This is a genomic window from Sulfitobacter sediminivivens (assembly GCF_042611115.2).
In the GTDB taxonomy this organism is placed as follows: domain Bacteria; phylum Pseudomonadota; class Alphaproteobacteria; order Rhodobacterales; family Rhodobacteraceae; genus Sulfitobacter; species Sulfitobacter sediminivivens.
Window position 1 is genome coordinate 1 of the sequence record NZ_JBHGAR020000014.1, and the last position, 112,855, is coordinate 112,855.

The window sequence follows — 112,855 nt, forward strand, 5'->3', positions numbered from 1 at the left end:
CCTGATAAGAAAGGCGCTTGCGCCCAGTTTAGAGGGCTACTTTCTGCGTCAGCAACACGTTGTTTTTCCACAGAATCAGCTCCGACCGGGCCTTAGCCGCACTACGTACCAAGGTCCTCTCCGCGGATGGGGTGGATGGCGTCTGCAGCCAACGGTCGCGCTTTGCGGCATACTGTAGAAGTCACCTTCTGTCAGGAAAGGAACCCCACCATGGAAGTTGCAACAGTTGGACTGGATCTTGGTAAGGACGTTTTCCAAGCTCACGGTATCACCTCGGACGGTACGATCGTCTTCAATCGAACAATTCGGTGTCAACGCCGGAGTAAAACCGCGCTAGTCGCCGGAGCAATAGTGGGCCACTTGGTAGGATCTGGCCAGAGTAAAACTGCGCCACTTTTGAGATGTGGGTTTGTCCATAGACCCGCATTGCGGAGTGCCCCCGCAGAGCAACGAAGCTGTGCGGGACTGTGGTCAAACCGAACCGGGCCTTCAATGACTGCGAAGAGAAGTGTGACCCGGATGAGAGACACCGATTCCTACAGCATGGAAATGAAACGATGAAATGAACTTGACCCAAACGCCCGATTAGAGAAGTGGCCATTAGAGGAAATGAGGGAGTTCATTCGTCGTAGGACGTTGGAACCTGTTCAATTCTTCAGGAAATGAGATTCAAAACGGAGAGTGAAACAACCAAGAATAGGATTGTCATTATACCACCGCTCTTGATGAAATCAGTTACCTTATAGCCTGCAGGCCCCATGATGAGGGCGTTGACCTGATGTGTCGGAATAAGGAACGAGTTCGAGGTTGATATGGCAACAGTCAGTGCAAATATCGCAGGATCTCCACCTGCTGCCACTGCGATTGACACGGCGAGCGGCACTAAGAGAACAGTGGCACCAACGTTTGACATGATCAGAGTGAAAACCGTGGCAATAATCGCAAGCCCTGCTTGCAAGGACCAAATTGGCCATCCATCTAGAAGAAGAAGGACCTGCTGGGCGATCCAGGCCGCCGTTCCGGACGATTGTACCGCTTGCCCAAGGGGAATGAGACTTGCCAGCAGGAAGACCGTGCTCCAACTGACAGCCTCATAGGCGTCGTCTATATCGAGAACGCCGGTCAGGATCATCCCGACAGCGCCCGTTAGCAGGCAAAGTGATAGGCGCAGATCGGTGAACAGAATTAGAAACAGAGAAATTGCAAAGAACAGCAGCGCCCAACTCACCTTTGTTGGCCGCAGTTCTTCTTGTGGGAAATCGGTTGTGACCACTACAAAATCGCGATCACGGCTCAATCGTGTTAGGGCTTCCCACGTGCTGAGAATGACCAATGTATCGCCAGCGCGAAAGGGTACTTCGCCGATTTGTGTCGGTTCATGATCTTCCGTGGCAACAAGGCTCAGGGTTTCTTCGCCTCGATGTATGGCTAACATGCTGGCCCCGTAGGTTTTGCGAAACACGACGTCATGTGCACACTTTCCAATCAAGGAGGACCCCGGCGGGATGACCACCTCGGCGACTCCGGATCGGGTCGGGGCGTAATCCTCGGCAAACACATCCAATTTTTCATGCAGGATGAAACCCGCATCCTGCGCCATGTGCTGCACTTCCTTTTTTCGGCCCAACACAGCCAACCGACATGGCGCTGTGATCTCCGTTTGAATGACCGGCGCAAACCATGTTTTCCCATGGTAAGCGCTGCCGATGATGTAGACGTGGTATCGCTGGATGACGTCGTCAAACGTCTCTCCGACGACTGCGTTACCTTTAGGAATGGTAATTTCGAAAATGTCGGTCTTCAGGCCGTATAGCTCTTTGAGGTATTCCTTCATAGAGCGCCCGCTAGTGGCATCTCCACCCTTCTTTGTCGCTGGCAGAACCCAACGCCCAAAAATCACAAAGTAGAGGATCCCCGTGGCAACCAGAGCGATGCCTACTGGTGCCACTGAAAAGAGCCCAAAGGTATCCATCTGCTGGGAACCAGGAAGAGACTGGTTGGCCGTCATGATCAAATCATTAAGCAAGATCAGCGGTGACGAACCCACCATAGTTATCGTGCCGCCAAGAATGGCGCAAAACCCCATCGGCATCAGCAATCTGCTGAGTGGGATTTCAGTGCGAACAGATATCCGGCTGACAACGGGCAAAAACAATGCGGCGGCACCGACGTTTTGCATAAAAGACGAAATGACGCCCACTGCGCCTGAGATGATTGGCACCACCCGCCCCTCTGAGTTTCCGCCATATTTCAGGATCAGCGCGGCAACTTTGCTCATCAAACCGGTCTTATCCAGCCCTGCGCCAATGATCATCACTGCAATTATTGAAACCACAGCATTGGAGGCGAGACCATTGAAAAGCTGGCTGACGTCAGCAAGTGACCCCAGACCCGGAAGCTGGCTTAGGAGGCCAAGCAGCACCATGATAAGAATAGCCGCGAAATCAATTCGAACCACTTCTGAAACGAACAATAGGATAGTGAAACCCAATAGGCCGAGGACAACCGCCATCTCAAATGTCAAACTGATTGGGTCCACTTCTGACGCCTCCTCTGACAAGGTTAAACAGATAGTGGCGATCTGCCAAATGATTGTCCGTCATCAAATGGTTTGAGACAGCCTTCGGACAAACCGGACTTGCTGCAAGTGCAAGCGGCTCGCCAGTTATTAGCCGCCCAAGTGGGAGCGACGGCTTCTAATTTTGGACTGTGCGACGCGATGAGATCAGCGTTGGTCATACGGATGTCCGAGAGCTGTTCTGCGCTCAGGAGAGTGCGGCAGGACGCCGCATTGATAACAGGCACGTCGCTCCCAAATGCTTCCTAATGTTAATGTTTAGAGCCGGGGAAGTAAGATGTTCAAAGGATTAGGAATTTCAACTGCTATTATCTGTATTGGAATGCTGGGTTTACCGGTCCTCATGGTAGCCTTTAATTAGCGTAATTGGCTGTGAAGAAGGGAGCGACCCTTATTGGGACCGGATCATAGGTGTATCCATGAGCCTTGCGTCAGTTGGGTTGATACAGCAGCACGGTGACCACGCTTCTTTGGTGCCAAGCGTTGCTGTTTTCTGTGGTTATTCCGGCGGATCTGATCTTGGAATTCGCCCATACGGGCTGCTAGAAGTCAGCTGGCGATTTGTGTCGCATGACGGCTGCATCTCTTGGAGCGGTCGTTGGTGACCGCCGGTTTGTTGATAGCTTGCCTCTTTCAGCCGTTGTCGCCCCAGACTACTGTATCTGGGGCGTTTCGCGTGCAGTTTGACTTACCCTGTTGCGGGTTTATAGCTGGCGGCGGCTTTCCCGGCTGCAGCCATCGCCCCCATTGCCTCCCTGCTGGTCATAAGCTTGGTCGTGGCTCCACCTGAAAAAGCGCCAGAGGCACCGACAGCCAACGCCCCAGCGGCCATGGCCTCATCGGTAGGCGCTTCAATCAGTGCGACGACGTCATCTGCACCAAAACAGAAGAATAGGTGATGCAATTTGCCTCCAACTGCTTCGATCAATGGGCGCGCGGCCGCCTCTCGGTCCTGTGGTTTGTTCACCATCGCTTTGATGGCATCTGCCGTATAACGAGCCTGAAACATGTAGAATGGCATGGTTCCCTCCCTTTCTTAAGAGGACCACTCAATACCACAATTTGCCCGTTTTATCGACAACAGAAGATCGAATGCTGGCCGCTTCGGGCTCACAGGAGACTTTGCCGCACATTGCACCAAGGACGGAAGCGCGGGACGAACCCGCCTTTTGCTGGTGCAGCGAGTGCTGACGCAGCATTTTTTCGCATGTGCAGTGGCACGCATTTGCAGCGCAGCGGATTTCACCAGAGCAGCCATTGAGAAGGTCAAAATTGGGCATTCCCAAACCACCCTTTCGCTGGGCGCGGTGCCAACAATCGGGTCGCGGACAAAGCCGCCGGTCGTTCTGTCGATCCACGTTCAATTCGTCAAAACTGCGACTGCACTGAATAAAATTGACTAATTCACAGGTGCATTGCAGTCTCGCTCGATGGACACATCCTCGCTGGCCGCTATTCTGATGCCCATTGCATTGATCCAGTTTGTTGGCTGGGCCACGCCGGGGCCAAACCATCTGACCATTATTACAGCTTCAGTCACGGCCGGGCGGGGTGCCGGACTTCGGGCGGCGATGGGGATCGCCACGGGTGCGCTGGTATGGTCATTGATCGCCGTTTCTGGGATCGCGGTGGTTTTCCAGCTTGTGCCGCCACTTTACTTTGGCTTGCGAGCCATAGGTGCAATGTATCTGATCTATCTTGGCATAAATGCGTTTCGCGCTGCTCGACGCGGCGGTGTATTTAAGCTTGAAGCAGACACCACTTCACCCGCAACACATGAACCATTCCGGACTGCCTTTTTGGTAATGATGACAAATCCGAAGGCAGTATTGTTTTTTGGTTCAATATTGACCGCCTTTATCCCTCCGGACGGGCCACAGTGGCTGATGGTTGTCATCGCATTTCAGATTGGGCTTGTCGGTGCGGTTCTCAATGCATTTGCGGCGCTGTTCTTTTCGTCGCCGCCCGTCATGCGTGGTTTTCAGGCGGCCAGCTATCCGATGTCGCTTCTGGTCGGTGTACTCTTCATCGGCCTTGGAATGGTGGTCGCGTGGGATGTCGTTGGCGACTTTTTGTAAGCACCCCAATGAAAAGCTATGGATTCCAGAACCTTGGTTTCATCTGACCAACTCTGCGCCTAAAATATTGTCAGCTTCGGGCTCTGCCCGTCATTCTCTGCTGGTTGCATAAATGGCAGGTCTGGGATTTCCTGCCGTTCGCTGCGGGCTGAATGAACTGACACACTGCGGACCTTGCTGCCGTTCCCTTGGTGCATTTCAATGTCGGCTTTCAGTTTCCTTGCTTCATTAGGGCAAAAGGCAGACAGTTTAGCGATTAGACGCCATAACTTTGATAAGATGTGCGCAGTCGCACGTCAGGAAAGACTGATATCATGGACTATGCTGAAAAAATATCCACTCATTATGGGCACGGAAACCTGTTGACGGCCATTGAGGCGGGGCTTGAAGCGCAAGGCATCAAAGCAGAAAATGCAAGTGTTGAGGATCTTGGGCCGGTCGATGAATTTCATATCGGCGGGCGAAGCGCGAGTGCACATTTTCTGAACCAGCTTGGAATTATGCCCTCTCACTCGATCCTTGACGTCGGGTGTGGCTTGGGAGGATCGGCGCGTTTTGCGGCAAAAACCTATGGTGCAAGGGTAGTAGGTGTCGATTTGACCCCTGAATACGTCGAAACAGGGAAGGCGCTTTGCGATTGGGTTGGACTGTCCGATCGCGTCGAGCTTCATCAAGGAAGTGCACTCTCTCTGCCGTTTGAGGCGGAGTGTTTCGACGGTGCGTTCATGATGCATGTGGGCATGAATATCCAAGACAAGCGAACCCTAATTGCTGAGGTGTCACGTGTTCTCAAACCCGGAGCGAAATTTGGCATCTACGATATCATGAAAACCAATGACGAAGAGCTGATCTACCCCGTACCATGGGCAACTACGTCCGAGACGAGTTGGCTAACGGGCCCGAAAGACTACCGAGCGGCGTTTGAGGCTGGCGGATTTGCGGTCGTAGAAGAAAACAATCGCCGCGAGTTTGCGATGGATTTTTTCAAGAAGATGAAGGCGACCGGCGACGCCGCAGGAGGCCCGCCGCCTTTGGGCTTGCACGTTCTCATGCAGCAATCGAGTGCAGAAAAAATCCCGAATATGGTCGCGAACTTGGCTGAAAATCGAATTTCGCCCATCGAAATGATCGCGGTGAAAGGCGCTTAGACCGCACGGTCTATGCGTGGTTACTTGCTTATGATTAATGTGATCGCTCTGAAGACGAGCGTAATTGCCGACATTCGCCGTGCCGCAACAACCAGACCACTTGGGCTCTTCCGAAACTTCCGCCGCGATATGAACCAAGGGCCATTCTGGGATGAAGCGGCATTCGCTGCGCGCTGCATGAACTAGCTAGATTCGGACGCAGCAGTCATTGTCCGATTGCTAGAATACTTCTGGCGCTTGGACCAAGGGCCCCCAAGCTTTGGGGTCAGGTAAACCAACACTCGACCAAGCTTCTTGCAAGACTCTGGAGTCAGCCGAACGTGTACGAGGCAAGTCATCTAAAATTTCGAACCAAGGCATTTTGCTTTCGATTCCCGAGTGGACTGACGGCGCAAATTTCTCTGGCTGATCGAGGCTCGACGTGTGCAGAACCAAGTATGCGGTTTCACGTGGCCGTACCAGTTTGTAAGTTAGGCTCGCTCCACATTTCGGACAGAAGCCACGTTTCGCTATTGGCGTAGAATCGAAATAGTGCGGTTCTTCGCCCAGAAATCGAACAGCGGAGGCGGGAAAGGCTGTCCATGCATTCACCACTGAACCGGAGAATTTTCGACAACAGCTACAATGACAATATCCGGTGCTGATCGCCGGAGCATTGACTTCATACCGAATGGACCCACAAAGACAGCCGCCTTTTGTTAACTTTTCCGCCAATTCATCCTCATCGAAATCCAGAAAGCCTCCTGTTTCGCCGGGTTTTGATTGGGTCATGTAGACATGGATTGGGGTATCAGTAGTTTTCAATTGTTTATGACCACAGTCTATAAGAGGAAGATCAAACTTGCCCCTAATCTGGTCCATCACTTCGCTTGATATGGCGATACCGCCCGGTTCTGCCATCGCTTCAAGTCGAGCCGCTATATTGACCCCATCTCCCAGTAGATCCACTCCTCGCACCACTACATCGCCGACAGAGATGCCAATACGAAGTACAAGCAAGTCGTCGGTGTCTGATTGGCGCGCTTCAAGCGCAGATGCTTTTTGAATACCGACCGCACAGTTAACCGCTTCAATGATACTCGAGAATTCGGCGAGAAATCCGTCGCCGGTGGACTTGAACACACGGCCTCGGTTTGCTTCAACCTGCATACCAATGACTTCACGCTCCAGACGTTCCAATCTCGCCAGTGTTCCGCTTTCGTCGCGTGAGACAAGCCCCGCAAAACCCACGACATCTATTGCCAAAATCGCTGCCAGCTTACGTTCCATGTTCACTCCTTTGAAACAGCCGGACGGAATTGGACACCTAGGCTATCATTTCCATAAAACATATCCAAAGGGAAATGGGGCCGAAAAATCATCTTTCTGACAACGCGACCTGTGACCGATCTGGGCTCGAACCGGACATCTGACTGTTTTTCTCTGGAAAATTGTCCTCAGTCGCCACGAAGGTCGGTTGAGCGGACGAAGCAGACTTTCACTTACTGCTGAGTTACCATTTGTTGCATTTTTGGGTTACAGAGCGGTAATGAGTTCGATGCGCGAATTACGGGCGCGTCCCTCCGGCGAAGCAGACGACGCTATTGGCTCGTTATGTACGCTTTCAACCGTCCAAGTGATCGCCGGCCCAAGCTCAAGTGAAGTAAGAGCAACTTCAAGCCATTCTGCCCGCCTGTCAGTTAGATCGATTGCAGCCTTATCCAGAGAGCCGTCCCCGTGGACCCGTACAAGAACTTGCTGTTCTTGCCCGTCTTTTAAACTGTCCAAGCCAGCCACCAGAAGATCCATGCCCTCAACGCTGAAACGGCTGGAGCCATTCTCAAAAACTGCCAAGGAGGAGACTCTGACGGTCATGTAGTTACTGGCTGAGGAAACAGAAATCTGTCCTCGCTCAATTTCGGGTTCAAGAGCACGGGCGACTGATTTAAATCTTGAAGGAGACGCACCTGGCCCTTGCCCAGGTGTCCGCGCTTTCAGATAGCGCCTGATTGTGCCCACCAATTCGGGGTTCTTTACCAGACCGGTATCAAGCAGAAACTCCAGATTCGAGGCGGCTTGGTCTGGTTCTGCAATCTCGATCATTGCGATGATCCGGGCATTTTCCGCAGCATGTCGGCCCGATTCTCTGTTTTCCGCCGAATTGAAGACAGCGATGCCCGCGTTGACCATGCCCGCAAGCGCTGCCGCAAGTACTGCGACAATCAACGGGGAATTCCATGCACCATTCTTCTCAGTCATAAGTTTCCGTCCCACCCTTTCCCATCTTGATAGCATCGTAGCAGGAAAATCGGCAACGGCAGGTCGCAATGCGGCGTCTCGGCAACGCAAACAGTCCACACAGGCCACGATCTGTTTGCGCTAGAAAATAAGGTGAACCGGCAGCGTCTTAAAAGGGCTATCAACGGTCATCGGATGCGGCGCAGCATGATCAGTAAAATGGTTCTACTGGTCAGCACGAGCGGCCCGCAGCTGCCGTCCATCACTCTATCCGATACGGAAGCGCGGCTTCTCCAGACCGGTCATTGATGCACTGTGTAACATTTTTCCGGATTAACCGTCGGTCTGCGGACAAACCCGTCATTCCCAGTGCGCAGGTTACGTTTCCTTTTTTCCAGGCGCACTTATCATCTTTTTGAATCGTGGATGGTCGCGCAGCGAGGTGAAATCGGGATCGTTTCGCGTCCAATCTCGTTGAACGTGACCGAGGCCCGGATAGATCTCTTCGAGCCAGCTTAACGCGCGCTCGGTCTCTCCAAGAAGGGCAAGAGTACAAGCAGTATTGTAGCCGTTGGTGGTGCGACCGTCCGGGTCCATCGCATCGGCGCGATCCAACCTCGCGCGGGCCTCTTCAAACCTGCCAAGACCTGCGAGAACGCACGCCGACAGTTCAAGCGGATCGCGGTAGCCGGGGTTGAGCTGCACCGCCTCGTCCGCACGCTTGATCCCCATTTCGAGGTAACGTTCGCGTTCTTCAAGGCGGCCGAGATCTTCGAGGTCCGCAATAAGCAGCAGAGGAGAGCGGTAGTCGTCGGGTCTGATTTCGAGCGCCCTTATGAAGTGGTACGCGCTGCGTGCAGGGTCCAGTTGGCCCCGACAGTAGCGTGCGAAATTGTGATGCGCATCATAGCAGAGCGGGTCGAGCGACAGCGCCTTTCGATAAGCCACAACCGCGGCATCGTTCTGCCCAGCTATATGCAGGGCCAGCCCAAGGCCAGCATGCGCCTCTGCGAGGTTCGGATCCAGGTCGATGGCGCGTCGGGCCATGGCAACTATGTCCTCGGGCGCGTATTTCGTGCCAAACCAGTCGTTCAACCGAGCTTCGCATTCGGCCAGGCCCACGTAGGCGCGAGCGTAATCCGGGTCGTGTTGCAGCGCCTCCAGAAACAGCATACGCGCCTCTCCGAGGTATTTCCGGGTCCGCATGTGAAAAAATTTACGGCCCTTTAGATAGAGAGTGTAGGCGTCGGCGTTTCCGGTGGGCGCAGTGCTGGTGGTTTCGGTTTCGAGAAGCCGGACCTGCAGCTGGTCGACGATCGTTTTGGTGATCTCGTCCTGCAGGGTAAAGATGTCCGAAATGTCGCGGTCATAGCGGTCGGCCCAGAGGTGGCCACCCGTGACACCATCGATCAGCTGGGCGGTGATGCGGACACGGTTTCCGGCCTTGCGAACACTGCCTTCGAGTATGTTTCGAACGCCGAGGTCGCGGGCAATCTCCTGCATGTTCGAGGGTCGGTCCTTGTAGACGAAGGTCGAGTTTCGGCTGACGACGAAGAGGCCCGAGAGCTTGGAGAGGTCGGTGATTAGGTCTTCAGTGATTCCATCGGCAAAATATTCTTGCTCAGGGTCGCCGCTCATGTTCGCGAAAGGAAGAACGGCTATGGTCGGGCGGCTTGCGGTATCTGCCATAGCGGGTTGCTTTTCGGCGGCTTTAGAGTGCACGTGGAAGATCGGTACTGTGCCTTCAATATTTTTCAGCAGTTGTTCACCGGCGGCCTCAAAGGCGATGTCGAGCCGGTTGCCGACTTGGTCGCGTACGACGCCGGAGACCGCAACGCAGCCGGGGCGTGCCAGCGCCTCAATTCGGGCAGCAATGTTAACACCGTCACCAAATACATCACCCTCCTCGAATAGCACGTCGCCAATATTCACGCCCATGCGAAAGCGGATCTGCCGATCCTCAGGTACGTCGACGTTGCGTTCGGCCATTGCCTGCTGAATTTTGAGCGCGGATTCCAACGCGCTGACAATGCTGGAAAACTCGGCGAGTATGCCATCGCCCATTAGCTTGACGATGCGTCCGCCTGCGGCGCTGATAGCGCCGTCGATCACCCCAATGCGAATTTCGCTCAGCGCGTTCAATGTGGCAACTTCGTTAGCGCCCATAAGGCGGCTATAGCCTACTACGTCAGCAGCGAGGATGGCAGCGAGTCGTCGTTCCATAGATACTCATCAATTCTGATTAATTGGAACATATCACTGTTGGAGGTGTTGAACAGCATTCGATGCTTCGTTCCCTGCTGCGAACAAATCTGGGTTCAATGCAGATCAGATAGATATCTGCCAAATTTTCCGATTCGGGCTCGCAGCCGTCACGCGGCAGTGCAGAGAATGTCCCATTTTCGAGGCCATTTGAACGTCGGCTTTAAACGTAGCGGCATGATTGGTTCGCTTCTGCCGCGAAAGTCCGGAATCCGCCGTTGTGGGTTATTGCGGTGCGGCACGCATCGAGGACCCCTGCCCTAGTACCTAAGAACAGCCCAACATTTCGCACCGGAAATATGCACCACCCAATTCAGCTTGGTTTCATGGCTCTACCGAGTTGTTGCAAATATCATGAATTTGCACCAAGCCCGCCCTGCTCGTTCTCAATCCGGTATTGCCCTGAGAATGTATTCGAGACTTTCCTGCCCCAGCCGAATATGGCATTCGATATCTTCGCACTCCTGCGGATCGTCCTCAGTTTCCAGAAGGGTTGTGAGATCTCTGATCCCATCACGCAGAACCTCCTTCGTTCGAATTAAATCATCGTATTCGACTTTCTCTTCCTTGGTCATCGGACCAGCAAAATGAACGCTGCCAGTCCGGAAGTCGACTTTGACGTGATCCGGATGCGGCAGAGGATCCGGAAGATCTGTGATGCCAAACTTAACGCGCCTTTCGAGTTCGCGCTCCCACTGCACTTTGTAATCGATCGCACCATCTAGAAGCTTGTTGTGCAGCGCGCGGTTGGCGGTCTCGACCGAGGCGAGAAGCTCGGCAAACAGACGCTGTGCCCGATGCTGGCCTCGTGCCGCGTTTACGGAAATTGACCGCATGACGGCCTGCGCGATCGGCAATGTCACATTGCGATGCCCGTCACGAACTGTGATACCCCTATAGGCTTCATCTAAGATGATGTCCTTCATCCGTTCTTCGGCTAATCCTCGCCTCTTGTTCTTCGACCCCCGTGGCCGCCCCTTGGGATTGCCCGATTGCCCTGGCTTAAAGCGGGTCTTTGACGGTGGTTTGCCAAAACCGACCTCGTATTCCGACGGAAGCGTCAGGGCCGGATTGTCCGCCTTCGACCGGCTCATTCCGCCGCCTTCAGCAATGCAGAGGGTGCCGACCAACCGCAGATAAGCTGCTCGGCATCGTCCTTGGCATAGGCTTCCCACCGCGCAAGGATGCGGTCGCAGTAGATCGTGTCGAGCTCACAGAGGAATCCACGGCGACCGGTCTTCTCCGCCGCGATCAAGGTCGATCCCGATCCGCCGAACAGATCCAACACGACATCCCCCCGCCCGGAGACATCGCGGATTGCATCCGCGATCATCTGCACTGGCTTGACCGTCGGGTGCAGCGCCAGTTCTTCCATCCTACCTTTGCGCATGGTGTTCACGCCGCGGTATTGCCAGACGTTGGTACGGTAGCGCCCATGCTGGCCCAGCTCGAACGTATTGATGTGCGGCGCGGTGCCCTTTTTGAAGACAAAGATCAGCTCATGGCGTGAGCGGTAAAAGGTCCCCATGCCGCCATTGTCTTTGGCCCAGACGATGAGGTTCTTCAACTCTGCATACACCCCCTGCCCTGCCTCAAGCATCTCGGCCATGTGCCGCCAGTCCATGCAGAGATAATGGATCGATCCATCAACGCTGTGTTCCGCAAGGTTCCTGAACGCGGCCTTCAGAAACTTGGCGAACTCTGCCGAACTCATCTCTCCTGACGCCATTGCGAACTCGCGATGCTGAGTCTTGCCAGAATTGCCCACATGGCCATCGATGGGCACGTTATAGGGTGGATCGCTAAAGACCATACGTGCCTTCGTCCCATCCATAAGGTCTGCCACAACAACTGGATCCAACGCATCGCCGCAGATCAGCCGATGCGCGCCCAGTTGCCAGACATCACCGGGCCGCACCCGGGGCGGAACATTGACAGGCTGAACATCATCATCCGGGTCGCCTGGCTCTTCCGGTTCGACAGCTTCCATCAGGCTGTCGATTTCCGGAATCGAGAACCCTGTTACGCCGATCTCGAAATCGAGATCGTCACTCATCAGCGCGCCAAGCTCTGCCGCCAGCAGATCCTCGTCCCAGCCCGCATTCAAAGCCAGCTTGTTGTCGGCCAGCACGTAGGCGCGTTTCTCGGTCTCTGACATGTGGTCAAGACGCAGGCACGGTACTTCTGTCATGCCCAGAAGCTTTGCTGCCTCAAGACGGCCATGGCCTGCAAGGATGGTCCGCCGCTCGTCGATAAGCACCGGATTGGTAAACCCGAATTTCTCAATGCTGTCGGCAATCTGTCGGATCTGTTTCTTGGAGTGCGTCCGGGCGTTGTTCGCCCAAGGGCTGAGATCGCGGATTGCGATCTTTTGGATCTGATTAGTCATGGGAATACATTCCTGTGCTTCGCCAAAGCCAAGCAAATGCTCTGACCTAGGCGGTTTGAACTGATAGTGATTTGGGTCGCCACACGCATTCGGGGCAACTCTCTTCGCGGTATCCTCGGGGTGACGCAGCTATTTTCGCAGCGACTTGCCCTTACAATGTATCGCACGCGGGTTGCTCTGTTGTGCAGAGTCCCACAGCTACTAAATACAGCGGCAACTGACCCAATGCAATACTATATGCTGTATTTAAGGATGCGGGAGCTCATTTTGCTATCTCTGTTCTCTGCATTTGGTTCCCTGATAAACGCCACGCATTCCCTGATCGGGAAGCGCCGTTTCCCTGTTCATAAGATAACAGGGAAATGGTTCGTAACACACTGTAATTACGCTGGAAATCACGACATAAATCGCCAAATTCGGCCAATATCCGGCCAAAATGACCAAATTTCCCTGTAAATTCCCTGTAAAACAGGGAATTCTAGCTGAGACCGGTTCGACACAGACTGTGACCACCACCATCCCGCACTTTGGGGTTGAAAAATCCGCTAACACCTTGAAAGGAAAGGTAGTTTTAGCGGTTCGATAACCTTCATTTCGCTTGTAACGCAGAGGCTCGGCAAAGGCCAGTTTCAGCACTGTCCGGTTAAGCGCAATACTTCCTTTTTCGTATATATTACAAGGACTTGCCAGAAACTCCATGGCGTGTTCGATAAACTCCTCGAACCTGCCCTGTGGCGGCACAGTTTGCTCTGCCTGCTCGGCCAGCATGATCTTCTGGCGCTCCAGCTTTTCGATCCGGGTTTCATAGGCTTGAATCACCGAACCATTGGCCGCGCTCACGATCCGGTCCAGCAGAGCTTCAATCTGGCTTTCAATATCCTTGAACTGTTCATCCAGTGTGCTCTTGGCGCTATGCGCCGCAGCAAGGCGCATGTCCCAAACGTCGCTGAACATGGCTCTGGCGAGCGCGATAAGCTGTCTGGCGGGTTGCACCGCGCGCAGGATATCCTCTGCACCCTCTTCAATTTCGGCGCGGGGAATGGACTTGCGTTTGGAATCGCAGCTCGGCGTATCGCAGAGATAATAGGCATAGACCTTCTTGCGGCCCTTGGACCAGCAAGAGGTCATGGCTTCACCGCAATAATCGCACAGCACAAGGCCGCGCAGCGGGAAGTCTTTGTTAATATCCTTGCGCGCAGGCGTATATTCATTGCCGTTCAGGACCGCCCTGATGCGCTCATGTGTGGCAAAGGTAATCAAAGGCTCATGATGGCCTTTGCGCAGAGATACGCCCCAATCCGGCGCTTCAACATAACCCGCATAGACGGGGCGCTGAAGCATGTCTTTCACTTTGGATGGATGCACATAGCCGCTGGCCCCGCTTTTCGGGAAATCCGGTTTGGATTCCAGAAAGCGTTTCACCTCAACCTGCGAGCTAAAGCGCCCGCTGGCATAGCCCTCCAGCGCCTCGGCAATGATTGAAGCCATAGGCTCATCCCGCACCAGCAGTTTGCCGTACACTTTATCCTTGGCATAGCGATAGCCAACCGGCGGATGAAAGACATAGTAGCCTTTCTCGACGCGGGCCTTCATCTTCTGCACCACCTGACGGCTGTTTTGTTCGCGCTCAAGCTGGCCCTGGGCGGCGATCACGGTTTCGATAAACCGGCCTTCCGGGGAGTCCTCAAACTTGAAGTTCAGGCATTCAACCCGTGCCCCGCGCTCGGCAAATGCCCGGCGCAGCTTGATGTGGAATTCGGTATCGCGCGCAAAGCGCTTCAGATCATCGAAGATGACCACATAATTCTGAGCTTTCTCGGATTCCAGATAGGCCAGCATCGCCCGCATCGCTGGACGCTTCATAAAATCGCCGCCGCCGGTGATGTCATCGGGGAACACCATCTCGACCGCGTAGCCGCGTTCTTCGGCGTATTGACGGCAGCGGTGTTCCTGGCTTTCCAGACCATGGCCGTCAGTTTTTTGTTTCCTGTCCGAGACACGGCAGTAAATCAGCGCAGCATGCGCCTTATCCGGTTTAATGGGTCTTTTTTCAATGTGGCCTACCGTTCTGGGCACTGGAGCAGAAATTCTACTCCGGCTCATCGTTAAATGCGGTTTTCAAATCAGGTTTCTTTCAGTTTATCTCATCGGACTCCGATTTTTCGCCCTGATCAAGTTGATATTCAACTTGTCCAGTTTGACCGCGGCTGCGGGTTGATCCCGGTCAAGGCCCCCGGACGCGGAGGTCACCGTTGGCTGGATCTATGCATGTGATTCCGTGCTCTTGTCGATAGATCCACAATGCGGTTGCGACTTGAGATCGCGGATTCAGACCACTGCGGTGTCTAGCCTTTGGAATCTTCAAGTGTATAAACGACCATGCGGCGAGGGACTTGGAGCTGGTCAAAGCCGATCGCGATCAACTGACCGTACTCCTTCAGTATCTTTTCGCCGATCAACATCTGAGTCTCGCTTTCATTCAAGCGAATCCCAGCGGCATCATTCTCCGCCAGTCTTTTGAGTATTGTCTCCCTCGACGTCCAAACTCCCATTTTTTGAGATGTCGAGTGGATCCATCGATTGAGATTGAACGTCAAATCCAGCGCGTCCAATACGGGCGTCTCCTTAGGATAAACAAAGGCGATGGCCTCGGAAGCATGCTCCGTTTCGCTTGGCCGGTTGGCGTAGAAGCGAATGGAATTCACGTCGGAATCTCCCACAAATGGAAGCAAATCTTCTTCCGTCAAACGAGCAATTGCATTGATCCGAATATCATGGATCGTCTCATCAGGTTTGCCCCACAATTTGCTTTGCCTTTCCATCGAGAAAAATCCCAACGCTTGCAAAAGACCTATATATGTCCCGGTGCCATCAAGGTCGGCATCGTCTTCGTCAGCATAGAGACTGAAAGCTCCTGCGGACGGCAAATAGAATCTGTCAAAAATAACACGAACATTTCCTGCAAGCCGTTCTTTCGAGATTGCTTTCTGTTCCGTTGAGAGATGCTCCCAAAGGTGGAACAGCAATTGCTGGCCAAGGTATTGGTTGATCGACCAGGCGTGTTGTTCTGCAATGCCATCAGGTGCTCCGGCAATCAGATATTCCAATGTTGTATCAATGATTTTATCGACATACTGCAACGGATATTCTTCGTAACGATTTAGGCCATCCTCATCCAGAAGCTCTTTCACATGTTTGCGCGTGACATTGACATCACCGCCTCTGACGAGTTCGCCGCTGTTTCGGAGCTTAACACCCCAATAACCGGTCTCAGGATCTTGAGTTTCCCAGATCCATTTTACGAGTTCCTCTTTCCATTCCGATGAGAACGTGAACAGTCCAAGTCTCTCCAGATCCTTGTACGAATCCAGACTTGCAAAGATATATGGTGTTTGCGGCAGATTGGACACGAGCGTTCCGACGGTGGACAGATCATCGAGGTACAGACGCAGTTCCTCTGGTGAGTCCAATTCTTCTAGGAAGCTCAACGGGTATTTGAGCCGCAGCGGTTGACCAACGCTCTCGGCCAGACTTTCCAGATGCTGGATGACGTTCAAGGTTGGCCCAAAATATGTAGGAAGCGGATAGGACGGATCCATAAAAGCCCCGGTGCTCGGATCTTGCAAACTAAGATAAAATTCCAGTTCTTCCTTGTTGTTCGCGAAGTCCGGAATTTTCACGAGACCATCTGCTGTTTTAAGCTGATCAAGATAGCTGTAGAAACGACGGTACGCCTTGATGTAGCGACCGCGATCGAAATCGTAAGCAGCGCCGAGCATCTTGAACTCGAATTCCGCGGTATAGTAGCCTTCAAGATTCCTTTGATTGTTCAGCTCAAATGCTTCGCTCATCCTTTCCTTGAATCCATCTATTTGACTGTATGCGGCTATGCCAAATAGCGAGATTGCCGCGACGCAAACAGCAACCAAAATTGCCCAGACTTTCTTGCGGGTCACCGTCCATTCTCCCGGTATTTCATCAATGCCGTTTCGGCGCTCATCGCAGAGTTAAGGAACATACGCCGCGGCGGCGACCAGCCGACGGACGTCTCGCAATCCCACTTTTCCTTTGTAGAACGTTCCATCTTGATTGGCCTTCTCAATTGCCTGGCAGAGCGCTTCAGGGTCTGCTTTGGCAACAGCTGATGGGCTGGAAATCCCAGCGGCCACAAGCACACGTGCGAAGGAAGGGCTGACCCATTGAATTCGGCACAGGTCCGATATCGCGACGAATTCCTTCAAGTCCTCGCTGTCAACTCCAACGTCTTTCGCCAAGCTCGCTGCCCCGCCAGACGTTGCATCAAACAGGTCCCGTGTGTTGGCAATCCGGGCTGCCTTCAGGCGAGCAACAACAGCTTGATCCAACCAATCGATTTCCTTCAGCGATCTTGATTTTGGGAAATATCCGTCGATCGTTCGCCTAAGCAGTTGGAGGTAGTTCAGATCGATCGCAGACTTCTTTGATAGCGATGCAAGGGATTCATTTTTAACAAGTGCTTGTCGCAAATCCGCTAGGGAGGCAATCCCGGCGGATTTCAGGGCATCCATCTTATCCGCTATACCTACCAGTAAAGGTTGCTGACTTGGTATCAAATCCGTGGCTTCCAGACGTGCCTGTAACGCGCCCAGATCGGTTGACTTCTCGTCGAGGTAGTAGCTTCTCATTGAGCTTCCTTCTGGGGCAGGCTCCGTGATGTGCAAATGACACGGGCAGCTGATTTCGTACTCTGGCCATCATAGCTCTGACCAGAGCTGCCACCATTGATGGAGATCAACTCGAATGGACGGAAAACTACTAGATTCAGGTTCACGCACTGCAAATGACATATGGGTTTGGTCGCGTGCGATCAGGCAGTGCGGATATTAATGAATCCAGTTGTCTGGGCATCCGGGAGTGCGTTGTTCATGCGTAAATCTTCTTTGGGTCGGAACCTCCGATACATCGCGCGAACAGTCTTGTGTGTGGTGACGTTGTTCTGGTTCGGCTTCGCCATTTTCTCAGGCGCAGATGGCGGCGTCGAAAACCTCTTTTCGAACCTTCCCAACACACTACCGTGGCTGGGTCTTCTGGTAGTCAATTTCATCGCATTTCGCTGGGATCTGCTGGGCGGCGTGTTTGTCTTGGTCGTCGGCATCGTGTCAGTGTTCTTCTTCAATGCCTGGTCATCACCAGTTGTTCTGTTCGGTGTATCGCTGCCAGTCATCATCGCGGGTGCCGCACTGATAGCATGCAATCGCCTTGATCCACCTGATCACAATGCTTGAGATATGGACAGTGCGAGAAGCGCAACCGTACCGACACGAAATTCAGATTTGGTGAGAGCAGAGCAAATGATACTGAGATCCAGTGACAAGAAAGCTCCCCAAATTCGTCCATTCAGTTTCGCAGATTTGCCGGTGTGTTATGAGATTGTCGCGCTAAGTTCTGGAATCCGGGAAAAAATGTCGCCGCTACCCGTGGCTGACTTTCTGACAAAGCTCTATGTCGAGAGCAGCATGACCGATACTAGCAAGGCTTTTGCGATTGAGGTGGAGGGCGAGGTCGCCGGATTTCTGTGTGGGCGATTGCCTGGAGAGCCACTCTTCCAGCCGAGGTATTCTGGAGTCTTTGGTAAATTTGCTGTGGCTTGGGATCTGTCATTCCTCAAAGGCGTCAGGTTGGCCTCCAAATGGATCTGGCGTAGAAATGCCATTGTGCATGAATGGAGAAGTCCTGACTTCGGCACAAGATGTTAGGTGGTTCTATTTGCAATCTCACCAGGCACCCAAGGGCTTGGAGGAGGCCGGCTGTTGTTGGAAGCGTTCATCGAGCATTGCGTTGCAAATGGCCAGAGCGATCTCTATTTGGAAACGGACGCCTCATCGAACTTCCGGTTCTATCATCATCTCGGTTTCCAACATATTTGTAGCACTGGCCCAACGCCGCTAAAAGCTCTGCGGCCGACATAAATCAGATGCTTTCACCGCTCAAAGTGGCCGTCTGCTATATCACCCGTCAATAGCGTTCAACTTCGCTACAAATGTTTCGACAGTGTCCGAGTCCCGGCCTTCGATGACCTGATCGTGAGACAACTCCAGCGAGGCCGCCAATGGGACAGGGAGAAAACCTTCCACCATCTTCACTGCCTTTTCAGCAGGAGAGTGTCCGCCAAGGGTAAAGAACACTGCAACCCGGCTCGGTAACTTTGGCTTTCGCGCCAAGAAGGATCGCAGAGGCAAGGCAGGATAGCTCGTCCAGATGGGCGCGCCGATGATGACCAGGTCGTATTCATCGAACGACAGGTCCGGAAAGTCGATCGGCGGCAATCGGCCTTTGACACTGTCATAACCAGCCCGCAGATAGGCAAACCAACCGCCTTGGTAACGCGGACATTTAATTTCTTTGATATCAGCGGAGAGTTCCGTTCCAAGTGCGTTCGCGACTTTCGCCGTGGTGCCAGAACGTGAATAATATAAAATCAGGGACTTCATTTTACGGGGTTACTCCATCCTACGCTTGCAACAAGCATGACAATGCGCCCCCTGGATCGCGCAGGAAGGAGCGGTGCTGCTGCGCTGGTTTCGCGATCAATTCGTTGAAAGGCTCGTCGCCCAATGCCGCTGAATCATTGAGCGACGCGGTCGGGTGAGCCACCTTTATGGAAGGCACCCAAACCGCTTGTGCTTCCATTGGCGTCTTTCCAGAGACCACCAACGCAACGTCCTCGCCCGAAGGTCCGGTGACCAGCAGACCAGTCTGGTCACCGACAGGCGGTGGGCTGATGTTCCAGTCGAATAATTCTGAATAGAACTCCTGTGGGAATGCAGGCGCATTTGTCAGATAAACCTCCATTCCAAACTGCCGCCGCGGCACGGGATAATCGTGACGTGATATGGAGACACCGATGAGTGCGCCGAGAGGATCGCGCAGGAGCGCATTGCGTCCCACGCCGGGGACTTCGAAAGGTTGCCGTACAATGGTCCCACCGAGCTTTTCGGCTAGAGCCACCGTTGCGTCCACGTCTAGAACTTCCACATAGGCAATCCACCCATTCGTCATTTCGGGTGGTGTTTCCGCAAATCCCGCGCCCGCTTCATCTTCGGAAAGCGCAAGTACGAAGTCTTTCTCACCCCCGCCCCAAGCAAAATCAGTCGCGTGCTCAGTTTGGTAAGTCCAGCCAGCCACACGTTGATAAAACGACATTGATCGTTGTCTGTCGCCGGTGAGAAGATCGTGCCAGATGACCCGACCTATCTTTTCAACGGTCATTGTTGACCCCTTTCCATACCTCTTCCATTTGTCGCGGGAAGCATTTCATACTCCGGCGACCTGACCCTTGATATGGGTCAACTTCTTGCACGCATTTGTGCTTGTTGAATGAGATTATTGAGACGCCCGAGGTTGAATGCTTGGCCGCCCCAAATTTTGCCTTATCCCCTTTTTGCCTTTTGCTTTGTGACCCGGCGGACCATTTTGCCGAACGCTTTGTCTTTTGATCTGCGCTCAGCCAGGCTCGACGAGTTGAAAGCCTCTTCAGCCATCAACTTGCGCCACCTGCCTAACCGGGCCTCGTCGATCTCACCGTTCTCAATCGCCTTTAAAACGGCACATCCGGGTTCCGTCATATGCTGGCAATCGCTGAACCGGCATCTGGTTGAGAGGCTATGAAGGTCCGCGAAAACATCATCAATGCCAGATGCCGCATCGGTCAGTTGCAACTCGCGCATCCCCGGTGTGTCCAACACGATGCAGCCACCTGGCACAAAGTGTAATTGCCGGCTTGTCGTCGTGTGACGACCCTTGGCATCATCTTCACGGATGGCTTGCGTTTCAATCCTCTGCGTACCCGATAGCGCGTTGACTAAGGTCGATTTGCCCACGCCAGAGGACCCAAGAAACGCTACCGTTTTGCCTGGCTTGCACCAGTCCGCCAACTTCATCTTTGGTTCATCACCACGTGCATCAAGAGTGACGATGGGGACAATTTCCGAGATTGCTTGGGCCTTGTCGACATAGCTATTTGTATCGGAAGCCAAATCAGACTTCGTTATGACGATGACCGGTGTAATTTCTGCTTCAAACGCCAAGGCGATATACCGCTCCAAGCGAGCGATTTTGAAATCCTGATTGCAGGACGTCACAATAAACGCAGTGTCGATATTGGCCGCGATCAACTGAACCTGGCGATCCGTACCCGGCGCGCGGCGTTTCACAAGGCTCTTACGATCCAAAACACGGTTTGATTTTGGATGATTACGATCAAGCAACAGCCAATCGCCAACTGTCGCATCCTGCTGCGGAGGAATTGTCTCATCGATGCCATCTCCGATGATATGCAGCCCATTGCGATGCACTTCGACAACGCGGACAGGTGGCGTCTCGGTCAGTTCATCCACGCTGATTTGTTGCGCGAAAAATGGCTGCCAGCCGAGTGTTTCCAGTGTTGATGATTGTCGAGTGGGTGTTCCGCCTTTCATATTGGGCGGAAGGAATATGGAATAGTCCCTTGTCATTGGGGATCAACTTTCATGTCTTAGCCACGAGCAACGCTCAGGCTTCAAGTGTCAGTGTTTTCTGAGGTTGCAATTCAACAGGCCGGCCAAATGGATTTGGCAGCGCGTCTCAATTGTTGATTTTGCATCGGGAGGACTGTTGCCTCCCCACTTTATCGGGACATGAAATCTCCATGGTATTTACCCTTAGGATAGTTTCAGTTTGCTGGTTTTTCAAGCTTTGCCAGCCGCGATAGGTTTAACTCTGGAAATCGATCACAACCGATGGCGCACTGCGTCGTGCCTTACCGTGATATACGGCCTCGATGTTGTTTCCGTCAGGGTCGAGCACGAAAGCCGCGTAGTAGCCGGAGTGATATGGACGCTCGCCGGACGCCCCGTTATCGCGCCCGCCATGGTTCAGCGCCGCCCGGTAGAAAGCATCCACCGTCGCACGGTCCTTTGCCTGAAAAGCCAGATGGTGTCCGCCCGGTCAGCACACCCAGTGCCGCAGGGCTGTCGACTGAGGACACGACAAGTTCGTCAGCCCAGAAAAAATCTTCCGTCGTGCCGATAACGGGGATTCCCAAAACGGCCAGAACGGCTGTGTAAAAATCCTGACTGGCCTTGAGGTCGTTCACCACGAGCTGGACATGGTCAATAAGTCGACCACGATGCAGTTGGTTGGTTTCCATGGTCATTCTCCACATGAATATGTGTCAATTGATCGTTCGCGCCGAAGGTACGATCTCCTGCTTGTGGGGACTATGTGCGACTTGTTGCTCACCAGCATTGCGTTAGATCAATCGGCCGTGACGCGGCATCTCGGAAGCTGAGATGGCTGTATCTTATTGCATCTATACGGTGCGGCTTCGGTTCTTAGTAGCCGCTAAACTGCTCAAACTGGATGTTGTCTTTGTCGACACCTGTCGTAGCGAGCATTTCAATCATCGCTGATGCACCGCAAAAAAGTCCGAGCGCATAGGCATGCAATGCGCATTGCATTGGAATCTGGCGTTAGAAATTTAGATTTCTTGTGAACCGTCGATTATGTCTTCAAAGCTTCGATGTTCTCGGCGGCGGTGATGTGCATAATGTGACTTGCGGGGAAAGTCTGGACGATTAGCTTGAAAGAATCGAAAAATGCCTGCCGCTCGCTCGCTGTGGCGCAATGTAGATCAGCATAATCAAGCAGATACTGGCGGCGCTTCGCTAGGTCAGGGTTCATGCTTCCTCCTTCAAAATGGGATCGTGTTTGTTGTTCTCGATCACTTCGACAAGAGCATAACTGCCCTCATAGTCCGCCTGCGCTCGCGATTGGCAGAGCGAGCGCACCCCAACCGCAAAACAGTAGCCGCTATCTGCCGCCTGATCTTCACACGCAAGCGCCCGTTCCAGGGCCGCTTGCGTGTCGCCGTCTGCTTGCCGTAGAAGCTCGTCCGCCCTCATGCGAACGCTGATCGGCACATACACAACCAGATAATCCGTCATATATTCACAACCCCTAAGAAAGGGGCTTCGCTTGTGTAGGAGCCCCGCCAAAGAAACCGCTTCAACCGTTCACAAGTAGGACAACGCACACCATCGACGGAAGGCCGCGGATCCGCACATTGAGGACATGCCGCCCCACTATCGAACAAGGCCATAAGACCAGCGTCGCTCATCCTTCCTCTTCCAAAACCTGCAAGGCAATCAGGATATGATTGGTCGGCAGGTATGCCCGCCCGTCGCAGGCAATGCACTTACGGCGCGGGTGTCTGGCTTGAGGGGGGCAATCAGGTCTGGGCGCATAGCCGTCCTCATCGCAACATGGGCAGGGGACAAACGCTTGGAGCACCTCTGCCGTCATGTTTTTTCCATTGCTTCCCGAAATTCGCCGTGCGCTTTCTCCACCAACCAGACAACCATCTGTTCGGGAGTAAGGCCAAGCGGGCCGGGGAAGTTCGGCGGGTGGCTCTCTGCCATAAAGGCGTTGATCTTCTCCGCGCCTTTTTCAAGAAAGATCATTTCATCGGCGCTTAGATGGATGGTCAGAGGGTGAGGGCGGTCAATCATGCTTTTCTCCTTTAAAATCTGGTCATGCTTTGGTCTTCTCATCTTTCAAAAACTGAGCAAGCGCCATTTCCACCAACATGACGGCCATCAGTGCAGGGGTCATGTTTGACAACTCGCTCTCTAGACCACTTCGCGCGGCCAGCTTTCTCATTCGGTGTGCAGACATTTCGAGAAAAGCTAACTCGTCGTCGCTCACATGGATGGTCAGTGCGTTTGGTCTCTCGGTCATGTTTTCATGTTAGCATTGACTATCAGGGGCCCCTACCCTGTTGTTGCGGGTGGGAGCCTTTTTTCTCCCTGCTTTCCGTCGACGCTTCGCTGATCCCGAAAAGAGCCGTGAAAGGTTGTCGGTCAAGGTGGTGTAGCCCCTGCGAAGTAGATTGCCTTGATGGGCGTTCTGTCATGGATCAGAGATCAATCAGCGAATGGCGTTCGGGAACAGGTCTGGAAAAACCCCTGCTTTTTGTTGTGCGAAGCGCATCTTTGGGTGCGGCCGCCAGAAAGGCGACTAATCGCGCCGGGGTATCCGAAGCCGGAGGTGAAGGATTCTTTTTCGTTGAGCTATCGGATTTCGAAATATGTTGAGGCCGGAGGGAGTTATATAGGGGACTGTTGCATTACTCGGCAGAGGCGTGTTTGTGGCTGGGGCAGAACATCTGCCATGCGGGTCCTCGAACATCTGACGGATGAACGCGATCTCGCCTTTGACGCCTGGTAGCTTGTGATGGATGTGACCTCGTTCGATGGTCCGGATTGTCTCAATGCCGCTGAGTGTCGCCTTGGCCGATCGCATGGATCGAAAGCTCTGCCGGTATCCGAGCAGCCGTTTCATGGCCGCGTGATCGCTCTCGATCAGATTGTTTCGCCACTTTTGATCAATATGCCGGATGCTGTCAAAGTGAGGATCATAACGTTGATTGATCTGACGTATGACGCGTCGATAGCTGTGCGCCTTGTCCGTCACTATCGTAACAGGCCGGTGCAGCCGAACACGCTCGATGGCCTTGTTCAGAAAGGGGCCCTTGCAGCCTTTGCATCGCGGCCCGCGGTGAGGCGGAAGTCGGCCATCTGGCCGTTGGCATTGATGGCGCGCCAGAGATAGCGCCACTTGCCACCGACGCGGACGTAGGTTTCGTCCACATGCCAGTTGACACTCGCCCGAAGCAAGTGTTTCTCAGTGCGCTTGGTCAATTCGGGACCGAACTTCTGAACCCATCGATAGATGGTCGACCGGTCAACGGTGACATCGCGCTCTGCCAGAAGATCGACCACATCCTGATAGGATAGTGGGAAACGCAGGTACCGCCGCACAGCGCACAGGATGATCTCACGCGGAAAGCGGTGATGTTTGAACGGTGAAGAGCGCGGCATTTACAACCTCAAAGAGCCAAACCTGTCCGCACATGCCGAATAATACAACAGTCCCGATCTCAATGCACAGCGCAGCGATTGTTAGCCTCTTGGCCCAACCGGCCGATCCCATATCATGGTGAGGGGCCAATTCCGTGGTGGCCGGATGTGGTTTCACCCACCCCACATCTGCCCCCCGCTCACCGTCTAATCATCCATTTGCCACGGGGCCAGAATGCATGAAACGCAAAGGCGAACATCACGTCATGAACCATATCGCGGCCTTGTTTGTCGCGTACACGGATGGTGCCCACGTCACGCCCGTTTGAAATCACACTTGTGTCCAAGGCTGACGCTTGGCCTGCCTCCCAACTGATGTTGACCCCGGCCTCTCTCACCCCACCCTCATCACGCACGCGCGTCAGTGGCCAAGCCCTGTTGCCGACCCTCACCACACGTGCCACTGGCGAAATGTCATGCGGTGGCATCTCACCGTTATACAAAAACGGCTTAGCTGAGGTATCATAGCCTTGATAAGGATTGCGCCCATAGTTACGCGAAGTCGCAGGTTGCTTCATCACCAGTCCATCAGAACCGTTGCGTTCGCGGAACTGCGACCAGCTTTCCATCCAGCTGGGCAACATCTTCAGTTCGGTGCCAGTTAGTTTGCCTACAATCGCCTCGCCGACCGCCTGTTGCCACCAACTTTCGGTTTCACGGTCGAACATCACCATATCTGAATTGCGCAGCTTACCTGAAACGCCAAAGGTCAGGACGCCATGTTCGGTGCGCCGGTCAAAGGTTACACCGGAGTTGCACAGGGGGCAGAACGTGACCGCTATGGGAACCTTGCCAATAGTATCGTTAACAATTTCATGCCAGATCAGATAGCGGATCGGATATGCCCGCTCACTGCCACCGAGAAGCGCCACGGTGATCACCGGCTCGTTCGGTTGCAGGCTGTTTGCGCCGGACGCGCGTAGAAACTTGGGAGTGTCAATCGCCGGGATGCCATCCCGCGGGGGTCCGCCCGACTGAATTTCAGTCCAGCTCTTGATGCTGGTCTTGTTGAAGTCAGTATTAGGCCATTCATGTTTCCAAAAATTCGGATCTGCATGAGCAGGTGCGATCATCAGCAAAAGGGCAACAAACATCTGAAACACGCGGTGCATCTTTGCTCTCCCATGACATTTGACAGACTTGCCCCCATGATGCATATCAGCGCATGTCCTGCCTAGGCTAACGCACGGCATTGTGAGTGGCTGGCATTGACCTTGGACGCTCCGTAACGATTTCGCTGAAAAAGACATTTCCGTTCATAACCCTTACGAGTGGAAACACCCTGCCCCAGACATCGGCAGCGGTTCGAACAATTTTCAATGGCACATTAGGAATTACAGAGTTCTGCGAAACACACTTAGCGGCGTGGACTTCGACGGCAGATCTAAAACTCTACGAACAGACCCGGTTAGGAAACGACGGGCATGCTGTGACTATGCTGTGGGCAGATATACCTGATGAGGAAGATAACGAAGTCGGGAGCCCGGACGAGCTTGGAATGCCCGTTTTCAGGTAGCATTTCCACCCTAATCGCGGCTCCCTGTTCGTCTAAATTTCTTCCCTGCTCGCAAGGTTCGTTCACTATTCTATGCGGTGTAGTTCCCTGTTCATAAAATAACAGGGAAATGGTGCGGAATGCACTGTAATCGCTGTGGAAATGACGACGTAATTCGCCAAATTTGGCCGCTATCTGGCCAAAACTACCGAATTTCCCTGTAAATTCCCTGTAAAACAAGGAATTCAAACTGAGACCAGTTCGACACAGACTGTGACCACCACCATTTCACAACCTCGCGCTGAAACCCCACTAATACCTCGAATAAAAAGGTAGTTATGATGACGCGACACCCATTTTCCCGGTTGTAACTCAAGGGCTCGGCAATGGCAAAATTGAACATTTTTCACTGCGAGAATATTCCACAGTTTTTCTATTTATTCCAACATCTTGGCAAGAAAACCATGATTCGTTAGTTCGGGTCGTCGACCTTACCTTTTGGCGGGACTGCTTGTGCAGCTGGCATGCGGATGGCCGTTCAGGCGAACGGCTGGCGTAAAGATCAGATTTGCGGTGACCTTGCCGGGCTGGTCTGCAATAACTGCGACAGACCACAGGCAGACGGGCCCCCTTATTTCCGGTCTACAAGATTGGGGCTCAAAGACATCGCCATGGCACACGGAATCAGGAAGTTGGCACAGGCCACTGGCAAAAGGACACGACCATGAAGATCAAACCCTTTGGCGTCGAAATCTGGATGAATGAGTTCGAGAACGACTGCACATACAACCTTGCAGAGACCTGCGTTGCATCTTTGACAATTGAAGAGCTGCTGGAAATGTCTGGCAAGAACGACAGCGTGATGTCCGATCTGTTGCCGATGAAAATGACTTATGGCGCGATTCAGGGCTCAGATCGGCTGCGCGATGCGATAAGCACGATGTATGCCAAACAGACCCGCGATAACATTGTGGTCACACATGGGGCCATCGGGGCCAATGCCCTGGTGCATGAAACGCTTGTGGAACCGGGCGATCATGTGATTTCGGTGCGTCCCACCTATCAGCAGCATTATTCAATACCCGAAAGCTATGGGGCCGAAGTAGATATCCTGCACCTGCGCCCCGAGAACGGGTTTCTGCCCGATCTGACGGAATTTGCCGCAATGGTACGGCCTGAGACCAAGTTGATCGTGCTGAACAACCCAAACAATCCAACCGGTGCATTGATGGAGGCGGGATATCTTGATCAATTCGTCGACATCGCCCGACAGTCCGAGGCCTATGTCCTGTGCGATGAGGTTTACCGGGGCACCAACCAGACCGGCGACGGCTTTGCCCCGGCAATGGCCGATGTCTATGAGAGAGGTATCAGCGTGGCGGGCATGTCCAAGACCTTTTCGCTTGCCGGATTGCGGCTGGGCTGGATCGCGGGCCCACACGAGGTGCTTGAGGCGGTGTCGATCCACCGCGATTACAACACCATCAGCGTCGGCATGCTGGACGACTACTTTGCTGCGATGGCACTGGAGACCAAAGAAAAGATCCTTGAGCGGAGCCAGCGGATCACCCGTGGAAACCTCGCCTTTCTGGACGCCTGGGTCGCGCAGGAACCGTCGATCTCCTATGTAAAGCCGAAGGCCGGCACTACAGCGCTGCTGAAATACGACTTCGACATGCCCTCGCGGGAGTTCTGCATTCAACTGCTCAAACAGACCGGCGTGATGTTTACGCCCGGATCGGTCATGCACATGGAAGGATGGCTGCGAGTCGGCTATGCCAACGATCCTGATATCCTGCGCGCCGGATTGGCCAAAGTCAGCGCGTTTCTTGCGACGTTGCCTGCCAAGACGGGCGATGCCGCGTGATCCGGACAGACCCGTACTGCAACACTGGGAATAGGATAGACGGTGACACCTGATTGGCAAGAGATCCTGCGCACGCAATGGGGGATCACAGCTGGATTGGCCCCGCTACCGGGCGAATTTGATTTGAATTTCGACGCGCAAACTGCCATGGGCGACGGCTATGTCCTTAAAGTCATGCGCCCGGAGTGTGATCCCGGTCTGGTCGACATGCAGGTCGCCGCCCTCACCCACATGGCGGCGCGCGCGCCCGGCCTTCCGTTTCCAGAGGTAATCAAGACGCTGTCAGGCCAACAGATAGTGACGCACAGCGGCCCCTCCGGGGACCGCCTATTGTGGCTGTTACAGCGCTTGCCTGGGCGCACGTTCGCACAAGCGCTGCCCCAAACCGATGATCTGATCCATGATTTAGGCCGCGTTATCGGGGCCAGTGATCTGGCCTTGATGGACTTTATGCATCCGGCCCTGACGCGCGACTTCAAATGGGACCTGATGCAGGCGACGTGGATCAAGCGCGAGATTGAGGGCGTCGTCACCGGGCCGCGCCGGGCGCTGCTGGACCGGGTGGTCGCAGATTTCGACGCCATTCTGCCTGCTTTGCACCGTCTGCCGGTGCAAGCGATCCACAACGATGTGAATGACTATAATATCCTCGTCGACGGTGCGCTGTCAGAACGGCATCACATCTCGGGATTGATCGATCTGGGGGACATGTGTGCCGCACCGCGCATCTGCAATCTGGCGATTGCGGCGGCATATCTTGTGCTGGACGCCCCGGATCCAGAGAGGCGTCTGGCCGCGTTGATTGCGGGCTACCACGCTGCCAACCCGCTCACAGCACCAGAGATTGATCTGCTGTGGCCGCTGATCCAGATGCGTCTGGCGGTGAGCGTGGTGAATTCAACGCTGATGGCGCGGGGCAATCCCGATGATCCTTATGTGGTGATTTCACAAGCCCCCGCATGGCGGTTCCTCGAACAGACGGCGATTGATCCGGGGCTGCTGCGCGCACGGTTGCGCGCGGCCTGTGCCTTGCCGGTGACCGATGCCGCCCCGCGCATTCAAGCCTTTCTGGACCGCGAGCGGGGAAACTTCGCCGCCGTGATGGGCAGTGATCTGAGTGATGCGCCGATGGGATCCTTGTCTGTCGAACATGCCGTCTGGCCCCAAAACCCCTTTTATCTGGGACAGGAAGAGGCCGCACGGATCGGCGAGGAATATGTTCAGGACGGTCAAATCTGGCTTGGGTATTATTTTGAGCCGCGCCTGATCTATGCCGAGCCTGCCTTTCGCAACGGGCCGTGGCTTGCCTCAGACCGGCGCACCGTACATCTGGCAGTAGATGTCTTTGCCCCCGCAGGCACGCCGATCTTTGCCCCGATGGATGCGATTGTTCATGTGGCCCTGAACCGGACCGGGCACCTTGATTACGGCGGTGTGGTGATCCTCGCGCATGACACGCCCGAAGGCGATCGTTTTTACACCCTTTATGGCCATCTGGACCCTGCCGTTTGTGACACACTCAAACCGGGGCAAACCTTGCCGAAAGGCACCGCATTTTGCGCGCTGGGGGACCCAAGCCAGAACGGTGGCTGGGCACCGCATCTGCATTTCCAGATGGCGCTAACCCTTGACGGATTGGGCGATGACTGGCCCGGTGTAGGGGATCCGGATGAGAATGATCTGTGGCGCGCGATCTGTCCGAACCCAGCCGCGATGCTGAACCTGCCAGACGCAAAAACCGCCTATGAACCCACAGACATGGCCAAGGTGCTGACAAGCCGCAAAGCGCATTTTGGCACCAACCTCAGACTCAGCTACAGCGACCCGATCATGCTGGTGCGCGGCTGGCAGCACCACCTGTTTGACGAATGGGGGCGGCCCTATCTGGATGCCTACAACAACGTGCCGCATGTGGGCCATGCACATCCCCGTATCCAGGCCGTCGCGGCGGATCAACTCAGACGGATGAATTCCAACACGCGTTACCTGCATCCGGCACAGACAGCGTTCGCAGACAAGCTGTTGTCCAAACTGCCCGCCCCGCTGGAGGTGTGCTATTTCGTCAATTCCGGATCGGAGGCGAATGAACTGGCCTTGCGGTTGGCGCGCGCGCACACCGGTGCCAAAGGCATGATCACGCCCGACCATGGCTATCATGGCAACACAACGGGGGCGATTGATCTGTCGGCCTATAAATTTAACGCCAAGGGCGGTGTTGGTCCGTCAGATTGGGTTGAACTGGTCGAGGTTGCGGACGACTATCGCGGGCGTTTCCGCCGCGACGATGCTGATCGCGCGCAAAAGTTTGCGGATCTTGTTGATGGCGCGATCGGGCGGTTGGCTGCCAGAGAAATTGGGGTCGCCGGCTTTATCGCTGAGACGTTTCCATCCGTCGGCGGTCAAATCATCCCGCCAATAGGTTATCTGCAAGCGGTTTATGCCAAAATCCGCGCCGCCGGGGGCCTGTGCATTGCCGACGAAGTGCAGACCGGTCTAGGACGGTTGGGCGCATATTATTTCGGGTTTGAGCAGCAAGAGGTGGTTCCCGACATCGTGGTCTTGGGCAAACCGCTGGGCAATGGGCATCCGATGGGCGCGCTTGTCACCACAAAGGCCATCGCCGACAGTTTTGCCAAAGGGCCTGAGTTTTTCTCAACATTTGGCGGCTCCACCCTGTCATGTCGCATCGGCAAAGAGGTCCTGGACATCGTCGACGACGAAAACCTGCAAGCCAACGCCAAGCAACAGGGCGACCGATTGCTGGCCGGGCTGCGCAGTCTGCAAGACAAACACGATTGCATCGGTGATGTGCGCGGCATTGGCCTGTTCATCGGCGTTGACCTGGTCACTGACCGGACCACCAAGACCGAGGCATCAGCCTTGGCCACCCATGTCAAAGACCGCATGCGCGCCAAACGCATTTTGCTGGGCACCGAAGGGCCAAAGGACAATATCCTGAAAATCCGCCCTCCCCTGACCATTCAACCAGACGATGTGGACATGATCATTTCGACCCTTGATAACATCCTGAACGAGCGGTTTTGACATGTCCCTCTTGGTCTGGTTTCCATTTTCTATGTTCCATAACCCGAAAGTGCCCTTTTGATGCTCGACCTCGATAAAAAGCAGATCATGGCGTTGTTCGATTTTGACGCGGCCACAAAGCGCATCAAAAACGCCTATGTCGCGTCTGCCCAAGGCGAGGTGCAGACAGGCGATGTCGTGCATCTGGCCTTTCCCGAGGCGCACGGGGATTGCCATGTTAAATCAGGTCATATCGCGGGCACCGACAGCTATGTGATCAAGATCGCGTCCGGGTTTTATGACAATCCGTCCAAAGGGTTGCCGTCATCGAACGGCATGATGCTGGCTTTTTCCGCGACAACGGGCGAACCCGTCGCGATATTGCGGGACGAAGGCTGGCTGACGGATATGCGCACGAGTATCGGGGGCGCATTGGCGACCCGCGCCTTGGCACGCGCAGATGCGACAGAGGTGTTGATCATCGGCGCAGGCATTCAGGCAAGGCTTCAGGCGGTATGCCTTGCAAAACTGATGCCAGAACGGGCTTTGAATTTTCACATCTGGGGGCGCAACGCCGCAGCCGCCGAGGCACTCACCGCTGATCTGACAGCAGCGGGTCACAGCGGTCAGGTGGCCCTCGACCTGAACGCAGCAGTTCGCACCGCCGACATCATCATCACCACGACAACGGCCACCGCCCCGCTGTTTGCAGATGGTTTGGTGCGCAAAGGGACCCATGTCACCGCAATTGGGGCCGACTGTCCGGGAAAACAGGAACTGCCGACAGATCTGGTTGCCTCTGCGTCCTTGCGGGTCTGTGATCTGGCCCGCCAATCCTTGAACCACGGTGAATTCCAGACCGCCAGCCGCGTGAATGCGGCGTTAGAGGTCATTGAGTTGGGGCATATCCTGTCAGGTTCTCAGGCCGGGCGCATATCGCAGGATGACATCACCATCGTTGACCTTACCGGGATCGCAGCCCAAGACATTGCCATCACCCAAGCCATCATTGACGCCGCAGCGTCCGCCCATTCAGAATAAAGGACATGCAATGACAGCATCCCCCGCCGTACTTAAACAGGCCGCCCTGTCGGTCGCCGCCCACCGCCGGATCAAACGCTGGCTGCCGCCGACGCCGTGCATCGCGTCGCGGATGTCATTTGACGACGACACGGGTCTTTTCTTCAAAGCCGAGAATTTTCAGCAGACCGGATCGTTCAAGTTTCGTGGCGCATTGTCGAAACTCACGTCCCTATCGACCGAAGTCCCGGCGATTACGGCGTCCTCCGGCAACCACGGGCTCGCACTTGCCACAGCAGCGCAAATGACGGGTCATGATCTGACTGTTGTTTTGCCCGAAACCGTGGCACGGGAAAAACTGTCGCGGATCAAAGCGCTTGGGGTTGAGACAATCCTGCATTCAAACGATTCCGGGCTGGCCGAACAGCACGCACAGGTGTTGGCCAAAGAGCAAGGCAAAATCTATGTCTCCCCTTACAACGATCCTCAGGTGATTGCGGGTCAGGGCACTATTGCGCTGGAATTGCTGGAACAGCTGCCGCGCCTTGATGTTGTCTATGTGTCGATCGGTGGTGGCGGGCTGATTTCGGGAATTGGCAGTGTGCTCAAGGCGTTTTCACCGGGTACCCGCGTTGTCGGCGTCAGTGCAATCAATTCGGCGGCGCTGGCGGCCAGCATCCGCGCGGGCCACATGGTCGATGTCACACATTCGGACACTCTGGCTGACGGTTGCGCTGGCGGCGTGGACCAAGGGTCCATCACGCTGCCTTTGGGGACCGAGGTCATCGACACGCTGATCGATTGCTCAGAGGATCAGATCGCGGATGGTCTGCGCCATCTGGCCTGGACCGAGAAAATGCTCGTCGAAGGGTCGGCCGGACTGGCGCAGGCCGCGTGGCAGCTCGACGCGCCAAACCGCCAAGGCAAAGTAAGTGCGGTAATCCTGTGTGGCGCAAACTTTGACCAAGACCGGATCGCACCTGTCATTGGCTCAGTGCAATGATCCCGCTGGACAGGCCCGGCCTGACGTCTGGATATGCGCATTTTCACAATTCGACCAACAAAAGCGCATGGCAGTCGGTGCGCCTGCCGATGCATTGCCTGAACGGGACGACGGGACCGACGACATTGATCCTCGGCGGGATGCACGGGGATGAATACGAAGGACCCGTCGCAATGGACGCCCTCGTGCGCGCCGTCGATCCGGGCGCGCTGGTGGGACGTCTGATCCTTTTGCCCGCCCTTAACCTGCCTGCCGTGATGGCCGGAACCCGGCTGACCCCGGATGACGGGCTGAACCTGAACCGGGTGTTTCCAGGCGATCCGCTGGGCAGCCTCACTCAACGCATTGCGAATTGGTTAAGCGGGACGCTGATGCCGATGGCTGATCACATCGTTGACCTGCATTCTGGCGGGCGCACATTGAATTTTGCACCCAGCATATTGGTGCCCGAAACGTCGTCGAAGGTGTCACTGGCAATGGCCGCAGGCATGGCTTTCGGCGCACCCTTCACGGTGCTGATAAACGAAGACCACGCCCCCATGAGCATTGATGCGGTTGCTGAAAAGCTGGATAAAGTCATCATCGCGTCCGAACTTGGGGGCGCGGGCATTGTGACACGTCACACGGCAACGCTTGCGACAGATGGTCTGGCGCGGATGGTTGCGGCACTTGGGCATCTGCCCACAAAAGAGGTGCCGCCGACATCGCGTTGCGTGCGCCTTCCCGCCTCCGCTGAATTTCTGATTTGCGACGATGACATGATTTTTGTGCCCGCTGTCGACCTGGGCGACCCGGTGAAAAAAGGCGATGTTCTGGGGCACGGGCGCTTCATTGACCGCGTTGACATGGCACCTCTGACCTATGTTGCGCCCAGCGACGGCTGGGTGCTTTGCTTTGCCGGACAGGGGCTGTCCCGCAGGGGAGATGTCATCGCAATTGTCGCCAAGGAGGTTACGTAGGACTTGTCTGAAAGACCGTCAAATCAAAGGCAGCGTCTATTGACCCGCCAATCGGCACCCTTCCACGTTACCCAAAACTGCGCAGCACCTCACCTGAGTTTTCCTGTGTGCGCACCCCGTTGTGCATCGACAACTTGCCGTTCACGAGGACATGCGCGATGCCCGATGCATAGCGCCGCAAATGCTTAGCTGTACAGTTGCTGGCAATGGTTGCAGGATCAAACACACAAATGTCGGCCTTGTGTCCCACCCGCAAACTGCCTCTGTCTTTCAGGCCAAGTCGGCGCGCTGGCACCGATGTGATCCTTTGCACGGCGTCCGCCAGCCCAAGTACTTTTCTGTCACGCACATAATACTGCAGGAACCGCGCCGCCCATCCGTATCCGCTCAACGATCCCACCTGATCTTTGAGGATACCCTCATTGGCCACGGCGACCGTGTCAGAGATGACGGCACATTCGGGCTGTCGCAGACAGAGGTCCACATCTTCATCCTTGAAAGATTTTGAGGACCAGATCAGACCCGTCAGATTATCGCTTTCCTCAAGCAGCAGATCCAACACGGCATCATAGGGGTCCACCCCGCGCATCCGGCCAATCTCCTCAAAATCTGCCCCGACCAGATCATTGTTGACGGTCGCATTCAGCAGCACAATATCCTTCCATTTGCGTGCCTTGACGATCAGCCACATGGGTGTCGGATTGTCTTTGATCCGCTGTCTCGCGTCAGGGTCTTTCAGCCGCTTCACCACGTCCTCATGCCCCCCCGCCTGCGCCCATTTGGGCAAGATCGCGGCCATCAGGGTGTGGTTCCAGTCATGGGGGATCACGTCAAAGGCGATGTCCACATCATGCCTGCGTGCCGCCTCAATCATTTCAAGCGTGTGTTCCATCGCATAGTGCGGCGCACCAAATTTGGGTTGTATATGCGAGATTTGCAATCGCGCGCCCGACTGGCGGGCGGTCGCAATCGCTTCGGCAAAACCCAGATCGTATTGGGTGTCGCGGTTGCGGACATGGGTCGCATAAAGCCTGCCGCGTTTTGCCGCGACTTCGCACATGGGGACCAGATGTTCAGGCGCGGCAAGCATGCCCGGCCAATATTCCAGACCCGTGGAAAAGCCGCCGGCCCCCTCATCCATGGCAATGTCGATCATCCGTGCCATCATTTTGATCTCATCAGGCTCACCGGCGCGCATTTCCTCGCCCAGCACCGCACGGTGGATCGTGCCGTGACCTACAAAGGCCATGACGTTGACGCCCAGATCGGTCTGTTCGAGGGCATCAAGGTAATCGCCAAAGCTGCGCCAGTCCGCGTGCTTTGCCTTGTCTGTATACCACGGCGAGACGGATGCGATGGCCTTGTGGGTGCAGACGGGCGCGCAGCTGATCCCACATTGACCCACAACTTCGGTGGTCACGCCTTGATGGACCTGACTTTCCGCGCGGCCATCCGCGATGAGGGTAAAGTCGGAATGGGTGTGCATATCGATAAAACCGGGGGCCACCACAAGCCCGCTGGCGTCAATGATCTGGGCGGCGGCGCTCTGGCCAAGCTCGCCGATCTGAACAATCTTACCGTCACGGATACCCACATCCGCATCAAAGCCGTCCATCCCCGATCCGTCGATGACAAGGCCGCCTTTCAGTATTGTATCAAACATCGCCACCTCCTATTTCGACGCGCCGTACATCCAGTTCGGCAGGAAAGTCGTAATATCCGGGAAAATGATCAGGATCAGCAGCCCGATGATATAGGCCCCAATAAAGGGCAGAACGGCCACTGATATACGCTCGATCGAGATGCCGGAAATGCGCGCGGCCACCGTCAGATTTGCGCCCAGAGGGGGTGTCAGGAAGCCGATCTCGCAGGTGATCACCGTAAAGATACCAAACATGACAGGATCAACACCCAACGATGTCGCCAAGGGCAGGAACACAGCCGTGAAAAGCACGATCTGCGCCAGCGATTCCATGAATGTGCCGATGAAGATGTAGAAGACCCCGATCAGCAACAGCACCAGCACCCGGTTGTCTGTGATTGAGGTGATGCCGGTCTGCACGGCGGTGGGAATATCGTAGAATGCGGTCAACTGACCAAAGGCGAGCGTCGGTGAAATCAGGATCAGGATACCGGTCAGCAAAGCCGTAAAGCGCAACGCCTCCATCAGCTTTCTGACGGTGAGTTCGCGGTAGATGAACACCCCCACAAACAACGCGTAAAACACGGCCACCCCTGCGGCCTCTGTCGGCGTAAACGCCCCACCGTAGATGCCACCCAGAATCAGCACAGGTGCCCCCATCGACCATTTCCCGTCCCAGGCCGCCTTGCCAAACGGCCCCCAGGAAAACGGATCACCGTCGCCGCCATAATTGCGGCGGCGCGCAATGATGTAGGTGGTGATCATCAGCAGCAAGGTCACAATTAGCCCCGGCACGATCCCCGCCAGAAACAGCCGCGGGATCGAAGTTTCAGAAACAAGTCCGTAGATGATCATCAAGTTTGAAGGGGGGATGAGACTGCCCAGAGCCCCGGCGCTAGCGGTAATCGAGGCGGCAAACGGCACGTCATAGCCGTCCTTCTTCATCGCCGGTACCGTGACGGACCCGATCGCGGCAGTGGTGGCAGGACCAGAACCAGAGAGCGCTGCAAAAAGCATGCAGGCAAAAACCGTCACCAACCCCATCGAGCCGCGGTAGGCCCCCACCAGACTGGTGGCAATCCCGATCATGCGCGTGGCCATGCCCCCTACTTCCATCAATCGCCCCGCCAGCACAAACAGCGGAATGGTGAGCAATGGAAATGGTGTCAGGCTGGAATACCCGGTCTGGGCCAGCAGCGTATAGGGGATGTCGATCAGGTAAAGCGCCAGCACCGTGGTCAATCCAACAGAGGCAAAAAGAGGCACACCGATGATCGTCAGTATGATAAACGCCAGCGCGATCATCAAAAGCGGGCTCATATCATGTGCTCCTGATCCTGCGTCGTATCGCCCCATTCTTCATCAAGCATGCCCGGCAGCCCGTCCCGGCCATCTTTGTACCAGTCCACATAAAGCAGGATCAGACGGATCAGCATCAATGCATAACCGATCACAAGGATGGACTGCGGATAAAACTGATTGATCCCCAGACTGGGGCTGGTTGAGGAAAATTTCCAGGCGACAGCCAGATAATCGACGCCGACTTTGATCATGAACACACAGAAAAACGCCCACAGGAAATCAGACACGAAGATGACCCATCGACCAAGACCCATTGGCAGCGATTTCACGCCCACAAGGATGCGGATGTGAAACCGTTCCTTCACACAAAATGCGGCCCCCATATAGACCGCCCAGACCATGGCCATAGACGCCACTTCTTCGGACCAATGCAGGGCGATGCCAAACACATACCGGGCAACGACCTGCGCAAAGACACAGATTGCGATGATCGCGATACAGGTGCAGGAAATCACCTCTTCGAAGTGTCGGCCGAGCAGTTTCAGGGAGCGCATGCTGTCACCTTGCCTGTGGGGAAATTTGCGGCGATGGGCAGGGCACCTCAACGATGCCCTGCCAAAAGGTCCCGCTTACTTGGCTGCCTCTTGTATTTTGGCAACCAGATCAACGAATTCAGCGCCACGCTTTTCGGCAAATTCGATCTGCAGCCCCTGAGAGACCCGGATAAAGTCAGCCTTGTCAGGGGTGGTCATCGCCATGCCGCCCTCGGTGCTGAGCCATGTGCGGATTTCGTCCGTTTCATTCTGAACCTGCACACGCAGCTCTTTGCCCGCAGCATCCGCCGCCTCAAGCACCATCGCGCGGTGTTCGTCACTAAGCCGCTTCATAAACGCGTCAGAAGCAAACAGCGGGGCCATGGAAACAAAATGTTCGAGAATGACCAGATGGGGCTCAAACTCATAAAACTTCATATCGCGGATGAAGGACGTGCCGTTGTCGCCGCCATCCACTGTGCCGGTCTGCAAGGCTGTTGGCGTCTCGGACCACGCCAGTGGCACGGGCTGCGCGCCAAAGGCCTCGAAGGTCGCGATCATCACCTCGTTCTTGGGCACGCGAATTTTCAGACCGTCCATGTCCGCCATGGAATTGACCGGACGCACAGAGTTGTAAAAGTCACGGTAAAGTGCCGGACCAAAACTCAGCAGATGCACGCTTGTTTCGGCCTGAAGTTTGTCCTTCATCAACTGGCCAACGGGTCCATCAACCACGCGTTGGAGATGTTCGGTATCGGTAAAGATATACGGCAGAACCGTCACATCCATCAGCGGCCAGTGCGGCGATACATTGTTGGCGGTGATGAAAAACCCGTCCACAGTGCCGAGCTGCATCGCCTTAAATGCCTCGTCCTCTGACGAAATCTGGTTACAGCACCGCAGCTTGACCTCAATGGCCCCGCCTGACGCCGCTTCAAGCTTTTCTTTGAAAATGTTGCCAAAGCGGCCATAGATTGACGCCTCAGGCGCGCCAAACCCAAGGTTCATCGTGACGTCTGCCGCCAACGCGGGCAGCGCAGAGACAGTCAACCCGACAGATAGCGCCGCAGAAGAGACCAATTTGAATAGGTGTCGCTTGTTCATTGTAATTTCCCTTTGTTGCGAGTGGGCACCGTTTCGGTCGGTGCTATTGCAGAGCAAAGCTTTAGTCGGCGTGTCACAATTCGCAGCTACATCACGTCCGGCCCTTGGCAGCTCCCCCTAGAATCTGACGCTAGAGCAAGGCTTCACATACACAAAATGCTTTTTCTGGTCCGCAAAGAGCTATTTAATGTGTCAATTGGGCAGAAGCTGCAAATGGGCGTACCCGCCCTCCTCTGCCAGCCTCTTGCTGGTTGCGATGACCGCCTGAACAACAACTGATTTCTCCAACTGCGGCGCATAGGCCACGCCGAAGGTCGGACTTTGCGCGTTGTCGGCAATTGGGATGGCCAGATATCCCTGTCGCGGGTCGCGGTCACCCGGGCCGCAGATGTTCAGGATCGCATGACCAAACTGGGCCGCGACCAATCCGCGAATGACCGCACCGGACTTGGTACTGTGCACCACGTTGGGCTCTTTGCCGTGGCTTTGGAAAAGGCTGTAAAAGTACCCTCTGGTTCGCGGCATATCGAGGGCAATCATCTTTACACCTTCAAGATCATCAATGGTGATCGCGGTCTTGCCCGCCAGCGGTGAATTTTCCGGAACCAGGGCCCATGGCGGTGCCTCAAAAAGTGAAACAAAGCGATGCTCAGGCAATACTTCCTGCTTGTAAGTCAGGGCAACATCGACGGCCCCTGTCTGCAACAAGGTTGATATCTGGGCCATGTCTCCTTCCAGCACATCAATGCGAATTTCCGGATATTCGTCAGCGATGCGCCGCAGCAAGGGGGGCAGAACATAAGGGGCGGTTGGCTCAAAACAGGCAAGCCGCAACGTACCCGTCGGATTCCCATTCAGCGACATCAGATCCGATTGAAAAATGCGGGCCTGTTCCAGAAACGCGGCAATACGTGCGCCGACTTCCTTGCCGTTCTGCGTCACCAAAATCCCTTTGGCGGGAATGCGGCGAAACAATTCCACACCTATCGTCTGTTCGATCTGATCCACCGCCGCCGTGATCGACGATTGCGAGATGTTCATTTCCTTTGCGGCGCGGGCAATCGAGGCATTGCGCAGCGCTGCATCGAAATAGAGCAGTTGCTTGAGCGTAAAGTTCATCCGCTTCCCCCATTTTTTGATGCTTTAAGGGACAGTAAATCTATTATTCCAAAGAATGAAGCTGCGCTAAGACTGTTGAGATCAGTGGAGAATGACATGGCAGACATAACGGTTTACAGTGCGGAAAAGATTGTCACCATGGACCCAAGCCTGCCCGAAGCGACACATGTCGCCGTGCGCGAAGGAAAGATACTCGCCGTGGGCGGTGCAAACTGCGCGGATCAATGGGGGGTTGTCCGCCACGATGACCAACTGGCTGGTACCATATTGATGCCGGGCTTTGTCGAAGGTCATGCGCATATGATGGCGGGCAAGATGTGGGACTTTGCCTATGCTGGATACCACGACCGTATTGACCCTAAGGGTGTTCTTCACCACGGCATGACGACCATCGACGCAGTGATGGCGCGCCTTGGTGAATATGTCCGCAGGTTGCCGCCCAGCCAACCTTTGATCGCTTGGGGGTTTGACCCGATTTTCCTGCCCGGCGAGCGCCTGAACCGATCGCATCTGGATAGCGTGGCAACAGATCGCCCCGTCGTGGTGCTGTTTTCAAACTTTCATCTTATGTGCGTGAATTCCGCAGCCCTTACACTGGCAGAATACCGACGTGATACCGACGCAGAAGGTGTGGTGAAAGACCCCGACGCAGAGCCAACAGGCGAACTGCAGGAAATGGCGGCGATGTTTCCGGTGATGCGCCGGGTCGGGCTTGATTTTCGCACCCTGTCGCAGGGGGAGGATGCCATCCGTTCCTATGCCGCAGTGTGCCGCCGTGCCGGCGTGACAACCGTGACAGATCTTTATTCAGGCATGGAGGATGAAGACCTTGAAACCATGCTGCGTGTCACCAATGACCCCGGTCTGGGGCTGCGAATTGTACCGGCTCTGGGGGCAACCGGCGGCTTGCCCGATGATATCGCAAAACGCGCCCTCAGCCTCAAATCCAGATCAACCGACAAGCTGCGTCTGGGGGCGGTAAAAATCATGACAGACGGATCGATTCAAGGGTGGACAGCGCGGGTGAAATGGCCGGGTTACGTTGGTGGCCAACCCAACGGCATATGGAACACGGCCCCGGCTGAGATCTTCAGACTCTGCGAGGTGATGCAGCGCGAAGGCGTGCAGATGCACATCCATGTAAATGGTGACGAAGCCGCCGAAGTGGCCCTCGACGCACTTGAAGCAGCAGGCCGAAAACACCCCTGGCCCGGCGCGCGCCATGTCTTGCAACACTGCCAGATGATGGGCCAAGACATGTTCAGACGGGCCGCAGAACTGGGTGCATGTACAAACATCTTCTCAAATCACCTGTGGTATTTCGGCGATCAGCACAGCGCGCTCACGCTGGGCAAGGCGCGCGCCCATCGGATGAACGCGGCCCGCACGGCGTTGGATGAAGGCGCACGAGTTGCCATCCACTCGGATGCGCCTGTCACGCCGATGTCGCCCCTTTTCACCGCATGGTGTGCGGTCAATCGCCAGACCATGACTGGCGAAATCCTTGGAATCAAAGAAAAAATCACCGTGGCAGAGGCGTTGCATCTGATCACGATGGGGGCCGCCTATACCCTCAAGCTCGATTCCGAAATCGGCAGTATCACACCGGGAAAATGTGCTGACTTTGCTATTCTGGGCGAGGACCCAACGCAAGCGGAACCCGATACGCTCAAAGACGTGGAAGTCCTTGGTACAGTTTCGGGCGGTCACGTTCTGCTGCTATGACCCCGCTGCCACTCACAGTGATCAGCGGGTATCTTGGCGCGGGAAAAACGACGTTGATCAATCGTTTGCTGACCGAAGATCATCGCCTGAAATTTCTCATTATGGTCAATGATTTCGGTGCCGTGAACATTGATAAGGCACTGATCAGCGTGCAGGACAAGGATGTGATCGCGCTGACCAATGGGTGTGTGTGTTGCACGATGGGTGCCGATCTTTTCATGGCGCTTGGGGATGCGCTGGACCGCAGGCCGCGGCCCGATCATGTGATCATCGAGGCCAGTGGCATAGCCGACCCGCTGGCCATCGCCAATACCGCCATTGCAGAACCTGAATTGCGCTATGCCGGGATCATCACTTTGGTCGATGCGGACAACATCACCGAATTGCTGAACGACCCGCTGATTGCGCCGCAAGTGCAGGGTCAAATCCGTGCGGGTGATGTGGTGCTGCTGACCAAATCGGAACACAAACATCCTGCCGTGACGCATCTGTTTGCCGGTCTTGGATTGCCGGAACCAGCCACATTGGGAGATTGGCCAATATCAGGTCTGCTGTCAGGTCTGGTACCAAAGACGCGACTGCGCCCCAGCGAAACACATGGCGCATATACCACTTGGCATCATGAAACCGACGTGGTTCTTGACCATGATGCGCTTGTTCATTCCCTCAAAAACCGACCCCGCCACCTCTTTCGTCTTAAAGGTTTTGCGCAGACCAGCCTCGGCAATTTCGAAGTCCACGTCGTGGGCAAGAATATGGAGATCAGACGCCTGGACACCCCGCACAAAACCATTCTCGTTGGTCTCGGGCTGGCGGCGCTGATCAGCCTGCCGGAAATTCAAGAATGGTGGGACCGGTAAAGGGGTCAGAACAGGAATTGATCAGCCACTGCTCTGCCCTCAATTGTCCGGCATCTGGCCGTGCTCAACGACAGTGACGCGGCCGGGTGCAAGCACCTGCAATTGAATTTTGGCAGTTGTGGCACTGTCGTTCTACATGGGTCAGGCCTGCGGATGGCATCGCGTTTTACGACGCACTGTCGCGGACGATCCTGCCATCCTCAAGCGTCACAATCCTGTCGGCCATTTCCAGAATGCGATTGTCATGTGTAACCATCACTGTGGTGGTACCGCGTGTCTCGCCCAGTCTTTTCAGCATCGTCACCACCGTCAGGCCACTTCCGCTATCCAATGCTGCGGTGGGTTCGTCCGCAAAGATCACATCCGGGTTCCCGACCAAGGCACGCGCAACTGCGACACGTTGTTTCTGTCCGCCTGACAGGTTCGCTGGCAAATAATCCATTCGATCCGCCAATCCGACAAGCCGCAGCGCATGACGGGCCGCATCTTGTTGCGCCTGACGGTTGGGCAGGCCGTGCACTTGCAGACCCATCAGCACATTCTGCAGCGCGGTCAGGCTGCCGTGCAGATTGTGGGCCTGGAAAATAAAGCCAAGCCTGCGCCGCAGGCTTTCGTTCAGGGCCCGCCCGGCCCCGTTCAGTTCATGGCCCAGAAGGTTGACGGAGCCATCCTGCACATCACGCAGACACCCCATCAGGGTCAGCACAGTTGTCTTGCCGGACCCGGATGGCCCCATCAGAACTGTCAGGCTCCCGCGTTTCACAATGAGGTTGATGTCAAAGAGGGCCTGCTTGCGGGCTTCGCCCGTGCCAAACCAGTGGTTCAGGCCGGTGACAACAATTGGGGTATCTTCCGTCATCACCCCCCCTTCAGAACAGATCAGCAGGATCAGCAGAGGCCAGCCGCCGGGTGGCGATCGCGCCTGATATCGTACAGGCGACCAATGTGCCGATGAACACCATGACCGCCATCTGCGCCGTCATGGCCAGTGGCAGGTTTGTCACCGCCTTCATACCCGCCAGCAATCCGCTGGCAACGATGAACCCCGGTATGAAGCCCAGAACTGCAAGGATCAGCGCCTCTTCCAGCACAATGCCAAGAAAGAACTGCTGGGGGTATCCCATGGCCTTGAACGTGGCATATTCACTCAGGTGATCGGCCACATCCGTCGACAGCACCTGATAGACAATCACGATGCCAACCAATATCCCGATGAGAACACCAAAGCCAAAGATGATCCCGGTTGGGCGCTCCGTCTGCTGATACCTTTGATCTTCGACAGCAGCCTGCGCAAAACTGCGAATGCGCAAGGATTTGTCCGAGATCAGGGCACGCAATCGGCTCGCAACGATATCAGGGTCAGCGCCGGGCGCGATCTGCAAAAAGATATGGTTGGGTGCGGCGGAACTTCGCGCTGGAAACAGACTGAGCAATGTCTGGTCCGAAACCACCATATAACCGTCAACACCAAACCCACCGCCGCCTTGAAACGTGTCGTAAAGCGTCAATGTGGTATTCTTTGCCTCGAACGTGACCGGCGATTGCGGGCGGATTGCGGCGGCTTCTTCGCGGGGTAAGCCCCGGCTGAGCCGATCAAGGATTCCGGCGTTCTGCAACTGCAATGACGCTATCTTGCGTGCGATTGAAGGTGACAGGAATTGCGGCAGTGACGGGTCAATTCCATAGGTGGTCAGCGCCAGAGAAATATCCGGGCGCGCCCATTCGACCACACCGATGAAAAGACCGGTGCCCGCAGTCACATCGGCGTCACCCAACGCCTGAAACAGCCATTGCCGCGCGACGTTGCCGCCTTCTGTCATTGAGTTTGCATCTGAGGCCGAGATCATGATGTCGGCCTGAAAGAAACCATAGGGTTTCAGCGTTGCAGTGGCCATCGAGTTCATGATGCCCAGTTGCACAAAGACCAGCACATTGGCAAAGGCGACCCCCGCCAGAGCAGCGGCAAAGCGGGGCCGACTGTGCGTCAGTTGTAACCAGCCAATCGGGAGACGCCCAAACAGCCATTGCAGCAATCGGCTCATTTCGTGGCCCGGGGTGTGGCGGGTGTGGACGTATCGATGCGTGCGATCACTTCGAGGTTGGTAAAACGGGCCGCGATGGCGGACGATTTGGCGTCCAGTTCGACCATGGCTGTGATCACACGGGCATCGGTGTTGGCCGCGGTATCATCCGACACCAATCCCTGACGGCCAACGGTCAGACCAATAGAGTGTACCCGACCCTGCAGGGTCTGCCCGATGGCTGCCGCCACCAGCTCAACTGGTTGGCCAATCGCGACTGACACGATGCGATCCTGATAGACTTCAACTTCGGCCATCATCTGATCCGTATCGCCCATCAGCATGATGCCATCTGCGGGGGGGCGTTCCCCTGCGCGTACGTTGACATCCAGCACCACCCCGGCGACCGGTGCCAAAACAGCCGCTCGGCTCAGGTCGCGGCGGGCACGGCCCAAGTCAGCCTCTGCTGCATCAAGGTTGCGGGCCGCAACGATCACATCTGGCTGGATATCCACGTCTGTGGCTGTAAACCGCGACAGGGTCGCCTTTGCCTTTACCACGGCGAAAGCCGCCTGCCGATCTGCCGCCGCAACCGCGTCAAGCCCTGCCTTTGTGGTGACGCCCCGTTGGAACAGCTCTTTGGCGCGCGCGTATTCTGCCGCAGCCTCGACAGCGACAGATTGAGCCTGCTCCAGACTCGCCTGTGCCTCATCGCGGGAATTCTGTACCGTCGCCCGCGTCTGCGCCAGCGCGGCTTGGCGAACCGCGACATTGGCCTCGGCCAGCAATACGGCACTTTGCAACTGGCCTTCATTGTCCAGCCGCGCCACAATGCTGCCCTTTTCAACCCGGTCACCTGTCGCGACAAGGATCTCGGCAATCCGTGCATCACCGGCACCGTAAGGCGGTGCAACGATAGACACGTCCCCGCGCGGCATCAGACGTGCCAGACCAACGACATCGGTCACCTGCATGGTTTCCACCATTTCCGGCGGCAATTCGATGTCGGGCGGCAGGGCAATTGGCGTTGCGGAGCCGCCGCCGGGCTGCAATCCTGTAAGGGCATAGAATTTCTGCAGGGCGGGAGGTTGAAAATACATCCCGATCACCGCACCACTGAACATGAAGAACGGAATCAGAAGCACCAGCAGATACCGTTTCTGAAGCCGGAACCAACGGTTCTTTGCGGTCGCAGATGAAGCAGCATCGCGTCCAACCAATTCCAACGGAAGATCAGGGTCTTTCGATATCGTCATGGGGTCCTCGGGTCAGGGGTGCATGCACGTCTCCGTCCTACACCTATTCCCTTCGAACCTGACGTTAAAGGAGTGCATCGCACAAACCCAAATCCTGCACATCTGTCGCTGGACTTTTTCCGCGCTCATTATCCTCTGAAATCTGGATCAGCTTGGGAATGCTGATCGATAGAGGAACGCTATGACAGGACCATGTCTGGCTTGCCGCGCAAATGGGTTCAAACAATGCGGTTAACAGACGAGGCCGGTTCTTTCGGGTGATCTTATTTCCACCCTATCAAATTCACCACCTTGCACCGTCGCTGGTTCCTAGGGGATCAGGACATTTCCACGCTCAAATCTGGCGGCATCCATGCTCAGATCGTCATAGACAATCTGAATATCAATTGTACGGACAGACCCAGATTTCAGCGTCAGATAGGGCAAACCGTCCTCTTCGAGAATGGCACCGGGGGTGGTGTATTTCATATGGCATTCCGGCAACGGCCAATTCTGCATCGGCTCATCGTTCACAGAAATCGCCATCGCGTGCAGGCCGCAACGCCAGCTCCAAAGGTGCGTCACATAAAGCAGGTCCTGACCGTTGAATTCGCGCACCGCAACCCAATTGCCTTTGGTGGCATTCAGGATCGGTTTGACTTCGGCTGCGGTAGTGAATTTCCCGGTCGGTGTTTGCGGTTCCGCGACCAGTCCGGCGGGGACCACTGCCATGTTCATACCGGGGGCTGCCGCGTTTGGCGGGGCTGGTATTGCCTGAGGCACAGGGGCCTGGGCGGTAGCCGTGGCAGGAACCCCTTCCAACAAGACACCCTCGCCGATAACGGTGCCGGACCCCAGATCAACTTTGGCCGACGGCGTGGCGGGTGCAGGTGCCAGAGTTGCCAGTGTATCACCAATCGGGGCTGTTGGAGCCGCCTCGGCGGGTGCTGTTTCGGTTGCAGTTGTTGATGGAGTGAGAGGCTGAACAATCGCGGGGGGCGTTGCTTGGGTCTGCGCGGTCGCGGCATCGCCGGTCCCTGCCCCATCCGCAGAATTGATACCGGCGGCCATCATTGCGAGAAAGAAATCAATCATTTTACTTGCCCTTGTCTGCCGGCGTAAATTGCTGCCTTTTGCGCTACCGCATCTGGCCCTATAGTGATCGCAAAAGACCAAAGGGCACCAATCGAGTATGGCACGCAAACCTCGCGCTTCGCAAACATTCAACATCGTTGTTGTCGGTCAGCACGGGCGGCTCTCGTATGAGGCGTTGTTGTTTGCAGCATCGCTGCGCCACACAAACCCCGATTTCAAAGGCCGGCTGTTGATCGCGGAACCGCAGGCAGGGCCGCTTTGGAACAATGATCCCAGCATCAGGGACCCGGAAGTACGGGCCGCCTATGACTTCCTCGGTGCTGAGGTTATTCCCTTTGAAAACAAGTATTTCGGCAGCGCATACCCCTATGGCAACAAGATCGAAATGCTTCAGGCCCTGCCAAAGGGCGAACCTTTTGTCTTCTTTGATACAGACACCCTCATCACTGGTGATCTGGCTGAGTTACCTTTTGATTTCAATCGTCCGACCGCGTCGCTTCGGCGTGAAAACACCTGGCCGATACCGCAGCTCTATGGACCGGGCTACTCTGGGCTTTGGAAATCGCTATACGATAAATTTGGGCTGGACTTTGAAAGCAGCCTCGACCTGAGCCAGCCAGATGAATACTGGCGGCGCTATCTCTATTTCAATGCGGGGTTCTTCTTTTACCGCTGTCCGCATGAATTTGGTGAAAAGTTCCTCGAGTACGCGCTGGCTATCCAAGACACGCCACCGGTCGAGTTGTGTTGTCAGAGCTTTGATCCCTGGCTTGATCAGGTGGCTTTGCCGCTTGTGATCCATGCGCTTGGTGGCGGCCGCGATACCTTGCCAGACGGTCTGATTGATGGATCAATATCGTGCCACTACCGCTTTTTGCCGCTGCTTTACGCGCGTGAAAGTGATCTGGCCGTACAGGTGTTGGAGACAGTTGCAGCGCCCAACAAGTTGAAAAAAGTGCTTAAAGGCCATGAAGCTATCAAGCGCATGGTGTTTCAGGGGCGTGGTGCTAAAGTGCGCGCGCTCTTTGATCAAGACAACCTGCCCCGAAAGGAGCAGGCCATTCGCAACCGCATCAAATCCGAAGGATTCTGGATGCGCTAAGCGGCGTCCCGTTTAAGCGGCGGCACTTTCAAGTTCCGGCTTTTCCAGCAGCGTATAGGTTGTGATCAGGGCATCCTGAACCTGCGCGCGGGCGATCTTGCCCTTTTCGTTACGCTTGCTGCGTGCGCCTACTGCCTTTTTGATCAGACGACCCATCTGCTGATTGAGCGACACTCGGGCACGCACCGCAACACGGTTTTTTGAGATCGCCTTTTCGCCGATAGCAAGTGCATATTGGGCTGCAAATTCAGGGTCTTCTGCAGCTTCTTTTATCACATTCAAAATGAAATGCTCGTCAAACTTTCCCGCGGCATCCATTTCGCCGGCAATCGTGACGGCATGGCCAATCACATAGCGCTTTGCAGTCAGACGAAGCGCCAGCGGGTCATTTTTTGGCGCGGTGGAGATCACATGGTCCTCGACCAGTTTTTGCATGTAATGCGTCACATTCATGCCCGCCGCTTTGGCCTGGGCGTCGATAAACCGACGAACTGGCAATTCCAGCGTAAAGGTCACGTTGGTGGCTTTGGCCACATTTTCGATCCGTTTTGCACGGCGCTGCGCCTGTTCGCTGGTTGTAACTTTCTTGCCTACCTGAGTTTTTTCTTGTTTGCCCATTTTCGGGTCTCCTGCTGATAACATACATTGCATGTATGCTAATTCAGATCGTCGGTCAACATACATTATATGTATGCTATGACTTTTGTTTGGCCAAGACGCACCACCCACAAACTCTGTTGAGAGTGTAACGGTTTGCGCCTAAACCTCTTCGGGACAATCCTTGAGGAGGACACCAGATGACCAACGAAACCGACTATGGCTTTGACACGCTGCAAATTCACGCGGGCGCGCGGCCCGATCCGGCAACTGGCGCACGGCAAACACCAATTTACCAAACCACGGCTTATGTGTTTCGCGACGCCGATCACGCGGCTGCATTGTTTAATCTGCAAGAAGTTGGTTTCATCTATTCGCGTCTGACCAACCCCACCGTGGCCGTTTTGCAAGAACGCATCGCCACGCTCGAAGGGGGTGTCGGCGCGGTGTGTTGTTCTTCCGGCCATGCCGCCCAGATTATGGCGCTTTTCCCGTTGATGGGTCCGGGCAAGAACATCATCGCCTCAACCCGTCTTTATGGGGGCACGGTCACGCAGTTCAGCCATACGATCAAACGGTTCGGCTGGAGCTGCACGTTTGTCGACTTTGATGATCTTGATGCAGTGAAAGCGGCAATTAATGATGACACCCGCGCGATTTTTGGCGAAGCGATTGCCAACCCCGGCGGGTATATTATGGACGTGCGCGCCATCGCCGATATTGCGGACGAGGCTGGTATTCCCTTGATCGTTGACAACACAACAGCCACGCCATTCTTGTGCCGTCCCATTGATCTGGGGGCCACGCTGGTGGTGCATTCGACAACAAAATATCTGACTGGTAATGGGACCGTCACAGGTGGTTGTGTTGTGGATTCAGGCAAATTTGACTGGTCCGCGAATGACAAGTTCCCATCGCTCAGCCAACCCGAGCCTGCCTACCATGGCCTGAAGTTCCACGAGACCTTTGGCAATCTGGCCTATACCTTTCACGGCATCGCCATCGGCCTGCGTGATCTGGGCATGACCATGAACCCGCAAGCCGCGCATTATACGTTGATGGGCACAGAAACCCTGTCTTTGCGGATGGAACGCCATGTTGAGAATGCTGAAAAAATCGCTGCGTGGCTCGAAAAGGATGAGCGCGTCGATTTCGTGACCTATGCGGGGCTCAAATCATCCCCCTATTTTGAACGTGTCGCCAAAGTATGCCCGCGCGGTGCTGGCGGTCTGTTCACGTTTGCGGTCAAAGGCGGCTATGACGCCTGCGTGAAACTGGTCAATGCGCTTGAGATTTTCAGCCATGTGGCCAACTTGGGCGATACGCGGTCACTGATCATTCACTCGGCCTCAACCACGCACCGGCAATTGTCAGCCGAACAACAAGAGGCGGCAGGCGCAGGTCCGGGCGTTGTGCGGGTTTCCATCGGGACCGAAGATGCAGATGACCTGATTGCCGATCTTGATCAGGCGCTGAGCAAAGCCACAAGCTGATCCTGACGCCCTCCACCGCAGCGCGCGGTGGGGGGGGGCTGCATCTGCAATCAGTTACCGGGTGTGATGGCAAAAACCATCGTCACCTGCGCCTGAATATCAATCTCACCACTTGCAATCGCATCATTCATCCCGGATCGCATGGCCGCCATTTCCATGGCCATCGGCGGCGCGCCACGACTGTTTTCTGTCATCCGAAGGACGGTGCCGAGGGTCACCGATGCAGCCTCCGCCAATTGCCCCGCGCGCTCAACCGCATCAGCAACCGCGACTTTCCGGGCCACCGCCATTGCGGGTGCGGGGTTTTGCAGCCCAAAGCTTAAACCGTTGAAATCGTTCGCCCCAATGTCGATCACAGCATCCAGCATCTCGCCCAGCGCTTTCAGGTCGCGCACTGTCACTGTCACCGAATTACCTGCCTCATACCCGGTGACCCTTGGCGCTTCGTCAGTGTTCGAGGGGCGGTTATCGTAGACGGGGTTCAGATAAAAGCGGCTGGTCTGACGGTCTTTCTCGGCCACACCCAATGCGTCCAGTTCATCCAAAATCGCGCTCACGGATTCAGTGACTTTGCCCATGGCCTCTTTGGCGGTAATTGCATTTTCGCGCACGCCCAGTGTAATCGTGGCCATGTCGGGCACGACCGATATCGTACTCTCACCCGTTACTATGATTCCCTGTTCCGGCACCTGCGCCATCGCCAGGCCGGTGCATAAAATCCAAAGGCTGGCGGCCCATCTAAGTGTTTTCATGGCTGATCTCCTGATCTTTGCAGTTCCAGTGTGCCAAGCTTGCCCTGCGCATGGCCGCTCTACAAGGTGTGATGGGGCGGTTTACCTTTCCTTAAGCAAAGACCCGCGCTATTCTAAATTCCATCAGGGCCCATATTTTATAGCGTCCGCTACCGTGTTAAAGATCTAAGCGATGAAGCCAAATTTTGCACTTTCCCTGTCGTTTGAAGGCATCCGGCTTTTGCACCGCGCGGCGGGCGGATGGCGCGTGGTGGGTGCAGTGGCCCTGGACGCAGCAAACATGGCGGACGAACTGGCCGTGCTTCGACGCACCGCGTCGTCGTTGGAACCGGGTGGCGTACGTGCCAAACTTTTGGTGCCAAATGAGCAGATCAAATATCTGACAATTTCAACCCCGGACATGAACGACGCCGCGCGCCGTCAGGCAGCAAAAGACGCATTGGACGGTGCCACACCTTACGCTGTCGATGATCTGGCGTTTGATATCAGCCTTGATGGGGACCAGACCCACATCGCCGCAGTGGCGCGTGAAACACTGGATGAGGCCGAAGCATTTGCGGTTGAGCATCGGTTTCACCCGGTCAGTTTCGCCGCGATCCCCACCGATCAGCTTTATCTCGGAGAGCCGTTTTTTGGACCGACCGCTATAGCCGATGAGTTGCTTGAAGATGGCGAGACCGTAGAGCCGGATGGCATCGCGGTAGTGGTTATTGGCGATGTGAAAACAGCAAATGCGGCGGCACCTGAGAAGGGTGAACCGTCTGTACCGTCAGAGGCGATCGAGGCTGCGTCCGTGCCTGACCCTGAGGATGCTGAAAAGTCAGATCAATCAGATGTAAATGACACTTCCGCGCCGGAAGAGGACGAGCCAAAGAAGGTGAAACCAACCGAAAGGCCTGACCCTGGCCTCAAGAGCGAGGAAAAAGAAGCCGAGCCAGCGATTGCCAAACCAGCACGCCCATACGCCCCCGCCCTAGGATCTGCCACGCGCGGTGCGGCGGTGCCTTCATTTGTCCCACCAGGCGTGCAGGCTGCCCCCTCACCGACAGCGCCAAAACCTGCAAATGCGCCTGTGGCTGGATTTGCCAGCCGTCGCAGCGCGGAGATGCCGGGCATGTCAACTTTGTTACCGGGTGCGCGCCGTGAGCCGTCACTGGGCGAGCCCGTCAGCGGCAATGCGGCAGACGCTGACCGATCACCGGGCATGTCCATATCTGACCCATCCCTGCCCGTTATGGATGAGGCTATCAAACCCGACAGCTCATCGCTTGCACCGCAAATTCCCGATGCGGCCGCACCAGCCAAAGCAGGCTTTTTGAGCCGGCGAAAATCCAAAACACCGCAGCCTGTCAATGTCGCCCCTCAAAGTCAGCCTGAGCCGGGCGCGACCGTAGCCAAACCTCGGACCGAAGCCGAGCGGATGACCGTTTTCGGCGCGCGACGTGCGGATGTGGGGGGCAAACCGCGTTTCCTCGGTCTAATTTTGACCGCAGCGCTTTTGGTGATCCTTGCCGGAGTGGCGGCCTGGGCCTCGGTCTTTCGGGACGACGGCTTCAGCCTGTCGCGGCTCTTTGGCGACCGCAGCCCGCGCGCCACGGCATCCATTCCCGCCCCGCAGGAAGACACGGATGATGGGGTTGAGATCGCGTCACTTGAGCCGGGCCTGACGGGCGAAGACGCGGCCGTGCTGGACGCCCTGCGCGACCCGATTGTGCCGGTCCCAGTTCCGGAAATGACCGAAGCCGAGGTCGAGGCAAAATATGCCGCCACAGGCATATGGCCGCGCGCGCCAGAGGTCCCGCCGGAACCCGCTTCGCTGATCGACATCGAAGACCTTTATATGACCAGCATCGACCCGGTGAGCACATCAACGGATGCCGTGGCGCTGCCCGCTGCGGAAGGATATTTGACGGACGTCGTATTTGCGTCGGTTCCCTCCCCCGCAGCTGCAGGCACCCAGTTCGCCTATGATGCAAATGGGCTGTTGATCCCGACTGCCCAAGGGGCGCTGAGCCCAGACGGATTTACCGTGTTTGCGGGTCGCCCGCCTGTTGTCCCAACGGCATTTCCTGATCGGACTGTGGCCGCACCGGAAGCACAAACCATAACCGATCCTTTGGCCGAATTGCGCCCGCGTCCGCGCCCCGGCAATCTGGCCGAGACGACAGAGCGCGCACAGCTGGATGGGCTGACAAAGTCCGAATTGGCCGGATACCGCCCTCAACTGCGTCCCACATCCGTTCAGGAACAGGCCGCAGCCGCCGCGGCACCCCAAGTCGTTGACACGCAAACATTCGATACCTCCGAAGCGGTAGCAGCGGCCCTGGCTGGTGCACCAGTGCCTGCCCCAGCGATTGAAAATGCAACGAAATTTGCAGTTCAGGCATCGCTGCGCCCTGACACACGGCCACAGAATTTCGCACGCATCGTCAAACGGGCACAACGGGCGGCACCCCAACAACAACCGACGCAGGTAGCCAGTGCCACAGCCGTGGCACCAAAGGTCGTGACGCCCTCCATCCCGTCCAAGGCATCTGTCGCGCGGCAAGCCACGGTCAAGAATGCGATCAATCTGCGCAAGGTCAATTTGATAGGTGTCTACGGCAAACCATCAAGCCGCCGCGCCTTGGTACGGCTCAGCAATGGACGCTACAAAAAAGTGATTGTGGGCGACCGGATCGACGGGGGCCGCGTGTCCGCAATCGGGGACAGCGAGTTGCGCTATACCAAGAATGGACGGAACGTTGTGCTGAAAATGCCCAATGGCTGATAGGAGCAACGTCGCGTAAAACCGGAGGCACGCCCCCGGCACTACGTGGTTCGCCGCTTGATCAAGCCTTACTATCGGCCAGTTCGCCGCTGTCAATCTGTTCCTGTTCGATGCTTTCAAACAGCGCTTTGAAGTTGCCCTCACCAAACCCATCATCGCCTTTCCTTTCGATGAATTCGAAAAAGATCGGGCCAATGACGGTTTTTGAGAAGATTTGCAGCAGAATGCGGGTTTCGCCGCCATCGACTACCCCTTCACCATCAATCAGGATGCCGTGTTTTTTCATGCGGTCCAAGGGTTCAGAATGGCCTTTGACCCGGTCATGGCTCAGTTTGTAATAGGTTTCAGGGGGACCGGGCATGAATTTGACGCCCATTTCAGCAATCGCATCTGTTGCGTCATAAATATTGCGCGCGCCAACCGCGATATGCTGAATGCCTTCGCCCTTGTATTTCCTGAGGTAGGCGACGATCTGACCCTTTTCATCGCGATCCTCGTTGATCGGGATACGGATGCGACCACAGGGTGATGTCAATGCGCGGCTGGTCAGCCCGGTGAATTTCCCCTGAATGTCAAAGAAACGGATCTCGCGAAAGTTGAACAGATCGCCGTAGAACTTGAACCACACGTCCATATTGCCCTTGAACACGTTGTGCGTCAGGTGATCGAGATAGTAAAAACCGACCCCTTCGGGTTTGGACTGGGCGATCCAGTCGTATTCCCAGTTGTAGGGCGACGTGTTGTAATACTGATCCACGAAGTACAGGAGCGACCCGCCAATCCCCATGATTGCCGGCACATCCAGCACCTTGCCGTCGCCTGTGTATTCTTCCGCACCATTGGCCAGCGCGTGTGCCAGCGCTTTTTGCGCATCTACAACCCGCCACCCCATCGAAGGCGCACATGGCCCATGCTGTTCAACAAAGCGCGCGCCAAAGCTGCCCGGTTCGGCGTTCAGGACATAGGTGATGTCGCCCTGCTGCCAAAGCTCGATCTGTTTGGTCTTGTGGTTGGCCACATGGGTGTAGCCCATGCGTGCAAAGAGATCACGCAGGTCCTGTGGGGTGTCGCTTGCAAACTCCACGAACTCAAACCCATCGGTGCCAGCAGGGTTTTCTGGCGTGATCTTGGATTTCGGGGCGTCGTGCGGGAAAGGACCCATGAAAAGTCTCCATGTGATGAAAGTTTAATCAGTTCGCGCTAGAAATATCGTTGGAACCGTGCATATATCGCGCAAAGGTTGGCAGGATACTGGCATTCTCTGCTCAAATGCCGCATAATGGTGAAAAATCATGCGGGAAACACGCATCATGTTAGATGAAATCGACGCACGCCTCTTGTCATCCCTGCAAAAGGACGCCCACCTGACATCTCATGAGTTGGGCGAACGCTTGCACTTGTCGGCCTCGCAGGCCGGGCGGCGGCGTCAGCGGCTTGAAGAAAGCGGGATCATACAAGGGTATATAGCCCGGCTCGACCCGGTCAAACTGGGCCTGAATGTTCAGGGGTTTGTGCAGGTGCATCTGGGCACGCATGGCCCGGACCATTCGGCCAGTTTTGCGCGGCTTCTTGCCACAAGACAAGAGATCGTGAGCGCGTGGACGATGACCGGGGATGCGGACTATCTGTTGCGGGTCTACTGTGATGATCTTCCCAGCCTGAACCGGCTGATTCACGCGGTGTTGCTGCCGCACCCTGCCGTTTCAAAGGTGCATAGCCAGATTGTGATGGATCAACTCAAACGCGATGGGCCGCTGCCGACCTGACCGCGCTGATATCCGCAACACCCGTGACGGATTGCTCGCGTAACGATTAATTTGCTCCTTTGAAAGGACCGACATGGAAGGTTTCCTGTTTCAAGCCTCAATCTATCTCGCTGCTGCTGTGATCGCGGTGCCAATTGCCGCACGTTTGGGGCTGGGATCGGTGCTGGGGTATCTCGCAGCGGGCATCCTGATCGGTCCGGTGTTCCATCTGGTGGGGTCTGAAACCAAGGATTTGCAGCATTTCGCCGAGTTTGGCGTGGTGATGATGCTGTTCCTGATCGGGCTTGAGCTGGAACCCCGCGCGCTATGGGACATGCGACACAGGCTGCTGGGGCTGGGCGGATTGCAGGTTGTCCTTTCAACTGCGGCACTGATGGCCATTGCTATGGCATATGGACAGCCGTGGGGCGTGTCACTGGCCATTGGCCTGACGCTTTCGCTGTCTTCAACTGCGATTGTGCTGCAGACCCTTTCTGAAAAAGGGCTGATGCAAACCAGCGGCGGGCGATCGGTGTTTTCGGTACTGCTTACGCAGGATATCGCGGTCATTCCGATACTCGCGTTCCTTCCCTTGCTCGCCGTCACCCGTCCCACCGGCATGTTGCCCGACGGTTCCATCTCGCTTGATCCGGATCAGGTAGAAGCCGCCCATAAAGCAGAAGAAACGGGCCATGGATCAGAAGCAGCACATGCAGCGCTAAATCTGGTTGAAGGGTTGCCGGCATGGGGTGTCACCCTTGTCACGATTGGCGCAATTGCCTCCATCATCATCGTGGGCGTATTTTTCACGCGGCCCGTGTTTCGGTTTATTCATTCCGCCCACTTGCGCGAGATGTACACCGCCCTTGCGCTGCTGATTGTTGTCAGCATTTCATTTCTGATGATGATGGTCGGCCTCTCGCCGGCACTTGGGGCATTCCTTGCTGGCGTGGTTTTGGCCAGTTCTGAATTTCGCCATGAGCTTGAAACTGACCTTGAACCGTTCAAGGGCCTGCTTTTGGGGCTGTTTTTTATCACCGTGGGCGCAGGCATCAACTTTGAACTGTTGTTTGGAGATCCGCTTGTCATCTTGGGCATGGCGCTTTTGGTGATTATCGTCAAAGGGGTGATCCTGTTCGGCATCGGTCGTGTGTTCAAGTTGCGCGGACGGGATCAGTGGCTGTTCGCGCTGGGTCTGGCGCAGGCGGGTGAATTTGGTTTCGTGCTGGTCAGCTTTTCGGTCGCAACCGGGGTCATGCCGAACGGGGTCGCAGAGACCCTTTTGCTGGTGATTGCGCTGTCGATGTTGATCACGCCGCTGTTGTTCATCCTCTACGATGTGATCAGCAAGCGAATGGAAGAAGGCGGGACCATTACGCCGGATGAGATCGACGAAGAGGGCCCGGTAATCATCGCAGGTATTGGCCGATTTGGTCAGATCGTCAACCGTTTGGTTCAGGCGAGCGGGTTTCAGACCGTTGTGCTTGATCACAACCCTGACACCATTGCCGTGATGCGGCGTTTTGGGTTCAAGGCATTTCTCGGTGATCCCACGCGCCCCGACATCCTGCGCAAGGCGGGGATCAAGGACGCCAAGGTGTTGGTCGTCACTCTGGACGATCAAAAGGCCGCGCTGCAATTGATTGCTTATGCCCGCAAACTGCGTCCCGACATCCACATCGTTGCCCGTGCACATGACCGCACGGACGTTTATCGCCAGTATCAGGCCGGGGCCAATGACATCGTGCGCGAGATGTTTGACAGTTCATTGCGTGCAGGGCGGTATGTGCTGGAAAAGATGGGATTGTCTGAATATGAGGCCGCCGAAGCGCAGCGGATGTTCTATGCCCATGACCGCGCATCGGTCCGTGAATTGGCGGACCTCTGGCGGCCTGATGTGGCCCCCGGCGACAACAAAGCCTATGTGGAACGGGCCAAAGAACTGCAAAAGGACCTTGAAACGGCATTCCTCAATAGGATCGAAGAAGAGGAACGAAAGCAGGCCTGAAGGCGGGTGGGCGCACAGCTCACCACCACTGACAGTTTACGCGTCGCTGACACCTGCCTGAGCAAAGGTTGCCATGCCCGCGTGACATGCCAGCGCCGATTTGAGAATGCCAATGGCCAGCGCCGCCCCCGATCCCTCGCCCAGTCGCAGTCCCAGTTGCAGTAAAGGTTCCTTGCCCAGCGCTCTGAGCAATTCCACATGAGCGCTTTCGGCGCTTTGGTGTCCGGCGACGGTATGATCCAGCGCACCATCTTGGGTCTTGGCCAGACACAGGGCCGCCGCTGAGCAGATGAACCCGTCAAGGATGACAGGCATGCGCAGGTCTCGCGCACGTGCAATTGCGCCCGCCATGCCCGCCAGTTCACGACCGCCCAAGCGGCCCAGAATTTCCAATCCATCGCCTTGGCCTGCATGCCGCGCAACGCCTTCAGCGACAACTTGAGTTTTCACGCTGAGCCCTGCGTCATCGACGCCGGTGCCACGCCCGGTCCAATCCGCCGCATCCCCCCCCAGCAAAGCGCAGGCCAATGCCGCCGCAGAAGTCGTGTTGGCAATGCCCATTTCGCCAACCACCAACAGATCGGCCGACCGGTCAACCGCATTCCAGCCCGCCTGCAAGGCAAGGACCAGATCAGCCTCTGACATCGCCGGACCAATGGTGAAGTCATCTGTTGGTCTGTCCAGATCAAGGGCGACCACATCCAAGGTCGCGCCATTGGCCCGGGCAATCTGATTGATCGCCGCGCCACCATGCTGAAAATTCAACACCATCTGCGCGGTAACCTCTGCCGGAAACGCTGACACGCCGCGTGCCGCAACACCGTGGTTGCCAGCAAATACAATCACCTGAGGGGCACCGATTTCCGCCCGCTCTCCACCGCGCCAGCCGCGATACCACAACGCAAGATCCTCCAACCGGCCCAATGCGCCGGGTGGTTTGGTCAATTGAGCATTGTGATCTGCGGCGGCGGTCTGAGCGGTGGTATCAATCCCTTCTTGTGCGGCCAAAATCGCACGGAACTCAGAAAGATTGCTAAAGGCTTGCTTCATTGGATGCTCATACTTGCGGATTGCAGTTGGGTCTTGTCTAGCCTTAGCTTGGCACATGAGGAAGGTCTGAAAGGGCAATTTGATGAACGTAACCGACATGCGCAAAATACGCGCCACGATGCACCTGCGCGACTTGACCACAGCTTTCATGCTGTTGACCCGCCTGCCCTTGCCTGCGGCACCGCATGCCCCCGGTACAGGCCGCGCTGCAGCGCACGCCGCATGGGCCTATCCGCTGGTTGGTCTGAGCGTTGGACTGATCGCCGTTGCGATCGCCTGGATGATGCAGTCGCTGGGTGTCGTCAGCCCGATCACCGCGCTTTTTGTGGTTCTGTCGTCGATTGTCGTCACCGGTGCCATGCACGAGGACGGGCTGGCCGATTGTGCCGATGGGTTTTGGGGCGGCTGGGACATGGCCAAACGTCTGGGCATCATGAAAGACAGCCAAATAGGCACGTACGGCGTCATCGCTTTGGTGATGTCATTGTTGCTGCGCTGGTATGTGATCACGCAGATGATCGAAAAAGACGTGCTGATGGGTGCGGTTCTTACCGCCGCGGTCATGTCGCGGGGCGCAATGGTCTGGGTGATGTACCGCCTGCCCCATGCGCGCAAAGATGGGTTGGCCCAGCAAACCGGCAGACCAACGGGACAGACGACCATGATCGCAGTAGGGTTTGCAGCAGTGGCCGCAGTTCTTGCACCGGAAGTCTCAACGTTCTGGTTGATCGTAGTTGCGGTCCTGTCAACGCTCGGTGTTGCAACGCTCGCGCGTCGCAAGATCGGCGGACAGACCGGTGATGTGCTGGGGGCGACGCAGCAAATCGTTGAGTTGGGGATCCTCATTGCCTTTGACACAATGGTCTATGACTGGACCCCCGATTAAAACGCAAAACACCGCACCAAAGGGCGCGGTGTTCTGTTCAATTTTTATCAGCGCTTAGGCCGCGACACGGCTTTCCAGCACATCGCCAACCTGCTTGGCCGCAGCAAGCTCATCACCACCGCCAACTGCCGCCACTTCGCGGGTTAGACGCTCAAGTGCTGCTTCATAAAGCTGACGCTCAGAATAGCTTTGCTCGCGCTGATCGTCGGTCCGGTGCAGGTCGCGCACGACCTCGGCAATGGCAATCAGGTCGCCAGAATTGATCTTTTGCTCATATTCCTGCGCACGGCGTGACCACATTGCGCGCTTGACCTTGGCCTTGCCCTTTAGCGTCTTCATCGCGTGGTTGATCACATCTGGCGAACTGAGCGCGCGCATCCCGATCTCTGTCGCCTTGTGGGTGGGCACCCGCAGAGTCATCTTGTCTTTTTCAAATGAGACCACGAACAGCTCAAGCGTGATGCCTGCGACTTCCTGCTCTTCAACAGAAACGATCTGGCCCACACCATGTGCAGGATAGACAACGAATTCGTTGGGACGGAAATCAAGCTTTTTCGATTTAGACATATTAGGTCGCTCCTTTGGGGCACTGGGTCGGCCCGCCGTAAATTGGGTGCTGTTACAGGCACAAAAACCACCAACGGGCCCGGGCCAAAGCGGCCCATGTCCGGGGTGTGTGGTTATCTGGATTTATGGTTCAACCAATGCAGTCAGGTTGATGCGTTTTACGTCAGTTGGTTGATCCGATTGTTTCAGCTTCCAAGCAATATACCACAGAATCACCCGTTCCGAAAGCTGCCCCAGGGTCAGAGACCGCAAAAATCTAAAAATTCATAGGTTTAGCGGCTGTTCTTCGACCATACGTCCATGTATGGACGCGAATCATTGGCAATTATCCGCCTTCGCCCGGTGCCTCCGAGAAAAGCTCCATCTTGCCAGGCTTGCCATCCATCTCTTCGGCATTTGGCAATTGATCTTTTTTGGTGATGATCACCGGCCAAAGTTCAGAATACTTGCGGTTAAATTCGACCCATTTTTCCATGTCCGGCTCGGTATCTGGGCGGATCGCATCGGCGGGACATTCGGGTTCGCACACCCCACAGTCGATGCATTCGTCGGGATGAATGACGAGCATGTTTTCGCCTTCGTAAAAGCAATCCACCGGACATACCTCGACGCAGTCGGTGTATTTGCAGGCGATACAGGCGTCATTCACGATATAGGTCATGCGGTCATCTTTGTCTGGTCAATGTGCGGTCTAGCTAATTCAGGGGGCAGGATCATTCAAGGTGGCGCGCCTTAGAAAGATCAAGTCGCCGTCGGTCGCGCTTGGTTGGACGTCCCTTTCCCTCAAATGCGGGATTTTCGGACGGCTTGTCCTCCGGTTGGGGTTTTGGCGGGGATAAATCGGTGTAAAGCGCTTGCGCCTCAGGTGCGGGGCCGCGCCGCTGGCCCACCGCGTCGATCTGGATCACGCGAATATGATCACCGATGGCAAAGGTAAGGACATCCCCCACCGCAACGGTGCTGGCCCGTTTCGTGGTCCTTTCGCTGTTAATCCGAATGTCGCCCGCCTGAACCCGCGCGGCGGCCAGCGACCGCGTCTTGAAAAACCGCGCGTGCCACAACCATTTGTCGACGCGCAGTTTTGTCGTGTTTTCCGCCAATTACTTGTTGTCCTTCAGCCCCATCAGCGCTGCGGCAAAGGGGTTATCGGGGTCAATCGGCTTTTCGTGGCGCTTTGGTTTGGCGCTAAAGGTCTTGGCGTTATCGCCTTTATCGCCGCGTGCGGCACCCTTGCGGCCTTTTCCTTGAGGCTTGCCTTTGCCCTGCGGACGATCCCCGCCACGGCGCTGATTTTGGTTGGCACGCGGCGCGCGGCCCCATGTGAAGGTGTAGAATACCTCCATCTCTGCGCCCGCAATCTCGGCGTCAGGCGCTGTTCCTTGCGGGTTCTCGTTTTCAGCCACATCGGGAATGTTATCGTCCACTTCCGGTGTCCGGGCCGGTTCCTCAATGATGGGTGCGTTGCCTTCGTCGATGATGGCGGCCACCTCTGCTGGTGTATCGGCAGGCTCAGGGGGCTTGGGAGCATCAGTGATTGCGCCCTCGGCAGCCTCAGCCGCAACATCCATCACCGGCGTGTCCGCGGGCACATCTTTGGCGGCTTGCGGCATCACTTCGGTCACCGTCTTGACCTTGGCGCGTTCGCCTTTTTCGGCCTTATAGCCCAAACCGGTCATCAGTTCGGAAAACTGTTCCAATGTCATGCCGGTGATCGACAACATATCCGGCTTTGCCTCAAACCCGCCGCGCGAATCCTCGGCGCGCAGCATGTCTGCAAGACGTTCCAGCATGTCGATGCGGATCGCACGTGACCCGGCGTTTCGGTAGCCGGACATCGTATCGGCACCTTCGGGTGCGCCCGCATCCACGGGAATGGTCACCAAACCGGGCGGCGGCGATTCAGGAAACTCAGACAGGCCTTTGGTCAGCGACCACAGCACCAGCCGCAGACGTGTCGGGGCCGGTTTGAGCAGCAGCGGCATAAAGATCGTAAACTGACCAAAACGCACGCCATTCTTGCGCAATGCGCCACGTGCATCCTGATCAAGCGCTTTCACCTCATCCGCGACCTTAGCCCGCGGCAGCAATCCAAAATTCTCAACCAACTGAAAGGCGAAACCACGCGCCAGACCGTTCAGGGTTTCATCGTTTCTCAGGGCCAGCAGTGGTTCAAACTGGGCGACCACCTTGCGGTCAATGAAGTGCTGCAGGCGACGCTGCACCTTTTGGGCAACCTCTGGTCCCGCGACATCGTCGACAAATACCTCAACGGACGGCTTTAACGGGTCAGACCCTGCAACGAGTTTGCCAACGGCTGAGGCACCCCACATCAATCCACCCTGTTCGGTGAAATCAATCTCGGTATCCGGGGCGTTATAGAACCGGTCGGCGCGCAAGTGGAACTGCGGAGCCAACGCTTGCAGTGCGGCAGACTTGATCGTCTTTTCCTCAGCGCCGCCTGCACCTTTGTCGGCGCGGAAACGGAAACCGTCCAGCTTGCCTACAAATTCGCCTTCAACAGTTACTTCACCGGTCTCATTAACTTCGGCCACCATGGCTTCCTTCTGTCCTAGCCGGCGCAAAAGCACGGACGTGCGCCGATCTACAAATCTTTGGGTCAGACGTTCGTGCAATGCGTCTGACAAGCGGTCTTCTACGACACGACTGGCCTCGCGCCAATGGCTTTCGTCGCGAGTCCAGCCTTTGCGCTGTGCGACATAGGTCCATGTGCGGATAAACGCCAATCGTTTAGACAACGCATCAATGTCGCCATCGGTTCGATCAATTCTTTTTATTTGTCGTGCCAGCCAGTTTTCGGATATCTCGCCGCGCTGGTGCAGATCAGTGAAAATCGTCTCAAGCAGACCTGCATGTTCTGCGTGGCTGATCCCGCGAAAATCAGGAATACGGCACACATCCCAAAGCAGTCTGACAGATGGGCCGTCGGTGGCGCGGGCAAAGACCAAATCAATTTGGGCCAGTGTTTTCAGCGCCCGCAGGTCGTCTGCCTCGCGCGCGCGGATCAGGCGTTCGTTTTCGGACGGTGCCTCAAGCGTGGCAATCAGCCGTTCCACAGACCCGAATTGCAATGCGTGATTGCGCCAGTTGATTTTGTTTTGCGGGGTGAAATTGTGATCTGTGATCGCCTTTGCCACCTGATCGTCCAGGGGCCGCGCATCGCCGGTGACACCAAACGTGCCGGATTTGAAACCGCGCCCTGCCCGCCCTGCAATCTGGGCCAGTTCATTTGGAGCCAGGGGCCGCATCCGGCGGCCGTCAAACTTGCTGAGCGCCGAAAATGCCACGTGGTCCACATCAAGGTTCAGCCCCATCCCGATCGCATCTGTGGCCACCAGATAATCCACGTCGCCGTTTTGATACATCTCGACCTGCGCATTGCGGGTGCGCGGGGACAGCGCGCCCATCACAACCGCGGCCCCCCCCTTTTGGCGGCGGATAAGTTCGGCAATCGCATAGACGTTCTCGACCGAAAACCCCACGATGGCCGAGCGCGGTTTCATCCGGCTGGTCTTTTTCTGCCCAGTGTAGGTAAGCTCTGACATCCGTTCGCGGCGCATAAACTGTGCCTTAGGCACCAGCGAAGCAATGGTGCCACGCATCGTATCTGACCCCAAAAACAAGGTTTCATGCAACCCGCGTGCGCGCAGCAATCTGTCGGTGAACACATGACCCCGTTCGGGATCTGCGCAAAGCTGGATCTCGTCGATGGCCACAAGATCAGCGCCCATACCCTCTGGCATCGCCTCAACGGTGCACACCCAATATTGCGTGCGCGGCGGCACGATGCGTTCTTCGCCGGTGACCAATGCCACCACCGAAGGGCCACGCAAGGCAACAATCCTGTCATAGACTTCGCGCGCCAACAGGCGCAGCGGCAGGCCAATCACACCTGTGCGGTGGGCCAGCATGCGTTCAATCGCATAGGTGGTTTTGCCAGTGTTGGTCGGGCCTAAAACGGCCACGACCCGCGCATCATTCACCACTTACACTATCCTTGGATTTTATTACAGTTCGCGACCAATGCCGTCGCGTTTCAAACCACCCAGCGCCGATTTGGCGTTTTCATGGTTTGGATGAATGGCAAGGACCCTGCGATACAGATCAGCGGCGCGGCGCAGATCGCCAAATTCCTGCACCATGATCGCAAACCCAAAGATCGCGTTATAATTGTCAGGGTTCAGCGCCAATGTGGTTTCCAGATCGTCCAAGGCCGGACCATAAAGATTGGCCCGGAAATAGGCCTGCGCGCGCATGTGATAACCTTCGGCGAAATCCGGCGCGTGATCCGTGAGCGCGGTAAAATGATCTATCGCAAGCGCGACATCGCCCTTTTCCAGGGCGTCACGTCCGCGCTTGAGCAATAGATCCATCGCCGGTGACCCCGAGCGCGACCAGATCTTCTCGACCTCGTGCTCGACGCGGGGTGCATCAATCGCAGAAGCACTGCGCAGACGCTCAAGCAATTCCGGCGGTGCCGATTCAGCCCGTACGTTGGCCGGGGCCATGCCCAAAACAAGGCCAGACAGCAACAGAGATGATCCAATTGCCGTAAGGTGACGTTTGAGGTTGACGGTTTTGATGCGCATAACAACAGTGAATGTAACAGGCTGCCGCCGCATTTCCAGACGTGTAGCAGCCATTTTGCCAAAAAGGGCGTAAGATGAGCGATATTGTGAACGAAGCAGTTGTTGTGTTGAACGAAAAACTGGCTGGCGCGGACATTGGCGGCACCGCCAAATTTGACATCGAGGGCGAAGGAACCGTGATGATGGACGCGTCCGGTGCGCGCGCAGCAGACGAAGATGCGGACGTGACCCTGAGCGCGGATGCCGACACGTTCCAGTCTATCCTTGAAGGTCACACCAATCCAACATCCGCTTTCATGACAGGCAAGCTTAAGGTTGACGGTGACATGGGAATGGCAATGAAACTGGCTGCTGCCCTTTCCTGATGGCTTTGACGCCCGCCCCCTTCTTTACAGATGTACATCCCGGCCCTGCGGGCGGGATGGCCCACTGGGTTGACACATCTGACAACAAAAGGATCAGGGTGGGCCATTGGCCTCTTAAGGGCGCAAAGGGAACAGTGCTGCTGTTTCCCGGGCGCACGGAATATATTGAAAAATATGGGCTGGCGGCGACAGATCTGGCAGCGCGGGGGCTGGGCACCATCGCCATCGACTGGCGGGGTCAGGGTCTGGCCGACAGGCTGCTTGATGATCCTCGGATCGGACACGTAGACGCGTTTTCTGACTATCAAAAAGACGTGGCGGCGATGCTGCGTGCAGCGCGCGAGCTTGGCCTGCCCCGGCCGTTTTTCCTGCTGGCGCATTCCATGGGCGGCTGCATCGGGTTGCGGGCCGTGATGGAAGGGTTGCCGGTTCAGGCGGCGGCATTTACCGGACCGATGTGGGGCATCCGTATCGCGCCGCATCTGCGGCTGATGGCGGCTGTGTTGTCTCATACCCTGCCGCGGCTTGGTCGTGGGCATTTGATGCCGCCCGGCTCCAAGCCTGAACCCTATGTGCTGGCCGAACCGTTCGAAGACAATATGCTGACAACGGATGCAGAAATGTACGACATGATGCGCGATCAGCTTGCTGCGCACCCAGAATTGTCACTGGGCGGCCCCAGCTTTGTCTGGCTACGCGAGGCGCTGGCCGAAACCACCCATCTGGCCCAGCGTGCGGCACCCAACCTGCCTTGTGTGACATGGCTGGGCAGCAACGAACGCATCGTGGACGTGCCCCGCATACATGCCCGCATGGACAGCTGGAAAGGCGGGCGGCTGGAAATCGTCGAGGGCGGCGAACACGAAGTGCTGATGGAGACCGAGACCCTGCGCACGCCGGTCTTTGACGGCTTGGAAAAGCTCTTTTTCGGGACGGTTTCGGCCTAGTTGCCGGCCAGAGCCCCAGAGCACAGTTGCCCCCCTTAAAAAACGCTGTGCAATCCGCTTCGCCACCCTACATTAGCGTTCATGTCGCGCCCACCCGTTCTCACTTTTACTGACAAAGGCATCTATTGCCCGGCTGGTGATTTTTACATTGACCCTTGGCGGCCCGTTAATCGCGCGCTGATCACCCATGGGCATGCCGACCACGCCCGCCCCGGCATGGGATCGTATTTGGCCACACATCTGGCCCTGCCCGTGATCCGGTACCGTCTGGGCGACATCAACGCAGATGGCATCCGGTACGGCGAGAAACGCACCATTGGCAGCGCGCAGGTTTCGTTTCATCCCGCAGGTCATGTGCCGGGGTCGGCGCAGATCAGGGTTGAGGTCGCTGGTGAGGTTTGGGTCGCATCCGGTGATTACAAGGTTGTAGATGATGGGCTCTCTGACCCCTTTGAACCCGTCAAATGCCACCATTTTATTACCGAAAGCACCTTTGGCCTGCCGGTGTTTCGCTGGCCCGATCAGGCAGAGGTCGCAGCAGAGCTGAACGCATGGTGGCGCGGCTGCGCGGCAACGGGCAAAACTGCGTTTCTGGGGGCCTACTCACTGGGAAAGGCGCAAAGGTTGATGGCGCTGCTTGACCAGGATATCGGGCCGATCCTGACCCATACCGCGGTTGAGAACACAAATGCTGTGCTGCGCGGTCAGGACATTCCCTTGGCCGATACGGTGCATGTGACGCCGGACCTCAACCCCAAGGATTATCCCGGTGCCTTGGTGCTGTCGCCGCCCTCAGCGCAAGGAAGCGCATGGGCCCGGCGTTTTGGGGCGCAAGAGACCGCTTTTGCCTCAGGCTGGATGGCGCTGCGCGGGATAAGACGCAGGCGTGCGGGCGACCGAGGCTTTGTGATATCTGATCACGCCGATTGGGCAGGGTTGCTTTGGGCGATCAGCGAAACTGAGGCTGAAAATATATATGTTACACATGGTTACACTGATATCTTCATGCGATACTTGAACGAAAATGGCTGGAACGCCGAGGTTGTTCCGACCCAATTCAACAGCGACATGACAGAGACGGAGGATGGCGGATGAAGCACTTTGCCACCCTCTTTGCCGCCATCGACCAAAGCACTAAAACCACCGTCAAGGTGGCTGCTTTGGCGGAGTATTTCGCCAAAGCCGATGACATGGACCGGCTGTGGACGATTGCGCTGTTTTCCGGACGCAGACCCAAACGCGCCGTCACCACAACCCGCCTGCGTGAATGGGCCGCCGAGGCGTCGGGCATTCCGCTTTGGCTCTTTGAAGAAAGCTATGCCATCGTCGGGGATCTGGCCGAAACCATCGCGCTTGTTTTGCCGTCAAGCCCTTCTACCGAAGATCAAACATTAACACATTGGATCAATGCACTGCGCGATCTTGCTAACGTGGATGAACCCGCGCGAAAGGCCTTTGTACTGGAGGCATGGCAAAGCTTGGGCGGGGCCGAACGGTTCTTGTTTAACAAGCTGATTACCGGCGGGTTTCGCGTTGGCGTCAGTCAAAAGCTGATGACCCGTGCGCTCGCCCGTGCGACAGGCAAGCCTGAGGCCGAATTGGCACACCGGCTGATGGGCAACTGGCATCCGGATGACGTGACATGGCATGAATTGATCGAGGCTGACGACGCCAGCGCCGATGCATCGCGCCCCTATCCATTTTATCTGGCCTACGGGCTGGAAGACGGGCCAGAGGCGTTGGGTCTTCCGGCCGATTGGCGTGCCGAATGGAAATGGGATGGCATTCGCGGCCAGTTGATCCTGCGTGATAGTGAATATTTCGTCTGGTCACGGGGTGAGGAATTGATGACCGACCGCTTCCCCGAACTTGCCCGTGCTATCGACCATCTGCCCCCCGGCACGGTGTTGGACGGCGAATTGCTGGTTTGGCACCCAGAAGCGGATAAACCGTCTTCTTTCAATGCATTGCAATCCCGAATTGGTCGAAAAAATGTTCCCAAGAAGTTGCTTGTGGACGCCCCTGTGGTGCTGCACGCCTACGACCTGCTGGAATGGGAAGGCCGCGATATTCGCGACCTGCCATTTGCCGAACGCCGCGCTTTGCTTGAGGTCGCCTGCGCCGATTTGCCCCGTGACACGCCCATCAGACTGTCCCCTCAGCACAGTTTTGCGCAGTGGTCCGAGCTTGCCGATCTGCGCGACACTGCCCGCGATGCACATGCCGAGGGTCTGATGCTAAAACGGGCCGAAAGCCCCTATCTAGCGGGTCGCAAAAAGGGTGATTGGTGGAAATGGAAGTTGGATCCGCTCACCATCGACGCGGTGATGATCTATGCGCAGTCAGGCTCTGGCCGGCGGGCGAACCTTTTTACGGATTTCACCTTTGCGGTCTGGAGTGGCAACGACCTGGTGCCCTTTACCAAGGCCTATTCCGGGCTGACCGATGCTGAATTTCGACAAATCACTGCCTGGGTTCGCAAGAACACGCTTGAACGGTTTGGCCCGGTACGCAAAGTAACGCCGCATCATGTGTTTGAAATTGCCTTCGAAGGCATTCAGGCCAGCCCGCGCCACAAATCCGGCATTGCATTAAGATTCCCGCGTATGTTGCGCTGGCGGCAGGATAAACCGCTGCAAGAGGCAAATACGTTGGATGATCTGAACGAAATGCTGCGCATCTATGGATGAGTGCCGCTTGTCCCCGCCTGCACCCGCGCTTAGGTTGGGCAAAACACTGCTATGAGGTCATCGATGTTTCAACTTCCCTTCCCCGTTCGTGATGCAAATGCCAATGGTGGCGACAAATCCCTCGGCAACCTGCCGGAATGGGACCTGAGCGATCTCTACTCTGGCGAAGACGCAACCGAATTGAAGCGTGATCTTGATTGGCTGGAACAGGCCTGTGCCAGCTTTGCCAGCGACTTTGAGGGCAATTTGGCGGGTCTGGATGCCGCTGGGCTGCTCGATTGTGTGCTGCGCAACGAAAAGATCAATCAAATCGCCGGGCGCATCATGTCATTTGCCGGGCTGCGGTATTATCAGCTGACCACCGATGCGTGTCGGGCCAAGTTCATGTCTGATATGCAGGAGAAGATCACCAATTTCACCACGCCTCTGGTGTTTTTCACGTTGGAATTGAACCGCCTTGAGGATGATCATCTGGACGGCCTGTTCGATCAATGCGCAGAACTTGCCCGCTATAAACCCGTTTTTGACCGCATCCGTGCGATGAAACCCTATCAATTGTCAGATGAGTTGGAAAAATTCCTGCATGATCTGGGTGTCGTCGGCGATGCCTGGGAGCGTATGTTCGATGAAACCATCGCGGGCCTCGAATTTGAGGTGAACGGCGATCAATTGGGCATCGAGGGCACACTGAACCTCTTGACCGATCCGAAACGGGATAACCGCGAGGCTGCGGCGCGCGAATTGGCCGAGGTTTTTGGCAGCAATATCAAGACCTTTGCCCGCGTTCATAACACGCAAGCCAAGGAAAAAGAGATCCTGGATCGCTGGCGCGGCATGGAAACGGCCCAAACTGGCCGCCACCTGAGCAATCAGGTCGAGCCGGAAGTCGTCGAAGCGCTGCGCAATGCGGTGGTCAACGCCTACCCCAAGCTGAGCCATCGGTATTACGAGCTAAAGCGCAAGTGGCTGGGCCTTGATGTGATGCAGGTCTGGGACCGCAATGCGCCTCTGCCGATGGAAGACCCAACGATTGTTGACTGGGACCGCGCAGAGAAGACTGTGATGGATGCCTACACCGCGTTTGACCCGCGCATGGGGGAACTGGCCGAGCCGTTTTTCCGTAAAGGCTGGATTGATGCGGCCGTGAAACCGGGCAAGGCGCCGGGGGCCTTTGCGCATCCCACAGTCACCAATGTACACCCGTATGTTATGCTGAACTATCTGGGAAAACCCCGTGATGTCATGACCTTGGCCCACGAACTTGGCCACGGCGTGCATCAGGTGCTGGCCGCTGGGCAAGGTGAAATGTTGTCGTCGACCCCGCTGACATTGGCTGAGACGGCATCTGTATTCGGTGAAATGCTCACCTTCCGCAAGATGCTGGATGGTGCCAAATCACTGGCCGAGCGCAAGGTGATGCTGGCGGGCAAGGTTGAGGACATGATCAACACCGTCGTGCGTCAGATCGCGTTTTATGATTTCGAATGCAAACTGCACGACGCGCGCCGTGGGGGCGAGTTGACCCCCGATGACATCAACGCGCTATGGATGTCGGTGCAGGCGGAATCGCTGGGACCCGCCTTTGAATTCATGGACGGCTACGAGACCTTCTGGGCTTACATCCCGCATTTCGTGCATTCGCCGTTCTACGTCTATGCCTATGCGTTTGGCGATGGCCTCGTGAACGCGCTCTATGCGGTTTACGCAGAAGGCGAGCCGGGTTTCGAGGACAAATATTTCGAGATGCTCAAGGCGGGTGGTTCAAAGCACCACAAGGAATTGCTGGCACCGTTTGGGCTGGATGCCAGCGATCCGGCGTTCTGGGACAAGGGATTAAGCATGATTTCAGGTTTCATTGATGAATTGGAAGCGATGGAGGAATAAGCGGGCAGTGCCTGCTATGCGGGTAATTTATCGCAACTTTTGCAAGCTTTTGTTCCGGTCGGTTCCTGAGCACTTCATCAGTTGATTGCAAATAGCCATTTTTTTAGGAGGTCACTGGCCTCGCACAGAAAAATCAGCTGTTTCTGGGTTCAAAATAGAGCAGGTAGTTTCATCACCATCCCATTGCTCTTCAACGTTTATTAAGATCACTGGTTTGGTCGCTTTCCTGTCGCAAATATTGATGAACAGGGTTGCCCCCGCAACTACGTTTCCAACTTCTAGGTGAGAATAGTCTGCCAGATACAATGATCCATCCGGGCTGTTAATTTTCCCTATATGATTAAGCTTTGTTGAGCGTCCACTTCCGAAGTTATGTCGAGATAATACGTCAAAAACCAACGCTTTTGGAAAACCGTAGTATTTGTATCGCTTGCGGTACTCTTGCAGAATTGCATGCTCTAAATCACTTGGTCGTTTCATAGTTTGTTCCCAAACTTCACTGCCATGTAAGATGAGAGGCTAGTCTGCATTGGAACCAGACATCGCCCGCTCACTTCAACTGACTGTCCTTGCTACCCCGCCGATTAACCCCGCTTCTCACCTGAAACTTCCCATCGCGTTCACGCACGCAATCGATACACAGCTTCACCCCCGGCAATGCCTCGCGCCTGGCCTCAGGGATTGGCTCTTCGCATTCTGCGCAATGGGTCAGGCTGTCGCCCACCGGTGCCCGGCGCGCCTTCATCCGCGCCAGCTCATCGCTGATTGATGCCTCTATCTGCTCGGATACGGCACCATCTTTTGCCCAGCCACCTGCCATAATGCCCCTCCAACGGAAAAACCCTGCCCAATGTTGGGCAGGGTTCGGTTTTCGTCAAGTCACAATGGGATCAGGCGTTTGCCATCAGCCCTTTTTCTTTTGCCAGTTCCCGCATCCTGTTCTGCAGTTTTTCAAATGCGCGCACCTCGATCTGGCGGATCCTCTCGCGGCTGACGTTATATTGGCCGCTCAGGTCTTCCAAAGTGATCGTCTCATCCGACAAACGACGCTGAGTGAGAACGTCTTTTTCGCGCTCATTCAGCACATCCAGTGCTTCGGCCAGCATCTCGCGGCGCGTTTCCAATTCATCACGCGCCTCGTAATCGCCTGCCTGATCGGCATCTTCGTCCTCAAGCCAATCCTGCCACTGCATCGTGCCTTCGCCTTCAGAGCCGACAGTGGCATTCAGCGACGCGTCCCCACCCGACATCCGCCGGTTCATGGAAATCACTTCATCCTCAGTCACGCCCAGTTGGGTCGCGATGGTGGTCACGTTTTCAGGTCGCAGGTCGCCTTCTTCCAGCGCACCGATCTTGTTTTTGGCTTTGCGCAGATTGAAAAAGAGTTTTTTCTGCCCCGACGTGGTACCCATTTTCACCAACGACCACGACCGCAGGATGAACTCCTGAATGGATGCTCTGATCCACCACATCGCATAGGTCGAAAGACGAAATCCCTTTTCAGGGTCAAACCGCTTCACCGCTTGCATCAGTCCGACGTTGGCTTCTGAAATCACTTCGGCCTGCGGCAAACCATAACCACGATAGCCCATGGCGATCTTGGCCGCCAAACGCAGGTGCGATGTGACCAAACGATGCGCCGCCTGGGTGTCTTCCTTTTCAACCCATGCTTTCGCCAGCATGTATTCTTCTTCCGGCTCCAAAAGCGGGAATTTGCGGATTTCCTGCATATAGCGGTTCAGACCGCCTTCCGGCGTTGGTGCCGGCAAATTTGCATAATTTCCCATTTTGTCCCTTTCCCCAATGTTAGGGGCCCATGTTTATGGGCTTAACATCAATATGGTCGGCGCTCACATCGGTTTCAAGTGCTAAACCGTTTAGTTCAGATTAATAATGACACAACCTGTGTTAATGAAAAGTAACTCTACCGTGCAGTCACGCGCATGTGCTTTTCATGACAGGCTGAAATCCATGCCTGTCAGGCCGCAAATCGCAGCAAATCCAACAATTTGGCCATATCCTGCGGCAGGGGGGCTTCAAACCGCACATTTTCGCCTGTGACCGGATGCTCAAACCCCAGAACCGCGGCATGTAACGCCTGCCTTGAAAAGGTTCTGACGGCTTCTGCAGCGATGTAGGGCAGCGCTGCTTTGGGCAGTTTGCGTTTGCCACCATAGGTCGGATCACCGACCAATCCATGCCCGGCATGTGCCATATGCACCCTGATCTGGTGGGTACGCCCGGTTTCCAGCCAACATTCCATCAGCGCCAGTACGGGCGGCGTGCCAAACCGTTCCACCGTGCGGGCACGGGTCACCGCATGTCGCCCTCCATTGAACAGAACAGCCTGGCGTTGCCGGTCAGTCTTGTGCCGGGCCAGTTGTGTTGTCAGTTTCAGAATGTTGCCCGGTTCAAAAGACGCGCCCTTGATCCCCCGCAACCGTGGATCATTTGCGTCAGGAACCCCATAGACAACGGCCTGATAATACCGTTCCACGGTATGCTTCTCGAATTGCCCGGCCAACCCATGATGGGCCGCATCTGATTTAGCAACGACAAGCAACCCACTGGTTTCCTTGTCAATCCGGTGCACAATGCCAGGGCGTTTCATACCCCCGACACCAGACAGGTCATCTCCGCAATGCGCCAAAAGCGCGTTTACCAAAGTCCCTGACGGCGTGCCCGGTGCCGGATGAACGACCATGCCCGCAGATTTGTTGATCACCACCAGATCAGCGTCCTCAAACACCACCTCAAGCGGGATATCTTCGGGCAGAATATGACTGTCTTGCGCCTCTTCGATATCAATATCGACCTGATCGCCCACAGCCACCCGCGCGCGGGGATCACGCATGACTTGCCCTGCCACCATCACTGCACCGTTTTCGATCAGCCGCCCCAACCGCGTGCGCGACAGGTTCGCATCCTCTGGCACATCACGCGCCAGCGCCTTATCAAGGCGGGGCGGGGGTGTGTCCGCGATGATGAATGTGATACGGCGGTGCGACATGGTTGACCCAACAGATGTGAAAGAGCCCGCAAACCTGCGGTTTTTGCGGCGGATGGTGACGGTACTGACCGCCGTGATGATTTGCGGCGTTCTAGTGGTTACTGCCCTGCTTGTCACGCGCCTCTCAGGTAAGGGGCCTGATTTACCTCAAACGGTCAACCTGCCGGACGGCACAACAGCCTCCGCATTCACCCAAGGCGACACCTGGTACGCCATCGTCACCACCGACAATCAAATCCTGATCTATGACCGCCTCAGTGGCAAACTTCGCCAGACCCTGACAATTGACTGACCCCAGCTTCTTTTCGCCCGAAATACTCATCCACAACAGATGCGGCAAACCCTGAATACAATTTGGAATAAGGGAGGGTGGTACCGCCTCCCCGGCTTGAACGGGGGACCCCTGGTTCCACAAACCAGTGCTCTAACCAACTGAGCTAAGGCGGCATTGGTCAGGGATTTAGCGCCCGTGCACACAGATTGCAAGACCCTAAGACCCGCTTTGGTTTGCCTGTTGAGCCACCCCGATGCGGTTCATCACAGCGTGATTGTCCATGTTTGTTCGACATTTTGCTGGCCAAAGGACACAACCGGCTTTTCCCCCACCAGCGTCCAGCCCGTTTTGGCATAGAGCGCGCCCGCAGCACGGTGGGATTCGTGGGTCCAAAGTTGCATGTTGCTGTATCCACAGTCGCGTGCAAACCCCATGCAGGTCGCCAGCATGCGCTTGCCAAGGCCCTGCCCGCGCGCCTCGGGCGTCAACAGGAACAGACGTAGCTTGGCGGTCCGTTCATCCAATCTGACACAGAAAATACTGCCCAACCGCTGGCCCGACTGCCAAGCGATCCACCCGGCCTCGCAGGACGCATCGTGATCCGCCAGAAACGCATCGACGATCTGGGTGACAAGAACCCCGAATGTCGCATCGAATCCTTCGGCAGCGGCATAATGCACCTTGTGCTGCTCAATCAGCCAGTCCCGGTCTTCGGCGTCGAATCTGCGTATCTCAATCGGATCCATAGGTGCATCATGACGCCAAGCACGCTTGCCTTTCAAGTCTTGCCGCGCTAGCGATATCCCCCATCACTCTGGAGACCCGCCATGGGCATCAACACCGAACGCGACATCGAAGCAAACCTGCAAATCGGCCCCACCGATGCGGGCATGGTCCGCCTTTTCATCGAAGGGAATGGCGTGGAAATTCCAATGGATTTCACGCCTGAAGAGGCCCTTGAGATCGCAGAAGAAATCATGGCAGCGGCGCACCGCGTTGGTGGCCCTAAGGGCAAGCGCTAAGCTGCCCTACCCCCAGTCAGGTAGAACGCCTGGATCGCGCAGCAGATGCAATCGCCGGGCCGCGTGAAATGCAAATTTCTGCACCATGACTTTGCGGCGTGCCGGGGCAAGCTTGGTCTCTGGCCCCATACGGATAATCTCAGCGCCATAAGCATCGCCGATGATCAATCCGGTCTCTTCGGGCAGCATATCGGTCGGAAAACTCTCATCCACCGCCCAAAAGAACCGGTCCGCCCATTCCAGATAGCCCTGCCATTTGCTGTCTGAGGCAAAGTCAGCGCGCGAGGACTTGCATTCCACCACCCAAATCTCGCCTTTTGGGCCCAGCGCCATCACATCGACCCGCAGCCCGCGTGTTGGCACCAATTCTTCGACACTCACAAACCCATAGCTCGACAAATGCCGCGCAACCCCACGCGCCAAAAGCTGTCCGGGTAGCATGTTCGCTTGAAGGGTCTGACCGTCGGTGTGTGACATGACTAAATTTACGAACATTTCATGAACATTGGCAAGTCTTTTGCCAAGGCGTTGGTATTTGCCGCGGCCCCTCCTATCTTGGTGCTTGGGCCATGAGGGGTGATAATACATGAGCGATCGTAAACCGATGACGCAATCCGAAGCACGCGGCGTGCGGTATGCGCGTGAACTTGAGGGGCATCTGGGCTGGCTTGACACCTTTTCGGGCACCGCCCTTGGAGTGCTGGCCGTAGCCTCTGGGATCTATACTTATCTGGGTGTGTCCTCCTTGCTGGACGACAACGGTGCGATGTCTGCGTTTGCCGCCATTGCCTATTCCGTTGCCGTGTCCGTCGGCATTTTTGTCTTTTGGTCCTATATGTTGCGCCTCTTTCCTGCGGTCAGGTCCACGCGGTCGCGGATGGGGTTGCTTGGCGCAATGGGGCTTGGGTCCCTCGCGATTGTCGCCATGTCATCCTGGCTCAATGCTGCCGCTCTGGCCGGTTCCGCAGCGGTAGAACAGCACCTTGCCAACACAGTCCAAGAATACCAGGGATCGCTCGAACGCGCCCATGAGATTGCGCTGTCGGCCCAGGGCCTTGAACGGGACGTTGCCCGCGTGCGGCAAAGTTTCGAGGATCTGAGCGAACAGGAAGCAACCGGTAATCTGTCTGGCCTCGCCGGACGCGGCGCGGTTTTCCGCGTATTGCGCCAAAAGTCGTCTGAACTCAGCGGGTTGGAGGCGCAGATTGCCACGCAGACCCCCTTGGTCAATGCCGCCTTTGTCGAGGGCAATCAAATTCTTAGCCGAATGCGTGCTCTGACGGTTGAACCGGGCCCGGTTGAAGCGCGCTCTGTCGAATTTTCCGAACAGGCGGTGCATCTGGCAGGGCTGATCACCCAACTGCGACAGCTTTCCGTTGCGTCGCTGGTTGAGCGGGCGGCGCAGGATCTGTCCGCTTCTGTGGTGTTGCCAGAACTCGATGGCAACAGCGCAGAAAACCGCACCGCCCAAGGGGCGACAATCACTTCGGTGCTGGAGGTGCTCGCACAACGCGCCACCACGCTTGAGCGCGCCGCGCAATCCGTGCTGGCCATGCCGCCACCCACTGAAACCACCTACACGCCCATCTCAAGCGCTGATGCAGTTATCCTTTATGCGCGCAATTTCGTGCCGTCCTGGGCCGGTGCGATTGCGATTGATCTCTTGCCTGCTGTTTTGGTGTTTATCCTCGCAATCACCCAAACTGCGATCCGTTCAGGCCGCGAAGGGGCTGCGGTGGAGGACACAATGACACTCGCCGAACTGCGCGCCGCCCTTGCTGCGGTGCGGGACGTCGAAGAGGCAATGCACGGTGGGGCGCAAAACGCGCCCTCCCCGCCCGATATCCAGCAAGACAAGAAGCCGGACACCGCCGCCCACGTCACACCGATCAAATCCACATGAGTGATGCTGCCGACCCCAACCGCCGCAACCCGGTCGGGCGCGTCCTGATGGGCGTCCTGCTCTTTCAGCTCGGGCTGGCCGTGATGCTGTTCTGGGGCGATTTGAGCCACGGGTTAAGCATGCCGGGGTTTGGTCCGAAGGCTCCCTCCCTGACCGAACCGATCCGACCGGGCGATCAGACCCGGCGCTACAGACAAGACCGCGCACCGGCACCGGGCCGCCCTATGCCGACAACACCCCTGCCCGATCGTCTGGTGCTGACCGTGGTCGAGGCAGGCGCTGCGGCCTTGCTCGAAGGGGCCATCACTGCTGGAGATGCACCCCGCATCGCCAAACAGATTGACGCGCTGGACCCCGCCCCTGCACGGGTGATCCTGAATTCGCCCGGTGGGTCCGTGCGCGATGCGCTAGAACTGGGGCGGCATTTGCGGGCTGCGGGTCTGAACACAACCCTGCGCGATGGCGATGTGTGCTATTCCGCCTGTCCCTATCTTTTGGCGGCTGGGGTGAAGCGCACCATTCCCGATGGGGCATCCGTCGGTGTGCATCAACATTATTTTGGTGAAAGCACCATCCTGCCCGCCTTTGTCGCGGTCGAGGACATCCAGCGCGGTCAGGGCGAGGTCATGACCTATCTTGACGAGATGGGCATCGACCCGCTGGTCATGCGTCACGCGCTGGTGACCCCGCCAGATGAAATTTACGTGCTGCTGCCCGAAGAACTGCGCGCCTATAACTTCGTCTCCCCCGCTGAGTGATGTAACGGCCACGCAAGGCCGATCCGAAAAAACCACTTGACATGATACCTTTTGGTATCTAATTATTGAGATACCAAAAGGTATCATGATAAGGAGCCCTACCCCTCATGTCCGCACCCGATCAACTCACGTTTCGCGCCCTTGCCGATCCGACGCGGCGTGACATTCTTAAAATGCTTGCCACGCAAGACATGACCATCGCCGATGTGTCGGGCCATTTCGACATGACCCGCGCGGCGGTCAAAAAGCACCTTACCGTGCTGAGTGACGGTGGTTTGATCACCGTCAGACCGCGTGGCCGCGAACGGATCAACAGCATCAACACCCAAGGGTTTGCGCCTGTCCTGAACTGGTTCGAATACTTCGACAGCTTCTGGGATGATCGCCTGAGCGCCCTCAAATCAGCCATTGAAAAGGAAAAGAAATGACCGATACGACAATTCACAAATCAATCTACCTGCAAGCCAGCCGCGAGGTGGTTTGGGATTATCTTACGCAGCCTGACAAGCTGGCAACTTGGTTTCATGCCCCCAAGACGTCCCTGGCCGAGGGCAAGGCGCTTGAGATGTTTGGCACCGAAAGCGGTGACAAGCTGATCTGGGGGGACGTGAAGGTGGCGCGCGCGCCGGAATATCTGGAATATTCCTTTACGGTCAAACCGATGGGTGATGCGGTCAGTACGGTCAAATGGACGCTGGAAACCGTGGCGGGCGGCACCAGATTGTCGCTTGAGCATGTTGGCCTGCCGCAAGGTGCCGATGCCTTTGGCCTGACGCTTGCGCTTGATAAGGGCTGGGACGATCACATTTCACGGATGCGTGCGCACATCCACGAAAACACAAACTAGCCCTTGCCGTACACCCGTCACGCGCCTATCTGAGAGGGTGTGACGGGTTCTGCCCTGTTTGTATTACGTTACATTCCAGTGGCCTTAAGCAAATCCGAGGGAGCTGGCTCTGTCTGAGCCTTGGTTCATTTATCTGGCGCCCACCTGTACATACAGGTCCTCGGGAATAAAAAACAGGACGGCAGGTGCGGTCCCGTCACACCTAACCCCTTCAGATTTCAGCGCTTATTGGCATAGGCGAAAGCTGGCACGCGAACACCTTTGCCGCCGCGCGGGCCTTTGTCTTCAGGCTTTGTCATCAGCAGAACCGCGACGGCGGTCTGCGCCCCGGCAAAGACGATCCCATTGAGCACCCAGAAAACGGTCAGCGCCATCAGCCCGATGTCAGACGTGCTGATCAGATGCCACAGGTTCGCAACATTGAAGTACATCAACAGCGCGGTGAAGATGCCCGATATGGCAAATCCGATCAGGCAATGGCGGATGTAAAAGCGGAAAATCTTTGGCAATGGAAAGCCCTCCCGTTCGGTGATTATAGCGCCGCGAGGGGTAAATATCAATTCAGATCAAAATGCGTCGGGCCGCGCCTCGTGGGCCATGTGGTCCAACACTGCATTCACGAAACTTGGCTCTTTGCCGTCCGGAAAAAACGCGCGCGCAACATCCACGTATTCGCTGATCACGACCTTCGGTGGCGTTCCGGTATCGCGAAATTCAGCACCTGCCGCGCGAAAGAGCGCCCGCAATGTCGGGTCAATCCGCGCAATGGGCCATTTGGCGACCAGCGCGCGGTCTGTCATCTGGTCAATCAAGGCCTGATAGTTAACCGCATCGTCAAGCACGCGGGCAAACAGATTGATGTCACCATCAAGCATCTCCGCACCCTCATAGACCGCACCAAAGCGGTGTTCCAGGAATTCGTTGCGCACCCGCTCAACGGTCTGCGATGAATGTTCCATCTGAAACAAGGCCTGCACCGCGTAAAGCCGTGCGGCTGATTTCATCTTGCGTTTCTGGTTGCCGGAAATCCCGGCTGAAGAAGTTGTCATGCGATGCCTGATCCATCCGAGCCGTCCGCCATCAGGGTGTCTTGCCCCAAGGACTTGAACCCGACGCCTTTGCTTGTGTTCGCCCACTTACGAGCGAGGGCAATCAGATGCAAGGCCGCCGCGGCGGCACCGCCCCCTTTGTTTTGTCCTTTGGGGTCTGCTCGCACCTCGGCTTGGCCGCGGTTTTCGACCGTGAGGATACCATTGCCAATGCACAGCCCCTGCAGCCCCATCAATTGCAAGGCGCGGCTGCTGTCATTGCACACCGTTTCGTAATGCGTGGTCTCGCCGCGGATCACACAGCCCAGCGCCACATAGCCGTCAAAATTGCTACGCCGGTCCGAAATGCCAATCGCGGTCGGGATTTCCAGTGCGCCGGGCATTTCGACCACATCCCAGGTCACGCCCGCAGCGTCGAGTTCGGCCTTGGCCCCGGTCAACAGCCCCTCTGCGATATCGGAATAGTAGGGCGACACCACGATCAGCACCTTTACGGGCTTGTCGAAACTGGGGCGTGGCAAAACGGTATGTTTGTCGTGCGCGGCCATCTGATTACTCCGTCATGATTGGGCGGGTGCCCACAATTTCCAGGTGATAGGCATCAAGGCCAAGATAGCGTGTTTCGGGATTGTCGGTCAGCAAAATCAGTTGATGCAGCCCCATGGATGACAAAATCTGTGCGCCCAACCCTGTGCGTTTGACCGTGCGGGGGCCGTCTTCTTCATCCTCGTCTAACCGCAGCCGCGGGAATGGGTCGCGAAAAAGAACCACGGCACCGCGCCCTTCGTCTGCGATGATCTGCATCGCGCGGGGAAGCTCATCAGCCGGGCTTGGCCCCAGACCAAGGATGTCTTCAAGCGCGTTGATCGCGTGGGTGCGCACCAAAACCGGGTCGGTGGTCGACAGATCGCCCTTGGTCAGCACAACGTGATCGGTCCCGGTGATCTGGTCGCTGAAAATCCGCATCTGCCAATCGCCACCATAGGCGGATGTGACCTGCCTGCTTTGGCGTTCGACCAGCAGATTATCGTGTTTGTGGCGATAGCTGATCAGATCACTGATCGTCCCGATCTTGAGGTCATGCGCCTTTGCAAACGCCACCAGATCAGGCAAGCGCGCCATGGTGCCGTCGTCCTTCATGATCTCACAGATCACGCCGGAAGGGTGCAGGCCCGCCAGACGGCTGATGTCGACTGCGGCTTCGGTATGGCCGGCCCGCACCAGCACGCCACCATCGCGCGCGCGCAGGGGGAACACGTGGCCGGGGGTGGCAATGTCCGCTGACCCTGCCTGTTCACTGATCGCCACGGCAACGGTCAACGCACGATCCGCCGCCGAAATCCCGGTGCTGACGCCTTCGCGGGCCTCGATGCTGACAGTAAAGGCCGTCTCATGGCGCGAGGAATTGTTGACCGCCATCATGGGTAATCCCAGATGATCGACCCGCTCGGATGTCATCGGCAGACAGATCAAACCGCGCCCGTGGGTTGCCATGAAGTTGATCGCTGTGGCATCGGCAAACTGCGCCGGGATCACCAGATCGCCCTCATTTTCACGGTCCTCATGGTCGACCAGAATGAACATCCGGCCCGCAGCTGCGTCCTTGATGATCTCTTCAATCGGGGAAATGGCAGCCGAAAGTCCCTCTTCGACCGGTCCCGGCTTTTCAAAACTCATGGCATTTCCCCATACTTATTCTCGCTGGCACATAGCTTAGCGACAACCGCTTGGCCAGAGGTGAGGCAGAACTTCCCGCCTGTTTTGCCCCCCTCAGGGCATCTCAGCCAGCCGCGCCACATAGCGCGCCAACGTATCAATCTCCAGATTGATCTGATCGCCCACTGCGACATCACCCCAAGTGGTAACATCCTTGGTGTGGGGAATGAAGTTGATGCCAAAATCACAGCCCTCCACTTCGTTCACGGTGAGCGATGTGCCATTGAGCGCCACCGAGCCTTTCGGCGCTATAAACCGCGCCAATGCCCGTGGTGCACGCAGCGTCACGCGGGTGCTGTCGCCTTCATCTGCCATGCCGACCACCTCGGCGACGCCATCAACATGACCTGACACAATGTGACCACCCAATTCATCACCCACTTTCAGCGCACGCTCAAGGTTCAGGCGCTTGCCCACATGCCAGCCATCGTGGCCGATGTTGGTTTTCTCAAGCGTTTCGGCACTAATCTGCACATCGTACCAATCATCTCCAATCGCCACGACCGTCAAACAGACGCCATCACTTGCAATGGACGCCCCGATGTCGATTGTCGCGGTGTCATAGCGGGTCTGAATGCGCGCACGCAGATCACCCGCTTGCTCAAGCCCCACAACGGTGCCAACGTCCGTGATTATCCCCGTGAACATGGATTGCTCCTTTGGTAGTGTTAATTGTGACGTAACGCTGCAAGGTTACACTGACAAGGGGTGCGGGCGCAGGGCTGCGGCACATATTGCGCCGATTTATGGCGTTATTGACCAAAAGGCATCGCCAAAAGGACCAACATGACGATAACGGCCCCAGACCAGCGGGTTTTTCTGTTTCTGCAAGGGCCACATGGGCCCTTCTTTAACCGCTTGGGCAAAATGCTCAGGTTGGCGGGCGCGACCGTGTGGCGGGTGGGTTTCAATGCAGGGGACCGGGCCTTCTGGTCGCGCAAAGACAGCTATATCGCTTTTCGCGCGAAACCTGCCGACTGGCCCGCGACATTTGTGGATCTGCTGACAACCAAAGGCGTGACCGATGTGGTGCTTTACGGCGACACGCGGCCCATCCATGCCATAGCTGTCGCCGAAGCAAAAGCGCGCGGCATTACTGTGCACGTGTTCGAAGAGGGGTACATGCGCCCCTATTGGGTGACCTACGAACGGGACGGGTCCAACGGCAATTCCCGCCTGATGAATATGACAATTGCACAAATGCAGACCGCCCTCGCGCATTCTGATACCGAAGCCCCACTGCCGCCCGGACATTGGGGCGACATGCGCCAGCATATTTTTTACGGGGCGCTGTATCATTGGTTCGTGATGTTTCGAAATCGCGATTACCGTGATTTTCAGCCGCATCGCAGTCTGACTGTGACCAAAGAATTTCAGCTTTATGTGAAGCGGCTGTTGCTGATGCCTGCCGTTGCAGCGGACCGGCTGATTGCAACGCGGCGCATCCGGTTGGGTGGCTTTTCCTATCATCTGGCCCTCTTGCAACTGGAACATGACAGCTCTTTTCAGATGCATTCGCCGTTCAAGACCATGTCGGACTTTCTGGAATTGGTAATCGACGGTTTTGCAAAGGGTGCGCCCCAACATCATCATCTGGTGGTCAAAGCGCACCCGCTGGAAGACGGCCGTGTGCCGTTGCGCCGGGACCTGAAGCGTCTGGCGCGTCAATTCGGCGTGGCAGACCGCGTGCATTATGTGCGGGGCGGCAAACTTGCGCAGCTTCTCAATGATGCGCGCAGCGCGGTCACCGTGAATTCAACCGCAGGTCAGCAGGTACTATGGCGCGGAATTCCGCTCATGGTGTTTGGCCGCGCGGTCTATGCACAGCCGGAATTTGTATCAAACCAGCCGTTGTCTGAGTTTTTTGCAGGGCCCAGCCGCCCTGATAGCCGCGCCTATAAGGACTATCGGCGCTATCTGCTTGAAACTTCACAAATTGCGGGTGGGTTTTATTCAGCGAGGGGTCGTCGGCAACTCTTGCGGCAAGTGGTTGATATGATGCTTGCGCCCGAAGACCCTTATCAGGCGCTTGAGACGAGGACCGCGGCCCCAAGGCAACAGTTGCGAGCTGTCACCTGACCTAAGCCCCTCTTTTAGGTCGCTTTTACGAATTTTCTAAGGTAGCTTGCCAGCAATTATGTCGAACAAATCGGCAAATTCTGAGGCAGAGTTGAATAGGTCGAGGAGACCGAGCAGTGAAATCCGTATCTTTCCGGTGGGCACGTCCCATCGCAGTTCTTGCGGCGTTGGCCGTTGTTTCGTCTTGTGGATTGCCACAGGTCGGTCCCAATAAGCGCCAGATCTTCGCGGGTTCTGTTCAGAAGCAAGGCGATGCCTTTGTGATTGAGGTGAACGACCGCGTCACACGCGCCACTGCCGTGACACCTGCGCTTGGTTTTACAAATGAATTCAAGAATGCGTCACTGTTGGGCTCTGATACCATCCGTCCGGGCGATGTATTGGGCATCACAGTTTACGAGAATGTCGACGACCCTTTGCTGGGCGTCGGAGAAGCCCCCGCCACCGTGCTCGAAGAAGTGCAGGTTGATGGTGCGGGATTTATTTTTATCCCCTATGCGGGCCGCATCAAGGCCGCAGGCAATTCGCCCGACGCCATCCGCCGCATCATCACCAATAAACTGGGCGAACAGACCCCCGACCCGCAGGTCGAAGTCCGCCGCGCGTCGGGTGACGGATCAACGGTGTCGCTGATCGGATCGATCGGCTCGCAGGGTGTCTATGCGATTGAACGGCCCACGCGGACGCTTTCAACGATGATGGCGCGGGCTGGCGGCGTGACGATCGAGCCTGAAATAGCCCAGATCACCGTGATCCGTGGCAAGATGCGTGGCAAAATCTGGTTTCAGGATCTTTATGATCATCCGGAACTCGACATTGCCCTGCGCGGTGGCGACCGGATTCTGGTCGAAGAAGATACACGGTCTTTCACCGCCCTTGGGGCCACGGGCGGTCAGGCACAAGTGCCGTTTGAATCGCAAAACCTTTCGGCACTCGAAGGCATCGCGCAAGTGGGCGGCCTGAACTCGGCCACGGCGGACCCAACCGGGGTTTTTGTGTTCCGCAATGAACCTCAGGAAGTGGCAGCACAGGTGCTGGGCCGAAATGATCTGCAAGGCACGCAACGGATGGTGTATGTGCTCGACCTGACCAAGCCCAACGGCATGTTCATGGCTCGCGATTTTGTGATCCGTGATGGCGACACGCTTTATGTGACCGAAGCGCCGTTCACACAATGGAGCAAGGTCATCTCGGCCATCACCGGCACTGCCGGATCCGCGGCTGGCCTCACGTCTGTCGCAGGCGATTGATGAACAGATGGCTTTAGGGCCAGAAATATATGATATTCCCAACGCCGGGCCTGAAAAGGTCCGGCGACTTTTTGTCTATAACGGCGGCTTTGTGACGCAATCCCGGGTGCGTCGTATATTGCAGCTGTCAGGATATTCGCTTCACCTTGGCCTGCCACGCGCTAAGGACGCCATTGCCGTTTGGGGCCACTCGCCGACCGCGCACCGTGGCCTGAGCGTAGCCGCAAAACGGGGTGTGCCAGTGGTGCGCGTTGAAGATGCGCTGCTGCGGTCCGTGCATCCCGGCCGCGCCGGTGGGCCGCCGTTGGGGTTGGTCATTGACCACCGGGGCATGCATTTTGATCCTGCACAACCGTCTGATCTTGAAGTGTTGCTGGCGACCCATCCGTTGGACGATACCGCTCTTCTGAACCGGGCGCGGGGCTCCATTGCACGCATGCAAGAGGCACATTTAAGCAAATACTCCGGCTTTGACGCAGATGCCCCTGCCCCACCCCCCGGCTATGTGCTGGTGATCGACCAAACCCTTGGTGATGCTTCCGTCACCGCCTCTGGTGCAGATCGCGCGCGGTTTCTGGAAATGCTGGTGTTCGCACAGGAGGAACACCCCGGTAGGCCTGTCATCATCAAGTCTCATTCGGAAACCATCCAAGGGTTCCGTGCCGGTTATTTTCGCCCAGAGGACGAGAATGACCGCATCACCTTGCTGCGCGACGCGGTCAGTCCCTGGGCGCTTTTTGAGGGGGCGGTGGGTGTTTACACAGTGTCCTCGCAAATGGGGTTTGAGGCGATTTACGCAGGTCACAAACCGCGTGTTTTCGGACAACCCTTTTTTGCGGGCTGGGGTCTGACCACAGACGAATTTCCGGTGCAGCGCCGCCAGCGGACCCTGAGCCGCGCACAGCTGTTTGCCGGTGCGATGCTCATCTATCCGAATTGGTATGATCCCTACCGCGATTGCCTGTGTGATCTGGAAACAGCCATCGACGGCTTCGCCGCACAAACCCGCGCGTGGCGCGAGGATCATCGCGGGTGGGTCGCGTCGGGCATGCGCTTGTGGAAACGCAAACCACTGCAGCGGTTTTTCGGCGCGACAAGACCCGTTATCTTTCAGGATGATCCAGCCAAGGCACGGGCCACGGGTCGTCCCTGGATGGTTTGGGCAGGCAAGGCGCAGGTCGGGTCTGATGACGCCATGCGGATCGAAGATGGGTTTTTGCGCTCAAAGGGCTTGGGTGCGGAACTGGTGCCGCCGCTCTCGCTCGTTTGTGACGATTTGGGGGTCTATTACGATCCGTCTCGTCCCAGTCGGTTGGAAAAATGGATCGAGATGCGGGCAACCTTGCGACCCGATCAGCAGGCCCGCGCCCGCGCATTGATCAAGGCGCTGACGCAGGGGGGGCTGAGCAAATACAACCTGAAAGGGGTCGCGCCCGATTTGACGGGCCTAGCCACAAGCAAACGCATCCTGGTGCCCGGACAGGTCGCCGATGATGCCTCAATCGTGACCGGCACAGATGCTGTCTGCAGCAATGATGCGCTTCTTAGAATGGCGCGGGATGCAAACCCTGACGCGGTGATCCTGTATAAACCCCACCCCGACGTCGAAGCAGGGCTGCGGCCCGGCGGAACGGATGCCACCGCTTTGGCGGACCGGGTGTTCGAGCGCACGGACCCGGTGGCGTTGCTGGATATGGTCGATGAAGTCTGGACCATGACGTCGCTTCTGGGCTTTGAGGCGCTGTTGCGCGGGGTGCAGGTCGTGACGTTCGGCGCGCCGTTTTATGCGGGATGGGGTCTGACCGATGATCGCGGCGACGTGCCACCACGCCGGCGCGCTGATGTCTCGCTTGAGGGGTTGGTGCATGCTACATTGATTGATTATCCGCGCTACTTTGATCCTAAGACGGGTCTTGCCTGCCCGGTTGAAGTCGTGGTGGACAGATTGGCAAACGGGGACGTCCCGCATCCCGGTGCCATGAATCACATGTTATCCAAATTGCAGGGCCTGTTGGCGAGCCAAAGTCACCTTTGGCGCGGGCGCTGAGGTCGCGTTTATTTTCTATTTCAGAGGCTTAGTGGCGGTTCCAGATGTGCAGGACATCCGGACCGAGGGCCTGTGTTGACTGCAGACGAAAGCGGGGTGCGTCGGCAAGATGTGACAGACCCAATGCGCCGATACCGGGCACCCCTTCCGCCCCGATCACAACACCAGCGGTAAAGCCCACGAGGGTGTCAACGAGGTCATCCTCCAGCAAAGACGCCGCAAGCGCCCCGCCCCCTTCGCAAAAGACCCGTGTCAGCCCGTAGGTGCCCAACTGGTGCAGGATGCTCGCGGGGTCCAATTGCCCGCCGCGCACAGTGCACGCCAGCAAGGTTGCCCCAAGTTCGCGCCAGGTGCGGACCAAAGTCGGATCGGCATCTTTTCCGCAGCACAGGATCAGGGGAGTGTCGGCCGCGCTCCGGGCAAGCTTGCCCATCAGCGGCAGATCAAGACGGCGCGAGACCACGACGCGGACCGGCTGGTGTGCGACACCCAGATCGCGGACATTCAGGCTGGGATCATCCTTGCGCGCTGTGCCGCCGCCCACCATCACCGCGTCATGGCGACTGCGCATCGCGTGGACAACACGGCGTGCCGGCGCATCGGTGATCCACTGGCTTTCGCCGGTGCCGGTGGCGATGCGCCCGTCAAAGGATTGTGCTAGTTTCAGCGTCAGCATCGGGCGGCCCTGCGTCACTCGGATCAGAAAACCGGCATGGTCGGCGCGCGCCTGTGCTTCACCCACCCCGGTCACGACATCAATGCCAGCGGCGCGCAGCGTATCAAGGCCGCGGCCATCGACCCGCGCGTCACTGTCGGTGGTGGCCACGACCACCCGTGCGACACCTGCATCAATCAGGGCCTGCGCACAGGGGGGTGTCTGACCATGATGCGCGCAGGGTTCCAAGGTCACATAGGCGGTGGCACCAGAGGCCGCCGCGCCTGCTTGCGCCAGTGCTTCGGTTTCGGCGTGGGGACGCCCTGTTAGTTGGGTCCAGCCGCGCCCGACAATGCGGCCTGCGTTCACGATGACACAGCCCACCGCCGGATTGGGCCAGACATGCCCTTGCCCACGTCGGCCCAACGACAGGGCCAACGCCATAAAGCGCGCGTCCATTGCCGCCGCTTGCGTCACTCTTCCGAAGCGGCGTCGGGGCGCAATTCCTGCACAAACTTGTCGAAATCATCTGCCGCCTGAAAGTTCTTGTACACGCTGGCAAAGCGCACATAGGCCACGGTATCAATCCGGGCCAGTGCTTCCATCACAATCTCGCCAATCTGCTTTGACCCAATATCAGTTTCACCCATGCTTTCGAGACGCCGCACAATGCCACTGATCATCTGATCAATGCGTTCGGGATCAATCGGGCGTTTTTGCATCGATATGCGGATTGAGCGTTCAAGCTTGTCGCGGTCAAAATCTTCGCGTTTGCCGGAACTTTTAATCACCACCAGATCGCGCAGTTGCACACGTTCATAGGTTGTAAACCGTCCGCCACAAGCAGGGCAAAAACGTCTGCGACGGATAGAGACGTGATCTTCCGCTGGTCGGCTGTCTTTGACCTGAGTGTCGATATTTCCGCAAAACGGGCAGCGCATGACCGTCCCCCTTTTTATTAATCTGCCTCACTTGTGGGGCGTTCCGCCCACTTGCCCAGACTTATAGGGCACTGGCAAGGTTTTGGGTAGTGGCGAAATTAGGCGCTACATCTTGGGTCTGCGCCTGTGACATGTTCTCAACGCAACAGGCACAATTACGCCGGAAACCGCCGTGCGCCCCTAAGGTTACGCACAGGCGGAACTTCGATCGCTTTTCATTAGTTAAGGAATAACGCTCCTATGCGGCGTTAACCAACAAAGGAGAACACCATGAGTGTCGCACGTGTCACTGAAATTTCCGCAACCTCTGAGAAAAGCTTTGATGACGCCGTCGAAAACGGTATCGAACGCGCTGGCAAAACCCTGCGCAACGTCGTGAGCGCTTGGGTCAAAGAGCAATCGGTCAAGGTCGAAAACGGCAAAATTTCACATTATCAGGTGAACCTGATGGTCACGTTCTTGCTGGACGACTGATCAATCTGCCGCGAAATGCGCCGCCACCGTCCGCGTGTGCGGCGCATCGCGATGTTCAAAAAGATAAATCCCCTGCCAGGTGCCAAGACGCATAGCACCCATTTGAACCGGAATGCTCAACGTGACCGGCATCATCGTGGCTTTGATATGGGCAGGCATGTCGTCCGGCCCTTCCATCGTGTGCCGCAGATACCCCATTGAAGGATTGCTGCTCGGCGGAACAAGCTTGGCAAAGTAAGCGTATAGATCGTGTTGCACATCTGGGTCCGCGTTTTCCTGAATAAGCAACGAAGCCGATGTATGGCGCACCATCAACGTCAGCAGACCATTGCCACGGCCCGCAAGCCATTGCGCCACCTGGCCTGTGAACTCTGTCAGACCCTGACCATGGGTCTTGAGGGTGAATGTGGTTTGCATCTGCCGACTGTGCAGGTCCTTTCACGCCGATGCAATGCGGCGAAAGACCTTGCGCAGGCACATGATGGGAAGTTTCGGGATGGATCAGGGATACGTTCAGCGGGCCGGAAAGAATTCTTCCCAGTAATCCGTACAAAACGAATAGGCATGACCAACGGGCAGGTTATAGCCCACCTTGCTCAAACTTACCGAATAGCCTCTGCTCGGCTCGACACCAAGCCGGGCGGGATCCAGGGTGAACACCACACCCTTGCGACCAGCAGCGCTTATTGACGGCCCGCGTCCGGTCTTAATATAGAGCCGATCGCCCCCCCCTGCGCCCAGCCGTGATCTGGCAAAGTCAGCAGCGGCACACCAGATGCCCCGCGGCCCTTCACCCCGATCCTCAATGACCTCAAAATCCTTGGCGTTCAGCGGAACGACAATGAGCCGGCTTTCGGCGCGGAATGCCTGGGCTGAGGCGGTCATTGGGAAGATGGCACAAAGGGCGGCGAGAATAAGGGGGCGCATAACTGTATCTCACTTTTGTTGTTGCCTTTAAGATAGGGGTCTCTGCTAAAAGGTCAAAATCAAAGCTTCGGCATCAATTTACCGTGGTAGCGAATGAGCCTCGCACCTCCGGGCAGGTGCGCCCCGATGTCAAAACAGAACGCGCCTGTTTCGTCCTGCCATTCCCGAGAATTGCTGTGCGGGACAAGAAATGTGGGGATGGGCACGCCCAATATCCAAAGACGAGCGACATCGACTTCAAGATTGTTGGTTTCAATACGAAGCGAAAGCGCGCAGGTCACCCGGCCCAGCCGTTCGATGATCTGTTGGTGTGCCGGATCATAGCGCAGCGTTGATCCGGTCATGTGACCGTTGAAATCGCGGCTCCAGCTTTCGCCGTGCGTGGTCTGTGAAATGGTGATTGCAAAGGGGACGTCCCGCCCTTGCGGAGGGAAACCGCCCAGCCTGATGCCGATCTTTGCAGCAACACTGTGTCCATGTTCGATGGTGGCGCGACCGGTGAAATAACGCGGCATCCCGCCTGCGTGAAAATGTTGCAGGGCTGGCGGTAGCTGGCTGAATGCGGTGCCCAGGGCCTGGGCAAAAACAGACATCAAAATCCACCCGTTGCAAATCTGGCGCGCATGGCGGCGTCAGGAACCATGCAGGTGTCATAGCGCCCAAAGACGCGATAGCGGTTGCGCGCGATCACACGGTAGACCGGCATCTTGATCCCTTCCGGCAGCCACCGCAAAGCGACCAGCATGCGCCACGGCCAGCTGAGCCTGGTCATCGCAGCCGCGAATGCGTCGAGGTGCCCAAAAACCTCACCATCCACAATGACGAGGTTGGTCTCAAAATCGTCCAATGGCAGATCAAGGGCGGCATAAAGCCTCTGCCCAAGAGGAGATTGTGCAGTCGCGAACTGGAAAACATGCGCATGGTCGTGGTGCAGCATAAAGCGAAAGAAAGCAGAGCACAGGACACATTCGCCGTCAAAAACGATGAGGTTATCGGCGACATTGTCAGCGATAGCGTCTTTGCGGAAATCTTGAACACGGCCAATCATTTCAGGCGCAACCGCAATTTCTAGAAATTTTCGACGCGTTTTCTTTTACCGAAATCGCGCCGAAACATTGCTTTACTGATCCAGGAATGAGCGCAGCTTGCGTGAGCGGCTTGGATGTTTCAGCTTACGCAGCGCTTTGGCCTCAATCTGACGGATACGTTCGCGCGTCACGCTGAACTGCTGGCCCACTTCTTCCAAAGTGTGGTCCGTGTTCATGCCGATGCCAAACCGCATCCGCAACACGCGTTCTTCGCGTGGGGTCAGCGATGCCAGCACCCGGGTTGTGGTTTCCTTGAGGTTTTCCTGAATGGCGCTGTCGAGCGGCAGCACGGCATTCTTGTCCTCGATGAAATCGCCCAGTTGGCTGTCTTCTTCGTCGCCGATCGGCGTTTCCAGTGAAATCGGTTCCTTGGCGATTTTCATCACCTTGCGAACCTTTTCCAATGGCATCTGCAGCTTTTCTGCCAGTTCCTCTGGTGTCGGTTCGCGGCCGATCTCGTGCAGCATCTGACGGCCTGTGCGGACTAGTTTGTTGATCGTTTCGATCATATGCACCGGAATACGGATGGTGCGCGCCTGATCCGCGATCGACCGGGTGATCGCCTGACGGATCCACCATGTCGCATAGGTCGAGAATTTATAGCCTCGGCGGTATTCGAATTTATCAACAGCTTTCATCAGGCCGATGTTACCTTCCTGAATCAAATCAAGGAATTGCAGGCCGCGGTTGGTGTACTTTTTGGCAATCGAAATAACCAGACGCAGGTTTGCCTCGACCATTTCTTTCTTGGCCTGACGGGCCTCTTTTTCACCCTTCTGAACCTGCTGCACAATGCGGCGGAATTCAGAGATATCAAGACCCACATACTGACCGACCTGCGCCATATCCGCGCGCAATTCTTCGACCTTGTCAGAAGAGCGTTCGATGAACATCTGCCAGCCACGCCCGGCCTTTTCGGCCATCCGCTCCATCCAGTTGGGGTCAAGTTCATAGCCACGGTATTCGTCGACAAATTCTTTGCGGTTGATGCGGGCCTGATCGGCCAGTTTCACCATCGCGCTGTCGATCTGCATGATGCGGCGGTTGATGCCGTAAAGCTGGTCAATCAACGCTTCAATACGGTTGTTGTGCAGGTGCAGTTCGTTCACCAGCAACACGATCTCGGCACGGAGTTTCTGATAGGTCGCTTCGTTCTTGGTCGAAAACGATCCGTCTTCGTTCAGGGTCGCCGATATCCGGCTGTCCTGCATCTCGCTGAGCTTGACGTAATCGTCGGCAATGATGTCGAGCGCTTCGAGAACCTGCGGCTTGAGTGCCGCTTCCATCGCGGCCAGCGACATGTTGGCCTGTTCGTCCTCGTCATCGTCGTCATCATCGTTTGTGATTGGGTTGCCATCGGCATCCACTTCGGTCTTTTCTTCGCCGGTCTTCGCTTCGGTGACGGCCGCACCGGGGACAACGACGGGTGCCGTATCTTCCTCGCCCATTGTGTTGCCGAATGTCGCCTCAAGGTCGATCACATCACGCAGAAGGATGTCTTCTGACAGCAATTCGTCGCGCCAGATGGTGATCGCCTGAAAGGTCAGCGGGCTTTCGCAAAGGCCGGCGATCATCGTGTTGCGGCCAGCCTCGATGCGCTTTGCAATCGCAATCTCGCCTTCACGGCTCAACAGTTCGACACTGCCCATTTCGCGCAGATACATGCGCACCGGGTCATCGGTGCGGTCCAGTTTCTCTGCCGTGCCAGACGACAGCGTGATATCACGCGCTGAATCTGTGGTCGCAACCTCGGTGCTACCCTTGGCGTCTTCTTCTTCGGCGTCTTCGTCTTCGATGATGTTGATGCCCATTTCTGACAGCATCGACATCACATCTTCGATTTGCTCGGAGCTGACCTGCTCGGGCGGCAACACGGTATTAAGCTGATCGTAGGTGATATAGCCCCTTTCGCGGGCCTCACCGATCATCTTTTTGACCGCAGCCTGGCTCATATCAAGCGAATGGCCGCTGTCGTTCTCGTCTCGCTTGCCGTCGTCGTTCGTGTCTTTGGCGGCCATGTCGTGCTCCTTCAGCGCGTCAGCGCGAATCACTTCGCGGTGATTCGGTTTTGCGAATCATGCGGGGTTTTGGGTGATTCTTAAACCCGATACCCTGTTTTTTCCTAAAGTTCCTGCGAAAAGGTCACGCTGACCTTACCCGCGCCCTTTGGGCTTTTCATATTTAATGCCGTCCAGCAATGCGTCCAGTGCGCTGCGCTCATCTCTTTTCATCCGCGCACCGTTCTCACCCAGCTCGTATTCTGCCTTGTCCTCTTGCCCGGTCCGCACCGCGCGATCTGCAGCGCGCGCCGCCTCGCTTAGCCGCCATGTCACCCCTTCGTCGGCAACTCCGGTCAAATCCTCAACCGCTTCGGCAATCTCTGCATTCAATCCCCTCGCCGCCTCCAATTTCGCCAGTTCTTCGGCCACGGTCATTGTTGCCATTTCAACATTCCCGGGATTGCGGATGCAGGGTGTGATGGCAACGTGGCGTTGCGAGATGAGGTTTTCAAGGGCATCAGGGCCAAGAACGCTGGAAATCTGATCGCGCAACACTTTTTCACCGGCATGCCCGTGACGCAGCAACAGGTCGCGCAATGTCGCATGGGTGCGGTCGGAAAAGGTCATGTTTTCCAGCCCGCTTTCAAAATCCTCGATGATCTGTGGGCAATTGACCAAAGCCGCCAAAATCACCGTCTCGCGCAGATGTTCTGATGTTTGCGCATCCGTGGCCGCCGCCAATGCAGAAGCTTTGGTGCTGGCCATCGGCGGCTGCGGTGCCGGTTGCCATTTGCCCGCGTTTTGACCACGTGCTGCGGGTCCTTTGGCCGCTTTTGGCCGGAACAACTGCCAGCGTAAGTCTTTGATTTCCTGCCCATAGTGGCTGCGGATCGACGGATCCTTGATCAACTTGATCTTTTCGCGCAGCGCTTTGTCGAGCGCCGCTTTACGTTCCGGGCTGTCAAAAACGCGACCCTCGGTTTCGCGCTGCCACAGCAGGCGGACCATCGGGATCGCCTCATCCAGCAGCTTTTGCAACGCGGTACTGCCTTGTGCCTTGAGCAGGTCGTCAGGGTCCTGCCCTTCCGGCATCACGGCAAATCGCAAGCTCTGCCCGGCTTCCAACAACGGCAGCGCCAGATCAATCAACCGCATCGCCGCACGTTGTCCGGCCGTGTCCCCGTCCAGCGTTATGATCGGCTCAGGGGCGATGCGCCACAGCATCTGTAGCTGGCTTTCCGTGATCGCAGTGCCCAGAGGGGCCACGGATGCCTCGAACCCAGCGCCGTGCAGGGCAATGACATCCATATACCCTTCGGCCACAATCAGCGGCATCCCCTTGCCCGCCGCCACCCGCGCCTCTTTCACGTTATAAAGACTGCGGCCCTTGTCGAACAATTCTGTCTCGGGCGAATTGAGGTATTTGGCATTGTCGTTTGGGTCCATCGCACGGCCACCAAAGCCAATTGCACGGCCCCGCGCGTCACGGATGGGGTACATGATCCGATCCCGAAACGTGTCATAAGGCTTGCCACCCTTGGTCGATGGTTTGGCCAGACCCGCACCAAGGATCAACGCGTCATCCACCCCTTTGGCCTTCAGCGCATCCCAAAGCCCCTGCCACGCACCCGGCGCGAACCCGATCTCCCAATGCGCCAACGCTGCTGCGTCTAATCCGCGCCGGTCCAGATAGGCGCGCGCATCTGCTGCCTGGCCGGTTTGCAACTGCAGGCGAAACCACTGCACAGCCTGTTCCATCACCTGCGCAAGTTCCGTGCGCTTGTCGGCTTTTTCCTGCGCGCGGGGGTCCTGTTTTGGCACCGGCATACCGGCCTCGCGGGCCAGAATCTCAACCGCTTCCATAAAGCCTACATTCTCGGTTTCGCGGACAAAGGAAATGGCATCACCCTTGGCATGGCAGCCAAAGCAATAATAAAATCCTTTGCGATCATCGACATGAAAGCTGGCAGATTTTTCCTGATGGAACGGGCATGGTGCCCACATGTCACCTTTGCCCTGATTGGACTTGCGCGCATCCCACACAACTTTGCGTCCCACCACCTGTGACAGGCTGGAACGGGTGCGCAATTCGTCCAAAAATCCGGGTGGCAGGCTCATAGGTTCTTATATTGGACCCGCACCACCGAAGTCCAGCAGCGGCTAGTTCGTGACCGTCTTTTTCATCGCCTGAATTTGATCCCAGTTCTCAAGACATTGTGCCTTGGTGGCGGCACCAAGGTCGACGTCCTTAAGATCTTTCCGCTTGATGCTGTAGACATGGTCTGCAATCGCCGGGACGGCCGCCAAGACGCTCTCAGACAGGTCAGGATTTGAAGCCTTGATTACATCCGTAAGCTTGTCCTTGGACACGCCGTTCAATCGCGCTTTCTGAACTGTCGACAGCAAGTTCGCTTGAAACTGGCAATCCGCCTCTTTCTCGGACACCGCACGTGCTGGGCCCGAAGTCATCACCAGGGCGGCTGTCAATGCCACAGCAATTGGTTTCATTATCATCAGTACACTCCACTCAGATCTACATAAGACAGGGATTCGGGCCCCTTGGTGCAGATTAACCGCGCGATGCGACCGCTGCCATAGCCTGTTTGAGATCGTGAACCAATGTGGCCGCCATCGAACGGAACACCAATATCTGAAGCCTGTCCACACCAACACGTGTGATCGAAGCTGACATGTGCAAAACCTGCGTGCGCACGCTGTGACCGCGTTTGAATACCTTGTCGCGCAGATCAACAGGCACCAGCCGTGCCATAACATCGACTGCGGCGGCACCGCTGAGTTCAACACAGGCCCACCCGTCAGACAGATCAACAACCGCGCCATGTTTACCCAGAGATTTGTGCGGTGCAGGACCCATAAGCAAAACCTCGCCCCTGCCAAACCAGATACATCGGCCCCCTTCCTTACCAGTGGCGCGGTTGGGTTTGGGAAGCGCCATACCATGGGCTTTTTCCAACGCGTCTGACAGGGCCTTGCCGTCGCCGAAGGGTGACAGCGAGGTCATCCGACCTGCATCGAATTCTTCGAGTGTTGCGGCCCCAAGCGTCAGCGGCAACAGGCCCGCGCAGGCTGTGATAGCTTTCAATTCACCCACGGACACGCCCTCCTGTCTGATCCACAAAGACCGGGGAACACACCTCAACCTCGGCCTCCAGCCCGCGCAGGTGATCGACCATGCGCATCACCTCGCCGTGCCGTTCCGGGCCGCGCTGGATGAACCCCAGTCCGATGTAGGTGCCCACGTCCGGTGAAAACGCAACCGAGGTGATATAGCCCTGATCATTGACCCGTACCGCCTCGGCGTCTTTTTCAAACAGATGCGCGCCGCCGCTCAGTTGTTTGACCGCTCCCACAGGTTTGAACCCCACCAGTTGTTCGCGGTCCTCATCCAACAGACCGGGCCGCTCTGACATTGTCTTGCCGATGCAGTCTTTCTTGGCCGATACCATGCGTCCCATGCCCACATCAAATGCTGTAGTGCGCCCGTGGATTTCAGCATGGGTGATATGCCCCTTTTCGATTCGCAACACGTTCAGCGCTTCCATCCCGTAGGCCCCTCCGCCCATCTCTTCGGCGCGTTTGACCAGCACATCAAACAGGCTCGCACCATACCGCGCAGGCACGGCAACTTCATAGGCGTGCTCCCCCGAGAATGAGATCCGGAAAAGCCGCCCCTCAACGCTCATCACCGACGCCGCACCACAGGCCATGAATGGCCAGCTGTCATTGTCGATTTGCTTGTCCAGCACACCGTTCAACAATTCCCGTGATTTTGGCCCGGCGACTGCAAACTGCGCCCACTGCTCTGTTACCGACGTGAAACAGACCTGCCATTCGGGGTGCAGACACTGCGTCACAAATTCGAGATGCCGCATCACCAGGCCTGCAGCCGCTGTTGTGGTGGTCATCACAAAATGCTGGTCTCCCAATCGTGCACATGTGCCATCGTCCAGCACATGCCCGTCTTCGCGCAGCATCAGACCATAACGCACACGGCCCACGCTGAGCGAACTGAACATGTTGGTATAAACGAAATCGAGCAAGGCCGCCGCATCCGGGCCCTGAATGTCAATCTTGCCCAAGGTTGACACATCACAGACGCCAACAGCATTGCGCACAAAGCCCACTTCGCGGTCACACGATTGCCGCCAGGTCGTTTCCCCCGCGCGCGGGAAATAGCTGGGTCTGTACCACAGCCCCGCCGCGATCATCGGTGCGCCCATTTTGACGCTGGCATTGTGGCTGGTGGTGAACCGCTCCGGCGCAAATCCTTTGCCCTGTGCCCCCGCCCCCATCGCAGCGATGGCAACCGGCGTATAGGGCGGACGGAATGTCGTGGTCCCGGTCTCAGGTATGCCGCGTCCGGTTGCATCGGCCAGCACCGCCAAGGCACCCACATTCGAATTCTTGCCCTGATCCGTCGCCATGCCCTGCGTGGTGTAGCGTTTCATATGCTCAACGGATTTGAAGTTCTCGACCGCTGCCTGTTTCACATCCTTGACCGACACATCGTTCTGAAAATCGAGCCATGCACGGCCCTTGCCCGCAACAGCCCAAAGTGGGCTCATGTTATAGGGCGCATCCTCGGCCTTTGGCATCTCGACATCTGCGGCCTTCTTGCCCAACGCAGACAGCGCCGCCCGCGCCGCATCGACACCCGCAGTCAGACACCCCTGCGTCGAAAACACCCCGTTACAGGCCCCCGCCGCCGTCATGTTCGGGACCGAGCCATCGGTCGGCACAAAGGCCTGAATATCGGGCCGCCATGTGGGACGCGCATTCATGTGACACGTCAAATGCACCGTGGGGTTCCAGCCGCCCGACATGGCCAGACAATCGGTCTGGATCGCCTGTTCGCCGCTGCTGGTGCGGATGGTGATGCTCTCCAGCTCCTTGCGTCCACCAGCATTACAGACCTGTGCGCCTTTGTAGATTGGAAAATCCGCACTTTCGATGTTCACATCATGCCGGCTGTCGACAAGGGCCGCGACATGGACGCCCGCGGCATGCATGTCTCGGGCGGTCTGATGCGCATTATCATTGTTGCCAAAAATCGTGACATGTTTGCCGGGGGTCACACCCCAACGGTTCAGATAGGACCGCACAGCACCGGCCGTCATGATCCCTGGCCGGTCATTGTTCTGAAATGCCACCGGCCGCTCCAGCGCACCTGCAGTTAGAACCGACTGTTTTGCCGCAATCCGCCAGAATGTTTCAAGCGGTGCATCACCGCGCCTGCCGGTGTGCTGATTGACCCGCTCCAGCGCGCCAAACATGCCGCCGTCATAAGCCCCTGTGACGGTGGTGCGTGTCATCAGCCGGACATTGTCCATGTCTGCCAGTTCGGCCACGATCTTTGCCGCCCATACGGAACCGGGCTTGCCATCAACCTCACCGGTTTCAGCGTTCAAACGACCGCCCATCAACGCATCTTCGTCCGCCAGAATGACGTCCGCGCCCGCGCGTGCCGCCGTAAGCGCCGCCATCAACCCCGCAGGCCCCGCCCCAATCACCAGCAGATCGCAAAAGGCATAGGCGCGTTCATAAGTATCGGGGTTATGCGCGCCGCTCAGCCCGCCAAGGCCCGCCGCCTTGCGGATGATCGGTTCATAGACGGCCTCCCAGAACTTTTTCGGCCACATGAAAGTCTTGTAGTAAAATCCAGCACCCAGAAACGGTGCCGCCAGATCATTGATGCCCATCACGTCAAAGCCAAGCGACGGCCATGCATTCTGGCTCTGTGTCACCAACCCGTCATAAACCTCCTGAACTGTCGCGCGCACGTTGGGTTCTCGCCCCGCGCCAGTGCCCGTGGTGATCAACGCGTTTGGCTCTTCGCTGCCCGCCGTCAATGCCCCGCGCGGGCGGTGGTATTTGAACGAGCGGCCCATCAGGCGCACTTCATTCGCCAAGAGCGCAGAGGCAACCGTATCGCCCTGAAACCCGCCAAAGGTATGGCCATCAAACGAGAATGAAACCGGTTTGCTGCGGTCGATCAGACCTTTATCTGCAACCCTCATTTTGCCACCTTTTTCATCTGGGCGCTTTTTATGTCCGCAGCCAGTTCAACTTTGGAAATCTCATGCGTCGTGGTGTTGCGCGTCACAACCAGCCAGGCCCCGCAGCCCCCATCGTGATGCCATAAATCACGCCGTGCGCCGGTGGGGTTCTCACGCAGATGCACATAGTTTTCCCAAGCATCGTCACCCGCATCAGGCGCGGGGCGATCCAGCGCCACTGCATCCCCCTGATAGTAATATTCGCGCCGATCCCGGTTTCCGCATATCGGACATTCAATACGCATCAGACACCCCCAAGAGGCCTTGCTGCCCCCGTTTCATTGTTCCTAAAATACACAAATTCCAACATCGCCGCCCTCAATGCAGATTGTGTTGAGAGCCGGTGCTCTCTTCATCCATCAATCCGACCCCCGTTCGAAACCGGTCCAACCGATATTTTGCCGCCGGTCCATGATGATTTCCGGTGGCCATCAGATGCGCAAAGCTGAACCCTGATCCGGGCACGGCCTTGAAACCGCCGTAGCACCAACCACAGTCGATGAACAAACCATCCGTATCGGTCTTGTCGATGATCGGTGAGCCGTCGGGCGTCATGTCCATGATCCCGCCCCATGACCGCAGCACCTTGGCCTTGCCGATCATCGGCATCAGCGTCATGCCCGCCTCCATCACATGCTCCATCATCGGCATGTTGCCGCGCTGCGCATATGACGCATAAAAATCCAGATCACCTCCAAACACCAAACCGCCTTTGTCAGACTGGCTCATGTAAAAGTGCCCCATGCCAAAGCTGACCACATGGTCGATGACGGGTTTAAGTCCTTCGGTCACAAAGGCCTGTAGGATATGGCTCTCGATCGGCAACCGCATCCCCGCCATCGCCGCCACCTGACCAGAGCGGCCTGCCACCACAATCCCGACTTTGCTGGCCTTGATCGCCCCGCGCGTGGTTTGAACACCGCGCACCTGACCGTTCTCAATATCAATGCCCGTGACCTCGCATTGCTGGATCAGATCGACGCCGCGCTGATCGGCACCCCGCGCATAACCCCAGGCCACCGCATCATGGCGCGCTGTGCCGCCGCGTCGGTGTAGCAATCCCCCAAACACCGGAAAACGAATGTTGTCGAAATCCAGATAGGGCAACAACCGTCGAACGCCCTCGCGATCCAGCAATTCCGCATCGTCGCCCTGATTGATCATTGTATTGCCGCGCCGTGCAAAAGCGTCGCGCTGGCCGTCGGAATGGCAAAGGTTAATGAGTCCGCGCTGCGAATGCATCACGTTGTAATTCAGGTCCTGTTCCAGACCTTCCCACAATTTCAGCGAATGCGAATAGAATTCAGAGTTGCCCGGCATGCCATAGTTGGCCCGCACAATCGTCGTATTCCGCCCAATGTTACCGCCACCGAGATAGCCTTTTTCAAGAACCGCAATGTTGGTCATCCCATGGTTCTTGGCCAGATAATAGGCAGTGCTCAGACCGTGACCGCCGCCGCCGATGATGATGGCGTCGTATTCCGCTTTCGGTTCCGGATCACGCCAGTGAGGTGCCCAGCCTTTGTTACCGGTCAACCCTTCGCGCAGAACGCGTAAACCCGAAAACCGCATGATCATCCCCTTCTTGCAGACCGGGCCACCCTGCCAAGTCAGCTTAGAAGTATCAATCTCTCAGACTTCCTTTATTGCATTTAGCGTCACAGTCCGTTCCGGCAGCGACCAAACGTCAAGTCATTCACCGACTGGCCCTTTACCACCTGCACCGTGGCCTGCCCAAACGCGTCATTCATAACGCGACCACGCAGCGCATCCTTCGAGTACAGCCTCGCAAAGGCCTGCGCGTCTAGATGGCAAAGGATCATGATAACGCCGATTTTTCATGCCTCGCAAATCCGCGCTCCAATTCGATCAACGCCTGTTTGCGCCAAAGCCCGCCGCCGTACCCCGTCAGCGCACCATCCGACCCTAAGACCCGGTGACACGGGATCACAGTTGCGATCGGATTGGCCCCGTTCGCCCCCGCCACAGCGCGGCTGGCATCCGGTCTTCCGATGGCACGGGCCACATCCGAATAGCTGCGGGTTTCGCCCGCCGGGATTTTGCGCAACGCGCGCCAGACTTCTTGAGTGAACGCGGTGCCGTGAGGGGCCAGCCGGGTTTCGAACTGATCATTGCGCAAATCAAAAAACGCGTCCAATTCCGCTTCGATCCGGTCGGTCGGGGCAAATCGGCCAAATCCAAGGCTGCCCTTGGCAAAAGCGTAAAGTCGTTTCAATTCGCGGGGCAGCGCCTTGCGTTCGGTAAATTCGAGCAAGTGCAGCGCATGCGCATCGCTTATCGCGATCATCACGCCGAGCCTGGTATCAAGCCAGTCCGCCCGCAGCATCGCGTCCTTGGCAAAGCGTGCCGGTGGCAGGCCCAGCCAACGCGAAAAGGCACTGCGAAAGGCTGCCGGACTTTCGTATCCCGCCTCAAACTGTGCGTCGATCACGCGGGCACCTTTGGGCAGCTTTTCCGCCCCGGTCCGCAGCCGCGACAGACGCGCCATTTCCAGAAAGGTCATGCCAAATTGCCGTTTGAACGCACGGCGCATGGTCGATGGGTCCAGCCCCAGCGCCATGATATCGCGCTTGCCCCAGCGCCGGGCCGGGTCATCCGACAGCGCGCTTAGCAGACGGGCAATGTCTGGATCGTTTTCGACGGCCGGGGACATGGGGTGGCACCGTTTACAAGGCCGATACCCCGCCTCAATACACGCCCCGATCCGGTCGAAGAACTGACAGTTTTCGCGTTTGGGTTTGCGCGCAGGACAGGTGAGCCGGCAAAACACGCCGGTTGACGTCACACCAACATAAACGCGTCCATCATAGGCCGGGTTGCGCGCCAAGAGTGCGGCAAAGAGGGTATCGTCATCGGGCAAATCAAACATCATGCGGCGATCTTACGCCCTGCGCACAGGTCTGTCCGCCCAAGAACAGGCGTCTATTCAGTTTTCCCTAAATCCATTGATGCCCATCCCAATGAATGCTGCCGTGCACACAGCCCGGAAGCAGCAGTTGTTTGAGAATTCGCAATCCACCTACTTTGGTTACAGTGCTGAATGCCCCCAGCCTCTTCATGCAAAAGACTTCTACGTCGCTATAAAATACCTCTTCGGCAGCAACAGGGCGGCCGTAACCGCCCTGCATGAACTTGTGTTCACTATCAAAGGCCCTTGGCGCGATAACTCGCTGCGACTTTCTCGATCGACACCAGATACGCGGCTGTGCGCAGATCATCGACGTCATCGCGACTATGCCAGACATTTGCCATCGACTGATAGGCTGTGCTCATTGTGTCATCGAGGCCGGAGCGCACCAGTTCCAATTCACCTGCACCACGCAGATATTTTTCCTTGAAATCCGGGCTCAGTGTCCAGCCAAGTTGTTTGTCCGAGCTCAGACGCTCCAATTCATCAACAACCAGCTGGTGCCGCGATTCTTCCTGACGGCGCTGCATGCGGCCAAAGCGGATGTGGCTCAGGTTTTTCACCCATTCGAAATAGGACACCGTCACACCGCCGGCATTGGCATACATGTCTGGAATGATCACACAGCCCTTTTTGCGCAACACTTCATCCGCGCCAGCGGTCACCGGGCCATTGGCGGCCTCAATGATCAGTGGCGCTTTGACGCGTTCCGCGTTGCTCATGTTGATCACACCTTCCAGGGCTGCCGGGATCAGAATGTCACATTCCGCTTCCAGCAGCTTTGCCCCATCAGATTCAAAATGACTGTCAGGATACCCTTTGATCGAGCCATGTTTGGCGATCCACTGATAGATGGCCTCGACTTCAAGACCAGCTTCGTTGTGCAGCGCCCCATCCCGTTCGATGATTGCTGTGACGATGCAGCCATCCTCTTCGCTGAGGAACTTGGCGGCATGATACCCCACATTGCCAAGGCCCTGCACCACGACACGTTTGCCTTTCAGCTCGCCGGTAAGCCCCGCCTTTTCCAACCCTTGCGAATCACGAAAAAACGCATGCAGCGCATATTGCACCCCGCGTCCGGTGGCTTCTGTGCGGCCCTGAATACCACCCGCATTGATCGGTTTGCCGGTCACACATGCCACACCGTTAAGTTCGGTGGTGTTCATGCGTTTGTACTGGTCCGCAATCCAGGCCATTTCCCGTTCACCCGTTCCCATGTCCGGCGCAGGTACGTTTTGTGCGGGATTGATCAGGTCGCGTTTGATCAGCTCATAGGCGAAACGACGGGTGATCAGTTCAAGCTCATGTTCGTCGTATTCACGCGGATCGATGCACAACCCGCCCTTTGAGCCACCGAACGGAGCCTCAACCAGCGCACATTTGTAGGTCATCAAGGCGGCAAGCGCTTCGACCTCGTCCTGGTTCACGCCAAGCGAATAGCGGATCCCCCCCTTGACGGGCTCCATATGTTCAGAATGCACTGACCGATACCCGGTGAACGTCTGGATTTTGCCGCGCAGCCGCACACCAAAGCGCACGGTATAGGTCGCGTTACAAACCCTGATCTTTTCCTCCAGCCCCGGTGGCAAGTCCATCAGTGCCACGGCGCGGTTGAACATGATGTCTACACTTTCACGGAAACTCGGTTCGGTGGTGGGGCTCATCGGATTCTCCTGTTGGGTCTCAGGGCGCGCCGCATGTGTTGCGACTCACCCATTTGACAAATCATCACGCGCCACCCTAAAGCCGAAGTTAAAAAGGTGCGACTTTTTTCACCTCTTCGCTCGCTTTTCGCGCGCTTTAACAAAATTGGTCTTAATTGGGTATGATCGTGTCCGAACTGGAAACAACAGTCTGCTTAACAAAAGATTAATGCTAAAAAAGCCCTTAAAATCAGTGATTTTGCCCATTCTACGCCCTAATTCGGACACGATTATCCGTCACAAGATCATGAAGGATTAGTCCTACGAACAGGTTGTGCCCTATTTCGGGTTACAGACATGAAAGGTTATTAGCGATGAAACGTAATGTCTGCGAGACCCCCATCGTTGCTGCGTTAAAATCAAGCACTGCCGCTCTGACCTACCGCCGTTTTGTAAAAAACGATGACGGGGTCATGACGATCTTTGCGTGCTTCATGATTGTGATTATGATTTTGGTTGGCGGCATCGGCGTCGATCTTATGCGCCACGAAATGGAGCGCACACGACTGCAAGCTGTCGCAGACCGCGCGGTACTTGCCGCCGCTGACCTTGATCAACCCCTCGATCCAGAGGCAGTTGTACGGGACTACTTCGTCAAATCCGGCATGGGCGAGTATGTCTCGAATGTCTATGTCAACGAAGGTCTGAACTTTCGCACAGTAAAAGTGGACGCGACAACGACCATGAACACACAGTTCATGAGGTCGATGGGTGTCAAAACACTGACAATCCCGGCGACCTCAACCGCCGAAGAAAAAGTAAACAAGGTCGAGATTTCGATGGTTCTGGATATTTCCGGCTCCATGAACGACGGCACCAAAATGCAGAACCTCCGGGATGCGGCAGGCGTGTTCATCGACACCGTGCTCAAGCCTGAGAATGCGGATCTCATCTCAGTTTCATTGGTGCCCTACTCACAACACGTGAATGTTGGGCCCATGATCATGGACCAATTGAACGTGTACAAAACACATAACTATTCACACTGCCTGGAAATCCCCGATTCAGAATATAATTCGGTCGCGCTGGATACGTCACGTACCTACGATCAAATGCAGCATTTCCAGTGGAACACCTATTCCAACCAAAGCGGGACCCAACGAAACACCCGTTATGACACTGTTTGCCCACGTTACTCATACGAGCGCATTGTCCCAATCAGCCAAAACGCGGCTTACCTTAAGGGCCAAATCAATCAGTACAAGCCTCGGGCCGGTACACAGATCTTTTTGGGTATGAAATGGGCCACTGCGATGCTGGACCCGTCTTTCCGGCCCCTGACGACCAACTTAGTTGCCAACAACAATGTGGACGCGGTGTTCGCCGACCGGCCAGCGGCGCATTCCGACGCCGAGACGTTAAAAACCATCGTTTTGATGACCGATGGTCAGAACAGCAGCAGCAATCGCATCGCGAGCTATTACTACGACTCTGACAGTGAGCGCGTGCACTGGAACAATTATAACCTGAATTACTATCTGAGTAACTACGTGAGCTATTATTACCGATCCCGCTTTTATTGGCAGAAGTACACCGCGTCACAAGGCGACACCTTGCTGAAGTCAATCTGTGATGCCGCCAAAGATGCGAGGATCGTGATCTGGTCCATTGGCTTTGAAGTCACTGACCATGGGGCATCCGTCATGAACGATTGCGCCTCCTCACCCAGCCACTTCTTCCGGGTGGAAGGTGTTGAGATCAGTGAAGCATTTGCAGCCGTTGCACGCCAGATCAATCAGCTGAGGTTGACACAATGATTTCATCCCTCAAGAACAGGCTTTGCCGTTTTCGCAGGGATGAAAACGGCGCAGCGATCATGTTGGAATTCGTGATTTTTGTGCCGCTAATCTTTAGCTGCTTTTTGATGTCCGTGGAAATGGGCCTTTACGCAATGCGGCATATGTTTCTGGACCGTGGCCTGGATATGACCGTGCGTTATGTGCGGTTGAACACGAACACGGACATGACCCATGGCCAGCTCAAAGACATGATCTGTGATTATTCCGGCTTCCTTGAGGATTGCGACAGCACCTTGCGCCTGGAAATGGCACCGCTCGACCCCCGGCAGTTTGCCGCGTTTAACCGGAGTGCGGATTGTGTTGATGTTTCCCAACCTGTGCAGGATCCGCGCGGATTTGACCTGGGCCGTGAACACCAACTGATGATCTTGCGCGCCTGCGTCAAATTCAAACCGGTCTTTCCAACGTCCGGTCTTGGCTATGCCTTTACCAAAGATGGGTCAGGCCGCGCGCGGATGGTTTCAACTTCCGCCTTTGTACAGGAGCCAAACTGATGTTGATGATCCAAATCAAGTCAACTCTCAGATCAGTTCTGCGCTGTGATTTCCTGCGTCGGGAGGATGGGGTAATCGCCATCGAAGCCTTGGTCGTCTTGCCGCTGCTGTTCTGGACGTATCTATCTATGTTTTCGATCTTTGATGCCTTCCGGATGAACAGCATCAACCAAAAGGCGGCTTTCACAATCGGCGACGCGATCTCGCGGGAGACTGTGCCGATTGACAACCAATACCTTGAAGGTGTGCGGGATCTGTTTGAATATTTGGCCCGCGCCAAGGACAAATCATCAATCCGGGTTTCGTCGCTTTGGTATGACGCTGTTGCCGACGAGTACAAAGCTGACTGGTCGCAGAAACTTGGGTCGATCGAACCTCTGACAAACACTGATGTCAAGAACTGGCACCAACTACTGCCCGTTATGCCTGATAAAGAACGCCTTATCCTGGTCGAAACCTGGAGCGACTATGACCCGCCCTTCAAAACCGGGCTGGAAGAACGCCAAATTCGCAATTTTGTCTTCACGCGACCGCGATACGCACCAAGGGTGTGCTGGGAAACCTGTAACTGATCACAATGCAACGAGAAAACGATTAACGCGATCCGCAGCTAGTCTTGCGGGTCGCGTTCTGCCATCATAGCGGCCAACATTTCAGACATTAATTTGGTTTGGTGACCGGGCGTCATGCCCCCGATACCGATCCGCCGCCCGATGCGCCACCACAACCCCGGCCGCCATACGCGCCGGTTTGCGGTTTTGGTCTTTATCAAAAACCCATTCGACGGCTTAAAGGCAAAGAATCCGCGGTCCATGCTTTCAATATCCGCGACCCGCGCGATCAACGTACCGTCAGCATCGCGCAGTTCGGTTTCTGTTAACTCAACCGCGCTGGCTGTGCCCCGCCGCATGGCATCTGCAGACCAAAGTGCAGCGACAGCGACTGCGATCAAAAACACCTGCCAGATGAACTCTGGCGAACGTGCAATCGCAATATAAATCAGCAAAAAGCCCAACAGACTAAGCGAAGCCAGACCCAGAAAGCGCCTGCCAGCCGACGCCTGGACGACAGCGAGAACCTTTTGATTTTTCTGAGACGTCATGGCGCACCCTTCAGCTAAGCTGCGCGTGCCTACCCCGCCGCGCGGCATAGGGCAACCGCGCGTGCATCTCAAAGCAAGATTGCCGGTTCTTCTGAGACCTGAAAACCGCGCTCACCCCTGACGCGACCAACCGAACCGATAACCCTGCTTAACGATCGCTTTTGTTGGTCCTGTCGCGACGCCGTGGTCCGCGCGCGAGGACTTTTTCCAGGCCGTCCGCGTATGTTGCTCGTTCTTCTGGCGTCATCTCGGTGACTTCTTCCAGCCAAATCAATTGCGCTGCCGAATGGACACCCAAAACAGCGTCCCGTTGGGCACCAAGCACCTGTTCGGCTGCTGCTGGATCAAAAGGGGTTGCCCGCAAGACCGAAACCATCTGTTGATAAAGCGCCCGGCGCGCATCTCTTGAAAGAGGTGCCGCACCGTCTCGGTTATCATGCAAAGCTTGAAACAGCGCCCTGCGTTTTTCACGCGGCAGCGCCTGAACGTAGGGTGCCGCATAGCCGCGCAGACCAGTTCCTTCGCCGTTACGCGGACCGGGTCCACCCGCGCCGCGATACGCAGCACCTGCAAAAGCGCCCACAAACAACAGGTTCAGGCCCAATGATACCGCGAGAGCCAAACGCATGATCCACTTGCGGCGCTGTGGTTTGTCATCAACCATCAGCAATTCCTTCCTCAATGTCCCAACCGAACCCTGTCAGATCCGTCGCGATTTCCAGTTCTATGTCGTCTTGCTGGCCGAGGACTTGCCCTGCCAGATCAGGCATCCCATCAGGCGGTGCAAAGCCCAGCCAAAACCCAACGCATGTCGCCGTGACCAGCCCGCTTAAGGCAGGCAGTCCGCCAATGGCACGCACCCACCCCCGCCATCCGACGGTTTCACCGTCTGGCTGCAAAACACGCGCATCTTCAAAAACACGGGCCATCAACTCCGGGGGCAATGCGGGCGGAGCGGCACGTGCCTGTTCAAACAGGCTTTCCAATGTCTGGTCATCCATATCGTTATCCGTTCTTTTCATCTGCGTACCCCAATGCTTCTCGTTGTCCAGCCAATGCGACAGCAAGGGCGCGTTTGCCGCGTGCTGTCAGGCTTTCCACTGCCTCAACCCCGACCTCAAGAATGTCGGCGATTTCAGGATTGGCCAAGCCGTCGATATGGCGCAGCACGATCGCCTGACGTTGCCGGTCTGGCAGTGTGTTCAAAGCCAATTGTAGCGCATCCATACGTGCGGCATTCTGCAATCTATCCTCAACAGATGCGGCTGGATCGGCAGGTTCCGCCACGTCTTCGAGCGGCAGTGTCACCCGCTTGCGCAATCTGTCTGTGCACAGGTTTGCCACCACACGGTATAGCCACGTTGTCACTTTTGCCTCACCCCTGCGCCATTCAGGCGCGATGCGCCACAGCCGCAACAGCGCTTCCTGGGTGACATCCTCGGCCTCGGCACTGTCACCCAACACCCGCATCGCATGTCCATAGATGCGCGGCGTCAGGTGCAGGGCCAGCAGGCGCGCTGCCGCAGGATCACCCTGCGCATACCCCTGCAAAACCGCTGCATCTTTGTCGCCGTCCACATCAGTGCCTGTGCCGTGTTGAATGTCATCCATTGCAATGCTGGCTAGAGAAACCGGACGCGCAACACAAGCGCGCCCGGCAACAGGATCATTCAGATGCAGGCTTGCCATGCTGGCGTTTGCCGTGCTGACGGGCCATTGCAAATTCCTCGGCGCTCAACGTGCCATTTCCATCTGCATCAAGCCTTTCGAAGATCTTGGCGGGGTCACGGCCCGCGGCCATTTCAGCCATAGACAGCTTGCCATCCTTGTCGGTGTCCAGACGGCCCATCATACGCTGACCGCGCATGCCTTGTCGCCGTTCAGAAGCGGCTTCAAGTTCTGCTGCATCCAATGCGCCGTTGCCGTCCTTGTCAAACCGCTTAAGCATCCGCTCGGCACGATTGCCACCGCGCGCGGCACGGGCAGCTTGCATTTCATCAGCGCTTAAAAACCCATCGCTGTCTGTGTCGTTCATTGCAAAGCGCGCCGCGGCATGTGCACTCATTTCCTCTCGCGTAATCTGTCCATTTGCATCGCTGTCGATCTTTGAAAACGCCTGGAAACGGTCACCCGATTTTGCAAGGGCCGCCCCTGCGCCCACGGCGATCAAGGCTGTCAAAGCCGCTAATTGCAAATTTGCCCGATATGTCATTTTGGTACTCCTGGTTATCTATCCTTTGCGCCCATTTGGCCGCTTCGTACTGGTTCAAACGCAGGCGCCGGAAATTTCCGTCGAAAAATCTGCAGGGAAATTCATCGCTGCTTTGCGACATGGCGACGCAAGTTTGCCGCAAGCCCTTCCTTTTTGATCGCGTCCGCTTCATTTAGAAGACAACCAAGGAAGCACGCATGGCCCAGAATCAACTCCGATCCGATATTGTCACCGACACAACCGGCGTGCGAGAGCGTTTGCCCGCCATGCGGCGTGGATGGCGTGGCAAATGCCCCAGCTGCGGGTCAGGTCCGTTGCTGAAAAGCTATCTGAAGGTCAACCATGACTGTCCCGTTTGCCGCGAGGAATTTTATCACCATCGCGCGGATGATGGCCCAGCGTATCTGACCATCCTGATCGTCGGGCACCTAATGGCACCCCTGTTGCACGTCGTCTTTGTCACATGGCGGCCTGAACCGCTGACCTTGTTTACGCTTTTTGCGGTTGGATGTGTCGGCCTCTCGCTTTACCTTCTGCCCAGACTGAAGGGGGCCTTGATCGGCTTTCAATGGGCCAAGGAAATGGGCGGCTTTGGCCGAAGACCCTGATCCTGTCCGGCGGTCAGCACATGCCGGGAGACAACAACGATGACCATCGACAAGAGCCAGATCCGCAATGCCGCCACGGTGATTGTACTGCGTGACCGCCACACATCCCCGCGCATTTTAATGGGTCAGCGCGGAGCCAAAGCGGTGTTTATGCCGAACAAATTTGTGTTTCCGGGCGGTGCGGTTGATACGGATGACGCAGACATCCCACTTATCGCCCCCCTACCCGACACCTGTGCCACGCGTCTGGCCGAGGACGCAGGGCGAAACCTTGCGCATGCACTCGCTGTGGCCGCCATCCGCGAGCTTTGGGAAGAAACCGGGTTGATTTTGGGCCAGCAAGGTCAGTGGGCTGAACCGGTGCCGCAGGACTGGTCGACCTTCGCCGCGACGGGTCACCTGCCCGATGCTGCTGCATTGCAGTTTGTGTTCCGCGCCATCACGCCTCCGGGCCGCCCCCGCCGGTTTGACGCGCGGTTCTTTTTGGTCGATGCAGACGCAATTGCCAGCGATCTTGACGATTTCGACGCCGCCTGTGATGAGCTATCGCATCTGCAATGGGTGTCACTGGCACAGGCGCGCGCATTCGATATGCCCTTCATCACCGAAGTTGTCCTGGCCGAAGTTGAGGCGCGCGCGCACGACCCGAACCCGCCGACATCTGTACCATTTTTTAAGAACACCGACGAAGAAAGCCTGTTTCTCAGGCTGCGCGGTGAACATAACGCACTGCTCAATACGGCAAAGGATGCGCGCGATTAACGGTGTCCAACTCTGCCGTGACCTCGTCGCTTAGGGTGATATCAGCGGCACCCAATGCCACGTTCAACTGATCCATCGACGTGGCCCCAAAAATCACTGACCCCATGAAGGGCCGCGCAACACACCACGACAATGCCATGTGTACAGGGTCCAAACCGTGGTTTTTTGCGACCTGCAAATAGGCGGAAACAGCTTCAAACGCGCGATCGGTCCTGCGGCCGCCCAAATCACCGTTCAGCGACATGCGTGACCCGTCAGGCACTGCCCCATCTTGATATTTCCCAGTCAATAGCCCGGCGGCCAAAGGCGAAAACGACAGCATATCAATGTCTTCGTTCACGCAGGTTTCCGCCACGTCCGTATCTGCCATCCTGCACATCAGCGAATATTCGTTCTGCACCGAAATGGGGCGCGGCCCACCCACACGCGCGGCAACCGTCGCCCATTGCGTCAAGCCCCAGGCGCTTTCGTTGCTCAGCCCGAAGGCGCGGATGGTGCCCCGTTCAACCTCGCGCTGCAAAGCGCCCATCGCGTCTTCCATCTGTGCGATGGTGTCAGCACGAACCTGACCCGACGGATCATACGTCCAGTTCTTGCGGAACATATAGCTCCCCCGGTTTGGCCAGTGAAACTGATAGAGGTCGATGTAATCTGACTGCAGCCGCTTTAGCGATCCCTCAATTGTCTGGGCGATTGTGGCTGATGAAATCGGTGCGCCGTCACGCACATGACCCAGACCTTCACCGGAATGTTTGGTGGCCAAAACCAGGTCAGCGCGCCGCCCGGATTTGGCAACCCACTGGCCGATAATCTCCTCAGTACGCCCTGTGGTTTCAGCGCTGACCGGGTTGACCGGATACATTTCGGCCGTATCGACAAAGTTGATGCCTGCGTCCAACGCTCGATCAATCTGGGCATGGCCCTCGGCGGCGGTATTCTGCGTGCCCCACGTCATTGAGCCAAGGCAATACGCCGAGACCTTGATCCCGCTCTGTCCCAGATCGTTCATTTTCATCATGCGTTCCCCTGCAATTCAGCCCAATCTAGTCCCAGACCGCCGCGCTGCAAGGCGATACCCGCACCCTCGACCCAATACTTTGGATCAATCCACACGGTGCGGCAAAAACGACTGACCGCAGTCGCGAATGGCATTGGGATTCGCGAGCAAAGCGGTCAAGCTTGCAGTATGCGTTTGCTTATTTCCTTTGCCGCCCTGTTCCTGTCTGTCATTCTGCTGCAATTGTCGTCGGGCGGTGTAGGACCTTTGGATGTTTTGTCCGGGTTGCAACTGGGCTTTTCGCGTCAAGAGATTGGTTTTCTCGGCTCGGCACATTTCTTTGGTTTCTTCATCGGATGCTGGTGGGCACCGCGTCTGATGGGCAGCGTTGGTCACAGCCGCGCCTTTGCCGCCTTCACCGCTGCGGGGGCCATTGGGCTGATGGCCCATATGATGGTGGTGAACCCCTATGCCTGGGCGTTGATGCGGGTCGCATCGGGGCTTTGCGTGGCGGGGTGCTACACTGTGGTCGAGGCGTGGTTGCAAGCCAAAGTAACCAACGAAACACGTGGCCGCACCATGGGCGTTTACCGGGTTGTCGACATGGGTGGATCGCTGGCGGCGCAGATGGTCGTGGGCGTCCTTGGGCCTGCATCTTATGTCTCGTACAACCTGCTGGCCATTGGGTGTTGTGCGGCCCTGTTGCCCTTGACCCTGACCACGATGAAGCAACCGGAAACGCCGACCTCGCCCCGCCTGCGGCCCCGATTGGCGGTTGACCGCTCGCCATTGGCCGCTGCGGGTGTGGTTGTCGCTGCGGTCTCAAGTGCATCCTTTCGCATGGTCGGTCCGATTTATGGCCAGGAGGTTGGGCTGACGGCTGGCCAGATCGCCTGGTTCTTGTCGGCATTTGTACTGGGAGGCGCGCTGGCGCAGGTGCCCGTCGGCTGGCTTGCGGACAAATATGACCGGCGGTGGGTGCTGATCTGGCTTTCCGTGGCTGCCATCGTAAGTGCGATGGTCACGGTTGCTGCTGCCGGGTTGGGCACCATTGGTATTATGCTTTGTGCCGGGCTATTTGGCCTGACGACATTTCCGATCTATTCCGTTGCTGCGGCCCATGCGCATGATTTTGCAAGCAATGCAGAACGGGTCGAACTGTCGGCAGCGTTGATGTTTTTCTTTGCCCTGGGTGCCATATTCGCCCCCTATCTAGCGTCGGTACTCATTGAAAACTATGGCCCCCGCGCCTTGTTCTTGATGATCTCAGCGGCCCATGCGGTGTTGGTGATCTTTGGTCTGAGCCGCATGCGCGCCCGCGCCACACCCAAAGACCGGACGCGATTCGTAAGCACACCGCGCACCACGTTTGTGGTTGGTCGATTGTTTGGCCGCAGTCGAAATGCCAAAAATCACACCGACTGACAGGCTGGTCGCCACCTGCGCAGCCTGCTAAAGCGTCTTTTGAACAACGACCAAAGGCCTCTTGCGTGACCAGACATCTCATCACCTCCGCCATCCCCTATATCAACGGGATCAAACATTTGGGCAATCTGGTGGGCAGCCAGCTGCCTGCCGATCTTTATGCCCGCTACCTGCGCGCCCGAGGGCACGAGGTGCTGTTTTTGTGCGCCACTGATGAGCACGGAACGCCGGCTGAACTGGCTGCCGCAAAAGCAGGTCAACCCGTTGCCGAATACTGCGCCGAAATGCATGATGTTCAGGCCAAGATCGCTTCCGGGTTTGGCCTGTCGTTTGACCACTTTGGCCGCTCGTCCAGTGCACAGAACCAGAGACTGACTCAACATTTTGCGGGGGCACTGGCGGATCAGGGTTTGATCGAAGAGGTGGTCGAGGAACAGGTTTACTCGAACGCCGATGGGCGGTTTCTGCCCGATAGATACATCGAAGGCACCTGCCCCAACTGCGGGTTTGACAGCGCGCGCGGCGATCAATGTGACAATTGCACCAAGCAGTTAGATCCCGTTGAGCTGATCAATCCGCGCAGCACGATCTCGGGGTCTACAGATCTTGAGATGCGCAAAACCAAACAT

General features: G+C 56.5%; 110 protein-coding genes, 1 tRNA gene and 1 pseudogene (1 of these 112 cut by a window edge). 39 read left to right on the top strand and 73 right to left on the bottom strand.

The features are described 5' to 3' along the window. Nucleotides 1–655: 655 nt before the first annotated feature. Nucleotides 656–2,539, bottom strand: coding sequence for an SLC13 family permease (locus tag ACEWL3_RS14145; RefSeq protein WP_386183817.1), 1,884 nt, complete (start codon nt 2,537–2,539; stop codon nt 656–658). Nucleotides 2,540–3,266: 727 nt separating this feature from the next. Continuing rightward, nucleotides 3,267–3,599 (bottom strand): GYD domain-containing protein, encoded by a 333-nt coding sequence (locus ACEWL3_RS14150; RefSeq protein WP_386183815.1) that lies wholly within the window; start codon nt 3,597–3,599, stop codon nt 3,267–3,269. A 409-nt stretch (nt 3,600–4,008) separates the two neighbouring features. Here ACEWL3_RS14150 and ACEWL3_RS14155 point away from each other — a divergent pair, with 409 nt between their 5' ends. Both ACEWL3_RS14155 and ACEWL3_RS14160 read left to right on the top strand, forming a co-directional pair. Then, nucleotides 4,009–4,656, top strand: a complete 648-nt coding sequence (locus ACEWL3_RS14155) for a LysE family translocator (RefSeq protein ID WP_386183812.1) — start codon at nt 4,009–4,011, stop codon at nt 4,654–4,656. Nucleotides 4,657–4,970: 314 nt separating this feature from the next. Beyond that, nucleotides 4,971–5,804 carry a class I SAM-dependent methyltransferase gene (locus tag ACEWL3_RS14160; RefSeq protein WP_386183809.1) on the top strand — a complete coding sequence of 278 codons (834 nt, stop codon included), beginning with the start codon at nt 4,971–4,973 and terminating at the stop codon, nt 5,802–5,804. Between the two features lie 219 nt (nt 5,805–6,023). Here the strand turns inward: ACEWL3_RS14160 and ACEWL3_RS14165 are convergent, their stop codons facing one another. The 8 genes from ACEWL3_RS14165 to ACEWL3_RS14200 form a co-directional block, all read right to left on the bottom strand. After that, entirely contained in the window at nt 6,024–7,073 is a 1,050-nt protein-coding gene (locus tag ACEWL3_RS14165) for a GFA family protein (protein WP_386183807.1), read from the bottom strand. Between the two features lie 246 nt (nt 7,074–7,319). After that, nucleotides 7,320–8,042 (bottom strand): hypothetical protein, encoded by a 723-nt coding sequence (locus ACEWL3_RS14170; protein ID WP_386183805.1) that lies wholly within the window; start codon nt 8,040–8,042, stop codon nt 7,320–7,322. A 357-nt stretch (nt 8,043–8,399) separates the two neighbouring features. After that, nucleotides 8,400–10,244: an adenylate/guanylate cyclase domain-containing protein gene (locus ACEWL3_RS14175; protein ID WP_386183802.1), complete on the bottom strand. Its 1,845-nt coding sequence runs from the start codon at nt 10,242–10,244 to the stop codon at nt 8,400–8,402. A gap of 425 nt (nt 10,245–10,669) precedes the next feature. Beyond that, entirely contained in the window at nt 10,670–11,377 is a 708-nt protein-coding gene (locus ACEWL3_RS14180; protein WP_386183800.1) for a DUF5681 domain-containing protein, read from the bottom strand. Continuing rightward, complete coding sequence (locus tag ACEWL3_RS14185) at nt 11,374–12,672, bottom strand: site-specific DNA-methyltransferase (protein WP_386183797.1); 1,299 nt, start codon at nt 12,670–12,672, stop codon at nt 11,374–11,376. The genes ACEWL3_RS14180 and ACEWL3_RS14185 overlap by 4 nt, the downstream gene beginning before the upstream one ends. Nucleotides 12,673–12,942: 270 nt before the next feature. Then, nucleotides 12,943–14,775 carry a recombinase family protein gene (locus tag ACEWL3_RS14190; RefSeq protein ID WP_435001057.1) on the bottom strand — a complete coding sequence of 611 codons (1,833 nt, stop codon included), beginning with the start codon at nt 14,773–14,775 and terminating at the stop codon, nt 12,943–12,945. Between the two features lie 242 nt (nt 14,776–15,017). Beyond that, on the bottom strand, nt 15,018–16,628 hold the full coding sequence (locus ACEWL3_RS14195; RefSeq protein ID WP_386183794.1) for a hypothetical protein: 1,611 nt from the start codon (nt 16,626–16,628) through the stop codon (nt 15,018–15,020). A 51-nt stretch (nt 16,629–16,679) separates the two neighbouring features. Next, the gene (locus ACEWL3_RS14200; RefSeq protein ID WP_386183792.1) at nt 16,680–17,336 is read right to left on the bottom strand and encodes a DUF4332 domain-containing protein; all 657 of its coding nucleotides are present in this window, start codon (nt 17,334–17,336) and stop codon (nt 16,680–16,682) included. 240 nt (nt 17,337–17,576) lie between these two features. On the opposite strand from ACEWL3_RS14200, the gene ACEWL3_RS14205 reads away from it, so the two are divergent. After that, on the top strand, nt 17,577–17,936 hold the full coding sequence (locus tag ACEWL3_RS14205; RefSeq protein ID WP_386183790.1) for a DUF7670 domain-containing protein: 360 nt from the start codon (nt 17,577–17,579) through the stop codon (nt 17,934–17,936). Between the two features lie 471 nt (nt 17,937–18,407). Further along, on the top strand, nt 18,408–18,620 hold the full coding sequence (locus tag ACEWL3_RS14210; protein WP_386183789.1) for a GNAT family N-acetyltransferase: 213 nt from the start codon (nt 18,408–18,410) through the stop codon (nt 18,618–18,620). A 39-nt stretch (nt 18,621–18,659) separates the two neighbouring features. On the opposite strand, the gene ACEWL3_RS14215 is transcribed toward ACEWL3_RS14210, so the two are convergent. The 11 genes and pseudogenes from ACEWL3_RS14215 to ACEWL3_RS14265 all read right to left on the bottom strand — a co-directional run bounded on the left by ACEWL3_RS14215 (nt 18,660) and on the right by ACEWL3_RS14265 (nt 25,720). Continuing rightward, nucleotides 18,660–19,142 (bottom strand): flavodoxin family protein, encoded by a 483-nt coding sequence (locus tag ACEWL3_RS14215; RefSeq protein ID WP_386183786.1) that lies wholly within the window; start codon nt 19,140–19,142, stop codon nt 18,660–18,662. Between the two features lie 19 nt (nt 19,143–19,161). Beyond that, nucleotides 19,162–19,920 carry a VOC family protein gene (locus ACEWL3_RS14220; RefSeq protein WP_386183783.1) on the bottom strand — a complete coding sequence of 253 codons (759 nt, stop codon included), beginning with the start codon at nt 19,918–19,920 and terminating at the stop codon, nt 19,162–19,164. Nucleotides 19,921–20,081: 161 nt separating this feature from the next. Next, the gene (gene rsgA, locus ACEWL3_RS14225; protein ID WP_386183780.1) at nt 20,082–21,164 is read right to left on the bottom strand and encodes a ribosome small subunit-dependent GTPase A; all 1,083 of its coding nucleotides are present in this window, start codon (nt 21,162–21,164) and stop codon (nt 20,082–20,084) included. Between the two features lie 238 nt (nt 21,165–21,402). Then, nucleotides 21,403–21,591 (bottom strand): VOC family protein, encoded by a 189-nt coding sequence (locus ACEWL3_RS14230; protein ID WP_386183779.1) that lies wholly within the window; start codon nt 21,589–21,591, stop codon nt 21,403–21,405. Next, a complete protein-coding gene (locus ACEWL3_RS14235; protein ID WP_386183777.1) occupies nt 21,545–21,838 on the bottom strand; it encodes a VOC family protein in 294 nt (97 codons plus the stop codon). Before ACEWL3_RS14235 ends, ACEWL3_RS14230 begins: the two co-directional genes overlap by 47 nt. Before the next feature lie 353 nt (nt 21,839–22,191). Beyond that, nucleotides 22,192–22,371: a hypothetical protein gene (locus ACEWL3_RS14240; RefSeq protein WP_386183774.1), complete on the bottom strand. Its 180-nt coding sequence runs from the start codon at nt 22,369–22,371 to the stop codon at nt 22,192–22,194. After that, nucleotides 22,368–22,634: a hypothetical protein gene (locus ACEWL3_RS14245; RefSeq protein ID WP_386183771.1), complete on the bottom strand. Its 267-nt coding sequence runs from the start codon at nt 22,632–22,634 to the stop codon at nt 22,368–22,370. Before ACEWL3_RS14245 ends, ACEWL3_RS14240 begins: the two co-directional genes overlap by 4 nt. Nucleotides 22,635–22,988: 354 nt before the next feature. Then, nucleotides 22,989–23,198 (bottom strand): hypothetical protein, encoded by a 210-nt coding sequence (locus ACEWL3_RS14250; RefSeq protein ID WP_386183768.1) that lies wholly within the window; start codon nt 23,196–23,198, stop codon nt 22,989–22,991. Nucleotides 23,199–23,220: 22 nt separating this feature from the next. After that, nucleotides 23,221–23,427, bottom strand: coding sequence for a hypothetical protein (locus ACEWL3_RS14255; protein ID WP_386183765.1), 207 nt, complete (start codon nt 23,425–23,427; stop codon nt 23,221–23,223). Nucleotides 23,428–23,871: 444 nt separating this feature from the next. Continuing rightward, nucleotides 23,872–24,569 (bottom strand): annotated as a pseudogene (locus tag ACEWL3_RS14260) (IS6 family transposase); the annotation flags it as partial. Nucleotides 24,570–24,748: 179 nt separating this feature from the next. Next, entirely contained in the window at nt 24,749–25,720 is a 972-nt protein-coding gene (locus ACEWL3_RS14265; protein ID WP_386183759.1) for a DUF3179 domain-containing protein, read from the bottom strand. Between the two features lie 1,107 nt (nt 25,721–26,827). Between ACEWL3_RS14265 and ACEWL3_RS14270 the strand changes: the two genes are divergently transcribed. Genes ACEWL3_RS14270 through ACEWL3_RS14290 form a run of 5 tightly spaced genes read left to right on the top strand, consistent with a single transcriptional unit; the run spans nt 26,828 to nt 33,976 of the window. After that, the gene (locus ACEWL3_RS14270; protein ID WP_386183756.1) at nt 26,828–27,970 is read left to right on the top strand and encodes an aminotransferase; all 1,143 of its coding nucleotides are present in this window, start codon (nt 26,828–26,830) and stop codon (nt 27,968–27,970) included. A gap of 42 nt (nt 27,971–28,012) precedes the next feature. Then, on the top strand, nt 28,013–31,015 hold the full coding sequence (locus ACEWL3_RS14275) for an aminotransferase class III-fold pyridoxal phosphate-dependent enzyme (RefSeq protein WP_386183754.1): 3,003 nt from the start codon (nt 28,013–28,015) through the stop codon (nt 31,013–31,015). Between the two features lie 60 nt (nt 31,016–31,075). Beyond that, nucleotides 31,076–32,035 carry a Rossmann-fold NAD(P)-binding domain-containing protein gene (locus ACEWL3_RS14280; protein WP_386183751.1) on the top strand — a complete coding sequence of 320 codons (960 nt, stop codon included), beginning with the start codon at nt 31,076–31,078 and terminating at the stop codon, nt 32,033–32,035. A gap of 10 nt (nt 32,036–32,045) precedes the next feature. Then, a complete protein-coding gene (locus tag ACEWL3_RS14285; protein ID WP_386183748.1) occupies nt 32,046–33,017 on the top strand; it encodes a pyridoxal-phosphate dependent enzyme in 972 nt (323 codons plus the stop codon). Further along, nucleotides 33,014–33,976: a succinylglutamate desuccinylase/aspartoacylase domain-containing protein gene (locus tag ACEWL3_RS14290; RefSeq protein WP_386183746.1), complete on the top strand. Its 963-nt coding sequence runs from the start codon at nt 33,014–33,016 to the stop codon at nt 33,974–33,976. Before ACEWL3_RS14285 ends, ACEWL3_RS14290 begins: the two co-directional genes overlap by 4 nt. A 67-nt stretch (nt 33,977–34,043) precedes the next feature. Here the strand turns inward: ACEWL3_RS14290 and ACEWL3_RS14295 are convergent, their stop codons facing one another. The 5 genes from ACEWL3_RS14295 to ACEWL3_RS14315 form a co-directional block, all read right to left on the bottom strand. Then, entirely contained in the window at nt 34,044–35,639 is a 1,596-nt protein-coding gene (locus ACEWL3_RS14295; RefSeq protein ID WP_386183744.1) for an N-acyl-D-amino-acid deacylase family protein, read from the bottom strand. Nucleotides 35,640–35,648: 9 nt separating this feature from the next. Then, nucleotides 35,649–36,938, bottom strand: a complete 1,290-nt coding sequence (locus ACEWL3_RS14300) for a TRAP transporter large permease (protein ID WP_386183741.1) — start codon at nt 36,936–36,938, stop codon at nt 35,649–35,651. Continuing rightward, a complete protein-coding gene (locus tag ACEWL3_RS14305; protein ID WP_386183738.1) occupies nt 36,935–37,474 on the bottom strand; it encodes a TRAP transporter small permease in 540 nt (179 codons plus the stop codon). Before ACEWL3_RS14305 ends, ACEWL3_RS14300 begins: the two co-directional genes overlap by 4 nt. A gap of 75 nt (nt 37,475–37,549) precedes the next feature. Next, complete coding sequence (locus ACEWL3_RS14310; protein ID WP_386183735.1) at nt 37,550–38,557, bottom strand: TRAP transporter substrate-binding protein; 1,008 nt, start codon at nt 38,555–38,557, stop codon at nt 37,550–37,552. A 192-nt stretch (nt 38,558–38,749) separates the two neighbouring features. Further along, on the bottom strand, nt 38,750–39,676 hold the full coding sequence (locus tag ACEWL3_RS14315) for a LysR substrate-binding domain-containing protein (RefSeq protein ID WP_386183733.1): 927 nt from the start codon (nt 39,674–39,676) through the stop codon (nt 38,750–38,752). 96 nt (nt 39,677–39,772) lie between these two features. On the opposite strand from ACEWL3_RS14315, the gene ACEWL3_RS14320 reads away from it, so the two are divergent. Both ACEWL3_RS14320 and ACEWL3_RS14325 read left to right on the top strand, forming a co-directional pair. After that, a complete protein-coding gene (locus tag ACEWL3_RS14320; RefSeq protein ID WP_386183731.1) occupies nt 39,773–41,401 on the top strand; it encodes an amidohydrolase in 1,629 nt (542 codons plus the stop codon). Continuing rightward, the gene (locus ACEWL3_RS14325) at nt 41,398–42,261 is read left to right on the top strand and encodes a CobW family GTP-binding protein (protein ID WP_386183729.1); all 864 of its coding nucleotides are present in this window, start codon (nt 41,398–41,400) and stop codon (nt 42,259–42,261) included. Before ACEWL3_RS14320 ends, ACEWL3_RS14325 begins: the two co-directional genes overlap by 4 nt. A gap of 166 nt (nt 42,262–42,427) precedes the next feature. Here the strand turns inward: ACEWL3_RS14325 and ACEWL3_RS14330 are convergent, their stop codons facing one another. The 4 genes from ACEWL3_RS14330 to ACEWL3_RS14345 form a co-directional block, all read right to left on the bottom strand. Beyond that, complete coding sequence (locus ACEWL3_RS14330) at nt 42,428–43,120, bottom strand: ATP-binding cassette domain-containing protein (protein ID WP_386183726.1); 693 nt, start codon at nt 43,118–43,120, stop codon at nt 42,428–42,430. A gap of 10 nt (nt 43,121–43,130) precedes the next feature. Further along, the gene (locus tag ACEWL3_RS14335; RefSeq protein WP_386183724.1) at nt 43,131–44,303 is read right to left on the bottom strand and encodes an FtsX-like permease family protein; all 1,173 of its coding nucleotides are present in this window, start codon (nt 44,301–44,303) and stop codon (nt 43,131–43,133) included. After that, a complete protein-coding gene (locus ACEWL3_RS14340) occupies nt 44,300–45,538 on the bottom strand; it encodes an HlyD family efflux transporter periplasmic adaptor subunit (RefSeq protein WP_386183722.1) in 1,239 nt (412 codons plus the stop codon). Before ACEWL3_RS14340 ends, ACEWL3_RS14335 begins: the two co-directional genes overlap by 4 nt. Before the next feature lie 309 nt (nt 45,539–45,847). Beyond that, complete coding sequence (locus tag ACEWL3_RS14345) at nt 45,848–46,612, bottom strand: hypothetical protein (RefSeq protein ID WP_386183720.1); 765 nt, start codon at nt 46,610–46,612, stop codon at nt 45,848–45,850. A 97-nt stretch (nt 46,613–46,709) separates the two neighbouring features. Here ACEWL3_RS14345 and ACEWL3_RS14350 point away from each other — a divergent pair, with 97 nt between their 5' ends. Next, a complete protein-coding gene (locus ACEWL3_RS14350) occupies nt 46,710–47,714 on the top strand; it encodes a GT-B fold glycosyltransferase domain-containing protein (RefSeq protein WP_386183718.1) in 1,005 nt (334 codons plus the stop codon). 12 nt (nt 47,715–47,726) lie between these two features. On the opposite strand, the gene ACEWL3_RS14355 is transcribed toward ACEWL3_RS14350, so the two are convergent. Further along, nucleotides 47,727–48,332 carry a hypothetical protein gene (locus ACEWL3_RS14355; RefSeq protein ID WP_386183717.1) on the bottom strand — a complete coding sequence of 202 codons (606 nt, stop codon included), beginning with the start codon at nt 48,330–48,332 and terminating at the stop codon, nt 47,727–47,729. 179 nt (nt 48,333–48,511) lie between these two features. Between ACEWL3_RS14355 and ACEWL3_RS14360 the strand changes: the two genes are divergently transcribed. Further along, a complete protein-coding gene (locus ACEWL3_RS14360; RefSeq protein ID WP_386183714.1) occupies nt 48,512–49,804 on the top strand; it encodes an O-acetylhomoserine aminocarboxypropyltransferase/cysteine synthase family protein in 1,293 nt (430 codons plus the stop codon). 50 nt (nt 49,805–49,854) lie between these two features. Here the strand turns inward: ACEWL3_RS14360 and ACEWL3_RS14365 are convergent, their stop codons facing one another. Then, nucleotides 49,855–50,556 (bottom strand): SIMPL domain-containing protein, encoded by a 702-nt coding sequence (locus ACEWL3_RS14365; protein ID WP_386183711.1) that lies wholly within the window; start codon nt 50,554–50,556, stop codon nt 49,855–49,857. Nucleotides 50,557–50,728: 172 nt separating this feature from the next. Here ACEWL3_RS14365 and ACEWL3_RS14370 point away from each other — a divergent pair, with 172 nt between their 5' ends. Further along, a complete protein-coding gene (locus ACEWL3_RS14370) occupies nt 50,729–53,326 on the top strand; it encodes a hypothetical protein (protein WP_386183708.1) in 2,598 nt (865 codons plus the stop codon). 61 nt (nt 53,327–53,387) lie between these two features. On the opposite strand, the gene hppD is transcribed toward ACEWL3_RS14370, so the two are convergent. Further along, nucleotides 53,388–54,488: a 4-hydroxyphenylpyruvate dioxygenase gene (gene hppD / locus ACEWL3_RS14375; protein ID WP_386183706.1), complete on the bottom strand. Its 1,101-nt coding sequence runs from the start codon at nt 54,486–54,488 to the stop codon at nt 53,388–53,390. Nucleotides 54,489–54,636: 148 nt separating this feature from the next. Here hppD and ACEWL3_RS14380 point away from each other — a divergent pair, with 148 nt between their 5' ends. Then, complete coding sequence (locus ACEWL3_RS14380) at nt 54,637–55,092, top strand: Lrp/AsnC family transcriptional regulator (protein WP_386183828.1); 456 nt, start codon at nt 54,637–54,639, stop codon at nt 55,090–55,092. 73 nt (nt 55,093–55,165) lie between these two features. Continuing rightward, nucleotides 55,166–57,079 (top strand): cation:proton antiporter domain-containing protein, encoded by a 1,914-nt coding sequence (locus tag ACEWL3_RS14385; RefSeq protein WP_386183704.1) that lies wholly within the window; start codon nt 55,166–55,168, stop codon nt 57,077–57,079. A 36-nt stretch (nt 57,080–57,115) separates the two neighbouring features. Here the strand turns inward: ACEWL3_RS14385 and cobT are convergent, their stop codons facing one another. Continuing rightward, nucleotides 57,116–58,129: a nicotinate-nucleotide--dimethylbenzimidazole phosphoribosyltransferase gene (gene cobT, locus ACEWL3_RS14390; RefSeq protein ID WP_386183701.1), complete on the bottom strand. Its 1,014-nt coding sequence runs from the start codon at nt 58,127–58,129 to the stop codon at nt 57,116–57,118. A gap of 82 nt (nt 58,130–58,211) precedes the next feature. Here cobT and cobS point away from each other — a divergent pair, with 82 nt between their 5' ends. After that, a complete protein-coding gene (gene cobS / locus ACEWL3_RS14395; RefSeq protein WP_386183698.1) occupies nt 58,212–59,015 on the top strand; it encodes an adenosylcobinamide-GDP ribazoletransferase in 804 nt (267 codons plus the stop codon). Between the two features lie 54 nt (nt 59,016–59,069). On the opposite strand, the gene ACEWL3_RS14400 is transcribed toward cobS, so the two are convergent. The 5 genes from ACEWL3_RS14400 to ACEWL3_RS14420 form a co-directional block, all read right to left on the bottom strand. After that, nucleotides 59,070–59,582: a CarD family transcriptional regulator gene (locus tag ACEWL3_RS14400; protein ID WP_114877961.1), complete on the bottom strand. Its 513-nt coding sequence runs from the start codon at nt 59,580–59,582 to the stop codon at nt 59,070–59,072. A gap of 325 nt (nt 59,583–59,907) precedes the next feature. Beyond that, nucleotides 59,908–60,243: a ferredoxin FdxA gene (gene fdxA / locus ACEWL3_RS14405; RefSeq protein ID WP_114877960.1), complete on the bottom strand. Its 336-nt coding sequence runs from the start codon at nt 60,241–60,243 to the stop codon at nt 59,908–59,910. A 52-nt stretch (nt 60,244–60,295) separates the two neighbouring features. Then, on the bottom strand, nt 60,296–60,682 hold the full coding sequence (locus ACEWL3_RS14410) for an RNA-binding S4 domain-containing protein (protein WP_386183693.1): 387 nt from the start codon (nt 60,680–60,682) through the stop codon (nt 60,296–60,298). Continuing rightward, nucleotides 60,683–63,586, bottom strand: coding sequence for a helicase-related protein (locus tag ACEWL3_RS14415; RefSeq protein WP_386183690.1), 2,904 nt, complete (start codon nt 63,584–63,586; stop codon nt 60,683–60,685). It abuts the gene before it with no gap. A 21-nt stretch (nt 63,587–63,607) separates the two neighbouring features. Further along, nucleotides 63,608–64,243, bottom strand: coding sequence for a tetratricopeptide repeat protein (locus tag ACEWL3_RS14420; protein ID WP_386183688.1), 636 nt, complete (start codon nt 64,241–64,243; stop codon nt 63,608–63,610). Between the two features lie 20 nt (nt 64,244–64,263). Here ACEWL3_RS14420 and ACEWL3_RS14425 point away from each other — a divergent pair, with 20 nt between their 5' ends. The 5 genes from ACEWL3_RS14425 to ACEWL3_RS14445 all read left to right on the top strand — a co-directional run bounded on the left by ACEWL3_RS14425 (nt 64,264) and on the right by ACEWL3_RS14445 (nt 70,075). Then, entirely contained in the window at nt 64,264–64,554 is a 291-nt protein-coding gene (locus ACEWL3_RS14425; RefSeq protein ID WP_386183685.1) for an SCP2 sterol-binding domain-containing protein, read from the top strand. Next, nucleotides 64,554–65,501 (top strand): alpha/beta fold hydrolase, encoded by a 948-nt coding sequence (locus ACEWL3_RS14430; protein ID WP_386183683.1) that lies wholly within the window; start codon nt 64,554–64,556, stop codon nt 65,499–65,501. Before ACEWL3_RS14425 ends, ACEWL3_RS14430 begins: the two co-directional genes overlap by 1 nt. Nucleotides 65,502–65,582: 81 nt before the next feature. After that, a complete protein-coding gene (locus ACEWL3_RS14435; protein WP_386183681.1) occupies nt 65,583–66,596 on the top strand; it encodes a ligase-associated DNA damage response exonuclease in 1,014 nt (337 codons plus the stop codon). Then, nucleotides 66,593–68,191, top strand: coding sequence for an ATP-dependent DNA ligase (locus ACEWL3_RS14440; RefSeq protein ID WP_386183679.1), 1,599 nt, complete (start codon nt 66,593–66,595; stop codon nt 68,189–68,191). Before ACEWL3_RS14435 ends, ACEWL3_RS14440 begins: the two co-directional genes overlap by 4 nt. 63 nt (nt 68,192–68,254) lie before the next feature. Next, nucleotides 68,255–70,075 carry a M3 family oligoendopeptidase gene (locus tag ACEWL3_RS14445; RefSeq protein ID WP_386183677.1) on the top strand — a complete coding sequence of 607 codons (1,821 nt, stop codon included), beginning with the start codon at nt 68,255–68,257 and terminating at the stop codon, nt 70,073–70,075. Nucleotides 70,076–70,186: 111 nt separating this feature from the next. Here the strand turns inward: ACEWL3_RS14445 and ACEWL3_RS14450 are convergent, their stop codons facing one another. From ACEWL3_RS14450 to ACEWL3_RS14465, 4 genes are all read right to left on the bottom strand, one after another. Next, nucleotides 70,187–70,555 carry a hypothetical protein gene (locus ACEWL3_RS14450; protein WP_386183675.1) on the bottom strand — a complete coding sequence of 123 codons (369 nt, stop codon included), beginning with the start codon at nt 70,553–70,555 and terminating at the stop codon, nt 70,187–70,189. Nucleotides 70,556–70,625: 70 nt separating this feature from the next. Beyond that, nucleotides 70,626–70,895 carry a DksA/TraR family C4-type zinc finger protein gene (locus ACEWL3_RS14455; RefSeq protein WP_386183673.1) on the bottom strand — a complete coding sequence of 90 codons (270 nt, stop codon included), beginning with the start codon at nt 70,893–70,895 and terminating at the stop codon, nt 70,626–70,628. Between the two features lie 70 nt (nt 70,896–70,965). Further along, the gene (gene rpoH / locus ACEWL3_RS14460; RefSeq protein ID WP_386183670.1) at nt 70,966–71,862 is read right to left on the bottom strand and encodes an RNA polymerase sigma factor RpoH; all 897 of its coding nucleotides are present in this window, start codon (nt 71,860–71,862) and stop codon (nt 70,966–70,968) included. A gap of 191 nt (nt 71,863–72,053) precedes the next feature. Further along, a complete protein-coding gene (locus ACEWL3_RS14465) occupies nt 72,054–73,085 on the bottom strand; it encodes an RluA family pseudouridine synthase (RefSeq protein WP_386183668.1) in 1,032 nt (343 codons plus the stop codon). Between ACEWL3_RS14465 and ACEWL3_RS14470 the strand changes: the two genes are divergently transcribed. Further along, nucleotides 73,084–73,377, top strand: coding sequence for a DUF6476 family protein (locus ACEWL3_RS14470; protein ID WP_386183667.1), 294 nt, complete (start codon nt 73,084–73,086; stop codon nt 73,375–73,377). The genes ACEWL3_RS14465 and ACEWL3_RS14470 overlap by 2 nt on opposite strands. Nucleotides 73,378–73,455: 78 nt before the next feature. On the opposite strand, the gene ACEWL3_RS14475 is transcribed toward ACEWL3_RS14470, so the two are convergent. Together ACEWL3_RS14475 and ACEWL3_RS14480 are read right to left on the bottom strand one after the other, a co-directional pair. Continuing rightward, nucleotides 73,456–73,532: transfer RNA gene (locus ACEWL3_RS14475), tRNA-His, on the bottom strand. Between the two features lie 90 nt (nt 73,533–73,622). Beyond that, nucleotides 73,623–74,105, bottom strand: a complete 483-nt coding sequence (locus ACEWL3_RS14480; RefSeq protein ID WP_386183664.1) for a GNAT family N-acetyltransferase — start codon at nt 74,103–74,105, stop codon at nt 73,623–73,625. An 81-nt stretch (nt 74,106–74,186) separates the two neighbouring features. Between ACEWL3_RS14480 and ACEWL3_RS14485 the strand changes: the two genes are divergently transcribed. Further along, nucleotides 74,187–74,381, top strand: coding sequence for a DUF6324 family protein (locus ACEWL3_RS14485; RefSeq protein ID WP_386183661.1), 195 nt, complete (start codon nt 74,187–74,189; stop codon nt 74,379–74,381). Nucleotides 74,382–74,387: 6 nt separating this feature from the next. On the opposite strand, the gene ACEWL3_RS14490 is transcribed toward ACEWL3_RS14485, so the two are convergent. After that, on the bottom strand, nt 74,388–74,858 hold the full coding sequence (locus ACEWL3_RS14490; RefSeq protein ID WP_386183826.1) for an MmcB family DNA repair protein: 471 nt from the start codon (nt 74,856–74,858) through the stop codon (nt 74,388–74,390). Nucleotides 74,859–74,967: 109 nt separating this feature from the next. Between ACEWL3_RS14490 and ACEWL3_RS14495 the strand changes: the two genes are divergently transcribed. From ACEWL3_RS14495 to ACEWL3_RS14510, 4 genes are all read left to right on the top strand, one after another. Continuing rightward, nucleotides 74,968–76,284 carry a hypothetical protein gene (locus ACEWL3_RS14495; RefSeq protein ID WP_386183658.1) on the top strand — a complete coding sequence of 439 codons (1,317 nt, stop codon included), beginning with the start codon at nt 74,968–74,970 and terminating at the stop codon, nt 76,282–76,284. Further along, entirely contained in the window at nt 76,281–77,042 is a 762-nt protein-coding gene (locus tag ACEWL3_RS14500; RefSeq protein WP_386183655.1) for a COG3904 family protein, read from the top strand. Before ACEWL3_RS14495 ends, ACEWL3_RS14500 begins: the two co-directional genes overlap by 4 nt. A 107-nt stretch (nt 77,043–77,149) precedes the next feature. Next, nucleotides 77,150–77,470 carry a metalloregulator ArsR/SmtB family transcription factor gene (locus tag ACEWL3_RS14505; protein ID WP_386183653.1) on the top strand — a complete coding sequence of 107 codons (321 nt, stop codon included), beginning with the start codon at nt 77,150–77,152 and terminating at the stop codon, nt 77,468–77,470. Further along, a complete protein-coding gene (locus tag ACEWL3_RS14510) occupies nt 77,467–77,889 on the top strand; it encodes an SRPBCC family protein (protein WP_386183650.1) in 423 nt (140 codons plus the stop codon). Before ACEWL3_RS14505 ends, ACEWL3_RS14510 begins: the two co-directional genes overlap by 4 nt. Nucleotides 77,890–78,107: 218 nt before the next feature. Here ACEWL3_RS14510 and ACEWL3_RS14515 read toward each other — a convergent pair whose 3' ends face one another. The 5 genes from ACEWL3_RS14515 to ACEWL3_RS14535 form a co-directional block, all read right to left on the bottom strand. After that, a complete protein-coding gene (locus ACEWL3_RS14515; RefSeq protein WP_386183647.1) occupies nt 78,108–78,398 on the bottom strand; it encodes a hypothetical protein in 291 nt (96 codons plus the stop codon). Between the two features lie 57 nt (nt 78,399–78,455). After that, nucleotides 78,456–78,938, bottom strand: a complete 483-nt coding sequence (gene nusB, locus ACEWL3_RS14520; RefSeq protein WP_386183644.1) for a transcription antitermination factor NusB — start codon at nt 78,936–78,938, stop codon at nt 78,456–78,458. After that, nucleotides 78,935–79,486, bottom strand: coding sequence for a 6,7-dimethyl-8-ribityllumazine synthase (locus tag ACEWL3_RS14525; RefSeq protein ID WP_386183642.1), 552 nt, complete (start codon nt 79,484–79,486; stop codon nt 78,935–78,937). The genes nusB and ACEWL3_RS14525 overlap by 4 nt, the downstream gene beginning before the upstream one ends. 4 nt (nt 79,487–79,490) lie before the next feature. Next, nucleotides 79,491–80,615 carry a 3,4-dihydroxy-2-butanone-4-phosphate synthase gene (ribB, locus tag ACEWL3_RS14530; RefSeq protein WP_386183640.1) on the bottom strand — a complete coding sequence of 375 codons (1,125 nt, stop codon included), beginning with the start codon at nt 80,613–80,615 and terminating at the stop codon, nt 79,491–79,493. A gap of 93 nt (nt 80,616–80,708) precedes the next feature. Continuing rightward, a complete protein-coding gene (locus ACEWL3_RS14535; protein WP_386183638.1) occupies nt 80,709–81,302 on the bottom strand; it encodes a riboflavin synthase in 594 nt (197 codons plus the stop codon). Between the two features lie 138 nt (nt 81,303–81,440). On the opposite strand from ACEWL3_RS14535, the gene ACEWL3_RS14540 reads away from it, so the two are divergent. The 3 genes from ACEWL3_RS14540 (at nt 81,441) to ACEWL3_RS14550 (ending at nt 86,030) form a co-directional block, all read left to right on the top strand. Then, the gene (locus tag ACEWL3_RS14540; RefSeq protein WP_386183636.1) at nt 81,441–82,733 is read left to right on the top strand and encodes a capsule polysaccharide biogenesis protein; all 1,293 of its coding nucleotides are present in this window, start codon (nt 81,441–81,443) and stop codon (nt 82,731–82,733) included. A gap of 116 nt (nt 82,734–82,849) precedes the next feature. Then, nucleotides 82,850–83,983 (top strand): polysaccharide biosynthesis/export family protein, encoded by a 1,134-nt coding sequence (locus ACEWL3_RS14545; protein WP_386183634.1) that lies wholly within the window; start codon nt 82,850–82,852, stop codon nt 83,981–83,983. 7 nt (nt 83,984–83,990) lie between these two features. Beyond that, nucleotides 83,991–86,030 carry a capsule polysaccharide biogenesis protein gene (locus ACEWL3_RS14550; protein WP_386183631.1) on the top strand — a complete coding sequence of 680 codons (2,040 nt, stop codon included), beginning with the start codon at nt 83,991–83,993 and terminating at the stop codon, nt 86,028–86,030. Nucleotides 86,031–86,058: 28 nt separating this feature from the next. Here ACEWL3_RS14550 and ribD read toward each other — a convergent pair whose 3' ends face one another. Both ribD and nrdR read right to left on the bottom strand, forming a co-directional pair. Then, a complete protein-coding gene (gene ribD, locus ACEWL3_RS14555; RefSeq protein WP_435001084.1) occupies nt 86,059–87,129 on the bottom strand; it encodes a bifunctional diaminohydroxyphosphoribosylaminopyrimidine deaminase/5-amino-6-(5-phosphoribosylamino)uracil reductase RibD in 1,071 nt (356 codons plus the stop codon). A 29-nt stretch (nt 87,130–87,158) separates the two neighbouring features. Continuing rightward, nucleotides 87,159–87,626, bottom strand: coding sequence for a transcriptional regulator NrdR (nrdR, locus tag ACEWL3_RS14560; RefSeq protein WP_114877933.1), 468 nt, complete (start codon nt 87,624–87,626; stop codon nt 87,159–87,161). A gap of 270 nt (nt 87,627–87,896) precedes the next feature. Between nrdR and ACEWL3_RS14565 the strand changes: the two genes are divergently transcribed. Beyond that, nucleotides 87,897–88,100, top strand: coding sequence for a dodecin family protein (locus tag ACEWL3_RS14565; protein ID WP_114877932.1), 204 nt, complete (start codon nt 87,897–87,899; stop codon nt 88,098–88,100). On the opposite strand, the gene ACEWL3_RS14570 is transcribed toward ACEWL3_RS14565, so the two are convergent. From ACEWL3_RS14570 to ACEWL3_RS14630, 13 genes are all read right to left on the bottom strand, one after another. Then, nucleotides 88,101–88,517 carry a secondary thiamine-phosphate synthase enzyme YjbQ gene (locus tag ACEWL3_RS14570; protein WP_386183625.1) on the bottom strand — a complete coding sequence of 139 codons (417 nt, stop codon included), beginning with the start codon at nt 88,515–88,517 and terminating at the stop codon, nt 88,101–88,103. A 96-nt stretch (nt 88,518–88,613) separates the two neighbouring features. Then, nucleotides 88,614–88,985 carry a hypothetical protein gene (locus tag ACEWL3_RS14575; RefSeq protein ID WP_435001072.1) on the bottom strand — a complete coding sequence of 124 codons (372 nt, stop codon included), beginning with the start codon at nt 88,983–88,985 and terminating at the stop codon, nt 88,614–88,616. Between the two features lie 101 nt (nt 88,986–89,086). Further along, nucleotides 89,087–89,620, bottom strand: a complete 534-nt coding sequence (locus ACEWL3_RS14580; protein WP_386183621.1) for a DUF4166 domain-containing protein — start codon at nt 89,618–89,620, stop codon at nt 89,087–89,089. Continuing rightward, complete coding sequence (locus ACEWL3_RS14585; protein WP_386183618.1) at nt 89,620–90,075, bottom strand: thiol-disulfide oxidoreductase DCC family protein; 456 nt, start codon at nt 90,073–90,075, stop codon at nt 89,620–89,622. The genes ACEWL3_RS14580 and ACEWL3_RS14585 overlap by 1 nt, the downstream gene beginning before the upstream one ends. Nucleotides 90,076–90,147: 72 nt before the next feature. After that, a complete protein-coding gene (rpoD, locus tag ACEWL3_RS14590; RefSeq protein ID WP_386183615.1) occupies nt 90,148–92,133 on the bottom strand; it encodes an RNA polymerase sigma factor RpoD in 1,986 nt (661 codons plus the stop codon). 135 nt (nt 92,134–92,268) lie between these two features. Further along, complete coding sequence (gene dnaG, locus ACEWL3_RS14595) at nt 92,269–94,233, bottom strand: DNA primase (protein ID WP_386183612.1); 1,965 nt, start codon at nt 94,231–94,233, stop codon at nt 92,269–92,271. 42 nt (nt 94,234–94,275) lie between these two features. Next, nucleotides 94,276–94,629 carry a hypothetical protein gene (locus ACEWL3_RS14600; protein ID WP_386183609.1) on the bottom strand — a complete coding sequence of 118 codons (354 nt, stop codon included), beginning with the start codon at nt 94,627–94,629 and terminating at the stop codon, nt 94,276–94,278. A gap of 55 nt (nt 94,630–94,684) precedes the next feature. Beyond that, entirely contained in the window at nt 94,685–95,227 is a 543-nt protein-coding gene (locus tag ACEWL3_RS14605) for a sarcosine oxidase subunit gamma (protein WP_386183606.1), read from the bottom strand. Further along, nucleotides 95,220–98,153, bottom strand: coding sequence for a sarcosine oxidase subunit alpha family protein (locus tag ACEWL3_RS14610; protein WP_386183603.1), 2,934 nt, complete (start codon nt 98,151–98,153; stop codon nt 95,220–95,222). The genes ACEWL3_RS14605 and ACEWL3_RS14610 overlap by 8 nt, the downstream gene beginning before the upstream one ends. After that, a complete protein-coding gene (locus ACEWL3_RS14615) occupies nt 98,150–98,437 on the bottom strand; it encodes a sarcosine oxidase subunit delta (protein WP_386183601.1) in 288 nt (95 codons plus the stop codon). The genes ACEWL3_RS14610 and ACEWL3_RS14615 overlap by 4 nt, the downstream gene beginning before the upstream one ends. A 73-nt stretch (nt 98,438–98,510) precedes the next feature. Beyond that, entirely contained in the window at nt 98,511–99,764 is a 1,254-nt protein-coding gene (locus ACEWL3_RS14620; RefSeq protein ID WP_386183598.1) for a sarcosine oxidase subunit beta family protein, read from the bottom strand. 247 nt (nt 99,765–100,011) lie between these two features. Then, the gene (locus ACEWL3_RS14625) at nt 100,012–101,085 is read right to left on the bottom strand and encodes a bifunctional transcriptional activator/DNA repair enzyme AdaA (protein ID WP_386183596.1); all 1,074 of its coding nucleotides are present in this window, start codon (nt 101,083–101,085) and stop codon (nt 100,012–100,014) included. 272 nt (nt 101,086–101,357) lie between these two features. After that, entirely contained in the window at nt 101,358–102,788 is a 1,431-nt protein-coding gene (locus ACEWL3_RS14630; protein ID WP_386183593.1) for a Glu/Leu/Phe/Val family dehydrogenase, read from the bottom strand. A 353-nt stretch (nt 102,789–103,141) separates the two neighbouring features. On the opposite strand from ACEWL3_RS14630, the gene ACEWL3_RS14635 reads away from it, so the two are divergent. Genes ACEWL3_RS14635 through ACEWL3_RS14645 form a run of 3 tightly spaced genes read left to right on the top strand, consistent with a single transcriptional unit; the run spans nt 103,142 to nt 105,692 of the window. Then, on the top strand, nt 103,142–104,584 hold the full coding sequence (locus tag ACEWL3_RS14635) for a pilus assembly protein TadG-related protein (protein WP_386183591.1): 1,443 nt from the start codon (nt 103,142–103,144) through the stop codon (nt 104,582–104,584). Beyond that, nucleotides 104,581–105,120 (top strand): TadE/TadG family type IV pilus assembly protein, encoded by a 540-nt coding sequence (locus tag ACEWL3_RS14640; protein WP_386183588.1) that lies wholly within the window; start codon nt 104,581–104,583, stop codon nt 105,118–105,120. Before ACEWL3_RS14635 ends, ACEWL3_RS14640 begins: the two co-directional genes overlap by 4 nt. Beyond that, nucleotides 105,120–105,692 carry a TadE/TadG family type IV pilus assembly protein gene (locus ACEWL3_RS14645; RefSeq protein ID WP_386183586.1) on the top strand — a complete coding sequence of 191 codons (573 nt, stop codon included), beginning with the start codon at nt 105,120–105,122 and terminating at the stop codon, nt 105,690–105,692. The genes ACEWL3_RS14640 and ACEWL3_RS14645 overlap by 1 nt, the downstream gene beginning before the upstream one ends. Nucleotides 105,693–105,730: 38 nt before the next feature. On the opposite strand, the gene ACEWL3_RS14650 is transcribed toward ACEWL3_RS14645, so the two are convergent. The 5 genes from ACEWL3_RS14650 to ACEWL3_RS14670 all read right to left on the bottom strand — a co-directional run bounded on the left by ACEWL3_RS14650 (nt 105,731) and on the right by ACEWL3_RS14670 (nt 108,434). After that, the gene (locus ACEWL3_RS14650; RefSeq protein WP_386183584.1) at nt 105,731–106,222 is read right to left on the bottom strand and encodes a hypothetical protein; all 492 of its coding nucleotides are present in this window, start codon (nt 106,220–106,222) and stop codon (nt 105,731–105,733) included. A gap of 148 nt (nt 106,223–106,370) precedes the next feature. Next, nucleotides 106,371–106,886, bottom strand: a complete 516-nt coding sequence (locus ACEWL3_RS14655; RefSeq protein WP_386183582.1) for a periplasmic heavy metal sensor — start codon at nt 106,884–106,886, stop codon at nt 106,371–106,373. Further along, entirely contained in the window at nt 106,879–107,244 is a 366-nt protein-coding gene (locus ACEWL3_RS14660) for a hypothetical protein (RefSeq protein ID WP_386183579.1), read from the bottom strand. The genes ACEWL3_RS14655 and ACEWL3_RS14660 overlap by 8 nt, the downstream gene beginning before the upstream one ends. Beyond that, complete coding sequence (locus ACEWL3_RS14665; protein WP_386183824.1) at nt 107,228–107,833, bottom strand: RNA polymerase sigma factor; 606 nt, start codon at nt 107,831–107,833, stop codon at nt 107,228–107,230. Before ACEWL3_RS14665 ends, ACEWL3_RS14660 begins: the two co-directional genes overlap by 17 nt. Before the next feature lie 55 nt (nt 107,834–107,888). Next, nucleotides 107,889–108,434, bottom strand: a complete 546-nt coding sequence (locus ACEWL3_RS14670; protein ID WP_386183577.1) for an EF-hand domain-containing protein — start codon at nt 108,432–108,434, stop codon at nt 107,889–107,891. 266 nt (nt 108,435–108,700) lie between these two features. On the opposite strand from ACEWL3_RS14670, the gene ACEWL3_RS14675 reads away from it, so the two are divergent. Then, a complete protein-coding gene (locus ACEWL3_RS14675) occupies nt 108,701–109,042 on the top strand; it encodes a DUF983 domain-containing protein (RefSeq protein ID WP_386183821.1) in 342 nt (113 codons plus the stop codon). Nucleotides 109,043–109,081: 39 nt separating this feature from the next. Next, nucleotides 109,082–109,804, top strand: a complete 723-nt coding sequence (locus ACEWL3_RS14680; protein ID WP_386183575.1) for an NUDIX hydrolase — start codon at nt 109,082–109,084, stop codon at nt 109,802–109,804. On the opposite strand, the gene ACEWL3_RS14685 is transcribed toward ACEWL3_RS14680, so the two are convergent. Together ACEWL3_RS14685 and ACEWL3_RS14690 are read right to left on the bottom strand one after the other, a co-directional pair. Then, nucleotides 109,776–110,819 carry an aldo/keto reductase gene (locus tag ACEWL3_RS14685; protein ID WP_386183819.1) on the bottom strand — a complete coding sequence of 348 codons (1,044 nt, stop codon included), beginning with the start codon at nt 110,817–110,819 and terminating at the stop codon, nt 109,776–109,778. The two genes, ACEWL3_RS14680 and ACEWL3_RS14685, sit on opposite strands and share 29 nt — an antisense overlap. Further along, nucleotides 110,819–110,956 carry a hypothetical protein gene (locus tag ACEWL3_RS14690; protein ID WP_435001078.1) on the bottom strand — a complete coding sequence of 46 codons (138 nt, stop codon included), beginning with the start codon at nt 110,954–110,956 and terminating at the stop codon, nt 110,819–110,821. Before ACEWL3_RS14690 ends, ACEWL3_RS14685 begins: the two co-directional genes overlap by 1 nt. Nucleotides 110,957–110,990: 34 nt before the next feature. Between ACEWL3_RS14690 and ACEWL3_RS14695 the strand changes: the two genes are divergently transcribed. Together ACEWL3_RS14695 and metG are read left to right on the top strand one after the other, a co-directional pair. Further along, nucleotides 110,991–112,226 carry an MFS transporter gene (locus ACEWL3_RS14695; RefSeq protein WP_386183572.1) on the top strand — a complete coding sequence of 412 codons (1,236 nt, stop codon included), beginning with the start codon at nt 110,991–110,993 and terminating at the stop codon, nt 112,224–112,226. 65 nt (nt 112,227–112,291) lie between these two features. Next, nucleotides 112,292–112,855, top strand: the 5' end (the start) of a protein-coding gene (gene metG / locus ACEWL3_RS14700) for a methionine--tRNA ligase (RefSeq protein ID WP_386183570.1). It continues 1,149 nt past the right edge of the window; only the first 564 of its 1,713 coding nucleotides appear in the window; the start codon lies at nt 112,292–112,294; the stop codon falls past the right edge of the window.

What these genes read in the sequence shown, in the direction of transcription:
- ACEWL3_RS14150 (WP_386183815.1), bottom strand. Translation starts at nt 3,599, where the DNA reads ATGCCATTCTACATGTTTCAGGCTCGTTATACGGCAGATGCCATCAAA.
- ACEWL3_RS14155 (WP_386183812.1), top strand. Translation starts at nt 4,009, where the DNA reads ATGGACACATCCTCGCTGGCCGCTATTCTGATGCCCATTGCATTGATC.
- ACEWL3_RS14160 (WP_386183809.1), top strand. Translation starts at nt 4,971, where the DNA reads ATGGACTATGCTGAAAAAATATCCACTCATTATGGGCACGGAAACCTG.
- ACEWL3_RS14165 (WP_386183807.1), bottom strand. Translation starts at nt 7,073, where the DNA reads ATGGAACGTAAGCTGGCAGCGATTTTGGCAATAGATGTCGTGGGTTTT.
- ACEWL3_RS14170 (WP_386183805.1), bottom strand. Translation starts at nt 8,042, where the DNA reads ATGACTGAGAAGAATGGTGCATGGAATTCCCCGTTGATTGTCGCAGTA.
- ACEWL3_RS14175 (WP_386183802.1), bottom strand. Translation starts at nt 10,244, where the DNA reads ATGGAACGACGACTCGCTGCCATCCTCGCTGCTGACGTAGTAGGCTAT.
- ACEWL3_RS14180 (WP_386183800.1), bottom strand. Translation starts at nt 11,377, where the DNA reads ATGAGCCGGTCGAAGGCGGACAATCCGGCCCTGACGCTTCCGTCGGAA.
- ACEWL3_RS14185 (WP_386183797.1), bottom strand. Translation starts at nt 12,672, where the DNA reads ATGACTAATCAGATCCAAAAGATCGCAATCCGCGATCTCAGCCCTTGG.
- ACEWL3_RS14190 (WP_435001057.1), bottom strand. Translation starts at nt 14,775, where the DNA reads ATGAGCCGGAGTAGAATTTCTGCTCCAGTGCCCAGAACGGTAGGCCAC.
- ACEWL3_RS14200 (WP_386183792.1), bottom strand. Translation starts at nt 17,336, where the DNA reads ATGAGAAGCTACTACCTCGACGAGAAGTCAACCGATCTGGGCGCGTTA.
- ACEWL3_RS14205 (WP_386183790.1), top strand. Translation starts at nt 17,577, where the DNA reads ATGCGTAAATCTTCTTTGGGTCGGAACCTCCGATACATCGCGCGAACA.
- ACEWL3_RS14215 (WP_386183786.1), bottom strand. Translation starts at nt 19,142, where the DNA reads ATGAAGTCCCTGATTTTATATTATTCACGTTCTGGCACCACGGCGAAA.
- ACEWL3_RS14220 (WP_386183783.1), bottom strand. Translation starts at nt 19,920, where the DNA reads ATGACCGTTGAAAAGATAGGTCGGGTCATCTGGCACGATCTTCTCACC.
- rsgA (WP_386183780.1), bottom strand. Translation starts at nt 21,164, where the DNA reads ATGACAAGGGACTATTCCATATTCCTTCCGCCCAATATGAAAGGCGGA.
- ACEWL3_RS14235 (WP_386183777.1), bottom strand. Translation starts at nt 21,838, where the DNA reads ATGGAAACCAACCAACTGCATCGTGGTCGACTTATTGACCATGTCCAG.
- ACEWL3_RS14240 (WP_386183774.1), bottom strand. Translation starts at nt 22,371, where the DNA reads ATGAACCCTGACCTAGCGAAGCGCCGCCAGTATCTGCTTGATTATGCT.
- ACEWL3_RS14245 (WP_386183771.1), bottom strand. Translation starts at nt 22,634, where the DNA reads ATGACGGATTATCTGGTTGTGTATGTGCCGATCAGCGTTCGCATGAGG.
- ACEWL3_RS14250 (WP_386183768.1), bottom strand. Translation starts at nt 23,198, where the DNA reads ATGATTGACCGCCCTCACCCTCTGACCATCCATCTAAGCGCCGATGAA.
- ACEWL3_RS14255 (WP_386183765.1), bottom strand. Translation starts at nt 23,427, where the DNA reads ATGACCGAGAGACCAAACGCACTGACCATCCATGTGAGCGACGACGAG.
- ACEWL3_RS14265 (WP_386183759.1), bottom strand. Translation starts at nt 25,720, where the DNA reads ATGCACCGCGTGTTTCAGATGTTTGTTGCCCTTTTGCTGATGATCGCA.
- ACEWL3_RS14270 (WP_386183756.1), top strand. Translation starts at nt 26,828, where the DNA reads ATGAAGATCAAACCCTTTGGCGTCGAAATCTGGATGAATGAGTTCGAG.
- ACEWL3_RS14280 (WP_386183751.1), top strand. Translation starts at nt 31,076, where the DNA reads ATGCTCGACCTCGATAAAAAGCAGATCATGGCGTTGTTCGATTTTGAC.
- ACEWL3_RS14285 (WP_386183748.1), top strand. Translation starts at nt 32,046, where the DNA reads ATGACAGCATCCCCCGCCGTACTTAAACAGGCCGCCCTGTCGGTCGCC.
- ACEWL3_RS14290 (WP_386183746.1), top strand. Translation starts at nt 33,014, where the DNA reads ATGATCCCGCTGGACAGGCCCGGCCTGACGTCTGGATATGCGCATTTT.
- ACEWL3_RS14295 (WP_386183744.1), bottom strand. Translation starts at nt 35,639, where the DNA reads ATGTTTGATACAATACTGAAAGGCGGCCTTGTCATCGACGGATCGGGG.
- ACEWL3_RS14300 (WP_386183741.1), bottom strand. Translation starts at nt 36,938, where the DNA reads ATGAGCCCGCTTTTGATGATCGCGCTGGCGTTTATCATACTGACGATC.
- ACEWL3_RS14305 (WP_386183738.1), bottom strand. Translation starts at nt 37,474, where the DNA reads ATGCGCTCCCTGAAACTGCTCGGCCGACACTTCGAAGAGGTGATTTCC.
- ACEWL3_RS14310 (WP_386183735.1), bottom strand. Translation starts at nt 38,557, where the DNA reads ATGAACAAGCGACACCTATTCAAATTGGTCTCTTCTGCGGCGCTATCT.
- ACEWL3_RS14315 (WP_386183733.1), bottom strand. Translation starts at nt 39,676, where the DNA reads ATGAACTTTACGCTCAAGCAACTGCTCTATTTCGATGCAGCGCTGCGC.
- ACEWL3_RS14320 (WP_386183731.1), top strand. Translation starts at nt 39,773, where the DNA reads ATGGCAGACATAACGGTTTACAGTGCGGAAAAGATTGTCACCATGGAC.
- ACEWL3_RS14325 (WP_386183729.1), top strand. Translation starts at nt 41,398, where the DNA reads ATGACCCCGCTGCCACTCACAGTGATCAGCGGGTATCTTGGCGCGGGA.
- ACEWL3_RS14330 (WP_386183726.1), bottom strand. Translation starts at nt 43,120, where the DNA reads ATGACGGAAGATACCCCAATTGTTGTCACCGGCCTGAACCACTGGTTT.
- ACEWL3_RS14335 (WP_386183724.1), bottom strand. Translation starts at nt 44,303, where the DNA reads ATGAGCCGATTGCTGCAATGGCTGTTTGGGCGTCTCCCGATTGGCTGG.
- ACEWL3_RS14340 (WP_386183722.1), bottom strand. Translation starts at nt 45,538, where the DNA reads ATGACGATATCGAAAGACCCTGATCTTCCGTTGGAATTGGTTGGACGC.
- ACEWL3_RS14345 (WP_386183720.1), bottom strand. Translation starts at nt 46,612, where the DNA reads ATGATTGATTTCTTTCTCGCAATGATGGCCGCCGGTATCAATTCTGCG.
- ACEWL3_RS14350 (WP_386183718.1), top strand. Translation starts at nt 46,710, where the DNA reads ATGGCACGCAAACCTCGCGCTTCGCAAACATTCAACATCGTTGTTGTC.
- ACEWL3_RS14355 (WP_386183717.1), bottom strand. Translation starts at nt 48,332, where the DNA reads ATGGGCAAACAAGAAAAAACTCAGGTAGGCAAGAAAGTTACAACCAGC.
- ACEWL3_RS14360 (WP_386183714.1), top strand. Translation starts at nt 48,512, where the DNA reads ATGACCAACGAAACCGACTATGGCTTTGACACGCTGCAAATTCACGCG.
- ACEWL3_RS14365 (WP_386183711.1), bottom strand. Translation starts at nt 50,556, where the DNA reads ATGAAAACACTTAGATGGGCCGCCAGCCTTTGGATTTTATGCACCGGC.
- ACEWL3_RS14370 (WP_386183708.1), top strand. Translation starts at nt 50,729, where the DNA reads ATGAAGCCAAATTTTGCACTTTCCCTGTCGTTTGAAGGCATCCGGCTT.
- hppD (WP_386183706.1), bottom strand. Translation starts at nt 54,488, where the DNA reads ATGGGTCCTTTCCCGCACGACGCCCCGAAATCCAAGATCACGCCAGAA.
- ACEWL3_RS14380 (WP_386183828.1), top strand. Translation starts at nt 54,637, where the DNA reads ATGTTAGATGAAATCGACGCACGCCTCTTGTCATCCCTGCAAAAGGAC.
- ACEWL3_RS14385 (WP_386183704.1), top strand. Translation starts at nt 55,166, where the DNA reads ATGGAAGGTTTCCTGTTTCAAGCCTCAATCTATCTCGCTGCTGCTGTG.
- cobT (WP_386183701.1), bottom strand. Translation starts at nt 58,129, where the DNA reads ATGAAGCAAGCCTTTAGCAATCTTTCTGAGTTCCGTGCGATTTTGGCC.
- cobS (WP_386183698.1), top strand. Translation starts at nt 58,212, where the DNA reads ATGAACGTAACCGACATGCGCAAAATACGCGCCACGATGCACCTGCGC.
- ACEWL3_RS14400 (WP_114877961.1), bottom strand. Translation starts at nt 59,582, where the DNA reads ATGTCTAAATCGAAAAAGCTTGATTTCCGTCCCAACGAATTCGTTGTC.
- fdxA (WP_114877960.1), bottom strand. Translation starts at nt 60,243, where the DNA reads ATGACCTATATCGTGAATGACGCCTGTATCGCCTGCAAATACACCGAC.
- ACEWL3_RS14420 (WP_386183688.1), bottom strand. Translation starts at nt 64,243, where the DNA reads ATGGCTGCTACACGTCTGGAAATGCGGCGGCAGCCTGTTACATTCACT.
- ACEWL3_RS14425 (WP_386183685.1), top strand. Translation starts at nt 64,264, where the DNA reads ATGAGCGATATTGTGAACGAAGCAGTTGTTGTGTTGAACGAAAAACTG.
- ACEWL3_RS14430 (WP_386183683.1), top strand. Translation starts at nt 64,554, where the DNA reads ATGGCTTTGACGCCCGCCCCCTTCTTTACAGATGTACATCCCGGCCCT.
- ACEWL3_RS14435 (WP_386183681.1), top strand. Translation starts at nt 65,583, where the DNA reads ATGTCGCGCCCACCCGTTCTCACTTTTACTGACAAAGGCATCTATTGC.
- ACEWL3_RS14440 (WP_386183679.1), top strand. Translation starts at nt 66,593, where the DNA reads ATGAAGCACTTTGCCACCCTCTTTGCCGCCATCGACCAAAGCACTAAA.
- ACEWL3_RS14445 (WP_386183677.1), top strand. Translation starts at nt 68,255, where the DNA reads ATGTTTCAACTTCCCTTCCCCGTTCGTGATGCAAATGCCAATGGTGGC.
- ACEWL3_RS14450 (WP_386183675.1), bottom strand. Translation starts at nt 70,555, where the DNA reads ATGAAACGACCAAGTGATTTAGAGCATGCAATTCTGCAAGAGTACCGC.
- ACEWL3_RS14455 (WP_386183673.1), bottom strand. Translation starts at nt 70,895, where the DNA reads ATGGCAGGTGGCTGGGCAAAAGATGGTGCCGTATCCGAGCAGATAGAG.
- rpoH (WP_386183670.1), bottom strand. Translation starts at nt 71,862, where the DNA reads ATGGGAAATTATGCAAATTTGCCGGCACCAACGCCGGAAGGCGGTCTG.
- ACEWL3_RS14470 (WP_386183667.1), top strand. Translation starts at nt 73,084, where the DNA reads ATGGTTGACCCAACAGATGTGAAAGAGCCCGCAAACCTGCGGTTTTTG.
- ACEWL3_RS14465 (WP_386183668.1), bottom strand. Translation starts at nt 73,085, where the DNA reads ATGTCGCACCGCCGTATCACATTCATCATCGCGGACACACCCCCGCCC.
- ACEWL3_RS14480 (WP_386183664.1), bottom strand. Translation starts at nt 74,105, where the DNA reads ATGGATCCGATTGAGATACGCAGATTCGACGCCGAAGACCGGGACTGG.
- ACEWL3_RS14485 (WP_386183661.1), top strand. Translation starts at nt 74,187, where the DNA reads ATGGGCATCAACACCGAACGCGACATCGAAGCAAACCTGCAAATCGGC.
- ACEWL3_RS14490 (WP_386183826.1), bottom strand. Translation starts at nt 74,858, where the DNA reads ATGTCACACACCGACGGTCAGACCCTTCAAGCGAACATGCTACCCGGA.
- ACEWL3_RS14495 (WP_386183658.1), top strand. Translation starts at nt 74,968, where the DNA reads ATGAGCGATCGTAAACCGATGACGCAATCCGAAGCACGCGGCGTGCGG.
- ACEWL3_RS14500 (WP_386183655.1), top strand. Translation starts at nt 76,281, where the DNA reads ATGAGTGATGCTGCCGACCCCAACCGCCGCAACCCGGTCGGGCGCGTC.
- ACEWL3_RS14505 (WP_386183653.1), top strand. Translation starts at nt 77,150, where the DNA reads ATGTCCGCACCCGATCAACTCACGTTTCGCGCCCTTGCCGATCCGACG.
- ACEWL3_RS14510 (WP_386183650.1), top strand. Translation starts at nt 77,467, where the DNA reads ATGACCGATACGACAATTCACAAATCAATCTACCTGCAAGCCAGCCGC.
- nusB (WP_386183644.1), bottom strand. Translation starts at nt 78,938, where the DNA reads ATGACAACTTCTTCAGCCGGGATTTCCGGCAACCAGAAACGCAAGATG.
- ACEWL3_RS14525 (WP_386183642.1), bottom strand. Translation starts at nt 79,486, where the DNA reads ATGGCCGCGCACGACAAACATACCGTTTTGCCACGCCCCAGTTTCGAC.
- ribB (WP_386183640.1), bottom strand. Translation starts at nt 80,615, where the DNA reads ATGAGTTTTGAAAAGCCGGGACCGGTCGAAGAGGGACTTTCGGCTGCC.
- ACEWL3_RS14535 (WP_386183638.1), bottom strand. Translation starts at nt 81,302, where the DNA reads ATGTTCACGGGGATAATCACGGACGTTGGCACCGTTGTGGGGCTTGAG.
- ACEWL3_RS14540 (WP_386183636.1), top strand. Translation starts at nt 81,441, where the DNA reads ATGACGATAACGGCCCCAGACCAGCGGGTTTTTCTGTTTCTGCAAGGG.
- ACEWL3_RS14550 (WP_386183631.1), top strand. Translation starts at nt 83,991, where the DNA reads ATGGCTTTAGGGCCAGAAATATATGATATTCCCAACGCCGGGCCTGAA.
- ribD (WP_435001084.1), bottom strand. Translation starts at nt 87,129, where the DNA reads ATGGCGTTGGCCCTGTCGTTGGGCCGACGTGGGCAAGGGCATGTCTGG.
- nrdR (WP_114877933.1), bottom strand. Translation starts at nt 87,626, where the DNA reads ATGCGCTGCCCGTTTTGCGGAAATATCGACACTCAGGTCAAAGACAGC.
- ACEWL3_RS14565 (WP_114877932.1), top strand. Translation starts at nt 87,897, where the DNA reads ATGAGTGTCGCACGTGTCACTGAAATTTCCGCAACCTCTGAGAAAAGC.
- ACEWL3_RS14570 (WP_386183625.1), bottom strand. Translation starts at nt 88,517, where the DNA reads ATGCAAACCACATTCACCCTCAAGACCCATGGTCAGGGTCTGACAGAG.
- ACEWL3_RS14575 (WP_435001072.1), bottom strand. Translation starts at nt 88,985, where the DNA reads ATGACCGCCTCAGCCCAGGCATTCCGCGCCGAAAGCCGGCTCATTGTC.
- ACEWL3_RS14580 (WP_386183621.1), bottom strand. Translation starts at nt 89,620, where the DNA reads ATGTCTGTTTTTGCCCAGGCCCTGGGCACCGCATTCAGCCAGCTACCG.
- ACEWL3_RS14585 (WP_386183618.1), bottom strand. Translation starts at nt 90,075, where the DNA reads ATGATTGGCCGTGTTCAAGATTTCCGCAAAGACGCTATCGCTGACAAT.
- rpoD (WP_386183615.1), bottom strand. Translation starts at nt 92,133, where the DNA reads ATGGCCGCCAAAGACACGAACGACGACGGCAAGCGAGACGAGAACGAC.
- dnaG (WP_386183612.1), bottom strand. Translation starts at nt 94,233, where the DNA reads ATGAGCCTGCCACCCGGATTTTTGGACGAATTGCGCACCCGTTCCAGC.
- ACEWL3_RS14600 (WP_386183609.1), bottom strand. Translation starts at nt 94,629, where the DNA reads ATGATAATGAAACCAATTGCTGTGGCATTGACAGCCGCCCTGGTGATG.
- ACEWL3_RS14610 (WP_386183603.1), bottom strand. Translation starts at nt 98,153, where the DNA reads ATGAGGGTTGCAGATAAAGGTCTGATCGACCGCAGCAAACCGGTTTCA.
- ACEWL3_RS14615 (WP_386183601.1), bottom strand. Translation starts at nt 98,437, where the DNA reads ATGCGTATTGAATGTCCGATATGCGGAAACCGGGATCGGCGCGAATAT.
- ACEWL3_RS14620 (WP_386183598.1), bottom strand. Translation starts at nt 99,764, where the DNA reads ATGCGGTTTTCGGGTTTACGCGTTCTGCGCGAAGGGTTGACCGGTAAC.
- ACEWL3_RS14625 (WP_386183596.1), bottom strand. Translation starts at nt 101,085, where the DNA reads ATGATGTTTGATTTGCCCGATGACGATACCCTCTTTGCCGCACTCTTG.
- ACEWL3_RS14630 (WP_386183593.1), bottom strand. Translation starts at nt 102,788, where the DNA reads ATGAGCCCCACCACCGAACCGAGTTTCCGTGAAAGTGTAGACATCATG.
- ACEWL3_RS14635 (WP_386183591.1), top strand. Translation starts at nt 103,142, where the DNA reads ATGAAACGTAATGTCTGCGAGACCCCCATCGTTGCTGCGTTAAAATCA.
- ACEWL3_RS14640 (WP_386183588.1), top strand. Translation starts at nt 104,581, where the DNA reads ATGATTTCATCCCTCAAGAACAGGCTTTGCCGTTTTCGCAGGGATGAA.
- ACEWL3_RS14645 (WP_386183586.1), top strand. Translation starts at nt 105,120, where the DNA reads ATGTTGATGATCCAAATCAAGTCAACTCTCAGATCAGTTCTGCGCTGT.
- ACEWL3_RS14650 (WP_386183584.1), bottom strand. Translation starts at nt 106,222, where the DNA reads ATGACGTCTCAGAAAAATCAAAAGGTTCTCGCTGTCGTCCAGGCGTCG.
- ACEWL3_RS14655 (WP_386183582.1), bottom strand. Translation starts at nt 106,886, where the DNA reads ATGGTTGATGACAAACCACAGCGCCGCAAGTGGATCATGCGTTTGGCT.
- ACEWL3_RS14660 (WP_386183579.1), bottom strand. Translation starts at nt 107,244, where the DNA reads ATGAAAAGAACGGATAACGATATGGATGACCAGACATTGGAAAGCCTG.
- ACEWL3_RS14665 (WP_386183824.1), bottom strand. Translation starts at nt 107,833, where the DNA reads ATGGATGACATTCAACACGGCACAGGCACTGATGTGGACGGCGACAAA.
- ACEWL3_RS14670 (WP_386183577.1), bottom strand. Translation starts at nt 108,434, where the DNA reads ATGACATATCGGGCAAATTTGCAATTAGCGGCTTTGACAGCCTTGATC.
- ACEWL3_RS14675 (WP_386183821.1), top strand. Translation starts at nt 108,701, where the DNA reads ATGCGGCGTGGATGGCGTGGCAAATGCCCCAGCTGCGGGTCAGGTCCG.
- ACEWL3_RS14680 (WP_386183575.1), top strand. Translation starts at nt 109,082, where the DNA reads ATGACCATCGACAAGAGCCAGATCCGCAATGCCGCCACGGTGATTGTA.
- ACEWL3_RS14685 (WP_386183819.1), bottom strand. Translation starts at nt 110,819, where the DNA reads ATGAAAATGAACGATCTGGGACAGAGCGGGATCAAGGTCTCGGCGTAT.
- ACEWL3_RS14690 (WP_435001078.1), bottom strand. Translation starts at nt 110,956, where the DNA reads ATGCCATTCGCGACTGCGGTCAGTCGTTTTTGCCGCACCGTGTGGATT.
- ACEWL3_RS14695 (WP_386183572.1), top strand. Translation starts at nt 110,991, where the DNA reads ATGCGTTTGCTTATTTCCTTTGCCGCCCTGTTCCTGTCTGTCATTCTG.